We start from the raw sequence: 110,032 nt of genomic DNA on the forward strand, positions 1-110,032 counted from the left end.
AACCCTGTGGGAGCTGGCTTGCCAGCGATGACGTTGGTGAATTCACTACCGCTATCGCTGGCAAGCCAGCTCCCACAGGGTCCGCGTTGCCTTGTCGGCTCCGATATTCAGCTCGGGACGAGATATATCGATACCCATGCTCAACCCAGTCGCGCCAGCTCCTCCCGGCAGAAATCCACGAACAGCTGCGCCGGCCGGGTCAACTGCACCCGCTTGAGCCGCGCCGCCACCAGCCCCGAGGTTTCCACCGGCTCGGTGATGTCTACCGCCACCACCTTCTGCCCGTCATAGGTGCATTCGGAACTGGGCCGCGTCACCAGCAGGGAAAAGCCGAAGCCCTGCCCCACCATGCCGCGCACCATCTCGATCGACGGAGAGCTGAAGACGATGTTCGGCGTCAGCCCAAGCTCGTTGAACAGGCTGACGAAATAGGTGCGGCTCGGCGCCACGTCCAGCAGGATCATCGGCTCCGGGCACAGGTCGCGCAGCGACACCTGGCTCTGGCTGGCGAAGCGGTGCTTGTGCGGCAGCAGCACATAGGGCTTCTGCGGCGGCATCAGCGGCTCGGTCTCGATGGTGTTGTCCAGGTAGTGGTCGTAGAGGAAGGCCAGGTCGAAGGCCCCGGACGTCAGGCCCTGGATCAGTTCCTGCTGCTCGCCGTCGCGCAGGCGGATGTCGACGCCGGGATAGCGCTGGCGGAATCCGGCGATCAGCCGTGGCAGGTACAGCGGCGCGACCGTCTCGAACACACCGATATCGATCTGCCCGGCCACGGTGTCGTTGTCGGCCAGGGCGTTCTGCTCGAACTCCCGGGCCATCTGCAGCAGGGCCTTGGTCTTGTTGTAGAAGCGCTTGCCACTGGGGGTCAGGGACACGCCCTGGGCGTGATGGCGGATGAACAGCTGCACGCCGAAGCTTTCTTCCAGCCCCTTGATGGCCGTGGAAATCGACGGCTGGGCGATGTACAGCTGGCGCGAAGCCTCGGCAACGCTGCCGGCCTCCACGGTGGTGACGAAGTACTTGAGTTGTCGCAAGGTGTAGGAAGCCACGTGTACCTCTCCTGGCTGGCTGCCGACTCCGTCCCGCAGCGTGGTAAGACATCTGGCCCATCACCTTACCCTAGCCGCCGAACGTGCCAACCGATGATTTTCCTGCAGGCGAACGATATTTTTCCTTCCCTACTGCCAGGCTTCCAGGCCTTGTGCATTGCGCTGAAAGAAGTCGCGCAGGTGCTCGATGAAGAACGACACCTTGGCCGACAGATTGAGCCGCTCCAGATAGACCGCGTAGATATCCGCCGGCGGCGTTTCATGGTCGCCCAGCACTTCCACCAGCTCGCCGGATCGCAGGTAGCGGGCCAGGTTCCACTCAGCGCGCATGAGGATGCCATGCCCTTCCAGCGCCCAGTTGAGTGCCACCTCGCCGTCGTTGGTACTGAGGCTTCCATGCACTTTCACCGATTGCACCTGCTTGCCGCGGCTCAGACGCCAACTGCCGAAGGCCGCGTCGTTCTGGCGCAGGACGATGCAGGCATGATCCGCCAGGTCCCGGGGCGTCAGGGGGACGCCGTGGCGTTCCAGATAGGCCGGCGATGCACACAAGCGTCGCCGGTTGCTGGCGATCTTGCGTGCGATGAGCCGCGAGTCCGGCAGATCGCCGAAGCGGATGGCAACGTCGGTGGCATCGTCCGGCAGATTGATCGGCCGATCAGTGAGCTGCAGTTGCACCTCCACTTCCGGATGCCGTTGCACGAAGGTGGAAATCGCCGGACCGACATGTGAGCGTCCGAAGCCCAGCGGTGCATTGACCCGCAACAGGCCCTTGGGCTCGGACCGGCTGCTCGAGACCTGACGCTCCATTTCTTCGATCTCGCCCAGGATGCGCTGGGCATTGACCAGGTACAGCTCGCCCTCGGCGGTGAGGCTGATACTGCGCGTGGTGCGATTGAGCAAACGCACCCCGAGCCGCTGCTCCAGTTGCGCGAGACGCTTGGAAACCGCAGGCGGCGTCAGGTTCATCTCCCGCGCCGTGGCCGCGAGGCTGCCCACCCGCACCAGGTGGACAAAAAAGGCCAATTCCGAGACCGGACCCATTAGTAACCTCAGGTAAACAATGAAGTGAATTTCATTGTATTACCACATTCCTGAAAAAACCTTACCTTTCCTCCCGTGATTAACCCCACGAAACCTGGGCTATCCCGCAGCCGCGATTTGCCTGATCGCAGCCGCGGGATACGTCCGGCCGACAAGAAAAAATCCGACTCACAACAATAAAGCGGAGAAATACGGCCATGAGAGTTCTAGGCAAGTTGTATGTACAGGTTTTGATCGGCGTCAGCCTCGGTATTGCCCTCGGGGTGTTCTGGCCCGAAGTCGGCGTCGACCTCAAGCCCCTGGGCGATGCCTTCATCAAGCTGATCAAGATGGTCTTCGCGCCGATCATCTTCGCCACGGTGGTCCTCGGCATCGCCAGGATGGAAAACATGAAGGAACTGGGGCGGGTCGGCGCACGGGCACTGATCTACTTCGAGGTGCTCTCCACCTTTGCCCTGGTCCTGGGGCTGGTGGTGGTCAACCTGGTGCAGCCCGGCCAGGGCATGAACATCGATCCGGCGACCCTGGATACCAAGAGCATCGCCAGCTACACCTCGGCGGCAACGGCCGGCTCCGGCAGCTTCACCGACTTCCTCCTGCATGTCATCCCGGCCAGCGTCACCGATGCTTTCGCCAAGAACGAGATCCTGCCGATCCTGCTGTTCTCGACCCTGCTGGGCATCGCCCTGGCGCACCTGGGCGAGCGCGGCAAGCCAGTGGTGGACCTGCTGGAAAGCTTCTCCCATGGCATGTTCCACATCGTCGGGATGGTGATGCGTGTCGCCCCGCTGGCTGCCTGTGGCGCCATGGCCTTTACCGTAGGCAAGTACGGGCTGGGCTCGATCGCCTCACTCGGCAAGCTGGTGGCGACCATGTACATCACCTGCTTGCTGTTCGTGGTGATCGTGCTGGGCTTCGTTGCCCGCCTGTCCGGCTTCAGCCTGTGGAAATTCCTCAGGTACCTGAAGGAAGAGCTGTTCACCGTCCTCGGCACCAGTTCGTCCGAGTCGGTCGTGCCGCAGTTGATGGGCAAGCTGGAAAAGGCCGGGGTCTCCAAGCCGGTGGTGGGCCTGGTGATTCCTTCCGGGCTGACCTTCAACCCCGATGGCCAGTGCATCTACTACACCATGGCGGCGATCTTCATCGCCCAGGCGACCAACACGCCGCTGAGCCTGACCGACCAGTTGATCGTCCTCGGCGTACTGCTGCTGACCTCCAAGGGCTCGGCGGGAGTCACCGGCTCCGGCTTTATCACCCTGGCCGCGACCCTGGCCTCCCTGGGCAGCATCCCGGTGGCGGGCATGGTCCTGCTGCTCGGGGTCGATCGCTTCATGTCCGAGGCCCGCGCCATCACCAACACCATCGGCAATGCCGTCGGCACCCTGGCCATCGCCAGGTGGGTCGGTGCCCTGGATAGCGCCCGACTCAAGCGCGTGCTCGACGGCCAGCCCGAACCCGATGCGCAAGTCAGCGAACCCGCTTGCGTATTGCAAAACCCCCACACCGTGAAACCGGCGACCACCGCCAGCGGTGCCTGACCCGCACCCGAACCCGACAGCCTTGTGATGCCGTAAGGAGATAAACCGTGGAAAGAGAAGAAGCCGTTCAATCATTGACCGACACCCTGGCGAAATTCACCGCCTACATCGGCAAGCGCCTGCCCAAGGACGTGAAGGCCAAGACCGCAAAGCTGCGCGCAGCGGAAACCAACCCCCTGGCCATCGCCGTCTATGACTCCATGGCGGAGAACCAGGACTATGCCGACAAGCTGAACCGCCCAAGCTGCCAGGACACCGGAGTGATCCAGTATTTCATCTCGGCCGGTGCCCGCTTCCCGCTGCTGGGCGAGATGGAAAGCATCCTGGAAAACGCCACCAAGGAGGCGACCATCCAGGGCCCGCTGCGGCACAACGCCGTGGAGACCTTCGTCGAGAAGAACACCGGGACCAACACCGGCTCGAAGATCCCGTGGCTGGACTGGGAAATCATCCCCGACGCCGACTACGCGATCGTCGACGTGTACATGGCCGGTGGCGGCTGCACCCTGCCCGGCTCGGCCAAGGTGCTGATGCCAGGCCAAGGCTACGAGGGGGTGACCGAGTTCGTCTTCGACGTGATCACCTCCCGCGGCATCAACGCCTGCCCGCCCTTGCTGGTTGGCGTGGGCGTGTCCACTTCGGTCGAGACTGCGGCACGTCTGTCCAAGCGCGCCATCCTGCGTGAAGTCGACTCCAGCCACCCCAACGAAAGCGCCGCCTTGATGGAGAAGCTGCTGGAAGAAGGCCTGAACGAAATCGGCATCGGCCCGCAAGGCCTGACCGGCAACAGCAGCGTGATGGGGGTGAACATCGAGTCCTCGGCACGACACCCGTCGACCATCGGCGTAGCCGTGTCGACCGGTTGCTGGGCCCACCGCCGCGGCAAGATCCGCATCAATGCCGACCTGTCCTACGACATCCTTTCCCATGAAGGTGTAGTTCTGTGAAAAAGATCCTGACCACCCCGATCAAAGACGAAGACCTGGCCGGCCTCAACGTGGGCGACGTGGTCTACCTCACTGGCCAGCTGGTCACCTGTCGCGACGTCGCGCACCGCCGCCTGATCGAACTGGGCCGCGAGCTGCCGGTGGACCTGCGCGGCGGCGCGATCTTCCACGCCGGGCCAATCGTCAAGAAGAAGGACGATGGCAGTTTCGAGATGGTCTCCATCGGCCCGACCACCAGCATGCGCATGGAGAAATTCGAGAAGGCGTTCATCGAGCAGACCGGCGTCAAGCTGATCGTCGGCAAGGGTGGCATGGGCCCGGAAACCACTACCGGCTGCCTGGAGAACAAGGCCGTGCACGCGGTATTCCCCGGTGGCTGCGCGGTGCTGGCGGCGACCAAGGTGGAGGAAATCGAACGCGCGGAATGGCAGGACCTGGGCATGCCGGAGACCCTGTGGGTCAACCGCGTGCGTGAGTTCGGTCCGCTGATCATCTCCATCGACGCCAAGGGCAACAACCTGTTCGAACAGAACAAGCAGCGCTTCAACGAACGCAAGGGCTCGGTGATCGAGAAGATCAACGCCCAGGTGCGTTTCATCAAGTAGGTCGGAACCGGCCAGGGTCCACGTCGCCCTGGCCGGTACTCCTGTCTTTCACGAAACAACGAGAGATCAGCATGTATCCAGCCAGTCATCACGCACTGCGCGAGACCTTCCGTGGCCTGCTCGCCGGCCAGGTCTGCCATCGCAGCGCCTCGGTGTTCGACCCACTCTGCGCACGCATCGCTGCCGACCTGGGATTCGAGGTCGGCATCCTCGGTGGTTCGGTAGCCTCGCTACAGGTTCTCGGCGCGCCCGACATCGCCCTGCTGAGCCTCGGCGAATTTGTCGAGCAGGCCACCCGTATCGGCCGGGTCGCACGCCTGCCGGTGATCGCCGATGCCGACCACGGCTATGGCAATGCCCTCAATGTCATGCGCTGCGTCGTCGAACTGGAACGGGCTGGGGTCGCCGCAATGACGCTCGAAGACACCTTGCTTCCAGCACGTTTCGAGGAGCCTTTGTCGGAACTGATCAGTGTCGACGAAGCCGTCGGCAAGCTGCGCGCGGCACAGCGGGCCCGGCAGGATCAAAGCCTGGCGTTGATCGCCAGGACCCATGCCGGCGTGCAGTCACTGGCACAGGTGGTCCAGCGAACCCTGGCCTACCAGGCGGCCGGGGCGGACGGGATCTGCCTGGTGGGCGTGCGCGACTTCGAGCAGCTCGACGCCATTGCCGAAGGCATCCGGGTGCCCTTGATGCTGGTCACCTACGCGGGCCAGCAACACTGGGACGAACAGCGACTGGCGGGGCGTGGTGTACGGGTCGTGGTCGATGGGCACGCGGCCTGTCTTGCGGCGATCAAGGCCACCTACGATACCTTGCGGGCCCAGCGCGGACTCGCCACGGAGCGTGAAACCAAGCCTGCGGAACTGGTGGCCAAGTACAGCCGGGCCGAGGAATACCTGGGGCTGGCACGGGAATACATGGGGATCATTGCCTGACCTTGGCAGGCGCTCATACCTTCTTGATGCTCCCCGGCGACTCCGGCAGCCCCCTGGATCGCACCAGGCGCAGCGTTGGCGGCCCCGACGGGTGCTGGCGCCGCTGCGATTTCTCGGTCAGCTGGCGCAACTGTGCTTCCAGACGGTCGGCCTCCTCGGCCAGCTGACGCAGGGCCTCGACCAGCGCCTGCGCGGACTCGCGGTCAGCGGGCGCAGGTTCCCGGGCCAGGCATTTCATCAGGTCGTGGTAATGCCGAAGCAGATTCTTGAACAGCAGCATGTGTACCTCCGTCATCCTGTTGAAGGTCATGTATCCGTGCTTCCAGCCGCTGTGCCCCGTCCAGCAGGGCCTCGCTGGCAGCACGTGCCTGGCGCGAACGCCAGGCCGAGGCAAAGGCCAGTCGTTGCACATCCGACAGCGCCGCGTCGAGGGCCTCGACCCCGCGCGCCTGGGCCTCGCAGGCGACGCCGATGGACAGCGCACGCTCCTCGATGGTGCTTGCCGCCGCCGTGATCCCGGCCAGGGCCAGGTTGGCGTCGTAGGTCTGGTCGCGGCCCTGGCGGGTCAGCACCCGCAGCTCCTGGCTCGGCTCGGCCTGCGTCAGCGCGGCATCCTGTACCCGGCGCTCAACGCAGCGAAAAGCCATCAGGGTGGCGCTGATCCCGGCCTGCCCCTGGGTCGCCAGACGCATCGACTGGCGCGACTCGCTGCCGACCAGGCGAGCATCGTCTTCCAGTTGCCGGCTTTCCACCTTGATCTGCACCAGTGCCGCGCCGACCTGGTCCAGCTTGCGCTGTTGTTGTTGCAGTGCCGTGTCGCACTCGTTGCCCAGGGCACCGACCTGGTGTGCCAGTTCGGCCAGCTGCGCCAGTTCCTCGCGCAGTTCGCCCAGGCAGCGTTGGCTGTCCCGTTGCAGTTGTTCGCTGCGCTGGCGCAGGTGCCGGGCTTCGGCGCGCTGGCGGCGCAGCCGCACGCGCAGACGCCAGCCGACCACGAGCAGGACGGGCAGGAAGAACAACAGGCAGTAAGTCAGGGTGGGAGTGAAACCGGACATGCGGGCGGAAGGTCCTTCAACGGCTGCGCAAACGTGTGCGTGACAGTGTGGCCGGTTTTTCCCGAGCCGAAACCGGCAGCGCATCGAGGGATAAATGAATGCGCCCCGGGGATAAACGAAAACCGCTCAGGCCCGTCCCTGCTCGCGATAGCGCCCCGGCCCCATGCCGAACCAGCGCTCGCAGGCCTTGTTGAACGCGCTCTGGTGGCGAAAGCCGACCTGGTAGGCGATCTGCTTGAAGCTCAGCTCGCTGTTGCGCAGCAGATGGTGGCTGTCGCGCAATCGCACCTCGTCGAGCAGGCGCTGGAAGCTATGGCCCTCGCCTTCCAGGCCGCGGCTGAGGCGATGCGGGCTGAGGACAAGCGCCTCGGCCACCGCTGCCAGGGTCACCGCGCGGCCTTGGCCCAGTTGCTCGCTGATCACGCTGCGCACCTTGAGGCTGAGGCGATCGCCGCCGACCTGGCGTTGCCAGCGCGCCAGGTATTCGCTGTGCACGGCATGCAGCATGGGGTCGTGGCTGGCGACCGCCAGGGCGGCATCGGCATGGCTGAACAGCAAGGCGTTCTGCGCCGCGCCGTACCGGATGTCCGCGCCGTAGACCCGCTCGGCAACCCGCTCATCGGCAGGCTGCGCATAACTCAGTTCGGCACGCAGTGGCCGGATCGTGCGCCCCGGTACCAACCAGTTGAGCAAGCCCAGGGTGATCGCCGCCACCGCGTCGATGAATACCCGTGCCAGCGCGTGCTGTCCGGGGCTGGTCTGCACGCCGACCAGGCGCACGCCCTCGACCCGGTCCTCGACGAACAGGCAGAAGCCGGTGCCCACCAGTTGATGATGCTCGGCCAGGCTGACCAGCACGCTTTTCAGGGTCGGGCTGGACATGACCGCGTAGCCCAGCGGTCCGAGGTTGGCCGGATGGGCGTAGTCGAAGGCGCGCAGGCCGATGGCCGGGTCACCGCTGAGGAGGCAGGCCTGGGCGAACACGCCGTCGAGGGTCGCGAGGGGAATGAAGTCGGGACCGGACGCCGCCAGCAGCGGCTCGGCAAGGCGCTGGCAGAGGTCGCGGACGGCAGGCTGGGAGCCGCCCAGTCCAGTGATCAGGGCGCTGGCGAAGGCCCGGGAAACGGTAGGCATACAGGAATCCGGAGAGCGAGAGGATCAAGCGTATTCAACGCCAGTCATATGACCACCGCTGGCGCATTTGACTCAATTGATCGTCGCCGGATGGCCGATCTTTAGCGGAGTAAGGCTTTTCCTGAGCGGGCTGGAGGCGAGGTAGGGAAAACCATCAAACCTCGGCAAACCAATACAGTCATCACACGACTCCGCGTTTTTGCGCAGCAGGCCGACGTTGCAGCATCAGCACGAACCCGGTCAGCGAAGCGGCGTTCCTCATGACCACGGTCTGGCGGATCTGGGGATGAGTGACGAAGTACTGCCTGCGCTCCTCCGCGTCACCCGGTGGCTTCAGGCCCAGCCGCTCGGACTCGCGTTCGATCAGTTGAACGTAGCGCTGCTGGTCCGCCCCGGACATCGCCGCTTCGTCAGGCCCGCTGCTGATGATTCTGCGCGAGAGATGATGGGTCGCATCCATCATCGCGGGAATGCTGCCGGTCCGGGTCAGCGGTGGCGTGCTGTAGAAAAAGTCCGAAACGATATCCATGGGGCTGGTGGACAACAACCCAAGCGACACCGCATGGAAACTCTCGTGGGTGAAGGTCATCGCCCGGTCGATGACGTTGCCGCGCAACAATCCCTCATCGAATCCTATTCGCACACCACGGTTTCGCGACAGCCCTGTCACCCCGGCCCCTCCAACATGTGCCGAGTGAATCAACGACAGGCGCCAGCTTTCGTCCTGCTCCAGCTTCGACTGGTAGTCACGCGACTCACCGAGTACGCCACGCAGCTCGGCCAACAACGATTGTCTCGCCGCATCTGATTGAAAATCGGTAATTCCAAACGTGGACTGCAGTGCCTGGCTCACTGACTCGCCAGAACCTCCATCCAGGGCCGCTATGGCATTGTTCAGAAATACCTTGCCGGTCAGCAAACCTTGCCTGACGGCGCCCTGAAGATCCGCCGGGAAGTCCGCCAGTGCCGAAGCCCGGACGTCCGCGCCCTGGGCAAGCCACTGATGTTGCGCATCGTCGAGCACGTCGAATCCACGAGTCCCCTGCACATCCCGCCGGTTCACCGGCGAATTCCCCACCATCGCATACAGGTTCAGGCCATCCACCGCCCCCGCCGGGTCCGGGTTCAGCCAGCGCTGCCAGTCCGCCCGGTAATAGCGTGCGCCGTAGTAATACAGCCCGCTGGCATCGCGCTCCTTGCCGGAGTAGCGCAGCGTGCGGTAACCCGCTTCCACTTCGTTGCGCGCCGCGTGCCAGGCTGTTTCGCCAAAGGGGTAATAGCCCTCCCGGCTGATCAGCCCGGCCTCGCCGTCCAGCTCCACGCTGGTAGAGCCAAGGTGATCGCCCAGCGCATAGCGGTATTGGTTCTGCGGCACGTCCGACGGCCGCCCGGCCTGCCAGTGCAGCACCCGGATCCCGACACCATCGGTGTCCACCACCAGCACGTCGAAGCACTCGCCGCTGGCGCCGCGCCGATGCCGTTCGACACCGGGCAGGTAGCGGACCTCGTCCACCACGCTGCGCCCGGCCACCACCTGCGACCGCCACTTGCGCAGGCGTTGCCCCACACCATCGTAGTGGTAACGCTCCTGATCGGTGCCGGCCAACCGGTTGCGGCGGTCCCAGTGCAGCACCTGGCCGGGCTGCAACTGCCGAGGATTGCCATTGGCGTCGAAGGCGGCGGCAAAGTCCTCCTCCGTCGGCGGCCGGCCCTCGACCAGCGCCAGGCAGCGATTGCTCCCCGCCGCCGCCATCAGTTCACGGCCATGGGCCTGGGCGCCGACATGGATCAGTTGCAGCAGGTTGCCACCGGCATCGTAGCGATAGGTCTGGCGGTAGTTGGCCATCGCCGCGGGATCCAGCGCCCCGTCCGGCCCCTGGCCGCGCGCGCCGGCTTCACGGCCCGTCGCTTCGAGCAACTGGCCAAGGCTGTCGTAACGGTACTCGCTGCGCGCCTCGATGCGCTGGTTGGCGAAGTGGCGCAGCGGTATCGCCTGGTCGGTGATCGACAGCACCAGGCCCGCGGGGTCGAAGTCGTAATGCAGGTCCTGCAGCCAGTCGCCATTGCCGCGACGGCTGCCCAGGCGCATCAGGCGCCCGTCCTGTGCCCGGTGCTGGCGGCTGAGGGTCACGCCATTGCCGAGCACTCGCTCGACGACATGACCGAAGGCGTCATGCCGGGTTTTCGTCACCAGCATCCTGGGGGTTGGCTCGCCGGCCTGGGATAGCTGTATGTCGCGCACCTGGCCGGCCAGGGTGAAGCCGACCCGTTGCCGATTTCCGGCAGCGTCCGTCTGCTCGAAGACATCGCCGAGCGGGCCGTGGCGCCATCGGCTCAGCGCCGCTTGCGGTTCCAGCAGGGCATCGCGCTCGTCCAGCGGCAGCGGCCAGTCCGGCCAGGCGTCGTCGACGAGGAATCGCCTCGACTCGCCCGCGACCTGGCCGCCCAAGGCGTAGTCATTCAGCTGACGGGAGCCTGCCGTATCGTCATGCCGCACCAGCCGCCCGCAGAGATTGCCGGGCGCCAACGCCGGATCGGCCGGGGCATAGGTCTGACGCTCGCTGCACTGGCGCGTCTGGCCCGGTTCCTGTTCGAACAGCGCCAGCGGACGCAGCAGCAGGTCGTGCTCCAGCTCGCGTCGGTTGCCCTTTCCGTCCTGTGCCCAGACCACCTGCCCGGCCTCGCCGAAGAGAGTGCAGTAGAAGCCGGCATCGACGCTGTCACGGCTCACCTCGCGGCCGCTCAAAGCATGCAGGCTGACCAGGTTGGCCGGGCCGCCGGTGGCGTGCAGGCGTGCATCGCGACTGCTGCAAAGGTGCCCCGCGGCGTTGAACTGCCAGCGCTGGATACGCGCCTCGGCGACCTCCTGCGCAACACCACGGCAATAGTCCACCCGGCGCACCGCCAGGCCACGCGAGTCGCGAACCTGGAGTATCGGCGTGCGGGCATGGACGCTTGCGCTCATGACGGGCCTCATTGACGGCGAGCCCTGACTCTAGCCCGATCGCCCGGGACGCACAGCTGACAAAAATGCCAGGTCGGCCCTGGCAGCCACGAACAAGCACCCTGCCATCCTGCATCTGTAGGATAGTGATCGACCGGCATTGCGCCGACACTCTCCACAGGCCCTGCCAACGTCCTCCGGGACGCTCCGGTCCTTTTCGAACCCCTGACGAAACCAATAAGAACAGTCGCACAGAGGTACCCGCCAATGACCCGGCACGCATCCGCTCCCGCCCGCCTGTTGCAGACCTTCAGCGCCATGACCCTGGAACTCCAGCGCCTGGCGCAGCACCACGACATCGAGGGTTTCCACCGGCCCGCCCTCGACTGCATCGCTCAGGTGCTGCCCTTCACCAGCGCCTGGTGGGGCCGCGCGGCGCTGATCGACGGCCTGCCGGAAGAGCACAGCTCGTACCTGTACAACCTGCCGCCCAGCTACCTGCCGGACTGGCAGTCGATCCGCCATGTCGACGTCACCGTCAGCCGCGTCCATGCCAGGCCCGGCCATTCGGTGATCATCGACATGGCCGATCCGGCCAACGGGGCCGGCCTCAACTGGCTCGGCAAGACCCACGGCATCGGCGAGCTGCTGTGCGTGGTGACCATCGACCCGCAGACCCACCTCAGCGACCACCTGGCCCTGTACCGCGCCCCTGGCGCACCGCGTTTCAACGAGCAGGACCAGCTGATCCTCGACAACGCCATGCTGCACCTGGTGGCCGCCGTGTCGGCCAACCATATCCGCACCCTGGTGGCCAAGCGCGAAGCCCTGACCCCGTCGCGCAACCTGGCCCTGGCCGTGTGCGACCAGCGCGGCACCCTGCACTGCGCGGAAACCGGTTTCGTCGACCTGCTGCTGGGGGAATGGCCGGACTGGAGCGGCCCGCGGCTGCCGGTGCCGCTGGATGCCTGCGGGCATGACGGCAAGCACCTGCATATCGAAGCCTCGGCGGTGGGCGACCTGTATCTGCTCGCCGCCCGCGCCCGCACGCCGCTGGCGCAATTGAGCCCACGGGAAAACGATGTCGCCCAGGGCTTCGGCGAAGGCAAGACCTACAAGGAAATCGCCCGCGACCTGGGCATGTCGCCGAACACCGTGCGCCATCACATCCGCGCCATCTACCACAAGCTCGGGGTCAACGATAAGACCCGCATCGCCCACCTGCTGCACGCCCCGCCCGACTGACCTGCAGCGCTGATCCAGACCTTTCGCCTAGCCGGCCCTGCGCCGGTGACGGCCTCGCCTTGCCTGCCATTCGCCCACAACAACACCAAGAAGAGACGCAATGCCCATGACCCACACCGCCCTCCGCGCCCTGGCGCTTGCCTGCGGCCTGTCGAGCCTGCACGCCACCGCCGCCGACCTCAACGCCCGCGACTTCTTCGGCGCGCCCTCCGGCACCAGCCTCGGCGTGCTGTACCTGCCGGCCACCCGTGCCGGCGACTTCCACGGCCCGGCCGACAGCACCGGCAAGGCCGAACTGAAGGTCAATGCCGTGGCCTACCGCCAGGTGTTCTTCACCGATATCTGCGGCACCCTGTGCACCCCGCAGTTCATCGTGCCCTTCGCCGATATCGACGCGCGCCTGCCGGGAGCCACGCGGCACACCGGGGAAAGCGGCTTCGGCGATCCGCAGGTGGGCGGCACACTGTTCTTCATCAACGACGCGGCCTCGCGCACCTACAGCGGCCTGCTGACCCTGGTCACCCTGCCCGTTGGCGAGTACCACGGGCAGAACCCCGACGTCTCGCCGGGCGCCAACCGCTGGGGCGCAACCTTCGTCTACAACTACACCCAGGGCGTCGGCGAGAACTGGGTGCTGGAAGCCAACCTCGAAGCCCAGCTCTACGGCAAGAACGACGACTACTTCGGTGCCGACCTCAAGCAGGACCCGCTCTACCGCCTGCAAGCCTTCGCGTCCTACGACTTCACTCCCGCCACCTACGGCGCCCTGCGCCTGATCCACGCCGACGGCGGCGAGCTGCGCATCAACGACCAGCGCATCGACGACACCCACAAGCGCTACACCCAGGTGGGCTTCGAGCTGGGTCACTGGCTGGACAAGCAGAACCAGGTGATGTTCAGCCTCTCGCAGAACGTGGCTACCGATAACGGCTACCACGGTACCGACGCGCTCTTGCGTCTGGTCCATGTGTTCTGAACGCAACGCTCTCATAGAACAACCCGTAACCTGTTGATTTAAGTGATCCCCGTGGGAGCGAGCTTGCTCGCGAACGGCGGCGAAGCCGTCGCAAAACTTAAGTCCGCGACTTGCCTGACACACTGAAAGTGGATGGTTTTGGGGCCGCTTTGCGGCCCTTCGCGAGCAAGCTCGCTCCCACGATCAGTGGTGTTCTTTGCGCGACAGCGCAGCCTGGAAGTGGGGCGGACTCCCACACCGATCTGCGCCAAATCCGAGCGTTATGTCTTTTCAAGGGAGACGTACATGAATACCCAATCCGGACCGCTGTCCAGCGTCCAACCCCAAGCCGCGTCCCGCCTGGCCCTGCTCGCGGCCATCGTGCTGTTCGCCGCGATTACCCCGACCATCCTCATGACCGCCCCGGCGGTGGCCGCGCAACTGGCCACGCAATGGCAACTGACGCCATCGCAGATCGGCGACCTGTTCTCCACCGAGCTCGGCGCCATGAGCCTGGCCACCCTGCCCGCCTTCTGGTGGCTCAAGCGCGTCGACTGGCGCCGCGCGGCGCTGGTCGCCGGGATCGCCTTCATCGCCGCCAACCTGCTGTCGATCTGGGCCGCCAGCTACCCCATGCTGCTCGCCCTGCGGTTTTGCAGCGCCCTGGCCGGCGGTTCGCTGATGATCGTGTGCCTGTCCAGCGCCGCGTCCACGGCCAACCCGAGCCGGGTCTACGGCCTGTGGGTGATGGGCCAGCTGGTGGTCGGCGCGATCGGCCTGAGCGTGCTGCCTCGGCTGTTCGAGCACTACGGGCTGGCGGCCTGCTACCTGCTGCTGGCGCTGCTGATGGCCGCCTTCCTGCCGCTGGCCCGCTGTTTCCCCCAGGGCGCGCCCGTGGTGGAGCAGGCCGCCGGGGACGCGGTGCAACTGGCCAAGGGCAAGGTCGCCCTCGGCATTCTCGGCATCCTCGCCTTCTACATCAGTCTCAGCGCGGTATGGACCTTCATCGGCGCGATCAGCGCCGCTGCGGGGATTTCCGCCGAAGCCAGCGGCGAGGTGCTGGCCATCGCCACGGTGATGGGCATCGTCGGCGCGGGCTGCGCCTCGCTGATCGGCGATCGCCTGCCGCGGGGCCTGCTGTTGTTGCTGGGCTACGGCCTGATGGTCGGCGCGGTCCTGCTCCTGCTCGGCCAACCGCCGCTGGCGCGCCTGGCCCTGGCGGCACTGGCCTTCAAGTTCACCTGGACCTTCATCCTGCCGCTGATCCTCGCCTGCCTGGCCGACCTCGACCGCTCCGGCAAGCTGATGAACGCCTCCAACCTGGTGATCGGCGGCGGCCTGGCCATAGGTCCGGCCATCGCTGGGCGCCTGATCGAGAGCAGCGGCGGCTTCCAGTCGCTGCTGATCGGCGCCGCCATCACCACCTTCGCTTCCCTGCTGCTGATCCTCGGTTGCCGCCGCAGCGCCTGAGCAGCCACCTTTTTACCCTGGAAAAACGGAACCACCATGAGCCGAACCACTGCCTTCTTCTTCGACGAACTGAGCCTCTGGCACAGCGCCGGCCTGCATGCCCTGACCCTGCCGGTAGGCGGCTGGGTGCAACCGCCGGCCGCCGCCGGCCACGCCGAATCGCCGGAAACCAAGCGACGCCTGAAAAGCCTGCTGGACGTGTCCGGTCTGACCCGCCAGTTGCAGGTGCGCAGCGCCGCGCCTGCCGGCGAGGACGACCTGCTGCGGGTGCACACCTCCGGCTACCTGCAACGCTTCAAGGCCCTCAGCGATGCCGGCGGCGGCGAACTCGGCCACCACGCGCCGATCGGCCCTGGCAGCTACGAGATCGCCAAGCTCTCCGCCGGGCTGGCCATGGCGGCGGTGGACGCCGTGCTGGCTGGCGAGGTGGACAACGCTTACTCGCTGTCCCGTCCACCGGGACACCACTGCCTGGCGGACGGCGCCATGGGCTTCTGCTTCCTCGCCAATATCGCCATCGCCATCGAAGCGGCCAAGGCCCGACGCGGCCTGGGCAAGGTGGCGGTGATCGACTGGGACGTACACCACGGCAACGGCACCCAGTCGATCTTCGAGGAGCGTGCCGACGTGCTGACCATTTCCCTGCACCAGGACGGCTGCTTCCCGGCCGGCTACAGCGGTGAGGACGATCGCGGACGTGGTGCCGGGCTGGGGGCCAACCTCAATATCCCGCTGCCGCCGGGCAGCGGGCACGACGCCTATCTGCACGCGATGGAGCGCATCGTGGTGCCGGCGCTGGAGCGTTTCGAGCCGGAGCTGATCATCGTCGCCTGCGGCTACGACGCCAACGCGGTGGACCCGCTGGCGCGCATGCTGCTGCACAGCGACTCGTTCCGCGCCATGACCCGCCTGGTGCGCGAGGCCGCCGAGCGCCTGTGCCAGGGGCGCCTGGTGCTGGTGCACGAAGGGGGGTATTCGGAGGCCTACGTGCCGTTCTGCGGCCTGGCGACCATCGAGGAACTGGCGGGAGTCAGGACCGAAGTGAACGATCCGATGCTGGAGTTCGTGCAGTTGCAGCAGCCAAGCGAGGCGGTGACGGCGTTCCAGCGGGAGATGGTGGAGCGGTTGGCCGAGGGTTGGACCAAGGCTTGAGCCTTGCCCTTGGGATCGAGTGCTCGATCCCAAGGGCGCTGGAGAGCTACGCCCCGCGCGCCAGCATCTCCAGCAAGCCCTCCGGATAGACCGTCTGCGTCGTCCCTTGCAACTCCTCCACCGACCACCAGTGATGTGCTGCCATCACCTGCGTCTCGTGTTCGCTCCAGCCATCGCGGTCGAGCTGCTGCGAAGTGACCCGGACCATGTAGTAGCGCTCCATGGAGATGACGTCCTCGCCGCTGGGCAGGCGCATCACGAAGCGCCTCTCGCCCACCACCTCGCCGACGTCGTCGACCTCGATCCCCGTTTCCTCGCGCAGCTCGCGAATCGCCGCGTCGCGAAAATCCTCTCCCGCTTCCAGGCCCCCACCGGGCGTGGCCCAGTGCGAGTGCCCGGCCAGGGCATCGTCGGTGTGCACGAAGTGGAACAGCAGCACCCGCTGCAAGGGGTCGAGCACCAGCAGACGAGCCGATTTCCGTTCACGCATGACACACATCCTTATTGGAAAAACCGATTTCTGATCCGCACCACGCCGAAGCCCGGCTCAAGCGCTTTTTTGCGCGACGGGAGGCTACCGGCAGTCGATCCGGTTGTCGATCTGCACAACGTCTGATGCCATGGGCGCGAAATACCTCGGGCCCGGCCTTTGCAACCCTTGGTCAGCCGGTCGTGAAAAACTCTGAGCAGTGGTGCCCGGGCCCTCGTCGAAACTGAACACAGACCAAGCTGTGTCAACCGAAACGAGGGCAAGATCATGGCTGGCAATCACGACAACCAGGGTGGCAAGCAAGGCGGAATGGGTACCAACACCGGTACCGACAAGGACAGGATGTCCGATAAAGGCCGCCAGGGCGGCCAGACCTCCGGCGGCGAACAGCGCCAAGGCACCGACCGCACCGCCGAGGGCGGCCAGCGTGGCAAGGACATGTCGGGGGACAACAAGCCCGAGCGCTCCACCGACATGAACCAGCAAGGCCGCCAGGGCGGTGGCAAGGCTGATCAGGAACGCTGATCGCTGCTGCACCATGGCATCGCAAAAGGCCGCACGGACCCAGGGTTCGTGCGGCCTTTCCGTATGCGTCGGGCGTCGGGTTCAGCCCTCGAACACCGGCCGCGATGCCGTCTCGATGGCCGCCATGGCCTCCGCTTCGCTCATCACCCCGGACTCGGCCATGATCGCCAGCAGCGAACGGCCTTCGTTCACCGACTGGCGCGCCAGCTTGCTCACCTGCGCATAGCCCAGGCGCGGCACCAGGGCGGTGGCGACGGCCATGGAGTCGGTGAGGTGCGCGAGGTTACGTGCTGGATCGGCCTGGATGCCGGCGACGCATTTGTCGCGGAAACGCTGGATGCCCTGGGTCAGCAAAGTGATGCTGTCGAACACCCGCGAGGCGACCACCGGCTCGAAATGGTTGATCTCCAGCTCGCCGGCCTGCACTGCCTGGGCCACCGCGACGTCGTTGCCGATCACCGCGAAACTCAGCTGGATCATGGCCATCGGCAGCACCGGGTTGACCTTGCCCGGCATGATCGACGACCCGGCCTGTGCCTCCGGCAGGCGCAGCTCGCCGATGCCCGCCACCGGGCCGGAGGACAGCTTGGTCAGGTCGGTGGCGATCTTCGCCAGTGCTGCGGAACAGGTGCGCAGCTCCGCCGAGACCCGGGAAAACACGTCCATGTTCTGCATGGCGTCGAAGGCGTTGTCCGGAGCCTGGTACTCCACGCCGGTAACCGCCACCAGATGCCGGTACACCGCACCACGATAAGCCGCCGGCGCACCGAAGCCGGTGCCGATGGCCGTACCGCCCAACGGCAGGGTACGCAGCTTGTCGCGCACCGCCAGCAGTTCCTCGCCCAGGCGCCGGGTCAGCGCGGCATAGCCGGAGAACAGCTGGCCCAGGCGCATGGGCTGGGCATCCTGCAGGCAGGTGCGACCCAGGTGGAGGATATCGGCGAACTGCAGCGCCTTGGCCTCGAATACCTCGGCCAGCTTGCCGACCTCGTCGATCAGCCCGGCCAGCATGGCATGGGTGGCGATCTTCAGCGCCGCGGGATACACGTCGTTGGTCGACTGCGAGGCGTTGACATGATCGTTGGGATGGACGCTGGCGTAGCTGCCTGCGGCATGGCCCATGAAAAGCTGGGCGCGGTTGGCGACCACCTCGTTGAAGTTCATGTTGGTGGAGGTGCCGCCGGAGCCCTCCAGCAGGTCGACGATCAGCGAGTCGTCGCAGTTGCCGGCGATGATGTCCTGGCAGGCCAGCACTATGGCTTCGGCCTGCGCGCCGTCGAGCACGGCGCAGTCCAGGTTGGCCAGGGCAGCGGCCCACTTGCACTGGGCAAAGGCGTCGCGGAACGCCGGGTAGTGGGCGATGCTCAGCGGCGACACGCTGAGGTTGTCGAAGCCGCGCACGGTGTTGACGCCGTACAGCTTGCCGGCGGGAATGTGCACCTCGCCGACATAGTCCTGCTCGACCCGGGTGTCGGCGCGATCAAAAGTACTCACGGGAATCTTCCTCATCGATGGTGACCAGTGTTTCGACACCCTTGCCCAAGGCAGCAAGCCGCGGCAGGAAGGTGTCGAGGATGACGGAGCGCGCGGTTTCGCAGGCATCGGCGAAAAAGGCGCTGTATTCGTTGCGGCGCGCCACCAGGTACAGCGAGCGCTCCAGGCTCAGTTGCGGTACCAGGTGCGCGGTGACGTTTTCCACCCAGGTACAGGCCTGGAGGAAGCACATCGGGCTGGTGACAGCCCAGCCGATACCCTCGGCGACCATCGCGGTCAGGGCGTCGGCGTTGTCCAGTTCCAGGCGGTTAGGCACGCGGACATTGAGCCCGCGCATATGCCGCTCGATCTGCAGCCCGACCTGGGACAGGCGGTTGAAGCGCACCACCGGCAGGACGTTGGCCATGGCGCGGATATCGTCGATGCTGTGCAGTGGCTGGTTCAGCGACCTGGGCGTGATGACGAAGTAACGCTCGGTGAACAGGCGGTAGCGCACCACGTCGTTGGCGTCCATCAGCGGGTCGCTGGTGATGATCAGGTCAAGGTCGCGGCGCAACAGGGACTCGCCCTGCTGCGGGCTGAGGCCGGTGCGCACCGACAACTGCGAAACCCGCCCGAGCATCTGCCGGGTGAAGGCCGAACCGCAGGTGGCGGCGAAGGAGTCCACCAGGCCGATGCGCAGGTCCGGCTTGACCCCGCGCCCGGCGTCCAGCACCTGGGCCTTGAGGTTGCACAACTCCTCGCTGAGGATCGCACCGCGGTTGCGCAAGGCCAGGCCGAAGGGCGTCAGGGTCAGGGGACGGGTGGTGCGATCGACCAGGATCACGCCCAGCTCGTCCTCCAGTTGACGGACCATCTGCGACACGCCCGACTGGGAGATGCCCATGCGGCCGGCAGCGCCCGACATGCTGCCTTCCTCGGCAACCGCGACGAACACCTGTACCGCGTACATATCGATAAGCCTGTTGCCTGACATGGGGTCTCTCCTCAAGGTCGGATCACTTGCCGTCCCGCGCACCGGCCGGGACCGCGAGCGGCAGGTGCGCCTCGCCTTCCGGGCTCACGGCGCCCAGGGCCTCCGTGCTGGTTTCCGGGGCGAACACATGGCAGAACACCCCGCCGAACAGCAGCACCGCGACACACACGCCCAGCGCCGCATGAACGCCCAGGTGCTGTACCGCGATCGGCAGCAGGAAGGTGGCGAAAGCCGAACCGAAGCGGCTGGCAGCCACTGCCAGGCCGATGCCGGAGGCGCGCAGGTGGGTCGGGAACAGCTCGGGCGGGTAGACGAATTCCAGGTTCACCGCAGCCGCCAGCACGCAGGCGAAGAAGCCGAAGGCGAGGATGGTGCCCAGCGGCCCGAACCCGGCGTAGGCCAGCACGGCGAGGCCGATGGCGCTGAGGTAGAAGGTGCCGACCAGGAAGGCCCGGCGCGAGATGCGGTCGATGATCAGCAAGCCGAGCAAGGCACCGCACATCAACAGCACGTTGTAGACCAGGCCACCGACGAACTTGTCCTGCACGTTCAGGGCTTCCAGCACCCGCGGCGAGAAGGTGCCGAGGGCGAAGAACGGAATCACCTGGCAGGTGTAGAACACGCAACCGACCAGGGTGTTCTTGCGCCAGCGCGGGCTGAGCAGTTCGGCCAGGCTGCCGCGTTTCTTCGAGGACGCCGGCGCAGCCACAGGCAAGGTGACATGCGTGCCGAACCTGGCATGGACGATCGCCAGCGCTTCGGCGCTGCGTCCCTTGGCCATCAGCCAGATCGGCGATTCCGGTACGCCCAGGCGCAACGGCAGGATCAGCAAGGCCGGCACGCCGCTCAGGGCAAGCATCAGGCGCCAGGCGTCGGGGCCGGTATCGCGAAGGGCGAAGCCTGCCAGGTAGGCGGCCACGTACCCGGCTGCCCAGGCCGCCGCCAGGACGCTGAGCAGACGTCCGCGATAGCGCCGCGGCGCGAACTCGGTGACCAGCGACTTGCTCACCACGTAGTCGAAGCCCAGCACCAGGCCAAGCAACAGGCGCAAGCCCAGCAGTTGCTCCGGCGAGGTGACAAAGAATTGCGAAGCGGAAATCACCGCGAACAACAGCATGTCCCAGGCGAAGATCCGGCGCCGGCCGAACTTGTCGGCCAAGGGACCGGCGAACAGGCTGCCGAGGAACAGGCCAGCCAGCGACGCCGCTCCCAGCAGGCCCATCCACAGGGCCGTGAGTTGCAGGGGGCCCGCCGCCATGCTGACGGCGATGCCGATGATGCCCAACACGAATCCGTCGCTGAACTGTCCGCCTGTGCCGCTGAAGACCGTCCGGATATGGAAACGGCTCAGCGGAAGATCTTCGAACGCTACCTGACTCATTCGTCTCTCCACTTGTTTTTTTAGTTGTGGGGACCGGTGATTCAACCGGGGTTGCAATCGAGTGTACGGACGCTTGTTCAGGAAAACAGCGGGTGCGATCGGAGTATCAGGATTGTTGATACTAGCTGCCAGAAACCTTGATAGCCGGGGGTTTCAGGGCCGTTGATCGGTTATTTCAAGCAGCTGGAAAGTTGTGTGCGCGAAGCGCGGTGATAGTTATCGAGTACAAGTTTCATGAGCCAATAACCGAATGAATAGCAACTTTCGCGACGGTTATATCAACCTGCCCCAATGGCATTTCCCTCGATGTCCGGAGTCGATCCATACTTGCCCCCAAACTTTCGGATTATCAAGACCATACAAGGAGCGTAGGGTGGATTCGATCTATCTGGTGGTGGCACTGGGGGCGGTGGTTGCAGGATTCGTCCAGGGGCTGTCGGGGTTCGCCTTCGGCCTGGTGGCCATGTCGTTCTGGGCCTGGGTGCTGGACCCGAAGGTCGCGGCGACGCTGGCCGTGTTCGGTGCCCTGCTCGGCCAGCTGGTGGCAGCGATCTCGGTACGGCGCGGCTTCGATATCCGCCAGTTGGCCCCCTTCGTCATCGGCGGCCTGCTCGGCATTCCCCTCGGCGTGGCCCTGCTGCCACGGCTGGACATGGACTGGTTCAAGACCATCCTCGGTACCCTGCTGGTGCTGTGGTGCCCGCTGATGCTGATGGCCAGGCGCTTGCCGGTGATCACCTCCGGCGGTCGCTGGGCCAATGGTGGCGTCGGTCTCGCCGGCGGCATCATGGGCGGCCTCGGCGGCTTCACCGGCACCCTGCCGACCCTGTGGTGCACCCTGCGCGGCTATGACCGTGATCGCCAGCGCTCGATCATCCAGAACTTCAACCTGTCGATGCTGCTGGTCACCATGGCCACCTACCTCGGCTCCGGCCTCGTCACCCGTGACATGTGGCCGATGTTCGCCATCGTCGCACCGGCCATGCTGATCCCGACGTTCCTCGGTACGCGGTTGTACCTCGGCATCAGCGATCTGCGTTTTCGCCAGGTGGTGCTCGGCCTGTTGACCGCCTCCGGGATCGCCCTGCTTTGTTCATCGCTGCCGAACCTGTTGCGCTGACGCCTCAGTCGCTCCGCTCCGGCGCGAAGTGCTCCATGAAGGTCAGGTGTTCGATGGCTGCGGCGTACGGACCGAAACGCGGGTCGCCCTCGCTGAAAGCCCTGGCCACGGCGGCAGCGGATTCGAGGTTTTCCCACAGGGCGAGGTCGACGAAGGTGCGCTGGTCGTTCAGCGGCGAGTAGCCGCGGTATTCGATCAGCCCGGGGAACGCTTTCAGCGCCTCGCGCAGGCCGTCACGCAATTGCGGCATCTGCGCCACGTATTCCGGCTTGACGGTGAACAGGGCGAGTTCGAGGACAGGGTTGTGCATGGTCTGGGTCTTCCGTGGTTGAGAGAGACCCAGTATCGGCAGGTCATCCTGACAGCGTGCTGTCAGTACGCCAGTTGCTCGATTGATGACGCATGTAGGTACGCAGGGCGATCTGCGGGCTTTCCTGCCAGGGCTCTTCGCTGGTGAGGATCGAGGCGATGCGGTCGACGCGAAAATCGCGGTAGGCCGCGCGGCTGTTGCACCAGCTGCCCACCGTCCATTTGCCGCCCCAGTAGAACAGGCCGATGGGCTGGATCAGGCGCCGCGAAACCGCACCGTCGAGGCTGGTGTAGGTGATCTGCAGCACGCGCTTGTGCTCGATGGCCTGGCGCAGGGCGCTGAGGTGGCCGCGGGTACTGGCGTTGATGCTGCCCAGGGCGCGGACCGGGCTCTGCTGCGGGTCCACCGCCTGCTCCGGCGAACTGGCCGAGACCTTGCTCAGCAAGGTCCGCGCGGCGCCGGCCAACTGGTTGTCGGCACTTCCGGCGAGCATTTCCATGCCCAGCATCAGCGCATCCACCTCGATGCGGCTCAGGCGCAGCGGCGGCATCTCGAAGCCGGCGTCGAGGGCATAGCCGACGCCAGTGGTGCCATAGACCGGGACACCGCTGAGGGACAGGTCGTCGATGTAGCGGTAGATCGAGCGCACCGAAACGCCGATGCGCTCGGCCAGGCGCTCGGCGGTGATCGGCTGGTGCACGCGGATCAGGTTGACCAGCTGGAACAGACGGTCGGCTTTGTGCATGGCTAACTCCTGGAAACCGGGCCGCTTCGCGGTCCGTCACTGTTGAAACTGCTTCTGATCCGCTTGCCGCCCTGCCCCGCCACCTCCTGCGCCTGCCCGTCGCGCTGCTTGCCCTGCCTGGCCAGCCCCACCAGCCGGGGAATCAGCGGCCCTTCCGGCAGGTGCCGCCAGAAGCGTCCGGGCATGTGCAGGCGCAAGGCATCGGGATTGACCCGGGCCGGGTTGAAGGTGTGCCGGTAATAGGTCAGCCACAGGTCGGCATCGGGGTCGTCGGCCTGCTCCGCCCATTGCCGCCACTCCCCGGGGCAGCGGCGGCGGTAGTCGAACCCTTCGCCGTCGTAGCGGATGCCATCCCGCGGGGTCGCGATCAGCCAGCGTTGCCGCCCCAGGCGCTCGGCAAAATGGCCGCTGGCGCTTTCGAGGATGTCATGGGCCGGCTCGTGAAAAGCCACCAGGTCCAGCTGCAGGCGCCCGGCCAGCGCCGGCGGCAAGGGTACGAAGCGCACGAAAGCGTGCAGGTGGTGGGCCTCGCGGGTGACCTGCTTGATCCGCCGTTGCAGCTCGCTGCCCAGGCGATCGCCGGCGAGCATCGCGGTACGGTCGCCATGGGCCACGCGCCAGAGCACCTCGTAGAGCAGGTTCCAGCGCTGCTCGCCGCGATAGCGAGCCGCCAGTTGCAATTGCGCGAGCAGTTCGGCCGGCACCCGCGCCCTGAACGGCCCCGGCCCCGCCGGCAAGGCGTCGGGAACGGCCAGCAGGTCCTGGATCGGGCCCTGCCCCCAGTTCACCTCGGCAGGATCGATGCCATGGCCAAGCAGCGTCCGCGCCTGGTCGCGCCAGGTGGTGAAGTCGTCGTCGCAGTCGAGGGCTATCATCCCCACAACCCCATCTGCACCGGCGCCTGCGGCTCACGCAGGCGCGCGCGCAGCAGGCCGCTGCGCATCTCTGCCAAGGGCGGGCGATAGTCGCTGGTGACGATGAACGGCCGCGCCTTGTCCAGTACGCAGCGCAACTGAATCAGGTCGTCATAGCGCACCCGCCGCTCGCGGCGCAGCGCCACCAGGCGTTGCACGCTGCGCAGGCCGATACCGGGGATGCGTGCCAGCAACGCCGGTTCGGCGCGATTGACATCCACCGGGAACACCTCGCGGTTGGACAGGGCCCAGGCCAGCTTGGGGTCGATGTCCAGGGCCAGGTTGCTCGCCTCGCCGAGCAGCTCGCCGGCCTTGTAGCCATAGCCGCGCATGAGGAAATCGGCCTGGTACAGGCGGTGCTCGCGCAGCAGCGGTGGAGCGGCCAGGGGCACGCTGTCCGGGCTGTCGGGAATCGGGCTGAAGGCCGAGTAGTACACGCGCTTGAGGCCATAGCCCTGGTACAGCGATTCGGCATTGCCGAGGATGATGCGGTCGTCGGAGGTGTCGGCACCGACGATCATCTGCGTGCTCTGCCCGGCCGGGGTGAAGCGCGGCGCCCGCACCTCGCCGGCCACCGCCTGCTGGCCGCGCTGGATGGTGCCCATGGCCTGGCGGATGGTGCCCGCCTGTTTTTCCGGGGCCAGGCGCTTGAGGCTGGCGTCGCTGGGCAGCTCGACATTGACGCTGAGACGATCGGCCAGGCGCCCGGCTTCCTCGATCAGCAGCGGGTCGGCGTCGGGGATGGTCTTGAGGTGGATGTAGCCGCGGAAATCGTGTTCCTCGCGCAGCAGCCGCGCCACCCGCACCAGTTGCTCCATGGTGTAGTCCGCCGAACGGATGATCCCGGAACTGAGGAACAGCCCGCTGATGCAGTTGCGCCGGTAGAAGTCCAGGGTCAGGCGCACCACTTCCTCGGGGCTGAAGCGCGCCCGCGGCACGTTGCTGGAGCGGCGGTTGACGCAGTACTGGCAGTCGTACAGGCAGAAGTTGGTGAGCAGTACCTTGAGCAGCGAGACGCAGCGGCCGTCCGGGGTGTAGCTGTGGCAGATGCCCATGCCGTTGGTCGCGCCAAGCCCGTCGCGCCCCTTCGAGCTGCGCTTGGGGGCGCCACTGCTGGCGCACGAGGCGTCGTACTTGGCGGCATCGGCAAGGATGCCGAGCTTGGCGATGAGTTGCATGGGGAGGCTTTCCCGAATACTGGATTTCCATACAGTATTTCGAGATTGGTCGGGATGCAAGGTCCTTCACCGGCGACAGATGACGAACGGCAACCAGGCCATGGCTCCTCGTCGCCAGATCGACAGCCATCGCTTTACCGCCAGGCAATTAGTTAACATCGACACAATTAATCGCGCGCGTCTCGATCGACCGACCCGCGCTCTTCACTCGCCTCGGAATGGAAAAAGCAGTGTCGCTGAAATTGACCGTGATCGACCAAACCCCTATCCATGCACACCGCACCGCTGCTACCGCAGTCGGCGCCTCGGTGGAGCTGGCCATTGAGTGTGACCGTTGGGGCTATCACCGCTACTGGGTCGCGGAGCATCACGACAGCATCCAGTTCGCGGGGGCTGCACCGGAGATCCTGCTCACCCGCATCGCCAGCGCGACCACGCGGATGAGAGTCGGCAGCGGCGGCGTGATGCTGACCCACTACAGTCCCTACAAGGTGGCCGAGACCTTTGCGCTGATCGGCGGGCTATTCCCTGGCCGCATCGACCTGGGGATCGGGCGAGCCCCCGGCGGCGGCCACTTGAGTTCGGTTGCGCTTGCCGCCCCCGGGCGTGTCCTGGAGCACGATCATTTCCCTCGACAGGCGGCGGACCTGTGCGCCTTTCTGCGCGGTGATTTTCCAGCAGGCCACGCCTACGCGGCACTCGCCTGCGCCGTCGAGCCTGCCACCCTGCCGTCGCTGTGGATGCTCGGTTCCGGCGGAGGCAGCTCGACCCTGGCCGGGCAGCTCGGCATGGGGCTGGCATTGGCCAGGTTCATCGCGCCGAAGGCCTGTTCCCCGGCGATCTTCCAGCACCACGCCGACACGTACCGACGGTCCGGCATCACGACTGCGCCACCTCGCCTGGTGGCGCTGGCCGTGATCTGTGCCGCCTCGGATGAAGAAGCGCGATTCATCGCCGGCACGGCGGTCTACAGAAAGTTGATGGCAGGCGTCACGCCCAGGGAGCCCTTGCTCGATCCTGAGGAGGTGCAACGTCGCTACGCGCTCATGTCCCCGCAGCAACGGCTGGCGTTCGACGACACCCTCAGCGACATGGTGGTGGGCGCGCCCGAAACCTGCCGCCGGCAGATCCAGCGGATCGCCAGCGAGTTCGGCTGCGAAGAAGTCGGCATCGTGACGGTCACCTACCGATTGGAGGACAGGCTGCGCAGCTACGAATTGCTCGGCAACGCGTGCTGACTCCGCACTGCCGAAGTACCGATGCCCTAGCCGGGATGCCCATCGAGCCGCGCCCGCACCAGCATCGGCCCGTAGCCGCGCACGAACAGGCCGAAGGCCAGGGCCCAGCACAGCGCCGCCATGCCCAGGCCGGCATGGGTGTGCGTCGGCACCAGCAACACCCGGCTGAGCCCGGCGAGGTTGAGCAGGACAAAGGCCAGGGTCATGCCCTTGGGCGGCTGCAGCGGCCGCCCGGTATGCCCGAGGCTGACCCGGGCGATCATGGCCAGGATCAGTCCGGCCATGGCCCCCACCGTCAGGCAGTGCAGCGCCAGGCTCGGGTTGAGCGCCATGCCGAAATGCCACAGCGCCATGCCTGCGCAGGCCAGCACCAGCCAGGCATAGGCCAGGTGCAGCGACCACAGCAGTGGGACCTGCCACTGCCCGCGGTCATGCCAACGCGCCAGGCGGATGCCATGACCGATCGCCAGCAGCGCGAACAGCGTGCCGATGAACAGGTTGGCCAGCAGTCCCGGGCCCGTCGCGTACAACAGCGCCACCAACGCCGAACCGCCCAGCAGCAGCCAGTCCAGCCACGCCCACGGTTGCACCGCCGTCGCCCGCCCGAGCCCGCGCTGGGTGAAGAACGGAATCACCCGTCCGCCGATCAGTCCCATCATCGCCGCCACCAGCCACAGGCCGCCGAGCACGCCCTGGCGCTGCCAGCCGTCGTTGCCTGCCACCAGGCCGGCCATGGCGATGCCATCCACCAGGGTGAGCAGCAGCAACAGCGCCACCAGCGGGTAGTTGCGCTGCTGGCGGACCTTCCACAAGGCGCGCCCCATGAGGCCCGCCAGCAGCAATGGGAAACCCAGTTCCAGCGGCACCAGCAGCGGCCAGGGCGCCGCCGCGAGCCAGGCCAGGCGCCCGGCCAGCCAGAGCAGGGCCAGGGCCGCCAGGGGCCTGCCGCTCAGGCCGGGCTGGCCGGTCCAGGTCTGCACTGCTGTCAGCAGGAAGCCGGCGACGATCGCCAGACCGAAGCCGAACAGCAGTTCATGCCGGTGCCAGGCCAGCCAGCCGCCGGCGGGGCTCCAGTCCAGCTTGCCGCCAAGGGCCACCAGCCACAGTGGCACCGCCAGCAGCGCCAGCAGGCTGCCACCGAGGAAGAACGGACGAAACGCCAGGCGCCACAGAGGGGCGATAGCCAAGGCGGACTTGCGGTCGATCACTTGCATGGCGGGCTCTCCTGCACCGTCACCAGCTGAGATAGAACATGCCCTTGGCCAGCAGCACGATCAGCACCAGATGAGTAAAGACACTGGCGTGGATGAAGCGCACCGCCCGCGCGGTCATTCGGCCGCTGCGGAACAAGCGCAGCGCGGTGGCGAAATGCCCGAGCACGCTGCACGCGACGAGGATCTTCAGGCCCAGCAGCAGGCCGAACGGCGAATCGAGCGGCGTCGACAACTGCGGCACATAACGCTCGCGCACCATGCCCACGCCCGCCCCGAACAGCACCAGCAGCACCCACGGCATCAGCCGTCGGGCACGCTGGCCGATGGCGTGCTCCAGCATCATCATCAGGCGGTCTGGCAGTTGCTGGCGGATGCCGCCGATGAACAGGACTTCGAAGAACACCGTGCCGATGAAGACGATGGCGGCGAACAGGTGCAGGGTCAGCAGGACAGGATAGATCATGGCGGGGCCTCATTGTGCGCGGCAGACTAGCGCGTCCGCGCACGGCCGGGCTTGACGCTCGTCAAGCCGGTGGAACTCCGCGGGACAGGCCGGCTTCGAAATCCATATCGGCCCGCTCTCGCCAGGAGGCTCCATGCACAATCTTGAAACGCCGCGCCTGAAGCTGGGCGTGTTCAACCCCCGGGACAGCTTCGGCCAGGCCCTGATCGCCGCCGCGCTGCACCGCCAGCATGAGGTCAGCGCCCTGCTCGACGACCTCAACGGCATCACCGCCCGCCCCGGCCTGCGCTGCAAGCTGGGCAGCCTGGACTCGGTGGAAACCGTGAAGCGCGCCATCGCCGGCCTCGACGTGGTCTTCGCCTGCCTGGGCGAAGAGCTGGAGGAAGACCTGCCGCCGCAATGCGGCAACCTGCTCGACGGCGCCCTGGGCCTGGGCAGCGCCGGCGTGCCGCGGCTGTTCCTGATCGGGCATTGGCAGTGGCTGCTGGATTCCGACGACAGCGATGATGAGGCCCTGGGTGCCGGACTGCGTCGCAGCCTGGATGTCAGCGGCCTGGACTGGACCCTGGTGGAGATGCCGGCGCTGACCCCGGGATTGCGCATCGATGATTTCAGCGGCGCGGCCACGGCCATTGCTGCCGACGCGCGCCACGCCCTGGACTGCGCCGAAGCCCTGCTCGACGAAGTGCGCCTGGGCCTGCACCGTCGGCAATGCCTGCGCTTGCGCGGCAGCGACGGGAGGTAAGCGCCATGTCCGGACCCGACGCCCTCGGGCAGACCTTCGGCACGCTGTTGCTGGCCATGGCTTTCAGCGCGTTCATCCTCTTCGTGCGCGGCTATCGGCCCGCCGGCGTCAGCGGCCGCTGGTACGACCTGGTGCTGGGCTTCATCGCCGTGTGGCTGGCGCTGTGGCCGGAAGTCGCGCACTTCTTCGAGGAGCAGTCGCTGGTCAGCGGACTCGGCCTGTTGCTGCAGATGATCGCCACGGCGGCAGGCTGCATCCTCGGGGCGCTGGTAGCCAAGACCTTGCGCCTGTTGCTGCTGGAACGCCGGCGTCCGCGCCCCCTGGGAGGCAAGGCTTCCCCTCGCCAGGACGGGCCGCGACGCTTCTGATAGTGATTCCCATTTGCGCAAAACAACCGGGATCATTATCCTCCCGACACCCGCCAGAGCCCTGGCGGGCTGCAAGGACTGTCGGGCGGCATGAACTGGAATCGAATCGACCTGCGCTGGGCCTATACCGACCTGCTGCTGAGCCTCGGGCGTCGCACGGGGTGCATGCACCTGGCCTATGACGTGCTGCACGACGCGTTCATCCGTTATCTGGTGGCCGACCGCCAGACCCGCATCGAACAACCCAACGCCTACCTGCGCCGCGTGGCGCAGACCGTGCTGATCGACCATTTCCGCCAGAGCGGGCGCTTCTGCTCCCTGGAAAGCAGCGAGGGCCTGGCGGCCGTCAATGAAGCGCAGCAGGAGCACTTCGCCCCCTCTGCCGAACACCTGGCCGACATGCAGCAGCGCCTGGACGCCTTGCAGCGGGTGATCAACTGCTTGCCGCCGCGCTGTCGCGAGGTGTTCTGGCTGGCCCGCATCGAAGGCCACCGCCAGCCGGAGATCGCCCGCCTGCTGGGAATCAGCCTGAGCGCGGTGGAGCGCCACCTGATCCGCGCCCTCCTCGACCTGCGTGCCGCGCGGGAGCAACTGGTGCCATGAGTTCGATACGCGAACAGGCCGCCGCCTGGTTCACCCGCACACTGCACCAGCCTGCCGATCACCCGGACCAGCAAAAGCTGCGCGAGTGGCTCGCGGCCGATCCGCGTCATGCTGCGGAGTACCAGGCGTTCCGCGAGCTGTGGGGCGACTTCTCGTCCACCGCCAGCACCCGCGCCCTGGCCGGCGCAATGGAGCAACGCCAGGGCCGCCGGGCCTTCATGCGCCGTGGCGCGCTAGGCCTGTTCGGCCTGCTCGCCATCGGCCTGGGCTGGCGTCTGTTCGGCTCGGCGCGCTTCGAGCAGGACTATGTCACCGCCATCGGCGAGCGCCGCCGCGAGCGCCTGCCCGATGGCAGCGAACTGTACCTGGGCGCCGATACCCGCCTGCGCGTGCTGTTCGACAAGGGTCGGCGCCAGGTCTGGCTGCTGCAGGGCGAGGCGATCTTCGATGTCGCCCATAACACCGCGCGAGTGTTCGCGGTGGACGCCGGGCTGGCCCGGGTGACCGTGCTCGGCACCCGTTTCGTCGTGGCCCGGGATGCGCGGGAACTGCGGGTCAGCGTCGAGCGCGGCCGCGTGCGCATGGACAACAAACGCGGGGCACTGCTGCTCGGCGCCGGCCAGGTCGCCAGCAACGACGCCGACAGCGCCCCGCACCTGCTGCCGATCGACGCCGGCAATGCGTTCGCCTTCGAGCGCGGTCGCCTGGTCCTGCAACAGGCCGGCCTCGACGAGATCGCCAGCAGCCTCTCGCGCTACCGGCGCCAGGCGGTGCGGGTCGAAGCCGGCAAGGGCCAGCCACGAATCGACGCCGTGGTGCAGCTGGACGCTATCGAGGGCTTCCTCCAGGCCCTGCCGAGCATTGCACCGATCGCCGTCAGCGAGCGTGACGGCGTCACCTGGCTGCGCGCCCGCTGAAAAAAACTTCATTCGCGGCATCAGGGATTGTCCCCGGCGCCCCGTCAGGGGGTATCGACACCTGAAACGAGACCTCCCATGCAGCACCCTTCCCTGAAACACCTGGCCCTGGCCATCGCCTTGGGCATCAGCAGCCAGGCCTGGGCTTCCCCCATGGATATCGACCTGCCACGCCAGCCGCTGGCGACGTCCCTGCGCCAGCTGGCGGAGTCGGCCCAGCTGACCCTGGCGGTGGACAACAGCATCGTGCCCGACCGCCTGGCACCGGCGGTGCATGGCCAGATGGAGCCGCTCAGCGCCCTGTCGCAACTGTTGCAGGGCAGCGGGCTGACCTTCCGCCAGCAAGGCGCCACCCTGGTGATCCTGCGCCTCGACGACAGCGCGCTGGAACTGGGGGCAACCTCGGTGAACGGCACGGCGCTGGGCGAGACCAGCGAGGGCACCGGGGCCTGGACCACCGGGGCGATGCGCACCGCCACCAAGCTGCGCATGTCGATGCGCGAGACGCCGCAGTCGGTCTCGGTGATCACCCGCCAGCGCATGGACGACCAGAACCTGCAGAACCTCGACGATGTGGCGCGTACCACCACCGGCATCAGCTACACCAAGATCGGCACCGATCGCTCGACCTATTACGCCCGTGGTTTCGAGATCAACGACCTGCAGTTCGACGGGATTCCCAGCAACATCTCCGAAAGCTATTCGATGGACGTCATGTCCACCGCCAACATGGCCCTGTACGACCGGGTCGAAGTGGTCCGGGGTGCCAACGGCCTGATGCAGGGCACCGGCAACCCGTCGGCGGCGATCAACCTGGTGCGCAAGCGCCCCACCGCCGACTTCCGCCTGGGGGCCGAGCTAGGCGCCGGTTCCTGGGACAACTACCGCGGCCAGGTGGACATTTCCGGGCCGCTGGATGACCAGGGCCGCGTCCGCGGTCGCGCCGTGGCCTACTACAACAGTGCCGACAGCTACCGCGACGGCGCCGGCAAGGACAACCAGTTGCTGTACCTGATCGGCGAAATGGACCTTACCGAGCGCACCACCTGGAGCCTCGGCCTGACCCTGCAGCAGGACAACAACGACGGCTACGACTGGGGCGGCCTCAACACCCGTGCCGATGGCTCGTTCTATCCGCTGTCGCGCTCGACCTCGCTGGCGGGCGACTGGGCTTACCTGGACCGCACCAACCAGGTGCTGTTCAGCGACCTGAAACACCATTTCGACAACGGCTGGGACCTGACCCTGGCGCTGAACAGCGTGTGGTCGAGCGCGGAATTCCTCTCGTCCTACCCGTCCCGCACCACCGGCGACAACTATCGGCTGGTGGTCTCCCACGCCGACTACAAGGACCGCCAACTGGGCCTCGACCTGTACGCCAGCGGCCCGTTCAAGCTGTTCGGACGCGAGCACCAGCTGATGCTCGGGGCCAACGCGCGCAAGGACGACTTCGATGTCGGCACGCGCACCGCCAGCAATACCCCGACCATCGACATCAACGACTTCGACTACAGCGCCATCCCGGCCCCGCTGCTGAACGCCACGCGCACCGACTACAACTATGTGCGCCGCGAGCGGGGCCTGTACGGGGCAACGCGGTTGAGCCTGAGCGACGACCTGAGCCTGATCCTCGGCACGCGCCTGAGCTGGTCCGACTACCAGGTGCCCACCGACCGCTACCGCGAGAACGGCCGCGTGGTGCCCTACGCCGGCCTGGTCTACGACCTCGACAGCCATCACAGCCTCTATGCCAGCTACACCGAGATCTACAAGACCCAGAGCAGCTACGCCCCGGGCAACAGCCTGCTGGAGCCGGTGGACGGGGAAAACTACGAGACCGGCATCAAGGGCGAGTACTTCGACGGCGCCCTGAACGCCTCCCTGGCGCTGTTCCAGACCGACCTGCGGCATATGCCCGAGGCGATCGCCGGGGTACGCAACTGCGGAGTGACGGCCAGCAGCACCTGCTACCAGGAGGGTGGCAAGGTGCGCAACCGCGGTTTCGAAGTGGAGGTGTCCGGCGAGCCGCTGGACGGCTGGAACCTCAGTGCCGGCTACACCTACAGCGACCCCGAGTATGTAGCGGGCAACAACAAGGGCAACGACTACTACACGCGCATCCCGCGGCGCCTGCTGAAAGTCTCCAGCGACTACCGCCTGCCTGGGGTACTCGACCGCTGGCGGGTCGGTGGCGATGTCTTCGCCCAGAGCCGCACGTCCACCAGCGCCAGCACCTACGACATCCGCCAGAGCGGCTACGCCCTGCTCAACCTGCATGCCAACGTGCAGCTCAACCGCCAGCTGAGCCTGCAGTACAACCTCAACAACGCGCTGGACAAGAAGTACTACCAGTCGCTGCCGACCTCGAACAACTGGGGCGGCCTCTACTATGGCGACCCGCGTAACCTTGCCGTCACCTTGCGCTATCAGTATTGAGCCTCGCCATCCCGGGGCCTGCCGATCAGCCTGACGGTCGGCTCCGGCCCTCGCACTTCGCGTAACATCTTGCAACCCGTTGCCGGCCAGTCACATGCATTGCAGCTGGCTGGCCCATTGACATTGCAAAATCCGCATCCCGGACTTTCGATATGTATCGAGTACGGGCACAATGCGCCTCTTTTTTTGGCTGGCCTACCCGGAGCCTCGAAGTGATCAAGACCCCGTACTACCTCATCGACAAGCAAAAGCTGCTGGGCAACATGGAAAAGATCGCCTACGTGCGTGAAAAGTCCGGTGCCAAGGCCCTGCTGGCACTCAAGTGCTTCGCCACCTGGTCGGTGTTCGACCTGATGCAGCAGTACATGGACGGCACCACCTCGTCGTCGCTCTACGAGCTCAAGCTCGGTCGCCAGAAATTCGAAGGCGAAACCCACGCCTACAGCGTGGCCTGGGCCGACGACGAGATCGAGGAGATGCTCGACAACTGCGACAAGATCATCTTCAACTCCATCGGCCAGCTGCAGCGCTTCGCCGAAGCGTCCGAAGGCAAGGTCCGCGGCCTGCGCGTCAACCCGCAGGTGAGCAGCTCCGACTACCTGCTGGCCGACCCGGCGCGTCCGTTCAGCCGTCTCGGCGAGTGGGACCCGGTCAAGGTCGAAGGCGTGATCGAGCAGATCTCCGGCTTCATGTTCCACAACAACTGCGAGAACGGCGACTTCGGCCTGTTCGACAAGATGCTCGGCACCATCGAGGAACGCTTCGGCCACCTGCTGCACAAGGTCGAATGGGTCAGCCTCGGCGGCGGCATCCACTTCACCGGCGAAGGCTATGCCCTGGATGCCTTCTGCGCGCGCCTGAAGGCGTTCTCCGAGAAATACGGCGTGCAGGTCTACCTGGAGCCGGGCGAAGCGGCGATCACCAACAGCGCCTCGCTGGAAGTCACCGTCCTCGACACCCTGTTCAACGGCAAGCACCTTGCCGTGGTCGACAGCTCGATCGAAGCGCACATGCTCGACCTGCTGATCTACCGCCTCAATGCCAAGATGGCCCCCAACGACGGCGAGCACACCTACATGGTCTGCGGCAAGTCGTGCCTGGCCGGCGACATCTTCGGCGAGTACCAATTCGATCGTCCGCTGGCCATCGGCGATCGGCTGTCGTTCGTTGACGCGGCTGGCTACACCATGGTCAAGAAAAACTGGTTCAACGGCCTGAAAATGCCGTCCATCGTAGTGAAACAACTCGACGGTAGCGTCGAGCTGGTTCGTGAGTTCGGTTTCGAAGATTACCTGTCCAGCCTGTCCTGAGCTGGCAGATAAGGGAGAGAGAGATAAATTGAAGAAGAACGTTCTTATCATTGGTGCAGGAGGTGTCGCCAAGGTGGTGGCCCACAAGTGCGCGCAGCACAACGACGAGCTTGGTCGTATTGCTATTGCGTCACGGAACATCTCCAAATGCCAGGCCATCATCGACAGCGTCAAGGCCAAGGGTAGCCTCAAGGTACCCGCCGACATCCAGGCCTTCTCGCTCAATGCCCTCGATGTCGAGGCGACCAAGGCGCTGATCCGCGAGACCGAATCGCAGATCGTGATCAACGTCGGTTCCGCCTTCCTCAACATGTCGGTGCTGCGTGCCTGCATCGATACCGGTGTCGCCTACCTGGACACCGCGATCCACGAAGAACCGGGCAAGATCTGCGAAACCCCGCCCTGGTATGGCAACTACGAGTGGAAACACCTCGAAGAGTGCCAGCAGAAGAACATCACGGCCATTCTCGGTGTCGGTTTCGACCCGGGTGTGGTCAACGCCTACGCGGCGTTGGCGAAACAGCAGTACTTCGACCGCATCGACTCGATCGACATTCTCGACGTCAATGCCGGCTCCCACGGCAAGTACTTCGCCACCAACTTCGATCCGGAAATCAACTTCCGTGAATTCACCGGACAGGTGTGGAGCTGGCAGGACAGCCAGTGGACCAGCAACACCATGTTCGAAGTGAAGCGTACCGACGACCTGCCGGTGGTCGGCTCGCAGAACCTCTACCTCACCGGCCACGATGAAGTGCACTCGCTGTCGAAGAACCTCGACGTGCCCAACGTGCGCTTCTGGATGAGCTTCGGCGAGCACTACATCAACGTGTTCACCGTGCTGAAGAACCTTGGCCTGCTCTCCGAGCAACCGGTGAAGACTGCCGAAGGCCTGGAAGTGGTGCCGCTCAAAGTGGTCAAGGCCGTGCTGCCGGATCCAGCCTCGCTGGCCCCGGGCTACACCGGCAAGACCTGCATCGGCGACCTGGTCAAGGGCACCAAGGACGGCCAGCCGCGCGAAGTCTTCATCTACAACGTGGCCGACCACGAGGAAGCCTACGCCGAGACCGACAGCCAGGGCATCTCCTACACCGCTGGCGTGCCGCCGGTGGCCGCGGCCCTGCTGGTGGCCCGTGGCCAGTGGGATGTGCAGCGCATGGTCAACGTCGAGGAACTGCCGGCCGAGCCGTTCCTGCACGCCCTGGACGTTATGGGCCTGCCGACCCGGGTCAAGGACGAGAATGGCGATCGCCCCTGGGCTTGATCGACAGCCTGTCGCTTGAACGAACGAGGGGTGCCGCATGGCACCCCTCGTTCGTTTCAGGCCCTGCGACATCAGGGATGGGTGACAAGCGCCAGGGGAGGCTCCGAAAAAACGTTTCAACAGCTTACAATCCCGCCCACCTCGTCGTTAACAAGAAAGGCTCGTCAGTACATGACGCTCGATCCACCTACCATGCTGATGCTCACCTGCGTCCTCGCCGCCGCCGCCGCGCTGTACCTGGCGATCGAGTGGGGCAGCGTGCGCGAGTCCTCCCTGCTCTACTGGAGCGCCGGTTTCGCCACCATCACCGTGGGCTGCATCCTCTCGCTGATGCGCAGCAACGGCTACCTGCTGGTGGGCATCTGGTTCGCCAACGGCCTGCTGATCTTCGCCCACTGGTTATTCCTGCGCGGCGTGGCGCACTTCACCGAAGTCCGGCTGTCACGCTTGTGGTACCTGGTCCCGGCCATCTGGCTGGGCATGCTGGCCTTGCCGGAAAACCCGGCCTGGTCGAAACAGATGATGTCCATCCAGTCGGCCCTGGTCGGCCTGCTGGCCCTGCGCGCCAGCCTGCTGCTGCGGCCCCATGGCAAATCGCTGAGCGTCGGTGCGGTGCAGTTGCGCTACGTGCTGCTGCTGCACGGCGCGTTCTACTGCGTGAAGGCCAGCCTGGCGCTGGTGCCGGGCACCCTGCTCGACCTCGCCTCGTTCCGTGGCGAGATCATCCAGATTTCCCTGGTTGAAGGCGCCATGGCGATCATGCTGATCGCCCTTTCGATGACCGGCAGCGAGCGCTACCGCCGTGAAAAGCGCATCGCCCGCCTTGCCGCCCGCGACCCGCTGACCGCCCTGTACAACCGCCGCGCCCTGGAAGTCCGCGCGCCGCGCCTGCTGGAGAGCGTCTCGGTGCAACAGCCGGGTGCCCTGCTGCTGATCGACATCGACAACTTCAAGCTGGTCAACGACCTCTACGGGCACCCGGCCGGGGACCGTCTGCTGGTCAACCTCAGCGACATGATCCTCGCGCAGATCCCCGCAGACGCGCTCGCCGCACGCCTGGGCGGCGACGAGTTCGTGATCCTGCTGGGCAATGCCTCCAGCGAACAGATCGTCGCCCTCGGCAGCGCCCTGCGCGAACAGTTCCAGCACGAAGCCACGGCGGCCTTCGACACTCCGGAGCTGGTGACCCTGAGTATCGGCGCCAACCTCTTCGAATACCCGCCGGCGAGTCTGGCGGCGCTGATCGAACAGAGCGATGCCGCATTGTACGAGTCCAAGCGCGGCGGGCGGGACAGCATCAGGCTGGTGGACCGGACGCTGAGCCGGACTTGAGTCGATGAGGCTTACCAGCCTCATCATCTCGAAGGATGGTCGACGCGTGCAGGAGCTGCGTCAGCTGCGAAGGACCGCGCAGCGGTCCCGGATCCTGCCTATCCAATGAGCCTGGAGAACGCGGCAGACTGGGCACCGTGAATCCAGGATGCGGCTTGGCCAGAGGCTCGTGCGGGATGGTTCCGGGACCGCTGCGCGCACCTTCGCAGCTAACGCAGCTCCTACCTGGACTGCGCCGCATGGGTGGTTTGGGTAAACCGGACGATGTGTAGATACCCTTGCTCATCGCGGAGCGATTGTCTCGTCTCCGCTCCGCTTGGCTTTGGCTTTGGCTTTGGCTTTGGCTTTGGCTTTGGCTTTGGCTGTTGATCTTGCTTTTGATCTTGATCTGCCCGGCCTTCAGGAGGCTGAGTGGAGCATGCGCGGAGTGGGGGTAAGGGCCATGGATGGCCCGCAAGCGCCGTAGGGCCAAGGAGGGCCCGTCGGCGCGGCCCCCACGGAGCGTATGCGGAAGGAAGGAACCCGGAGCGAAGCGCAGGGCCGTATGTAGGTCGGGAGGCCCTTTGCTTACTTTGGGGCCTTTCCAAAGTAAGCCGCCGTGAGGGCGGAAAGGTGACTGCAAGTCGATAAATCGAATGGATATGTCCCCGATGCAAGGACCGAAAACCCAAAGAATCGGTACAAAACCGGAGGGCATACCCAAACAGATAGCGACTAACGGATCAGAACCGATACTTCGCCGTCACGTTGTAATTCCGCGGATCACCGACGAAGTTGCCGCCCACCGTGGTCATGATGCTGGAGTAGTAATCCCGGTCGAACACGTTGTTGGCATTCAGGCTGACGGTCAGGTGCTGGTCGACGTCATAGCTGGCGAACAGGTCGGTCACAGCATAGCCCCCCTGCTCGATCCCGGCGCTGGTGTAGATATCGCTCTGCACATGCAGCCCGCCGCCGACGCGCCAGCGGTTGAGGTCGCCCGGCAGGCGGTAGCTGGTGGCCAGCTTGAACAGGTTCAGCGGCAGGTTGGTGGCGTAGCGCTCGCCACTGGACAAGGTGCCGATCGGCGCATACTCCGACGGCTTGCGGTGCTTGGCGTAGTTGTAGGTGTACCCCGCCGACACCTGCCAGTCCGGCAATACCTCGCCGCTGACTTCCAGCTCGATCCCGCGGCTGCGCACCTCCCCGGCCGGGGTGTAGCACTCGCGACCGCCGCAGCCGCCGGCGAGCTGTTCCGGCAGGTTCTCCAGGTCGATCTGGAACAGCGCCACGCTGGCATTCAGGCGCCCGTCGAAATACTCGCCCTTGAGACCGATCTCGTAGTTGCTGCCCTCTTGCGGATCGAGCAGGCCACCCGTCGGGGTTTGGTAGTTCTGCGGATTGAAGATCCGCGTCCAGCTGGCATAGGCGGTGTAGGTGTCGTTCAGGTCGTAGGTGAAGCCCAGGTAGGGCGTGAATTCGCGGGTGGTCTTGTAGGCGTCATCCCCCGTCCAGGTGCCCGAATGGGTGGTCAAGGCGTACTCGTACCAGTCCAGGCGTCCGCCGGTGGCCAGCTTGAACCGGTCGGTGAGGCTGAAGCGAGCGGTGAGGTAGACGCTGGACTGCTTGATCTCGCCGTCCCGTGACCAGGCATCGGTGATCGCCGGCTTGGGCACCGACTTGCCGTCGAAGCTCAGCGGGTCGAACTCGTAGACCGCGCCCAGCGGCCAGCCGCCAGGGCCGTCGTCGATGTCCTGGTTGCGATAGCTGCCACCCACCACCAGCTCATGGGTCCGGCCGAACAGGCTGAACGGCCCGCTGGCGTAGCCGTCGAGGCTGGCCTGGGTGTTTTCGTAGTGGTACTTGCCGTAGCCGAAGCCGAGTCCGCGGGCGTTTTCGTCCGGGCGATAGAGGTAGGAACCGAACATGTTCATCTCGCTCTTCAGCGCGGTGGCGGCCAGCTTGCCGGTCCAGCCGTTGGCGAAGCGCCGGGTGATGTCGGCGAAGACCGTGCTGGTTTCCTTGTCCCAGTACGACCAGCTGGGGCTCTGGCGCCGCGAGCGGGGAATGTCGAAGAAACTGCCGTCGGGGTTGGTGCCGCGGCCGTTCCAGTCGGCGCCGGGGTTGTTGTCCTGGCTCCAGCTGGCCCCCAGGCTGACGGTGGTGTCTTCGTCGAGGTCGCCTTCAAGCACGCCATACACCAGGCTGCGGCGGTTCTGGTAGTCGTCGATGTAGGAGTTCTTGTCCTGCAGCGACAGCACCGTGCGCCCGCGCAGGCTGGCGTCGGCATTCAGCGGGCCGCTCAGGTCCAGCTCGGTGCGGTAGTTGTCCCAGCTGCCGGCACCGGCGCTGATGCTGCCCTGGAAGGTATCGGTCGGGCGCTTGCGCACCAGGTTGATCGAGCCGCCCGGGGAACCTGCGCCCTCCATCAGGCCAGCGGCGCCACGCACCACCTCGACGCGGTCATACATCGACAGCAGGCCGGTGGACAGGCTGGCTTCGTCGTACTGCACAGGGATGCCGTCGACCATCAGGTTGCTCAGCTGGAAGCCCCGGGAGTTGTAGCGCTCGCGTTCGCCGCCCCACTTGGTCACGGTCAGGCCGGTGGTGTACTTCACCGCATCGCCGAGGGTGGTCATGGCCTGGTCCTCGATGCGCTGGCGGCTGACCACGCTGACCGACTGCGGTGTCTCCCGCGGGGTCAAGGCCAGCTTGGTGCCGCTGCTCATGGTGCCGGTGGTGTAGGAGCCGGTGTGCTCGCTGGTGGCGCCGAGGTTGCTGGCGTTGACGCTGGTGGCGCCCAGTTCCACCGCGGCGCTGTCGGCCGCTTCCGGCAGGGACACCAGGTAGCTGCCATCGGCGGTCTTCTGCATCTTCAGCCGCGTCCCCCGCAACAGTCGCTGCAGGGCCTGCTCGACGCTGAGGTCGCCGCTCACGCCGGGCGCTTGCAGGCCTTGCGCGCTGTCGGTGGCGAACAGGATGCGCGCGCCGGTCTGCCCGGCCAGGGCGTTCAGGGCCTGGTCCAGCGGCTGCGCCGGCAAGTTGACGGCGTGGTTCGCCTCCTGGGCATGCAGGGTCGAAGCCAGGGTGATGCCGGCGGCCAGCAGCGACAGGCGGCGCGAGAATGCAATGGTGCTCATTTGACTCCCCAAGTGCAGGTTCGAAAGTGACCTTCACTGGGAGTGGCGTATGGCAGCGGGAGAATGTTGAGGTGTGAAATGAAAAATATTCTCTTTTCCGCTACCGCGCCCTGATTGTCACGCTGCCGTCGCTGTCCCGCACCAGGTTCAGCGGCAGGATCGTCGGCAGGCCATCGAGCAGCGCTTCCACGGCATCGCTGTCGAATTCGCCGGACAGCCGCATCTGCCCGACCCGGGCATCGGCCAGGCGGATCGGCGCCTGGCGGTAGCGTTGCAGATCGATGACCGCCTCCCGCAGTGGCGTGCCGTCGAAACGCAGCTTGCCCTGCTGCCAGGCGATGATCCGCGCCGGGTCCACGCGGCCGGTCGCGGTGAACTGCTGCGCGTTGGCCAACACCAGTTGCCCGGCCTGCATGCGACGGGCGCGAGCCGCCTGGTTGGACACTTCAACCTCGCCCTCGACCACCGTCACGGCCACCCCGCGGCTGTCGCTGCGCACGTTGAACACGGTGCCGATATCGCGCACCGAAACGCCCTGGCTGCGCACGATGAACGGCTGCGGCCCGTGGGCCACGGTGAAGGTCGCCTCGCCTTCGAGCAACTCGAACTGGCGGCTGCGCAGGCGATGTTCGATACGCAGGTGACTGGCGCTGTCGAGGATCAGCGAACTGCCATCGGCCAGCTGCCGGCTGTCGCGGCTGCCCACCGGGACGCGGATGTCCTCGCTGTACCAGGACGGGTCGAGGAACCACAGCCCCGTCGCCAGCACCAGCAGCGACAGGCCGCCGCCCAGCGCCTGCTTGCGCCGGCGCTGGCGCGCGGTCTGCGCCTTGGCCTCGGCCAGCAGCGCCTCGCGGGATGGCACGCGGTCGCGCAACGCTTGCTCGAAGGGGGTCAGGGCATCGCCGGCCGGTTTGTCCTGCCGGGTCATTTCGCCAGGGCCCGACGTGCCGGTTCCCAGTCGCGGACGATGGCGTGCATCGCCCGGGAAAAATGCTGGGTGACCATGTTCAGCGAGATGCCCAGTTCGGCGGCGATGTCCTTTTGCGGCATGCCATGGATGCGGTGCAGCAGGAACACCTGGCGCGCCCGTGCCGGCAGCGCCTCGACGATCGCCAGCAAGGCGTGCAGTTGCTGCTCGAAGTCGAGGCTGGCGGCGCCGTCCAGGTCGTGGACATGCCAGTCCGGCACCTCGGCGGTGAATTCGATATGAGCGGCCTGGGTGCGGTCGGCGCGGCGGCGGTCGATGGCCTTGTTGAAAGACACCTTGCGCAGGAAGGCGAACGGCAGCTTCACCGGCTGCTGGGGCGGTTTCTCCAGCAATTGCAGGCACACGTCATGGACCACCTCGCGGGCGAAGTGGCTGCCCTGGAACCGTCGGCGGATGTAGGCCACCAGGTCATCGTAGTGCAAGGCCAGGGCCCCGATCAGTTCGGGATTGGAGGAGGATTCGGACATGACGGGAACAAGTGTGCGAATGAAATTGGTTCGCATTATAGACATGGCGATTTGCTTGCCAAGCCATCAGGGTTGAATATCGGGATCCGCAATCATCACTGGAGAAGGCCATGACCGCAGTGCCGTTGTACCTGGATGACCTGAAGGTGGGCGATGTCTTCGTCAGCGCCGACCACCTGCTGGATGCCGACCAGATCGTCGCATTTGCCCGGCAATTCGATCCGCAACCCTTCCATGTCGACGCCGAGGCGGCCAAGGACAGTTTCTTCCAGGGCTTGGCCGCCAGCGGCTGGCACACCGCGGCGATCACCATGAAGCTGCTGGTGCAGAGCCTGCCCCTGGCCCGCGGGGTGATCGGCGCCGGCGGGGAGATCAGTTGGCCCCAGGCGACCCGGCCGGGGGATGTGCTCAAGGTCACCAGCACGGTGCTGGATATCCGGCCGTCGCGGTCGAAGCCGGATCGGGGGATGGTGGTGGTGCAGTCGCTGACCAGCAACCAGCGGGACGAGGTGTGCCAGAAGCTGACCTCGAAAGTGCTGTGCTTCCGGCGATGATCGTCCTGAGCCCGCTGCGGGCTGAACAATGGCCGTTGTATCGCGACCTGCGCCTGCGCGCGTTGCAGGATTCGCCGGAGGCATTCGGCAGTACCTTCGAGGCGGAAGCGCTGAGGACGGATGAGGAATGGACACAGCGGGCGATCGGGCGGCGGCTGGCGACGCCGACCAGGCCTGGCTCGCCCTCCATGGCGAGGAGCCCTGCGGCCTGGTCTGGGGCAAGCGGGTTGCCGAGGATACGGTGGAGGTGTTCCAGATGTGGGTCGATCCGCGAGCCCGGGGGTTGGGTGCCGGAGGACGCTTGCTCGGAGCGGTCGTTGCCTGGGCGCGGGGGCTTGGCGTCACCAGGGTATGCCTGGGTGTGACGGTGGGCGAGTCGGCGGCCGCCCGGCTTTATCGGGCCCATGGATTCCGGCCGGTCGGGGCATTGGAGCCTTTGCGCGAAGGGTCACCGCTGATGTGCCAGGCCATGGAATCGAGGCTGGACTGACCGGAGTCGACAAGACAACACAGGCCTTGTGGGAGCGGATTCATCCGCGATCGGCGGCGAAGCCGTCGTAGAAACTAAGTCCCCTATCTGCCTGAAACACCGAGGACACCGAGTTTACGACGGCTTCGCCGCCGATCGCGGCGGTCCGGCGCCCCGGTAAATCCGCTCCTACACCGACTGCGTTGCACCACACCAACGACGTTAGATACCTCCCCCGGGTGCAACATCTTGTTATCTCCTCCCACTTGAGCCAACAATATAGAGAATAATTCTCAATACCTTGTCCCGGCCCATGTCCACATCCGACCCCACCGCCCTGCACCACCTCTACCAGCAACACAACGGCTGGCTGAACCATTGGCTGCGCACGCGCCTGGGCAACTCCAGCGATGCCGCCGACCTGGCCCAGGACACCTTCGTCCGCGTCCTCGCCGCGCGCAATATCGAGGCGATCCGCGAGCCGCGCACCTACCTCAGCGCCATCGCCCGCGCGCTGATGATCGACCGCTTCCGCCGCAACGCGGTGGAACAGGCCTACCTCGACGCCCTGGCCCTGCGTCCGGAAGCCGTGGACATCTCCCCGGAAACCCGCCTGCTGATCATCGAGACACTGACCGCCATCGACAGCATGCTCGACGAGCTCGGCGAGCGCACCCGCGAGATCTTCCTCGCCGTGCAACTGGAGGGCCACAGCTATGTGGCCGTGGGCGAGCGCCTCGGGGTCTCGGTGACCACGGTGAAGAAGCACATGGTCCGCGCCATCACCCAGTGCCTGCTGCTGGCCCAGGGCTGAGCCATGCTCGATCGCGAAGTGCTGGAAGCCGCCGCCACCTGGTACGTCAACCTCAGCGCCGCCCCCGCCGACGAGGGCGAGCGCAAGGCCTGGCGCCTGTGGCTGGCGCAGGACGTGCGCCACGCCGAGGCCTGGACCCAGGTCGAGCAACTGCAACAGCGCATGGCCCTGCTCTCCCCGGAAACCGCCCTGCCCGCCCTGGCCGATGTGCGCGCCCGCCGCCGTGCGGTGCACAAGGTCCTCGGCCTGCTGCTGATGGCCGGGGCCGGCGGTGCCAGCCTGCTGGCGGTGGAGCCGCTGTCCTCGCGCATGGCCCAGTACCGCACGGCCAAGGGCGAGCGGCGCCAGTTGCAGTTGGTCGACGGCAGCCAGCTGACCCTCAACACCGACAGCGCCGTGGACGTGCACTACGGCAGCGAGCTGCGGGAAATCCGCCTGCATCGCGGCGAACTGCTGCTGCAGACCGCCAGCGACCCGGCGTGCAGGCCGTTGCTGGTGCATACCGGGCAAGGCAGCGTACGCGCCCTCGGTACCCGTTTCAGCGTGTACAGCCATGATGATCGCAGCGACGTGCAGGTGTTCGAGCACGCCGTTGAACTGCGCGCCGCCGCCAGGCCCGACGCCGTGGTGCGCCTGGAAGCCGGGCAACAGGCCAGCTTCGACGCACTCGGCATCGCCCCGCCCCGCCCCCTGGACGACAGCAGCGACGCCTGGACCCGCGGCATGCTCATGGCCTTCGACTGGCCGCTGCGCCGCGTGGTGGCCGAACTGGCTCGCTACCGGCCGGGCTACCTGGCTTGCAGCGACGCGGTGGCCCACCTGCGGGTGACCGGCGCCTTGCGTGTCGACGACACCGACACCGTCCTGGAAAACCTCGCCACCGCCCTGCCCATCCGCGTGCATTCGCTGACCCGCTACTGGGTGCGCATCGATGCCGCGTGAAAAAACTTCGCCTCCGGGGGTTGCCGATTTTCATTCTCATCCGGCCAAGCACTGAAGCGGCGATCACTGCCGTCTGTCTGCCACGCCAACCGAAGGAAATCCGCATGTCCCGTTCTGTCATCCAAGCGGCGAGCCCCCTGGCCCGTGCCGTCCACCTGGCCCTGCTGGGGCTGCTCGCCAGCCCCGTGGTGGCGCTGCCGAGCCTGGCCGTCGCGCAGACGCAGACGGCCCGCTTCGATATCGCCCCTGGCCCGCTGGGCGTCGCCCTCAGCCAGTTCGCCGCCCGCGCCGGGGTAACCTTCTCCTTCCCCAGCGAGCAGACCCAGGGCCTGACCTCGCCTGGCCTGCAAGGCGAGTACTCGGTGGACGATGGCCTCGCCCGCCTGCTCGAAGGCAGCGGCCTGCAAGCCCGTCGCGAGACCAACGGCAGCTACGTGCTGATGCCCCGCGCCGCAGCCGGCGACGGCGCCCTGGAACTCACCGCCCTGAGCATTTCCGGCAAGGCGCCGGGTTCCACCACCGAAGGTTCCGGCTCCTACACCACCGAATCGTCGAGCAGTTCGACCCGGCTCAACCTGTCGCTCAAGGAAACCCCGCAGTCGATCACCGTGCTGACCCGCCAGCGCCTGGAAGACCAGAAGCTCGATAGCCTGACCGACGCCCTCGACGCCACCACCGGCATCACCGTGGTCCGCGAAAGCCTCGGTGCCGACAGCACCACCTACCTGTCCCGTGGCTTCGCCATCCGCAACTTCGAGATCGACGGCGTACCGACCTCGGCGAACATGGACAACTACACGCAGAACACCGCGATGTACGACCGGGTCGAGGTGGTACGCGGCGCCACCGGCCTGATCAGTGGCCTGGGCAATCCGTCGGCGACCATCAACCTGATCCGCAAGCGCCCCACCGTCGAGCCGCAGGTGCTGATCAGCGCCGAAGCCGGCAGTTGGGACCGCTATGGCCTGAGCCTGGATGTCGGCGGCGCGCTGAACGATGCCGGCAACGTCCGTGGCCGCTTTGTCGCCGAGCAGAAGGACCAGCACGCCTGGATCGACCGCTTCAACCAGCAACTGACCACGCTGTACGGCATCAGCGAGTTCGACCTGGACGAGGACACCCTGCTCACGGCCGGCTTCAGCCACCAGATCACCAACAGCAACGCGCCGATGCGTACCGGCTTCCCGCTGTTCACCACTAACGGCGACCGCACCGACTTCAAGCGCTCGTTCAACACCTCGCCGGACTGGTCCTACTACGATCGCCAGCAGAGCACCCTGTTCACCTCGCTGGAACACCACTTCGCCAACGGCTGGAGCGGCAAGCTGGAATACAGCCACGCGCGCAACGACTACGACACGGTGGTCGCCTACATGACCGGCAAGATCAATCCGACCACCGGCGCCGGGGCCTTCATCATGCCGACCCGCTGGGAGGCCGCTCCGACCCAGGACAACCTCGACGCCTACCTCACCGGTGGCTTCGACCTGTTCGGTCGCGAACATGAGCTGATCGGCGGCGTGACCCTGTCTCGGCTCGAAGAACGCGACACGGCCAACTACGGCGGCTGGCAGCGGGCGACTTCGGGCTATGCCGGGACCATCAGCAACATCTTCACCTGGGACGGGCACACGCCGAAGCCAGTATTCAACAAGCTCGGTGACAGCGACCTGACCGAAACCCAGTACGCCGCCTACCTGACCTCGCGCTGGCACCTGAGCGACGCCGCCAGCCTGATCCTCGGCGCACGGGTGGTGGACTGGAATCGCGACAGCAAGAGCCGGCTGTATAGCACTGGCGCCGTGACCAAGGCCGAACGCACCGAGACCGGCATCGTCATCCCCTACGCCGGCCTGGTCTACGACCTCGACGACACCTGGACCGCCTACGCCAGCTACACGCAGATCTTCAACCCGCAGGGCAACAATATCCGCGACGTCAACGGCACCCCGCTGGACCCGCAGGAAGGCACCGGCTACGAGGTCGGGATCAAGGCGGACTTTCTCGATGAGCGCCTGAACACCAGCCTGGCGGTGTTCCGCGTCGAACAGGACAACCTCGCCGTCGCCGACGGCGGCAACCTGCAGCCCAGCGGCTTCCAGGCCTACAAGGCGGAAAGCGGGACCACCAGCGAAGGCGTGGAGCTGGAGGTCAATGGCGAGCTCGCCGAGGGCTGGCAGCTCAGCGGCGGCTACTCCTACAGCGTCAGTTTCGACTCCGACGACAAGCGCATCGTCACCGAGATTCCGCGCAACAGCGCCAAGGTCTTCACCACCTACCGCCTGCCCGGCGAATGGGACAAGCTGACCGTCGGCGGCGGGGTCAACTGGCAGAGCGAAGCCGGTTACGCCCTGAGCTACGCCACCACCCAGAGCAGCTATGCGATCACCAACCTGATGGCGCGCTACCAGATCACCCCGGCGCTGTCGGCCTCGGTCAACGTCAACAACCTGTTCGACAAGGAGTACCTGACCACCACCGCCGCCGGCCTGTACGGCGCGCCGCGCAACGTCATGACGACGCTGCGCTACGCCTACTGAAGCAGGCTGCCCACCGCGTCGAGGGAGCCTTCGACGCCGCCCGGCAGCAGTTTCAGGTCGGTGACCTTGCCCCGCGCCTCGACCTGCATCTTCAGCGGCTTGCCCTGGGCATCGCCGAGGATGCGGTAGGTGGTGTCGCCACGCACGAAGCGCAACTGACGAGCGGCAGCGTCGTAGTCGATGCGCTCGCCGTCGTTTTCCGGGTACAGCAGGACCGCCTCGTCGCTCTTGTCCAGGGCGACATAGGCCGGCTTGTCATCGTTCGGGCTCTTGAACAGGACGATGCGCTTGCCCGCCGGGGCCAGGCGGAACGACAGCAGGACCTCGGGCGGATGCTCGACATTCCAGTAGCGCCGGGTGCTGCTGACCAGCTTGCCGGCGCGGTTTTCCGCGAGGGTCTCGACGATCAGCCCGGACGGGTCGTTGTGGCCGACGGTGGTGCGGGTCTTGAGCAGCGGCTCGCCGTTTTCCAGGGTGTAGCTGCTGAACTCGTGCCAGCAGCAGCCATCCTTGGTGAACGCGCTGATCTCCCGGGTCTTTTCGTCCACCGCGAACAGCCCGCAGTAGTCCTGGGCCAGTTCGGTGAACGTGGCGCTGTGCCGGAAGCCGTCGGCGGTGCCGAGGAAGACCTGGTACGAGGGGCCGTGGTAGCAGCTGAACTGGCCGTCCATCAGGGCCAGGTCCTTGATTCCGTCGAGGTTGAAGTCCTGGTAGACCAGCACGCTCTGCTCGCCGTAGGGCAGTTCGTGGATATTGGCACGGACTTCCTCGGAGCCGGTCTGCTGGTCCAGCACCAGTTCCTCGGAGCTCACCTCGATCAGCGGCACGTCCGCCTGCTTGTCGTAGACGCGGATGATCCCGGGGCGGAACACCTCGTCTTGGTCGCTGATCTCCAGGGTGGCGCGGTAGCGCTCGGAGAAGTTCTCCAGCGGATAGGTGGACCGCGGCAAGCTCTGGAAATGCGCGCTGTCCAGCTCGCCACGGCTGTCGGTGGCGCTGGCGGACAGCGGCAGGAACGCGGCGAACGCGCAGGCAAGCAAGCGGAAGGTGGGGACCCGCACGGGGAGACTCCTGTCGGTGAGGCACAAAGCGGGGATTCTAGCGGCAAATCTGGCAAAATCCCCGTCCTACAGTGAAAGGAATTACACCGATGTCGCCCAACAAAGCCTGTGCCGTCCTCCTCGACCCAGAGGGCCGCCTGCTGTTGTTCCGTCACCCAAGGGGCGACGTGCAACTGGTCAAGGGCACCATCGAGGTCGACGAGCCGGCGCCCGACGCCGCCCTGCGTGAGCTGCGCGAGGAATCCGGCATCGCGCCAGCCCAAGTGATCCGCGACCTCGGCTGCTGGGATGCCAGGCATCATGGCCAGGTGTGGTCGTTCCAGCTCTGCGCGACGGACCTGGCCCTGCCGGAGCGCTGGTCGCACCAGACCGAGGACGACCATGGGCATGTATTCGATTTCTTCTGGGCGTCGCAGGATCGACTGCCCTTCGCCGACTGCCACCCACTGTTTCGCCGGGCACTGCGCCAGGTACTGGACAGGCTGGAGGAAGCATGAAAGGCCCGCCCCTCAACCGACCGCCTCTCGGCCCCCTGCTCAAGCGCTGGCGTCTGTTGCATCGGGTCAAGCAGAGCCATGCCGCCGAGCTGTTCAGGGTCTCCCAGCCGACCATCTCGCGCTGGGAGTCGGGACTGCAGGAGCCTGAGCCCGAGCAGCGCGCGCACATCGAGGCCCTGCTCCGCGCCCGTCTCGACAGCGCGGCGGACCAGGCCCTGGCGCGGCTGGTCAACGCCAGCGCGCAGCCGGTGCACCTGGTCTGCGACCTCAGCCACCGCCTGCTGGCCTGCTCCGCGTCGCGGGCGGCGGAGTTCAGCCTGCCGCTGGGCGAGTTGCTGGGGCGCTCGCTGTGGCCCTTCGTCACCGAGGCGATCGCCACCCAGGAAGCGCGCCTGGACAGCCTCGGCTGGCGCGACGGCCTGGCGCCGCCGGCGCTGGAGTTCGCCAGCGGGGCGAATGGTTCGCTGCTGGTGCCGATCCGGCACAGCCAGTGCCGCTGGACACGCATCATCCTGTCGGATGGCTCGGCGGCACGGATGGTCGAGACCCTCTGAGCGCCCACGCATATTTCATACGTGGACGCCCGCTCCGCGCCTGCGCAAGATGCCCGGTGAAACGAACAGCACAGGCCATCGCCGATGAACCTCCAGCACCTCCAGGGCAAACTCGCCTTTCTGCGCGAAGCCGAACGCCTGAAAAGCGTCCTGCGCAGCGCCCACACCTCCACCGGCCGGCAGGAAAGCACCGCCGAGCACAGCTGGCGCCTGGCCCTGCTGGCCCTGGTGTTCGAGGAAGACCTCGGCCCCCTCGACATCGCCAAGGTGCTCAAGCTGTGCCTGGTGCATGACCTGGGCGAGGCCCTGGCCGGCGACATCCCGGCCGTGCAGGCCCAGGCCCACGGCAACAAGGACGACACCGAACGCCAGGACCTGCTGACCATCAGCGCCAGCCTGGAACCGGCAATGCAAGCCAGCCTGCTCGCCCTGTTCGACGAATACCAGGCCGCCATCACCCCGGAAGCCCGGGCGGTGAAAGCCCTGGACAAGCTGGAGACCATCCTCCAGCACACCCAGGGCGACAACCCGGCGGACTTCGACTACCACTTCAACCTCGACTACGGCCGGCGCTACACCGACGCGACGCCATTTCTCGCCACCTTGCGCGGCCTGCTCGACGAGGAAACGCGAAAACTGGCTGAGAAGCAGAAGCGTTTTACCTTATAGTCGACGCCTTCGTTCGCATGGATGCCCGACATGAAGTACCTCGCCCTGCCCCTTGCCGCCGCCCTGCTGGCGTTTTCCCAGGCCAGTAGTGCCGACCCCGTGGACGAACAGTGGCGCACCTTGATCAGCAAGGACTTCAAGGAAGGTTGCATCATCCGGCTGAAATCCTATCTGGAAAGCAACGGCCTGAATGGCCGCCGCGGCGCGACCTGGTTCGTCGAGTCCTGTGACGGTCGCTTCGAGTATTCGACCTCCTACCTGCCAGCACCGCGCGCCAGCGAAGACTCGCCGTTGCTGGTCGCCAAGCGCGTGCGCCAGCTGCCGCCCGTCACCCCGTAGCCCGTTGCCGGCCCTGCTCCAGCGCCCCGCCACCGTCGGGCGAAAGGACAAGACTTCCCGGTGAAAAACCGGATAATGGCCGCCAATTTCGTTTCGCCCGCTACGGTACCCCCATGGAAATCAAGGTCAACTTTCTCGACAACCTTCGCCTCGAAGCCAAATTCGACGACTTCACGGTGATTGCCGACCAGCCCATCCGCTACAAGGGCGATGGTTCGGCACCGGGACCGTTCGACTACTTCCTGGCCTCCTCGGCGCTGTGCGCGGCGTATTTCGTCAAGCTGTACTGCCAGACCCGCGATATCCCCACCGACAATATCCGCCTGTCGCAGAACAACATCGTCGACCCGGAGAACCGCTACAACCAGATCTTCAAGATCCAGGTCGAGCTGCCGGCGGACATCTCCGAGAAGGACCGCCTGGGCATCCTGCGCTCCATCGACCGCTGCACGGTGAAGAAAGTCGTGCAGACCGGCCCCGAGTTCATCATCGAGGAAGTCGAGAACCTCGATGCCGACGCCCAGGCCCTGCTGATGCCGGCCGCGGCCGCAGGCGCACGCACCGTGATCCCGGGCAAGGACCTGCCGCTGGAAGAGACCATCGCCAACATGTCGCGGATCCTCGCTGACCTTGGGATGAAGATCGAGATCGCCTCCTGGCGCAACATCGTGCCCAACGTCTGGTCCCTGCATATCCGCGACGCGCAGTCGCCGCTGTGCTTCACCAACGGCAAGGGTGCGAGCAAGGAAAGCGCGCTGGCCTCGGCGCTGGGCGAGTTCATCGAGCGGCTGAACTGCAACTTCTTCTACAACGACCAGTTCTGGGGCGAAGACATCGCCAATGCCGAGTTCGTCCACTACCCGAACGAGCGCTGGTTCAAGCCGGGGCGCAAGGATGCCCTGCCCAAGGAAATCCTCGACGAGCATTGCCTGGCCATCTACAACCCGGACGGCGAGCTGCTCGGCTCGCACCTGTACGACACCAACTCGGGCAACATCGAACGGGGCATCTGCTGCCTGCCCTATGTGCGCCAGTCCGACGGCGAGACGGTGTACTTCCCGTCCAACCTGATCGAGAACCTGTACCTGAGCAACGGCATGAGCGCCGGCAACACCCTGGTGGAAGCCCAGGTGCAGTGCCTGTCGGAGATCTTCGAGCGCGCGGTCAAGCGCGAGATCCTCGAAGGCGAGCTGGCCCTGCCGGACGTGCCGCAGGACGTCCTGGCCAAGTACCCGGGCATCGTCGCCGGCATCCAGGGCCTGGAAGAGCAAGGCTTCCCGGTGCTGGTCAAGGACGCCTCGCTGGGCGGTGAATTCCCGGTGATGTGCGTGACCCTGATGAACCCGCGCACCGGTGGCGTGTTCGCCTCCTTCGGCGCCCACCCGAGCTTCGAGGTGGCGCTGGAGCGCAGCCTCACCGAACTGCTCCAGGGCCGCAGCTTCGAAGGCCTCAACGACCTGCCGCAGCCGACCTTCGAAAGCCATGCGCTGATGGAGCCGAACAACTTCGTCGAGCACTTCATCGATTCCAGCGGCGTGGTGTCGTGGCGCTTCTTCAGTGCCAGGTCCGACTTCGAGTTCGTCGAGTGGGACTTCTCCGGCCAGGGCGAGGATTCCAACGCCGACGAAGCCGCGACCCTGTTCGGCATCCTCGAAGGCATGGGCAAGGAGGTCTACATGGCCACCTACGACCACCTCGGCGCCGCGGCCTGCCGCATCCTGGTGCCGGGCTACTCGGAAATCTACCCGGTGGACGACCTGATCTGGGACAACACCAACAAGGCCCTGTTCTTCCGCGAAGACATCCTCAACCTGCACCGCCTCGACGAGGACGAGCTGGAAAGCCTGCTGGAGCGCCTGCTGGAGTCCGAGCTGGACGAGTACACCGAGATCAAGACCCTGATCGGCATCGAGTTCGACGACAACACCGCGTGGGGCCAGTTGACCGTGCTGGAGCTGAAGATCCTGATCCAGGTGGCGCTGAAGAAATTCGACGATGCCAAGGAACTGGTGGAGATGTTCCTGCAGTACAACGACAACACCGTTGATCGCGGGCTGTTCTACCAGGCGCTGAACGTGGTGCTGGAAGTGGAACTGGACAGCGACCTGGAGCTGGCCGACTACGAGGTCAATTTCCGCCGCATGTTCGGCGATGTGCGGATGGACGCGGTGCTGGGCTCGGTGGACGGCAGCGTGCGCTTCCATGGCCTGACCCCGACCAGCATGAAGCTGGAAGGCCTGGACCGACACCTGCGCCTGGTGGAGAGCTACAAGAAGCTGCATGCGGCGCGGGCAGCCTACAAGGGTTGACGCCGCTTTTCTGAACCAACCCCCATGATTGCGAATCTCTCCGAATGACACCCTGTCATTCGGAGGCCTCCCCGTGGACGACAACGTGATGAACGGCAGCCAGCACGGCGAACCGCAACGGGACGCCGATGGCTGGCTGCCCCTGGAAGGCTACGCCGCCCTCGGCGACGGCCGCTCGGTGGCGCTGCTGGGCTGGGATGGTTCGATCGACTGGTGGTGCGTCCCGCACATGGACTCGCCCCCGCTGTTCGACCGGCTGCTCTCGCCCCGCGAGGGCGGTCGCTTCGCCATCACCCCCGACTGCCACTACCATGTAGAACGCCACTACCTGCCCGGCAGCAACGTCCTGGAAACCCTGTTCATCAGCGACACCGGCCGCGCCCGCCTCACCGAGTCCCTCAACAGCGGCCCCGCCGGGCGCCTGCCCTGGGGTGAACTGGCACGCCGCGTCGAAGTGCTGGAAGGCCACATGGACTTCGCCATCCGCATCGACTTCGGTACCCAGGCCGATACCGTCAGCCCCTTCCTCGCAGCCAACCACAACGGCTGCGTGTTCCACGCCGGGCATATCCTCGGCCTGGTGCGCTACGACGAGAAACGCCTGGACGTACAGCGCATGGACGACCTCGGTGTGCGCGCCCGCCTGTCCCTCAACGCCGGGGACAAGACCGTGCTGGCGATCATCTGCGGCCGTGACGAGCCGCTGGTGGTGCCGCCACTCGACCTGATCGATGCCCGCATCGACGGCTCCCACCGCGAATGGCGGCAATGGAGCGACGGCCTGTGCTACGAAGGCGCCTACAAGCCCCTGGTGATACGCAGCGCCCTGGCCCTGAAACTGCTGCTGTCCTCGTCCACCGGATCGATCATGGCGGCGGCGACCACCTCGTTGCCGGAGCGCATCGGCGGCCCGAAGAACTGGGACTACCGCTTCGCCTGGGTGCGCGATGCCGGCTACACCATCGAGGCATTCCTGGGCATCGGCGCGGAACTGGAGGCCAAGGCCGCCTTCACCTGGCTGTTGCACCGGCTGGGCGAGCATGGACCGCAGGTACTGTTCACCCTCGAAGGCGCCATCGCCACAGGCACCCGCCCGGTGCACCTGCCCGGCTACAAGTATTCGCCGCCGCAGATCGGCAACGATGCGGTACACCAGGTCCAGCACGGCATCTTCGGCGATATCTTCCAGACCGCGCGCTGCTTTATCGACTGCGGCAACATCATCGACTCGACCAGCGCGCGGATCCTCTCCGGCATCGCCGACCAGTGCGCCGATCGCTGGCGCAAGCCGGACTCGGGCATCTGGGAGCTGCCTGAAGAACAGCACTACACCCTGTCCAAGATCGCCTGCTGGCAGGCCCTGAGCCGGGCGGTGGAACTGGCCGACGACGGGCACCTGCCGACCACCTGCCGCGAACGCTGGGACCGCGAACGGCAGCGCATCCACGACTGGATCGAGAAGCACTGCTGGAGCGAAACCCTGCAGGCCTATCAGTTCTATCCCGGCAGCGAGCAACTGGATGCCTCGGTGGCCCTGGCCGTGCATTTCGGCTATCCGGCCAGGGAGCGCCTGAGCCGCACCCTCGATGCCATCCAGCGCGAACTGGGCAGCGGCGCGTTCCACTACCGCTACAGCCAGGCCGATCGCGAGGAAGGCTGTTTCCTCGCGTGCACCTTCTGGCTGATCGAGGCCCGCGCCCTGCTGGGCCAGCGCGAACAGGCGACGCGCGCTTTCGAGGCAGCGGTCGCGGGACTGGCCCATGGGGTCGGGATCTATGCGGAGATGATCGACCCTCAGAATGGCAACTACCTGGGCAACCTGCCCCAGGGCCTGACCCACCTGGCGCTGATCCGTGCCGCACTGGCGATTGGCGGGCAGGAGCAGCCAGGACGGGTCACCCCAGCACGGGACGCAGGAACGAGCGCTCGTAGCTGAGGATGAACTTCAACTGCATGGCCTTGGCCACGGCCGCGATGCACTCGGGATCGGTCTCGGCCTGCCGGCGGTAGTGCTCGTACTCGGCCAGGCTCGGGAAGCTGAACAGGCAATAAGCGACGTTGTTGGCCCCCTCGGCCGGGAGGAAATAGCCGTGGTGCTGGCCGCCCAGGCGCTGGACCAGGGGGATCCACAGGCGGGCGTATTCCTCGAAGGCCGGGACCTGGTAGGGATCGATGAGGTAGCGGACGTGGCAGGTGATCATGGGATGGTCCTCGGCGATTAAGGCCCGCCACTGTATTCCAGCGAAGCCGGTATGGCCTTGAACGAAGTTGCTTTCTTGAAGGTGTGTTGCTGTAGGGGCCTCTTCGCTGAATGGGTATCTACACATCTTTTGGAGGAGCGCTGGACGAGTGGTCACTGCCTGACCGTGTGGGAGCGGATTCATCCGCGAAGGGCTGCGCAGCAGCCCTAAATCCATCCAGCACCGTACATCTGGAAGAACAGGTTCTCTCATTCAACCTTCCCAAGACCAGAATGAATTATCGGATGCAAGCAGGTAACTCGTGCTGGATGGTTCTGGGGCTGCTGTGCAGCCCTTCGCGGATGAATCCGCTCCCACCTTGGCCGTGTTCAGCCCTGAAGGATGTGTAGATACCCATGCCCATCACTGGCAAGCACCAGCCATCCATTCCTGCGGAAAACGGATAGAACCCTCCCCCGCCTCTGGCCAAGACTAGGTCCGTCGCCCACCGGCCCGTGCCGGTTGCGTGCCTTCCAACCAACCCGCTAGAGGTTTGCATGAACACCCCCGCGCATCAGCTGGCCACCTGGCTGAAGCAACACCAGATCACCGAAGTCGAATGCATTGTCAGTGACCTCACCGGCATCGCCCGCGGCAAGATTTCCCCCACCAACAAGTTTCTCGGCGAAGGCGGCATGCGCCTGCCGGAAAGCGTGCTGCTGCAGACCGTCACCGGCGACTTCGTCGAGGACGACATCTACTACGACCTGCTGGACGAGGCGGACATCGACATGTTCTGCCGCCCCGACCCGGAGGCGATCTTCCTGGTGCCCTGGGCCATCGAGCCCACCGCGATGGTGATTCATGACACGTACGACAAGCGCGGCAACCCCGTCGAGCTGTCGCCACGCAACGTGCTCAAGCGTGTCCTGCGCCTCTACGCGCAGAAAGGCTGGACGCCGATCGTCGCGCCGGAAATGGAGTTCTACCTGACCAAGCGCAGCAGCGACCCGGACTTCCCCCTGGAAGCGCCGATCGGCCGCTCGGGCCGCCCGGAAAGCGGCCGGCAGAGCTTCTCCATCGACGCCGCCAACGAATTCGACCCGCTGTTCGAAGACGTCTACGACTGGTGCGAAGCCCAGGGCCTGGACCTCGACACGCTGATCCACGAAGACGGCCCGGCGCAGATGGAGATCAACTTCCGCCATGGCGACGCCCTGAGCCTGGCCGACCAGATCACCGTGTTCAAGCGCACCATGCGCGAGGCCGCGCTGAAGCACAACGTGGCGGCGACCTTCATGGCCAAGCCGATCACCGACGAGCCGGGCAGCGCCATGCACATCCACCAGAGCGTGGTGGACGCCGAGGGACGCAATGTCTTCGTCAACGAAGACGGCACCATGAGCGAGCTGTTCCTCAACTACATCGGCGGCCTGCAGAAATACATCCCCAAGGTGCTGCCGATGTTCGCGCCGAACGTCAACTCGTTCCGCCGCTTCCTGCCGGACACCTCGGCACCGGTCAACGTCGAGTGGGGCGAAGAGAACCGCACCGCCGGCCTGCGCGTCCCGCCCTCCGAGCCGCAAGCCATGCGCGTGGAAAACCGCCTGCCCGGCGCCGACGCCAACCCTTACCTGGCCATCGCCGCCAGCCTGCTCTGCGGCTACCTGGGCATGATCGAGAAGATCGAGCCGAGCGCCCCGGTCCAGGGCCGCGCCTACGAGCGGCGCAACCTGCGCCTGCCGATCACCATCGAGGACGCACTCGCCGCCATGGAGAACTGCGAGGTGCTGGAACAGTACCTGGGTGCCAAGTTCGTCAAGGGCTACGTCGCGGTGAAACGCACCGAGCACGAGAACTTCAAGCGCGTGATCAGTTCCTGGGAACGGGAATTCCTGCTGCTCAGCGTCTGAGCCGCCCCGCACGCCGCACACAATAAAAATGAATGGACAGGAGCCGACATGAAACTGTTGAAACGTCTTGCACCCTTCGCCTTGCTGGCGCTGCCCCTGGCAGCCGTCGCGCAACCCAGCGTGAGCATCTACAACTGGACCGACTACATCGCCCCGGACACCCTCACCGGGTTCCAGGCCGCCACCGGGATCAAGCCGGTGTATGACGTCTTCGACTCCAACGAGACCCTTGAAGGCAAGCTGCTGGCGGGCAAGACCGGCTACGACATCGTCGTGCCGTCCAACCACTTCCTGACCCGCCAGGTGGACGCCGGGGTGTTCCTCGAACTGGACCGCAGCAAGCTGCCGAACTGGAAGCACATGGACCCGGCGCTGCTCAAGCTGCTGGAGCAGAACGACCCCGGCAACCGCCATTCGGTGCCCTACCTGTGGGGCACCAACGGCATCGGCTACAACGTCGACAAGGTCAAGGAAGTGCTGGGCATCGACCACATCGACTCCTGGGCCACCCTCTACGAGCCGGAGAACCTGAAGAAGCTGCAAGCCTGCGGCGTGGCCTTCATGGACTCCGCCGACGAACTGATCCCGTCCATCCTCAACTACCTGGGCCTGGACCCCAACAGCACCAATGCCGCCGACTACGCCAAGGCCGAAAAGCGCCTGCTGGAACTGCGCCCCTACGTGACCTATTTCCACTCCTCGAAGTACATCTCGGACCTGGCCAACGGCAATATCTGCGTGGCCTTCGGTTTCTCCGGCGACGTGCTGCAGGCGGCCAACCGGGCGCACGAGGCCGGCAACGGGGTGAAGATCGCCTACAGCATTCCCAAGGAAGGCAGCAACCTGTGGTTCGACCTGATCGCGATTCCCGCCGACGCGAAGAATCCCGACCAGGCCCTGGCCTTCATCAACTACGTGCTGGAACCGAAGGTGATCGCCGGGATCAGCGACTACGTCGGCTACCCGAATGCCAACGCCGACTCCAAGCCCTTCATCGATCCTGAAACCCTGAACAACCCCGAGGTCTACGCGCCCCAGGCAGTGCTGGACAAGCTGTATATCTCCAAGGCGCCTTCGCCGAAGATCATGCGCTTGATGACCCGCAGCTGGAGCAAGGTCAAGTTCAACCAATGAGCCGGAAACCGTCCATGAACCCACATGCCGAGCATGCCGCGTCGTACTACGCCGCCACCGCCCGCGACAGCCAGCCCTACCCCGCGCTCGACGGCGAGATCCGCGCCGACGTGTGCGTGGTCGGCGGCGGCCTGACCGGGGTCAACACCGCCCTGGAACTGGCCCTGCGTGGCCACTCCGTGGTCCTGCTGGAAGGCCGGCGCATCGGCTGGGGCGCCAGCGGGCGCAACGGCGGGCAACTGATCCGTGGCATCGGCCACGATGTCAGCGGCTTCGGCAAATATGTCGGCGAAGACGGCGTGCGTTACCTGCAACGGGCCGGCGAGGACTCGGTGACCCTGGTGGCCGAGCGCATCGCCAGGTTCGGCATCGACTGCGACCTGCGCTGGGGCTTCTGCGAACTGGCCAACACCCCGGCACAGTTCGCCGGACTGCGCGAAGAGCGGGACGCGCTGGCGGCGGCCGGCTACGCCCACCCCATCGAACTGGTGGAACCGCAGCGCATGGGCCAGGTGGTGGCCAGCGATTGCTATGCCGGCGGCCTGATCGACATGGGCTCGGGGCACCTGCACCCGCTCGACCTGGTCACCGGCGAAGCCCGTGCGGCGAGCGGGCTGGGCGTGGGGATCTTCGAGCAGAGCCCGGTGCTGCGCATCGAACATGGCAAGGAGGTGGTCCTGCACTGCGCCCGCGGCCGGGTCCGCGCCGATGCCCTGGTGCTGGGCTGCAACGCCCACCTCGACGAACTGGAGCCACGCCTGACCGGCAAGGTGCTGCCGGCGGGCAGCTACGTGATCGTCACCGAGCCGTTGCCCGAGGAACTGGCGTCCCGGCTGATCCCGCAGAACCTGGCGCTGTGCGACCAGAAGGTCGGGCTCGACTACTACCGCCTGACGGCGGACCGGCGCCTGCTGTTCGGGGGTGCCTGCCACTACTCCGGGACCGATCCTAAGGATATCGGTGCCTACATGCGGCCGAAGATGCTCAAGGTATTCCCGCAATTGGCCAATGTACGCATCGACTACCAGTGGGGCGGGATGATCGGCATCACCGCCAACCGTTTCCCGCAAGTGGGGCGGCTGGCGCAGCATCCGAACGTGTATTTCGCCCAGGGCTATTCCGGGCATGGGCTGAATGTCACGCACTGGACGGCGAAGCTGCTGGCGGAAGCGATTTCCGTGGGGCAGAGCCGGGGTTTCGATGTGTTCAGTGCGGTGCCGCACCTGACCTTCCCGGGCGGCAAGCTGCTGCGCTCGCCGTTGCTGGCGCTGGGGATGTTCTGGTATCGGGTGCGGGAGGCGCTGGGTTGATGTCCGGGTGATGTAGTGCTGCTGATGGCCTCATCGCTGCATGGGTATCTACACATCTCGGTCAAGTTAGGCGCGTACCTTGTGGGAGCGGGTTTACCCGCGATTGCTATGTTGAATTCACTGCCGTAATCGCGGGTAAACCCGCTCCCACAAGGTGCGCGCCGCTTTCTCAACCTCTGTTTCTCAACTTCGCTGAGATGTGTAGATACCCATGCAGCGATGAGGCCATCAGGATCAGCAGAAAAACCGGATCCTTACCCCCGCTTCAGCGTCGCCTTCGGATACTCCCCGAACAACCCATGGTACGACTGGGAGAACCGCCCCAGGTGCCAGAACGACCAGCGCATCGCCACCTCGGCCACGGTCACCTGCGCCGGGTCTGCCGCCAGCAGGTCGCGTCGCGCCGCATTCAGCCGGCGATTGCGCAGCCACACCGTCGGCGGCATGTCGGCATAACGCATGAACGACTGCTGCAGATGACGCACCGACACCCCCGCCGCTTCCGCCAGGTCGAGCACACCGAAGCTGTCCTGCGGGCAATCGTTGACCACTTCCTTGACCCGCTCCACCACCCGCCGCGCATGGCACTCGGCGCGCCCGCGGCCGCCCACCTGCAGGGCTTCGTCGAGCACCTGGAAGCAGCCATCGGCAATCTGCCGGGCGAACCCGGGCGCGTCCACGTCGACCTGGCCCTGCACCGCCTCCGCCAGCACCCCGCACAGCGAACTGGCAAAGCTGCTGCAGCCGGACGAGCGCAAGGGTTGCAGGATCAACTGGCGGAATTCGCTGGCGGAACGGTTCCAGGCCGCAGGCTGTTTCAGCACCACGGCGACTTCCCGGTAGTTTTCCGGAGTTACCCAGGCATTGCGGGTCTGGCCATCGAGCAGGTAGAGGGCGTTGTCGCTCATGTCGAAACTGAACACCAGGGCATCCGCCGGGGCATGGAATTCCTGCTCGACCCGCAGGTTCATGCGTTCCTCGTAGAGCTCGACGGCGGCACTCTCGGCATGCACCAGGCGCCCGTGGAAGCGTCCGGCGGACATCTGCGTGTACTGTTCCTGCCAGCCCGGCAGGGCCACGCGGTGTTCGTTCACCTCGTGGGCTTCCAGTACCTTGATCGTCATGCACGCACCCCGGATATTTATTCGAATTCTGGTCCGTTGCCCGGCCCCGGGAGTCCGGGGCCAAACGCCGTCAAGAATAATAAACAGGGATGAGCCGAGTCAAAGCGCCGATGATGATCGGCGCAGTTATTTCTGGCTCAGCGCGACAACGGAAACCCCGGAGGCGACGAAGGTCACGCCGGCGCCGATATTGAGACCATTGACCACCCGCGGACGGTTGCGGATGGCGTTGGTCAGGCTGGTGGCAAATACCCCCATCAGGGCAAAGCCCACCACGGTCAGCACGGCGAACCACAGCCCATAGACGAACATCTGCGTGGTCACCGAGCCCAGTTGCGGATTGACGAACTGCGGGATGAAGGCCAGCACGAACAGCCCCGGCTTGGGATTCAACGCTGCGGAGAGGAAGCCGGTGAGGAAAATGCTGCGCAGCGGTTGCCGGGCCGCCGGGGCGAAGTTGATCAAGTTGCGCGAGCGCAGCACCTTGATCCCCAGCCACAGCAGGTAGCCGGCACCGATCAGCTTGACCACCCAGAACGCCACTGCCGAGGTCTGCATCAGCAGGGTCAGGCCCAGGGCCGCAGTGGTGGTGTGGAACAGGATGCCCACGCCGGACGCCGCGCCGGAGACAATCGCCGCCAGACGCCCCTGGCTCAGGCCGCGGCCGATGGCCAGGAGGTTGTCGGGGCCGGGGGAGATCACCAGCAGCAGGCAGGCGGCGGTGTAGGCCAACCAGGTATCGAGCGGGAACATGGGCGGAACTCCTTTTCGTTTGATGGCAATTACCAGCCGGTTTCCTGGGTTGGCCGGGTCAGCGCCAGGTAGACCCTGCTCCAGGGCCGCGGAACGCGGTCACGCAGGGTCGCATCGGTGAGGTACAGCGAGAACGCCAGCAGCACGAACGGCACGGCGCGCTCCCACCACGGCTGGGTCGCCAGCATCGACGCGGCACCCACCGCCAGCACCACGACGGGCAGCACATGGCGCAGTACCAGCAGGCCAGCGCCGCGCCGGTACAGGCCAGCGGGCAACAGCGCACGGCTCAGCGGAATATCCACGGACACCAGCCATGTCGCGAAGCGAAAAATGACCGAGTACACCCCGATGCAGACAGCACCGCCGAAAAGGGAAAAGAACAGCCGCAGAACCACGTCGATAGTCGTCCAGCGCCACTTGGCAGGATCGTCCTGCAGCAGCATGACGGTGCCGTACATCAGCCAGATGTACACGAACAACGGCCCGAGACTGCGCGGCAACCAACGGCGCCAGCCCTCCTGGACGTCCAGCCCCAGCCTTGCGCACAGCGTCTGGCTCTGGCTCTCCACCTGATCGGAAACCCGCAGGCAGTGCTGCCATTCGCTCTCCGTGAAACGGTCCGCCAGGCGTCGCCGACGCAGGTCGTCCAGATCGTTGAAAACGAACGACAGCGCACGCTCCGGCCGCGGTCCGTCCAGGTCGCGGCGCAAGCCTTCGAGCTCCGCCACGGCCTTGCAACGGTCGAGCAAGCGGTGCCAGCGCCAGGGTTCGCAGGGCAGGTGACCGCGGGCATCGTCCCAGCCCAGCAGCTGGGAAATCCGCTCGAACAGCGCGGGCGACCAGTGCTCGCCGTGCTCCAGCAGTTCCAGCAAGCGCTCCTCGAACTGCTGGCGCCGGTCAAAGGACAGCAGCGCCTCGCTGTTCAACAGGCCAGGCAACACCTCCATCAACTGCCGCTCACGCCCTTCTTCCAGCCATTGGCGGATCAGGGTCATGGAGATTTCCGGCTCAGGCACAGCGGAGAGAAGGTAGTCGGCCTGCACCTCTGTTGCCGCTGTTGCCGCCAGCGACGCGGAGGGCGGTGCTTCCTCTTGCACAACGGCGGCCTCGGCCAGCAGCGGCTGCGCGGTGTCGCCCTCATCCTCGTTTTCGTATTCCGCCCGCCAGCGCGCCTCGCCCAGCGCCGACTCGTAGGCCTCGCGCAGACGCTGGAACGCCTCGGCGTCCTCATCGGGGCGGTGGACCTTCAACAGCCGGGCATAGGCGCGCTTGATCGCCCGCTCGTCGGCGTCGGCCTCCAGGCCCAATACTTCCCAGGCGTCCACGTCTCAGCCCTCCCGCTCGAACTGGGCCAGGTGTTCGAGAACACTGCTGTAGGCCTTGCGCACCTCGCGCTCGTCCTGGCTTTCCAGCGCCTGCTGGAAGTAGTTCGCCAGTTGCGCGATATAGGCGCGGCGCTCGCCAAGGTGCTCCTGGTACAGACGCTCCAGCCGCGCCAGCAACAGGGTGTTGGCTTGCTGGTCGCGCGGGTGCACCTTGAGTTCCTGCAGCGCGGCCAGGCGTTCGGCGATCTGCGTCTTGTCCAGCACGCCGGGGTTGTTCTCGATCACCAGGGAGCGGGTTTCACCGTTGATCGGCAAGTACACCTGGGCTTCCAGCAGGCCGTTGTTGTCGTAGGTGAAGCGCACGTCGAGATCGACCTCGCCGGCACGGCGCTTGGGCACCGGGATATCCAGCTCGCCGAGGAAGATGTTGTGCTGCACCAGGCGGCCTTCGCCCTGGAAGATACGCACGATCACGTGCTCCTGGCCGTCGGACAGGGTCGAGACCATTCGCGAACGGCTCACCGGCACCACGCTGTTGCGCTCGATGATCGGCAGGTAATGCCCACTTTGGTAACCCTGCCCTATCTGCACCGAGGTCTCGATGCCCAGGGTGTAGGGACATACATCGGTCAGCACCACCTCTTCCAGCGAGGCGTCGCGGGCCTTGAGCGCCGCCTGGATCGCCGCGCCCTGGGCCACCACTTCGTCCGGGTTCAACTGCATCGCCGGGATGCGCCCGAACAGCGAGGCGACCAGCTTGCGGATCAGCGGCATGCGCGTGGTCCCGCCTACCAGCAGCACCTCGCTGAGCTCCGCCGCCTTGATCCGGGCATCCCGCAGCGCCCGCTCGATCGGCGCGCGCAGGCGGTCGAGCAACGGCTTGACCACCGTGGCCAGGTCGTCCTGGGTCAGCTCCAGGAACCATTCGCGACCGTCGTCGGCCAGGGTGAAGCGAGCGCTGGCGGCTTGCCCCAGGGCGTGGCGCACCCGCTGCGCCTCGCGACGCAGACGTTGGGCCAGTTCCGGCCGGGTGACATCGGGCAGGTCGCGGTTGCCGATGCGCTCGACGAAATGCGCTACCAGCGCATCGTCGAAATCCTCGCCGCCGAGGAAATTGTCACCGGCGCTGGCACGCACCTCCATCACCCCTTCGAACAGTTCCAGCACCGACACGTCGAAGGTGCCGCCGCCCAGGTCGAAGACCAGGAAGGTGCTTTCCTCGCGCTGATGCAGGCCGTAGGCCAGGGCGGCGGCGGTGGGTTCGTTGATGAGTTTGTCGACCTTCAGCCCGGCCAGCTCACCGGCAATCCGCGTGGCCTTGCGCTGGGCATCGCTGAAATAGGCGGGGACGCTGATGACGGCTTCCGTGACCGGCTGGCCCAGGGCCCGTTCGGCATCGGCCTTGAGGCTGCGCAGCAGCATCGCCGACAGTTCCTCGGCGCGATAGGCGCGCGCACCCAGGCGCGTCTCGCGGGCGCTGCCCATGTCACGCTTGAACAGCGCGGTAGTGAGTTGCGGGTGGGTCTGCAGGCGTTCCCGGGCGATATCGCCGACCACCAACTGGCCCTGGTCATCCAGGCCGACCACGCTGGGGGTCAGCAGATTGCCGAGGGCATTGGGCAGCAGGCGGGCGGATTCGCCATCCCAGGCGGCGACCAGGCTGTTGGTCGTACCCAGATCGATACCGATGATCATGGTCACTTTTCCTTGCGGTGAAGCAGCGGCGGTCCATGCCAGGCCCGCGCCGCGGGGGGGGTTCATTAGAGCGGCAGCGATCAGGCGAGTAAAGAGAGTACGTCGGAAAACGCCTATTACCTTGTACGAAATAGCCCAGTCAGACTTCTGCCGCCCGGGTCCCGGAGTAAGTCGCTGTTTTAAAACCTGTTTTTTTGCAAAAAAGGCTTCACAGACGTAACAAATGTTGTTAAATTGCCGCCCATCCTGCAACGGGCCACAGCGTCCGTAGCTTCAGCAGCAGGATTCTGCATCAGGATGATCCTTCATCCGTCGCAACAGGGGCGTCGCCAAGCGGTAAGGCAGCAGGTTTTGATCCTGCCATGCGTTGGTTCGAATCCAGCCGCCCCTGCCATTCTTCTCTTCTATATTTCCCTCCTTGTCTGGTTCCGGTGCATTGGCACAGGGCGATCGGTTGTTCATATTTTTCTACACAGTGACCGGCTAGAGTGCGGGTCATCGGCTATTTCATTGGGTTTGCATCGCGCCCCATTCCCTTGTTGAGCGCCAAGTGTTAAAAATATCACCCGCTTTAGGCCAAGCCGTTGTGTAAAACCACACAACGGGGTATCCAACGAGAAAACAATTTGAAAAGCGTGATGTCCCTGCGTGAGGGAATCCCCTTCCCTGTCAACTGTCAGCCACCGGAGCAAGCTGCATGATCGAGGTCACCGAAGTTTCCATTGCCCAACTGCGTGCCGCGCTTGAGTCCGGCCAGACCACGGCGGTCGAACTGGTCACGGCGTACCTGGCCCGGATCGATGCCTACGATGGTGCCGACACCCCTACCGCCCTGAATGCCGTGGTGGTGCGCAACCCCGAGGCGCTCAAGGAAGCCGAAGCCGCCGATGCCCGCCGTGCCCGTGGCGAAACCCTCGGCCCGCTGGATGGCATTCCCTACACCGCCAAGGACAGCTACCTGGTCAAGGGCCTCACCGCCGCCTCCGGCAGCCCGGCCTTCGCCGAGCTGGTGGCCCATCGCGACGCCTTCACCATCGAGCGCCTGCGCGCTGCCGGGGCGATCTGCCTGGGCAAGACCAACATGCCACCCATGGCCAACGGCGGCATGCAGCGCGGCGTCTATGGTCGTGCGGAAAGCCCGTATAACGCCGGCTACCTCACCGCGCCGTTCGCTTCCGGCTCGTCCAACGGTGCCGGTACCGCCACCGCCGCCAGCTTCTCCGCCTTCGGCCTGGCCGAGGAAACCTGGTCCAGCGGCCGCGGCCCGGCTTCGAACAATGGCCTGTGCGCCTACACCCCGTCGCGCGGGGTGATCTCGGTACGTGGCAACTGGCCGCTGACCCCGACCATGGACGTGGTGGTGCCGTACGCGCGGACCATGGCCGACCTGCTGGAAGTCCTCGACGTGGTGGTCGCCGAAGACACCGACACCCGCGGCGACCTGTGGCGCCTGCAGCCCTGGGTGCCGATCCCGAGCGTGGCGTCGGTGCGTCCGGCCTCCTATGCCGAACTGGCGGTGGGCAGCAGCGCCCTGGCCGGCAAGCGCCTGGGCGTGCCGAAGATGTACATCAATGCCGACGAAGCCGCCGGCACCTCCGCCGAGCCAGGTATCGGCGGCCCGACCGGCCAGCGCATCAACACCCGCGCCTCGGTGATCGACCTGTGGAAACAGGCGCGCCAGGCCCTGGAAGCGGCCGGTGCGCAAGTCATCGAGGTGGACTTCCCGCTGGTGTCCAACTGCGAGGGCGACCGCCCGGGCGCACCGACGGTGTTCAACCGCGGCATCGTCTCCAAGGAATTCCTCCACCACGAACTGTGGGACCTGACCGCCTGGGCCTTCGACGACTTCCTGCGGGCCAACGGCGATCCGAAGCTGAACCGCCTGGTGGATGTCGACGGACCGAAGATCTTCCCCCACGACCCGGGCACCCTGCCCAACCGCGAAGGCGACCTGGCGGCCGGCATGGACGAATACGTGAAGATGGCCGAGCGCGGCATCACCCCGTGGAACGAGATTCCCACCGTGCCGGATGGCCTGCGTGGCCTGGAGCAGACCCGCAAGCAGGACCTGGAAGACTGGATGGACGCCATGGGCCTGGACGCCGTGCTGTTCCCCACCGTGGCCGACGTGGGCCCGGCGGATGCGGACGTCAATCCGCAATCGGCGGACATCGCCTGGAGCAACGGTATCTGGGTGGCCAACGGCAACCTGGCGATCCGTCACCTCGGCGTACCCACCGTCACCGTGCCGATGGGCGTGATGGCCGATATCGGCATGCCGGTGGGCCTGACCTTCGCCGGCAAGGCCTATGACGACTCCAACCTGCTGAAGCTCGGAGCGGCCTTCGAAGCCACCGGCAACCGGCGGATGATTCCCCCGCGTACGCCGGTGCTGGGCGGGTAAACATCCCGGGTAGGAGCTGCGTCAGCTGCGAAGGACCGCGTAGCGGTCCCGGTTCCGGGTCTACAGCCAGGCCAATGGTCTTCTTCCGGCTGCAGATCGGGAACCGGGACCGCTGCGCGGTCCTTCGCAGCTAACGCAGCTCCTACGCCCCCTCCTCCAACCGCTTCGCCGCCTCCACTCCCGCACTGCTCAACTTGATCGGAAACACCACGCTCGGTTCATGCCCCTCCACGGTCACCGGCTGGCCCTGGATCAGATGGCGTTCCTGCAAGGTCTTGAGCATCCCCGCCACCGCCTTCTCGCCGCGATAGTTGTCGAGGATCTCCTTGCCCAGTCCCTCCGGATGCGCGTGCAGCAGACGGGTCAGGACTTCACGTTCCAGTTCATCGTTACTCATGCTTGCCTCTCTCGACAGGGTGGTCTTCGTGGCTGTGACCATCACCCGTCGACGGAGATTCAACCGGATCGACGCCCTGCCAGCTCATCCAGCAGCACCCTGCCCCGCGGCCAGTCGCCCAGTCCGCTGCCGACATTGATATGGCCCAGCATGCCGACCTCGATGAAACGGCTACCCCAGGCCTCGGCACAATGACGGCTGTAGTCGAGGCTGGCATAAGGATCGTTGCCGCTGGCCACCAGGGTGCTCGGGAAACGCAGCGGTGCCAGCCCAGCCCCGTCGAAACCCCGCGCCTGGGCGGGAAACGCCGGGCCGCCGGGATCGGGGACAGCGACCAGCAAGGCAGCGCGGATCGGAGTATCGCTGAGCTGCGCCCAATGCACCAGCTGCAGGCAGCCCAGGCTGTGGGCCACCAGCAGGGTGTCCGGGCCGCTTCGCCGCACCGCCGCCTCCAGGTTCTCGACCCACTGCTCGCGCACCGGGTTGTCCCAGTCCTGGCCGTCGATCAGGTGCATGTCGGGCAGCGTTTCGGCCCACAGGCGCTGCCAGTGACCGGGACCGGAGTTGCCGATACCGGGGAGCAGCAGGATGGACGTACTCATTTGGTTCTCCATGAACAGGTGGAAGCAGCTTTATAGGAGCCTGGTCGTCGCCAAGATCAATAAGCTAAGTCATTTCCCCCTAATTGTTCGGACTTTTCCTACTTAATTCTCTAACCGTTACGCGCACTCTCTGGCCGGTTGGCCTGCATACCGCTCAACACGAAAGGCGTGCAGACCGTCTCACGAATTCAAGCCAGGAGGAAAGCCTGTAAATGGACGGATATTTCATTCGCCGCGGCGACAAGACCAGTTGCGGTGGCGAGGTCACCGGCGCAGACGATCTCATTACCTGGGGAGGCATCCAGCATGCCCGGGAGGGTGACAGCGTCACCTGCGGGGTAACCGGGAAGACGTACCAGATCCTGGGCGGCGTCAGCTATATCAAAAGTTCCGACCGACCTGTCGCCGGGACCCTGAACAGTGTCAGTGGTTGCCCCTGTCGAGCCACGCTCTATCACAGCTACACCCATGCCACTTATGAACCAGAGCACAGGCCCCTGACCTCTTCGCCCGCCCGGTCGGGATTCGCCCCCACGCGCCGGCCAGCGGGAAGCCCACCCCGCAGCACCGAACCAATGCGTGCGAATCTCACTCCGGCTCCACCGCAAGAGGAGTGCAGCGGGGCCTTCAGACTTCTCGATCAGCAGCGCAGGCCCTGTGGATTCCACACTTATACGTTGTTCCAGAACGGTGAACAGATCGGTCAGCACCAGTTGAACGATGAAGGCTTCAGCCATATCGGCACCAGCAGCAAACCCGCCATCGTGTTCATCGCCACCAACGCCCCCTCCCCCGTTCTGGAGTAATCGCCATGTCCCTTAAGGATTTCCAACAAACCACCGCATTGGGGCCCGATACCCAGTTCCTGCTGGAGAACGCTACGCTGGATACCTGGCCGGGAGGCCGACATCAGCCCAAGGAAATCGTGATCAATGCATTGCCGCTGACGAAAGTGCCGGTGGCGATGCGCAAAATGGGCTGGCATACCTCGGCTGCATTGATGCAGCGATGGTTCGACAGTCCGGGGTGGCAGATGCCCGAAAGATGGAAAGAGGAAGATGGTCAGCCCAAACCAATGGAACTGTCAGCAGCGCAATGTGACGAGAACCTCGTAACCATGAGTTGGGCGATGCGCTTTGATCGCTGCCGAGCAGCTGTTAGGCAAGCTGAATCCATTTTAACGACGCCAAACGCCATCAGTCGGCTCAAGGCCTTGCTGAAAATTGGCGGCTGGCAGGGGCAAGGAGTGTTCAAATTCGGCTCATCAACGCTTTCTGCTCGAGAAATGGACGCCTCGGCGCAGGTCAACTTTGTCCAGCTTGGTCGACCCGATGACCCGCTGGACGATATGTACGGTGCGCTGGGTGTAGCCACATTGAAGATTGGAGTTATTGGCGAAACGTTCAGCAGAGAGGATCCGACAACACGCCAAATGCGAAATTACCTCAAGGTCGAACGGATCGGTTTCTACATCCGCGATCACTATGACTTCAACGGCCTACAGTTCCTGGGTGTCTGGACTGAAGACCGGGTATTGACCAAGTCCGAGATGGCCCGGGCTGCGCTGCCCAGTGGTCAATCCATTTACAAGTGGTCAAGCGATCAGTTTGCGCTGATTCGAAATAATGACTTCAGGAAATACAGAGAGAAAACGGAAATGGGAGGGGACTATGTTCTCTACTCCGATATTCTCTGGCGGGATATCGACAAAGTAATCGACTTGGGAAATGTATCTTGATCAGGCGTTTCTGGAGAAGAGCAGCTATCGCCAGTCTTATCGCCTTCAGCTTGTGGTTCGCCTCGGAATGGTGGGAAAAGGGTCTGGCGTCTCCGTGGGGAGAAGCTAAACAAAGCCCGAACGGTTGCTCCAGCATCCAGGCATTCGAACCTTTTTGGTTGCTACCGAACATACTGCATGGTCAAGCCATTCCTAACGAGGGCGGCAAGATAAACTGGCCTCATACGTGGGAACTACCAGGTTTCTATCGCCTTTACGACAACTACAACGGTCAAGTCATCGGCGAAACTGTCATTTACGACCTGGCATTTTCCGGTGGACGTTTGAATTGGGACCAGGATGGCGGCGTGTGGGCCGGCATGACCTACGTCGGCCCCACCATTCGTGACTGCATAGGTGCCATACCTGAAAGCCAGCGAAGCCAGTAATCTGCGACCCATCAGTTGTAGCCGGCCGCGCTAGCGCAGCCGGCTTCGAACTCACCACCGGTACGTCAGATCCGCCGTCACCGTCCGCTCCGCCCCCAACAGGCATCCCACCGTGGCAAAGCACCCCGCCACATAGTACTTGTCCGTCAGGTTCTTCACGTTCACCTGTGCCTTCAGCCCTTCCAGTTGCGGATCGGCCTTGCCGAAGTCGTAGCTGACCATCGCGTCCACCACGGTGTAGTCCGGCACCTTGAAGGTGTTCTGTGCATCACCATAGGTGGAGCCGGTGTAGCGCACGCCAGCGCCGAAGCCGAGCCCGGCGAGCAGGCCGCCCCGCACGGTGTAGTCGGACCACACCGACGCCAGGTGCTCGGGGGTGCGTACCGGGGTCTTGCCCTTGTTGCTGATGCCTGCGGTGTTGGGGTTGTCCTTGCTTACCTCGACCTTGTTCAGGGTCCAGGAGGCAATCACGTTGAGTCCGGTCACCGGCTTGAGCACGCCTTCCAGCTCCAGCCCGCGGGAGCTGACCTCGCCTTCCTGCACGCTGTAGCTCGGGGCCGATACGTCAGTGGTCAGCACATTCTGCCGACGCAGGTCGAAGGCAGAGACCGTCACGTAGTTGTCCGAGCCGGTCGGCTGGTACTTCACGCCCACTTCATACTGCTTGGCGGTCTCCGGCTCGAATGCCGAACCGCTGCGGTCGGTGCCGGCGGTGGGGACGAAGGATTCGGTGTAGCTGACATAGGGGAACAGGCCACTGTCGAACAGGTAGCCGAGGCCGACCCGGCCGGTGAAGTCCTCCGCGTCGACCCGTTGCGGGGTGACCGTGGTCAGGCCGCTGGCGGCGACGAAGTTGCGCGTGTCGGTGTCCTGGCTGGCCCAGTCGTAGCGTCCACCGAAGGAGGCGACCCAGTGGTCCACCTTGATCTGGTCCTGCAGGTACACGCCCAGTTGCCGGGACTTTTCCGCGACGTCCATCAGGCTGGTGTAGCGCGAGGTGTCGATGGTCACGCTGCGGTCCGGTGCGTAGAGGTTGATCGCCGGGGCATTGCCGGTCTGTACCGCGTTGCTGCGCCGGCTGTGCTGGTAGTCGACGCCGGCCAGCAAGGTGTGGCTGAGCGGTCCGGTATCGAAATTACCCAGCAACTGGTTGTCGAGGGCGAAGTTGTCGTTGCCGTAGTCGCGCAGTTGGTAGTAGCGGTTGATGGTGGTGCTGGCGATCACCCCGCTGTTGCGGAACAGCTGGTCCTCGTAACCGGTGAAGTGGGTGTAGCGCGCGTTCTGGCGCAGGGTCCAGTGGTCGTCGAGGCGGTGGCTGAACTCGTAGCCGAGACTGGTCTGCTCGGACTTCTCCGAGTCGAAGCCAGGCTCGTTCAGCGAGCGGTGGCGCGATACCCGGCCGTTGGGATTGGAGCCGTCGAACAGCGAGTACGGCAGGTTGCTGGTGAACAGGTTCTTGTTGCGCTGGTACGACGCAAGCAGGGTCAGCGAGGTGTCCTCGTCCGGTGCCCAGGTCAGGCTCGGGGCGATGTAGACACGGTCGTCCTTGATCCCGTCGATGCTGTTGTCGGCGTCGCGGCCCAGGCCGACGAAGCGCCAGGCCAGGGTCTTCTGCTCGTCCAGCACATCGCCGACATCGGTGTAGGCCTGCAGGCGATCGTTGCTGCCCGTGGAAAAACCGACCTCGCGGTGACTGGCGAAGGTCGGGCGCTTGGACACGAAGTTCACCGTGCCACCGGGCGAACCCTGGCCGTAGAGCACCGAGGCCGGTCCCTTGAGCACTTCGATGCGCTCCATGCCGTAGGGCTCGGGCGCGTAGTAGCCGATCTGGTTGTTGCGCAGGCCGTCGGTGTAGGCATTGGTGTTCAACTGCTGGAAGCCGCGGACCATGATGGTGTTGTCGGTGGGGTTGTTGCCGGCGACGTTGGCGTGCACCCCGGCGGTGTAGCCAAGGCTTTCGCTGACCGTCTGCGCGCCTTGCACGGCCATGCGGTCGCGGGTGATCACCGAGATGCTCTGGGTGGTCTCCAGCAAGGGGGTGTCGGTCTTGGTGGCGCTGCTGGCGCGGGTCGCCAGGTAGCCGTCGACCGCCCCCTTGGGGTTCTGCGAGGCGCGCAGGCCGGTGATGCTGGTGGCTTCCAGTTGCAACGCGCCCTGCTCCGGTTGCGGCACCAGCACGTAGCCGGCAGCGGTGCGGGCAAAGGTGTAGCCGCTACCGGCGAGCAGATGCTGCAAGCCCTGCTCCGCCGCGAAGCTGCCGTGCAGCCCACCGCTGCGCAGGCCAGCGACCAGACGGCCGTCCACGGCCAGGTCGATGCCGGCCTGGGCAGCGAACCGGCTGAGCACATCGCCCAGCGCACCTGCGGCGATGTCGTACTGCGCCGTCGCGGTGTCGGCATGGGCCTGGCCGCTGATGCCCAGGGGCAGCGCGCAGGCCAGCTGGACAGCCAGAAGCAGCGGTTTGATCCGGAGGCGGATGCGTGGTTGCGGCATGGTGAAGCGTCTCCCAGTGTTGAAATTCATTCTCATGAACTTCAACGGACCATCGGGAAAAAGGCGAACCGCGGGGCGGTGTTTTTTTGAAAGGCACATTTCGTCCCGAGCTGAATTCCGAAGCAGGCAAGGCAACGCGGACTCTGTGGGAGCGGGTTTACCGGAACGCCGGACCGCCGCGATTGCGTCGGTGAATTCACTATCGCAATCGCGGGTAAACCCGCTCCCACAAGGTCTGCGCTTCACTTGACCGAGATGTATGGCAATGCCCGCGACCCCTGCTGTCAATGCGCGCGGATCGTGACCCGGGTCAGCCATGGCGTCAGCCGGGTGACTTCGATCGGCAGGCTGGCCTCCAGCAACTGCAAGGCGCGTTGCGGATCGTCCAGCGGCAGCGAGGCGAAGACCTGGATGGACGCCAGCGACTCGCAGTCGTAGCTGAGCACGCCGGCGTATTGCCGCTCCAACTGCTCCAGCACCTGCGCCAGCGGCAGCCCACGGGCCAGCAGGCGGTGCTGTTGCCAGGCCTGGTCGGTGGAGCCCGGGTCGATGCCCTGCGGGCCGTCGATGCCGTCGCGGCGAATGCGCACCTGCTGTCCCGCCGCGACCAGCGCTTGTGCCGGGCCCTCGCTGGCGCGGGCGAGCACCTTGGATTCGAGCATGCTCAGATCGGTGGCGGCGGCCTGCTTGCTGACCAGGAAACGGGTGCCCAGGGCGCGGATGCGGCCATCCTCGGTGATCACCTCGAATGGCCGCTGTGCATCGGCGGCGACCTCCACGCGAATCTCGCCACGCAACAGACGCACCTCGCGCCCGGTCGCGGTGAAGTGGAGGTCCACCGCGCTGCCACCCGCCAGGGTCAGCTGGCTGCCATCTTCCAGGCGGGTTTCGCGCCACTGCCCGGCGGCCGTGTCCAGATCGGCGAACAGCAACACGCTCGGGTAGTGCTGCCACCCCAGCCAGCCCGGAACCAGCACTGCCAGGGCAATGCCCAGGGCGGCGCCAAGGCGCTTGTTGCGCCGGTGGCGCTGGCTGAAGCGCACCTCGCCCTCGATCAACCGGTGCAGACGGCGTTCGCTGGCCGGTTGCTGGCGAATGCCGCGCAGGCTTTCCAACATGTGCTCCATGCCCCGGGCCGCCTCGGCATGGGCCGGGCTGAGCGCCTTCCACGCCTGGTACTCGTGCTCGGCCCGCTCGCGCTCGGCAGGCTCGTCGGCGCTGAGCTGCACCAGCCATTCGGCGGCCTCGACGGCCAGGTCGTCAGCCGCGCTCATGACGGATCGCGCAGCTGCTGGCAGTGCAGCAACACCTGGACCAGGTAATTCTGCACCATGCGCACGCTGATGCCCAGTTGCTCGGCAACCACGGCCTGCGGCTGGCCTTCGAGGTAATGCAGGAGAAACGCCTGGCGCGGCTTGGCCGCGAGGCCGTCGAGCAAGCGGCAGATCTGCTCCAGCGCCTCCAGGGTTTCCCAGATGCGCTCGGCACCGGGCGCGCCGGGATGCTCCAGGGCGAGCAGGCCGAGCTCTTCCAGGTAGGCCTTTTCCAGACGCTGGCGGCGAGCCCGGTCGATCAGCAGGTTGCGCGCGGTGGTGGCGATGTAGCCGCGGGACTGGCTCGCCTGGAGCAAGGCGTCACGGGACGAGAGGATCCGCAGAAAAGTGTCCTGGGCCAGGTCCGCCGCGTTGTGCGCACAGCCGAGCTTCCTGCGCAGCCAGCTGTACACCCAGGCATGGTGTTCGCTGTAGATGTCGTGCATCAGCTTGTTGGAATCGGCCACGGTGGCAGGGCTCTGGAACGGATGGGATTGAGAAGTTATCTCATTCGCAAGCGAAGGGCCATGGCAAAATTTCCAGCCCGATGACGGATGTGCGTACTGGCTCACCCTCGCCTGCTTGCGCAAGCCCGCCCCGGCGTCTTGACTCATCGACTCTCCCCCTCGCCAAGGACGGTCGCCGTGAGCACGCCAACGGATGCAAAACTCAGTGTCGGCGCCCTGACCGCGCTGGTGGTCGGCTCGATGATCGGCGCCGGAATCTTCTCCCTGCCGGCCACCTTCGGCCGCGCCAGCGGCGGCTTCGGCGCAATCATCGCCTGGCTGATCGCGGGCTCCGGGATGCTCATGCTGGCCTTCGTCTTCCAGACCCTGGCGCGACGCAAGCCGGACCTCGACTCTGGGATCTACGCCTACACCAGCGCCGGCTTCGGCAACTACCTGGGCTTCGCCTCGGCCTTCGGCTTCTGGGCCGGGACCTGCATCGGCAACGTCTCCTACTTCATCCTGATCAAATCGACCCTGGGAGCGTTCTTCCCGGTGTTCGGCGACGGCAACACGGTGGTCGCCATCGTCGTGTCCTCCTTGCTGCTCTGGGGCTTCCACTTCCTGGTCCTGCGCGGGGTGCAGGAGGCAGCGGTGATCAACAGCATCGCCACGGTGGCGAAGATGATCCCGATCCTGGCGTTCATCATCGTGGTGGCGGCGGCCTTCGACCGCGAGCTGTTCGCCGTGAATTTCTGGGGCAACCTCACGGCGCTCGCGCCGGAGCCAGACCTGGCCCATCTGGATGACTATGGCCGCATCGGCCATGCCGCGGCGGAGCTTGCCGTGGTGCCCGGGGAGTCGCTGTTCGAGCAGGTGCGCAGCACCATGCTGGTGACGGTGTTCGTGTTCCTCGGCATCGAGGGGGCCAGCGTCTATTCGCGCTATGCGCGTAATCCACGGGATGTCGGCATCGCCACGGTGCTGGGCTTCGTCGGCGTGCTGTGCCTGCTGATCCTGATCACCCTGCTCAGCTACGGCGTGCTGCTGCGCCCGGAACTGGCGGCGCTGCGCCAGCCCTCCATGGCCGGGGTGCTGGAGATGATCGTCGGGCGCTGGGGGGCGATCTTCATCAGCATCGGGTTGATCGTCTCGGTGCTGGGCGCCTTCCTGTCCTGGACCCTGCTGGCCTGCGAGGTGCTGTATGCGGCGGCACACGACAAGGCGATGCCGGCGCTGCTGACCCGGCAGAACGGCCATGGCGTACCCAGTGCGGCGCTGTGGCTGACCACGCTGTTCGTGCAGCTGTTCCTGATCCTGACGTTCTTTACCGAGGCCGCCTTCACCCTGGCGCTGGAACTGACCAGCTCGCTGACGCTGGTGCCCTATCTGCTGGTGGCGGCCTACGCGGTCAAGCTGGCACGCAGCGGCGAGACCTACGAGAACGGTGTCGGGCGCAACAAGGACCTGCTGGTTGCGCTGCTGGCGACGGCCTACGCGCTGCTGATGGTGTTCGCCGGCGGCTTGAAGTACCTGCTGCTGTCAGCGGTGATCTATGCGCCGGGGACGCTGCTGTATCTCAAGGCACGGCACGAACAGGGCGTGGCGGCGTTCAACGGGCGGGAGCGAGTGGTGTTCGCAGTGGTGCTGCTGGGGGCGATCGTGGCGCTGGTGGGGTTGGTCGGTGGCTGGATCGTGCTTTGATCGTGGACTCGCCGGCTCCCGGGATGCCCGTGCTCCGAAGCCTCGACCTAGCATTTTTGCCAGCTGCCGAATCACAGGCCCCTTGCTAGCATGCAACGAGCCTTTCCGATGAAGGATGGCCTCCTCCGGTACGCCGCAGAACAGGAGTGATTCCGCCCATGCACACTGCATATCGCCGCCGGTCTCCGGCGGGACCGGGCTTCAACGGCGAATACGTGGAACCTCAAGGCGTCCAGCTTCTCGGTAGTTATCGCGCCTACAATCCAGCCTTGATGCGCTTCCACAATCCAGACAGCCTGAGCCCGTTCGGCAAGGGCGGCTTGAATGCCTATGCGTATTGCCTGGGTGATCCGGTGAATCATGGAGACCCTACCGGGCACCTGGCCCTTTGGGCCTGGGTAAAATCGCATCCGTTTCGTATGGCCGCTGCCAGTTTCGCGACCGGCTTGGTCACTGTCACGGTCTCGGAGATGGTGCCGAACGAAGGTGCCAAGGAAGGACTTCGCTGGACATCGGCAGTACTGCTCGCTACAGCCCTCGCGTTCGTAGTGACCCCGCTGGTGAAAGACATGCATCGCATCATCGGTCATCGAAGGAGCGAAAGAAGAAGCTCCATGGCGCTCCGGGATGAAGCCATGCGTCTTTCCGTCAGACTCCCGGAGCGGCCTGCACCAGTGGTCGAACACCCTCTCCCCACCTACGACGACATTGCCACACAGCATCAGCTCAACTACGTAACACCGCCAATGAGCGAGCTGCCTAGCTATAACAGCCTGCATATTGAGCGCCGTAGATCCTACGATCTCGCCATGGCAAACAATCAATCAAGAGCCTGGGCCGATTCGATAAGGGACACCAGTGTTTGAAGGCTGAGCAGGCCTGATCGCTGGCAAACCAGCGACCAGGCCCTGCCCCCAGCAAACTACCTGGCCGGCCGCAGAATCAGCACCCCCAGTGGCGGCAGGTTCAAAGCCAGCGACAACGGTTGCCCATGGCTCGGTACTGCACTGCCCTCCACCACCCCTTCATTGCCGAAGTTCGACCCGGCATAGCGCTGCGAATCACTGTTGAACACCTCGTCCCAGCGTTCGCCGAACGGCACGCCGATGCGATAGCCCTCCCGCGGCACCGGGGTGAAGTTGGCCACCACCAGCAACGGCTCGCCACTGGCGCTCCAGCGCAGCCAGGCATACACGCTGTTGTGCGCGTCATCGCCGATCAGCCACTGGAAGCCCTGGGGCTGGCAGTCCTGTTCATGCAGGGCGCGCTCTTCCCGATACAGGCGGTTGAGGTCGCCGACCAGCCGCTGTACCCCAAGGTGCTCGCCGTACTGCAGCAGGTACCAGTCCAGTTCGCTGTCGTGGTTCCACTCGCGCCACTGGCCGAACTCGCAGCCCATGAACAGCAGCTTCTTGCCCGGATGGCACCACATGAACGCCAGGTAGGCGCGCAGGTTGGCGAACTTCTGCCAGCGGTCGCCAGGCATCTTGTCGATCAGCGAGCGCTTGCCGTGCACCACTTCGTCGTGGGAGATGGGCAGGATGAAATGCTCGGAATAGGCGTAGATCAGGCCGAAGCTCATCTCGTTGTGATGGTGCTGGCGGTGGATCGGGTCGTTCTGGATGTAGTGCAGGGTGTCGTGCATCCAGCCCATGTTCCACTTGTACGCAAAGCCCAGCCCGCCCTGCTGCACCGGCTGGCTGACCCCCGGCCAGGCGGTGGACTCCTCGGCGATCACCAGCGCCCCCGGCACCTCCAGGGCGACCACCTCGTTGAGGTGGCGCAGGAAGTCGATGGCTTCCAGGTTCTCGCGCCCGCCGTGGCGGTTGGGCACCCATTCGCCGGCCTTGCGCGAGTAGTCGCGATAGAGCATCGAGGCCACCGCGTCGACCCGCAGCCCGTCGACATGGAACTCGCGCAGCCAGTGCAGCGCCGAGGCGAGCATGAAGCCGTGCACCTCGGTGCGACCGAGGTTGTAGATCAGCGTGTCCCAGTCCTGGTGGAAGCCTTCCAGGGGGTTGTCGTACTCGTACAGCGCGGTGCCGTCGAAGCGGCTGAGGCCGTGGCTGTCGGTGGGGAAATGCGCCGGTACCCAGTCGAGGATCACGCCGATGCGCGCCTGGTGGCAGGCATCGATGAAAGCGGCGAAGTCTTCCGCCGTGCCATAGCGCGAGGTCGGTGCGAACAACGACAGCGGCTGGTAGCCCCAAGAGCCGCCGAACGGGTGCTCCATGATCGGCATCAGCTCGATATGGGTGAAACCCAGCTCCTGCACGTAGGGAATCAGGCGCCCGGCCAGTTCACGCCAGTTGTAGAAGCGACTGACCTCCCCCGCCTCGTCCAGCTCGCATTGCCAGGAGCCGGCATGCAGCTCGTAGATCGACAACGGCGCCGCCAGGCCCTGGCGCTCGCCACGCTCGCGCAGCCAGTCCTGGTCGTTCCATTCATGGGCCAGGGGCCCGGCGACCTTCGACGCGGTACTCGGCGGCAACTCGGTGGCGCGGGCCAGCGGGTCGGCCTTGAGCGGCAGCACGCCGTCCTGCCCGAGCACCTCGTACTTGTAGGTCTCGCCAGCGCCCAGGCGCGGGATGAACAGCTCCCAGACGCCGCTGGCATGACGCAGGCGCATCGGGTGGCGACGGCCATCCCAGTTGTTGAAATCGCCCACCACCGAGACCCGCCGTGCATTCGGTGCCCACACCGAGAAGCGCACGCCAGCGACGCCGTCCACTGTCACCGGTTGTGCGCCGAAGCGGTTGGCCAGGTCGCGGTGGTTGCCTTCGCTGAACAGATAGAGGTCCATGTCGCCCAGTTGCGGACCGTAACTGTAGGGGTCTTCGGTGACCTGCTCGCCGCCGGCCCAGTTGATCCGCCAGCGATAGGCGCCCACGGGACCTGTCACCTGCGCGGTGAACACCCCCGGCACGCTGCCCTGCTGCAGCTCGGCGAGCACTTCGTCATTGTCCCGACCCAGCGCTTGCACGCTCAGGGCCTCCGGCAGATAGGCGCGCAACCAGGTGCCTCCTGCACCATCACCGTGCGCACCGAGCACTGCGAACGGATCGGCATGCCTGGCATTGACCAGGTCATCGATTTCGCCGCGGGCCAGTCCGCCTTGTTCCTTCTTGTGCACGCTCATCTACTGCTCTCCCCAGGTACTGACAAGCCCGTGCAGGCCATGCAAGGGCACGGCCAACCAGCTCGGGCGGTTTTCCGCTTCATAGGCGATTTCATAGGCAGCCTTTTCCAGGCTGAACAATTCCAGTGCGGCCTGCTCGCCGCCTTCCTTGAGCCAGGCATGCGGCAGGCTGGCGGTGGCCAGGCCATAGGCCTGGACGAAGGCGTGCCGCGAAGCATGCAGGTAGCGCTTGGCAACCCGCTGGCGGGCCTGCTGGTTGTCCGGCAGCGCGCCGGCGCCGGCAGCGCCGCGCAAGGCCATCGCAGCAGCGTAGTCGAAGGAACGCAGCACGCCGCTGACATCCTTGTACGGGCTGTGCCGGGCGCGGCGTTCTTCCAGCGGTCGCGCGGGCTCGCCCTCGAAGTCGATCAGGTAGGCGTCGCCTTGCACCACCAGTACCTGGCCCAGGTGCAGGTCGCCATGCACGCGCATCACCAGGCCGCCCTCGGCCTGCTGCGCCAGCTGGCCGACCTCGCGCAGCAGGCCGTCGCGCTGCTGCTCCAGGTCGTCGACCAGTGCCTTGCTTTCGTCGTCCAGTTCGTCCCGGTGTTGCACCAGCAGGTCCAGTGCGGTGCGCAGCTGCGCGGCGATCTGCTCGCCCCAGCGCTGGCTGTCGCTGCTGTCGCTGATGCGGGTCTTGAACGCCTCGTCATCGGTGGGCAGGGCCAGGGCCTGGTGCATTTCGCCGAGGCGCTGGCCGAGCAAGGCGGCGAAAGCAGTGAGGTCGTCGAGGGCATCGGCGGCGTGCGCTTCACCGCGTTGCGGCGCTTCCAGTTCGTCGCGGATGGCCCGTTCGAGGTTGTTCTGCGTCCAGTCCCAGGCATCACCCTGGTTGTTCAGGTAGCCCTGGGCAATGGCCAGCAGGTGCGGCTCGCCACCGCCGTCGACGCGGCTCAGCCAGCCCAGCAGCGGCGAGATATTGGCGAAGCCGGCGGCGGTCAGGTAGGCGCCCATTTCCAGTTCCGGGTGGATACCGCCATTGACCCGGCGGATCAGCTTGAGTACCAGGCTGCCACCGACCACCACCGAACTGTTGGATTGCTCGGCGGAGAGGTAGCGCACCTCGGAGTGTTCGTTCAGTTGCAGCGCGGCCAGTTGCGGCGTCGACTCGAACTGCAGTTCGCCATCGCTGCCTGGCAGGCGCACATGCTGCTGGAACGCCTGCAGCAGTTCACGGATGAAGGTGTCGAGGCTGAAGCCGTCGGTGATAAAGCCGACCTGACGCCCGCGCCGCACCCGCGCCAGCGCCAGTTGCTGGGGCAAGGCGCTGTGGATCTGCTCTTCGCCCACCAGGCCGAACGGCAGGAAGTAGCGGCGGCGCTGGCCGCCGCTGTCCACCTCGATCTCGCCGAGCAGTACCGGGCTGGTGGGGGTGCCGAAGCGCACGCCGTAGGCCAGGTGCACCTGCTCGATGGCCGCGTCCTTGCCGGCGAACCAGCGCCGGTTCGGCAGGTACTGCGGCAGGATGTCTTGTTCCAGGGTCTGCCGGGCCGGGGCCTCCAGCAGCTCTTCCATGCGTTTCTTGACGACCAAGGTAGTGAACTCCGGCAGGGTCTGCGAAGCCTCGACGTGCCAGCTCGGCATCTGGTCCTTCGGCGCGAGGAGGAACCAGTAGAAGCCGTAGGGCGCCAGGGTCAGCAGGAAAGGAAGATGGCCGATGGGCGGAAAGGCGCAGCCGCCGAGCATTTCCACCGGCACGCGGTCGATGAAGGGCGCCAGGTCCAGCTCCACGGCCTGGGCCGCGCGGGAGACGTTGGCTACGCACAGTACGGTTTCGCTGACGCCATCGGCTCCGGTGTATTCGCGCAGGTAGGCGAGGATGCGCCGGTTGTTCGGCGCGAGCATCTTCAGGGTGCCGCGGCCGAAGCACTTCTGCTGCTTGCGCACCGCCAGCAGGCGGCGGTTCCAGTTGAGCAGGGAGTGCGGGTCTTCGGCCTGGGCCTCGACATTGACCGTCTGGTAGCCGTACTGCGCATCCATGATCGGCGGCAGCACCAGGCGCGCCGGGTCGGCGCGGGAGAAGCCGCCGTTGCGGTCGATCGACCATTGCATCGGCGTGCGCACGCCGTCGCGGTCGCCGAGGTAGATGTTGTCGCCCATGCCGATCTCGTCGCCGTAGTACAGGGTCGGCGTGCCGGGCATGGACAGCAGCAGGCTGGTGAGCAGTTCGACGCGCCGGCGGTCACGCTGCAGCAGCGGCGCCAGGCGCCGGCGGATGCCGAGGTTGATCCGCGCGCGACGGTCGGCGGCATAGTAGTTCCACAGGTAGTCGCGCTCGCGGTCAGTGACCATCTCCAGGGTCAGCTCGTCGTGGTTACGCAGGAAGATCGCCCATTGGCAGTTGGCCGGGATCTCCGGGGTCTGGCGCAGGATGTCGGTGATCGGGAAGCGGTCTTCCTGGGCCAGGGCCATGTACATCCGCGGCATCAGCGGAAAGTGGAAGGCCATGTGGCATTCGTCGCCATCGCCCTCACCGAAGTACAGCTGGGTGTCCTCCGGCCATTGGTTGGCCTCGGCCAGGAGCATGCGGTCGGGGTAGTTGGCGTCGATCTCGGCGCGGATCTGCTTGAGGACGGCGTGGGTTTCCGGAAGGTTCTCGTTGTTGGTGCCATCGCGCTCGATCAGGTACGGGATGGCGTCCAGGCGCAGGCCGTCGACGCCCATGTCGAGCCAGAAGCGCATGACCCCGATCACCGCCTTCATCACCCGTGGGTTGTCGAAGTTGAGGTCCGGCTGGTGCGAGTAGAAACGGTGCCAGAAGTACTGCCCGGCCACCGGGTCCCAGGTCCAGTTGGACTTCTCGGTATCGAGGAAGATGATCCGCGTGCCGTCGTACTTGTCATCGCTGTCGGACCACACGTAGAAGTCCCGCGCCGCCGAGCCGCGCTTGGCGCGCCGGGCCTTCTGGAACCAGGGGTGCTGGTCGGAGGTGTGGTTGATGACCAGCTCGGTGATCACCCGCAGGTTGCGCTTGTGCGCCTCGGCGATGAAGCGGCGCACGTCGGCCATGCTTCCGTAGTCGCTGTGGACCGCCTTGTAGGCGGCGATGTCGTAGCCGTCGTCGCGCCGTGGCGAGGGGTAGAACGGCAGCAGCCACAGGGTGTTGACCCCGAGGTCGGCGATGTAGTCGAGCTTGGCCAGCAGGCCCGGGAAGTCGCCGATGCCATCGTTGTTCGAATCGAAGAAGGACTTCACGTGGATCTGGTAGATGATCGCGTCCTTGTACCAGAGCGGATCATCGATGAACGCTGCGGGACGGGGTTTCTTCGCCATGCTCGATGTCCTTATTCCGCCTTGTCCAGGCGCCAGATACCGAACGGCAGGTGCCAGGGTTCGATGCGCATCCACTGGGTCTTGCCATGCCACTCCCAGCGGTGGCCGTTCATCAGGTCCTGGCCACGGGTGACGGCGTTGTCGTCCAGGCCCAGTTCCCACAGCGGCAGTTCGAAATGCGCCTCCTGGGCGTTGTGCGGGTCGAGGCTGACCGCCACCAGCACATAGCTTGCGCCGTCCGGGTTGCGCTTGCCGAAGTAGACGATGCTGTCGTTCCAGGCGTTGAAGAACTGCACGCCCAGGTGGCTCTGCAACGCCGGCTGCTGGCGGCGGATGCGGTTGAGCTGGGCGATCTCGGCGATGATGTTGCCGGGCTGGTTGAAGTCCCGCGGGCGGATCTCGTACTTCTCCGAATCCAGGTATTCCTCCTTGCCCGGGATCGGCGCCGACTCGCACAGTTCGAAGCCCGAGTACATGCCCCACAGGCCCGAGCCCATGGTGGCCAGCGCGGCACGGATGAGAAAACCGGCGCGGCCGGAGTGGTGCAGGAAGTACGGATTGATGTCCGGCGTGTTGACGAAGAAGTTGGGCCGGTAGCACAGCGACCAGGGCGGCTGGTTGAGGGTCTCGAAGTATTCCTGGATTTCCGCCTTGGTGTTGCGCCAGGTGAAGTAGGTATAGCTCTGGCTGTAGCCGACCTTGCCCAGCCGGGCCATCATCGCCGGCTTGGTGAAGGCCTCGGCGAGGAACACCACCTGCGGATGGCGGCTGCGGATATCGGCGATCAGCCATTGCCAGAACGGCAGTGGCTTGGTGTGCGGGTTGTCGACGCGAAACTGGGTGACGCCCTCGTCGACCCAGCCCTGCACCACGTCGCGCAGGGTCAGCCACAATGCCGGTACCGCATCGGCAGCATAGAAGTCGACGTTGACGATGTCCTGGTACTTCTTCGGCGGGTTTTCCGCGTAGCGGATGCTGCCGTCCGGACGCCAGGAGAACCAGCCTGGATGCTCCTGCAGCCAGGGGTGGTCCTGGGAGCACTGGATGGCGAAGTCGAGGGCGATTTCCAGGCCATGCTCGGCGGCGGCGGCCACCAGGCGGCGGAAGTCCTCGCGACTGCCCAGTTGCGGATGGATGGCGTCGTGGCCGCCGTCCGGGCTGCCGATGGCGTACGGGCTGCCCGGATCGTCCGGCCCGGCCTGGAGCGCATTGTTGCGGCCCTTGCGGAACTTGTTGCCGATGGGATGGATCGGCGGGAAATAGAGGACGTCGAAGCCCATGTCGCGGATCATCGGCAACCGGGCATGGACATCGTTGAAGGTGCCGTGGCGGCGGGGATCATCGGTGATCGAGCGGGGAAACAGCTCGTACCAGCTGGCGAAGGCGGCGCGCTCGCGCTCCACGTCCAGGGGAAATTCCGGGCTGCGGCTGAGGTAGCCGCGGGGGTCGGCCTGGGCCATCAGCGCGCGGGTGTCCTGGGCCAGCAGCAACTCGACCTGCGCCGCCGCCGGCAGGCCCTTGCGCAGGCGCTTGACCAGCGTCGCCAGATGATCGCGCAGGGAATTGCCGCTGCGCTCGGCGCCGTGCTCCAGGTGCAGGCGCCCTTCTTCCAGTTCGAGGGCGATGTCCACCCCGGCGGTGAATTTCTTTTCCAGGTCGTGGCAATAGGTGGCGTAGGCGTCGATCCAGGCTTCGATCAGGAACAGGTGACGGCCCATTTCGCCGACGGTGAAAGCGGCCTCCCAGCGATCGTTGCCGAGCAGGCGCATCGGCTGGCTGTGCCATAGCCGGCTGCCGGCCTTGCGCCAGCTGAGGGTGACGGCCAGTACATCATGGCCATCGGCGTATACCTTGCTGCCGACAGTGACGGTCTTGCCCACTTCGGTCTTCACCGCATACAGCCCGGCGTCGATCACCGGTGTGGTGTCCTCGATCACCACCCGCGGCAGCAACAACGCCCGGGACAGGCTCAGGGGCTCGTCGGCGGGATTGTCGCCAGCGGCCATGCGCTCGGTTTCGAAAGGCTCGTTGCGGGTCATCGATCATCGCTCCGTTACGACGTGGCGGTAAGGATTGAGAGCAATGGCCGGCGCGGGGGTTCAATAAAAAATGAGCGATCTCGGGGTGCGGGTGGTCCAACCCAGGTGTGTCTTGTTGAACGCGAGGAAACGCCCGATGAGCATCCCTATCCCGGCGGAAACGCCCGATCCGAATATCGACGACCCGAACCTGCCACCACCGGTGCCCCAGGACGAACCCGAAGGCGTGCCGGTCAAGCCGACGGTGCCGCCCACGGTGGGGGACCCGCCGAGCGAGGAACCGCCGGTGAAAGGTAGAGAGTAGACGGGTTGGCAGAGTTTGCGGTGATCGGTGGGGATCTACACATCTCATCGCAATGCGGACAATGTGGGAGCGGGTTCACCCGCGATTGCCATGGTGAATTCACTATAGCAATCGCGGCGGTCCGGCGTTCCGGTCAACCCGCTCCCACAGAGTCCGCGCTTCATTGCAGTGATCAGCCGCGTTTCAGTTCCTCGATACTGATCTCGCGCATCCTGAACTTCTGGATCTTCCCGGTCACCGTCATCGGGAACTCCTCGACGAATCGGAAATGACGCGGCGTCTTGAAGTGGGCGATGCGGTTCTTGCACCAGGCCTGCAATTCCTCCGCCGTGGCGCTGTGTCCCGGGTGGAACTTGACCCAGGCCACGATCTCTTCGCCATAGCGATCGCAGGGAATGCCGATCACCTGGACGTCGGCCACCGCCGGGTGGGTGAAGAAGAACTCTTCCAGCTCGCGCGGATAGATGTTCTCGCCACCGCGAATGATCATGTCCTTGTTGCGCCCGGCAATGCACACGTAGCCGTGCTCGTCCATGCTCGCCAGGTCGCCGGTGTGCATCCAGCCCGCCGGGTCGATGGCCTCGGCAGTGGCGGTCGGGTTGCCCCAGTAGCCGAGCATCACGCTGTAGCCACGGGTGCACAGCTCGCCGATCTGCCCGCGCGCGACCACGTTGCCCTGTTCGTCGATGATCTTGCTTTCCAGCTGCGGCTGGGTGCGGCCGACGCTGGTCACGCGCAGTTCCAGCTCGTCGTCGGCACTGGTCTGCATCGATACCGGGCTGGTCTCGGTCATGCCGTAGGCGATCTGCACCTCGCTCATGTGCAGTTCGCTGATGACCCGGCGCATCACCTCGATCGGGCAGGTGGCACCGGCCATGATCCCGGTGCGCAGGCTGGACAGGTCGTAATCGGCACGCTGGGGCTGGTCGAGCACGGCGATGAACATGGTCGGCACGCCATACAGCGCGGTGGCGCGCTCGTCGGCCACGGCCTGCAGGGTCAGCGCCGGGTCGAAGGCGTCGTTGGGGTAGATCATGGTGCTGCCGTGGGTCATGCAGCCCAGGTTGCCCATGACCATGCCGAAGCAGTGGTACAGCGGCACCGGGATCACCAGGCGGTCGTGCTCGGTCAGGCCGAGGCTTTCGCCGACCATGTAGCCGTTGTTGAGGATGTTGTAGTGACTGAGGGTCGCACCCTTGGGGAAGCCGGTGGTGCCGGAGGTGTACTGGATGTTCACCGCCTGGTCGAACTGCAGGCTCTGCTGGCGGGCGTCGAGGTCCGCCACGCTGACCCGCTGCGCCTGCTCCGCCAGGCTGTTCCAGGCGAGGAACCCGCTGGGCGGCTCGGCAGCCAGGCTGATGACCCCGCGCAGGTCCGGCAGGCGCTCGCAGTTGAACTGCCCCGGCGCATGATGGGCGATCTCCGGCAGCAGCTCGGCGAGCATGCCGTGGTAGTCCGAACTCTTGAACGCCCCGGCGCAGACCAGCCACTGGCAGCCGGACTGCTTCAGGGCATATTCCAGCTCGCTGGTGCGATAGGCCGGATTGATGTTGACCAGGATGATCCCCGCCTTGGCGCTGGCGAACTGGGCGATGCACCACTGCGCGCAGTTGGGCGCCCAGATGCCGAGGCGGTCGCCGGTCTTCAGGCCGAGGGCCATGAAGGCGCGGGCATGCAGGTCGACGGCGGCGGCCAGTTCGGCCCAGGTGTAGCGCAGCTGCTGATGGCGGACCACCAGCGCTTCGCGCTCGGCGAAGCGCGCTACCGTCCGGTCGAATGCCTGGCCGATGGTCATGGCCAGCAAGGGCTTGTCCTGGCGGCCCTGGGTGTAGCTCGGTTGATTCATGGCGATCCCTAAATTGTGATTGTTCTGGGAGCTGATCGGGGCGCGAACTACTCTGGCCTAAATTAACGTTAACGTAAAGGTCATGCGGATCATTGACAGTACAAGGACTCAGGTTTACGTTAACGTAAAGGTGATATCCAAGACCCCACCCCTCCAAGAACTGACAATAGAAGGTGCCCGCATGCTGTATCCCTCCCTGAACTTCGCCCTGGGCGAAACCATCGACATGCTCCGCGACCAGGTACAGACCTTCGTCGCCGCCGAGCTGGCACCCCGCGCTGCACAGATCGACCACGACAACCTGTTCCCCGCCGACATGTGGCGCAAGTTCGGCGACATGGGCCTGCTCGGCGTGACCGTCAGCGAGGAATACGGCGGTGCCGGCCTGGGCTACCTGGCGCATGTCGTGGCCATGGAGGAAATCAGCCGCGGTTCGGCATCGGTGGCCCTCTCCTACGGCGCCCACTCCAACCTCTGCGTCAACCAGATCAACCGCAACGGCAGCCACGAGCAGAAACTCAAGTACCTGCCCAAGCTGATCAGCGGCGAGCATATCGGCGCCCTGGCGATGAGCGAGCCGAATGCCGGTTCCGACGTGGTCTCGATGAAGCTGCGCGCCGAACAGCGCGGCGACCATTTCGTCCTCAACGGCAGCAAGACCTGGATCACCAACGGCCCCGACGCCAACACCTACGTGATCTACGCCAAGACCGACCTGGAAAAGGGCCCCCACGGCATCACCGCGTTCATCGTCGAGCGTGACTGGAAAGGCTTCAGCCGCAGCAACAAGTTCGACAAGCTAGGCATGCGCGGCTCCAACACCTGCGAGCTGTTCTTCGACAATGTCGAGGTGCCGCAGGAGAACATCCTCGGCAAGCTCAATGGCGGCGTGAAGGTACTGATGAGCGGCCTCGACTACGAGCGCGTGGTCCTCGCCGGCGGCCCGACCGGCATCATGCAGTCGTGCATGGACCTGGTGGTGCCGTATATCCACGATCGCAAGCAGTTCGGCCAGAGCATCGGCGAGTTCCAGCTGATCCAGGGCAAGATCGCCGACATGTACACCCAGCTCAACGCCAGCCGCGCCTACCTGTATGCCGTGGCCCAGGCCTGCGACCGCGCCGAGACCACGCGCAAGGACGCCGCCGGGGTGATCCTCTACACCGCCGAACGCGCCACCCAGATGGCCCTGGAAGCGATCCAGATCCTCGGTGGCAACGGCTACATCAACGAATTCCCGGCCGGCCGCCTGCTGCGCGATGCCAAGCTCTACGAGATCGGCGCCGGCACCAGCGAGATCCGCCGCATGCTGATCGGTCGCGAGCTGTTCAACGAAACGCGCTAAGGGGCCCGAGATGATCCTGAAATCCCAGTTGAACACCCGCGCCCCGGACTTCGCGCAGAACAGCGCGGCCATGCTGGAGCAGGTCAACGCCCTGCGCAGCCTGCTCGCCCAGGTGCACCAGGGTGGCGGGCCGAAGGCCCAGGAACGCCACACTTCGCGAGGCAAGCTGTTGCCGCGCGAGCGCATCGACCGCCTGCTCGACCCGGGCTCGCCCTTCCTGGAAATCGGCCAGCTGGCCGCCCATGAGGTGTACGGCGAAGACGTACCTGCCGCTGGCGTGATCGCCGGCATCGGCCGGGTGGAAGGCGTCGAGTGCATGATCGTGGCCAACGACGCCACGGTCAAAGGCGGCTCCTACTACCCGCTGACGGTCAAGAAGCACCTGCGCGCCCAGGCCATCGCCCAGCAGAACCGCCTGCCCTGCCTGTACCTGGTGGACTCCGGCGGCGCCAACCTGCCACGCCAGGACGAAGTGTTCCCGGACCGCGAGCATTTCGGACGGATCTTCTTCAACCAGGCCAACATGAGCGCCCAGGGCATTCCGCAGATCGCCGTGGTGATGGGCTCGTGCACCGCCGGCGGTGCCTATGTGCCGGCGATGTCCGACGAAACCATTATGGTCCGCCAGCAGGCCACCATCTTCCTTGCCGGCCCGCCGCTGGTGAAGGCGGCCACCGGCGAGGTGGTCAGTGCCGAGGACCTCGGTGGCGCCGACGTGCACTGCAAGACCAGCGGTGTCGCCGACCATTACGCTGACAATGACGAACACGCCCTGGCCATCGCCCGCCGCTGCGTGGCCAACCTCAACTGGCACAAGCAGGGCGAGTTGCAGGTGCGCACGCCGATCGCCCCGCTGTACGGCGCCGACGAGCTGTACGGCGTGGTTCCGGCCGATGCCAAGCAGCCCTTCGACGTGCGCGAGATCATCGCCCGCCTGGTGGACGGCTCGGTGTTCGACGAGTTCAAGGCGCTGTTCGGCACCACCCTGGTGTGCGGTTTCGCCCACCTGCACGGCTACCCGATCGCGATCCTGGCCAACAACGGCATCCTCTTCGCCGAGGCGGCGCAGAAAGGCGCGCACTTCATCGAACTGGCCTGCCAGCGCGGCATCCCGCTGCTGTTCCTGCAGAACATCACCGGTTTCATGGTCGGCCAGAAATACGAGGCCGGCGGCATCGCCAAGCACGGCGCCAAGCTGGTCACCGCCGTGGCCTGCGCCAAGGTGCCGAAGTTCACCGTGATCATCGGCGGCAGCTTCGGCGCCGGCAACTACGGCATGTGCGGCCGCGCCTACGATCCGCGCTTCCTGTGGATGTGGCCGAACGCGCGGATCGGCGTGATGGGCGCCGAACAGGCCGCCGGCGTACTGGCCCAGGTCAAGCGCGAACAGAGCGAGCGCAGCGGCCAGGTGTTCAGCGCCGAGGACGAGGCAAAACTGAAACAGCCGATCCTCGACCAGTACGAACATCAGGGCCACCCCTACTATTCCAGCGCCCGCCTGTGGGACGACGGCGTCATCGACCCGGCGCAGACCCGCGACATCCTCGGCCTGGCCCTGTCCGCCGCCCTCAACGCGCCGATCGAAGCGACCCGCTTCGGCATTTTCCGGATGTGAGCGAATGACCGACTTCAGCACCCTCGAACTGATCAAGGATCCCCGCGGTTTCGCCACCCTCTGGCTGAGCCGCGCGGACAAGAACAACGCCTTCAACGCCCTGATGATCCGCGAGCTGGTCGTCGCCATCGACCGCCTGGCCAACGATCCGGGCCTGCGCTTCGTCATCCTGCGCGGTCGTGGCCGGCACTTCAGCGCCGGCGCCGACCTGGCCTGGATGCAGCAGAGCGCGGCCCTGGACTTCCAGAGCAACCTCGACGACGCCCGTGAACTGGCGGAACTGATGTACAACCTGGCGCGCCTGAAAGTGCCGACCCTGGCCGTGGTCCAGGGCGCGGCCTTCGGTGGCGCCCTCGGCCTGATCGCCTGCTGCGACATGGCCATCGGTGCCGACGATGCCCAGCTGTGCCTGTCGGAAGTGCGCATCGGCCTGGCCCCCGCGGTGATCAGCCCGTTCGTAGTCCAGGCCATGGGCGAGCGTGCCGCTCGGCGCTATGCCCTGACCGCCGAGCGCTTCAGCGGCAGCCGCGCCCGTGAACTGGGGCTGCTCGCCGAGAGCTACCCGGCGGCGGAACTGGAAGAGCGTCTCGAAGACTGGATCGCCAACCTGCTGCAGAACAGCCCACAGGCCATGCGTGCCAGCAAGGAACTGCTGCGCGAGGTCGGCCCCGGCGAGCTGACCCCGGCCCTGCGCCGCTACTGCGAGAACGCCATCGCCCGCATCCGCGTCAGCCCGGAAGGCCAGGAGGGCCTGCGCGCTTTCCTGGAAAAACGCCAACCGGCCTGGCAGGCCGAACCATCCGCCAAGGAGCCCCGCCCATGAGCCGTCCCGAGCTGACCACCCTGCTGGTCGCCAACCGTGGCGAGATCGCCTGCCGGGTGATGCGCACCGCCAAGTCCCTCGGACTGACCACCGTCGCCGTGCACAGCGCGGTGGACCGTGAAGCGCGGCACAGCCGCGAAGCCGATATCCGCGTCGACCTCGGCGGCGCCAAGCCGGCGGAGAGCTACCTGGTCATCGACAAGCTGATCGCCGCGGCCAAGGCCAGCGGCGCCCAGGCCATCCACCCGGGCTACGGCTTCCTGTCCGAGAACGCCGGCTTCGCCCGTGCCATCGAACAGGCCGGGCTGATCTTCCTCGGCCCGCCGGCCAGCGCCATCGAGGCCATGGGCAGCAAGTCGGCGGCCAAGGCGCTGATGGAAACCGCCGGGGTACCGCTGGTGCCCGGCTATCACGGCGAGGCCCAGGACCTGGAAACCTTCCGCGCCGCCGCCGAGAAGATCGGTTACCCGGTGCTGCTCAAGGCCACCGCAGGTGGCGGCGGCAAGGGCATGAAGGTGGTCGAGCAGGAAAGCCAGCTGGCCGAAGCCCTGGCCTCGGCCCAGCGTGAAGCGCAATCGTCGTTCGGCGATGCGCGCATGCTGGTGGAAAAATACGTGCTCAAGCCGCGCCACGTGGAGATCCAGGTGTTCGCCGACCAGCACGGCAACTGCCTGTATCTCAACGAGCGCGACTGTTCGATCCAGCGTCGCCACCAGAAGGTGGTGGAAGAGGCTCCGGCACCGGGGCTCGGTGTCGAGCTGCGCACCGCCATGGGCGAGGCGGCGGTGCGCGCGGCGCAGGCCATCGGCTATGTCGGCGCCGGTACAGTGGAATTCCTCCTCGATGCCCGTGGCGAATTCTTCTTCATGGAGATGAACACCCGCCTGCAGGTGGAGCATCCGGTCACCGAAGCCATCACCGGCCTCGACCTGGTGGCCTGGCAGATCCGCGTCGCCCGTGGCGAGGCGCTGCCCATCACCCAGGAGCAGGTGCCGCTGAACGGCCACGCCATCGAAGTGCGCCTGTACGCGGAAGATCCGGCCAACGACTTCCTGCCGGCCACCGGCAACCTGGCGCTGTACCGCGAAAGCGCGCCGGGTGCGGGACGGCGGGTGGACAGCGGGGTCGCCGAGGGGGACCAGGTGTCGCCGTTCTACGACCCGATGCTGGGCAAGCTGATCGCCTGGGGCGAGGACCGCGAACAGGCGCGTCTGCGCCTGCTGGCGATGCTCGACGAGTTCGCCATCGGCGGGGTGAAGACCAACATCAGCTTCCTGCGGCGCATCCTCGCTCACCCGGCCTTCGCCGCCGCGGAGCTGGATACCGGCTTCATCCCGCGCTACCACGACGACCTGCTGCCCGCCCCTGCCGCCCTGCCCGCCGGCTTCTGGCAGGCGGCGGCGCAAGCCTGGGTGCAGGGCCTGCCGGCCACGGTGCGCCAGGATGACGTGCATTCGCCATGGTCGTCGCGCCTGGGCTTGCGTGCCGGGGTACCGGCGCATGTCAGCCTGCACCTGAGCTGCAATGGCGAGCAGCAGGCCTTGAGCCTGGAGCACACCGCGCCCTCGATGTTCATCCTCGACGGCGAGCAACTGCAGGTAGATGACAGCGGCCTGCGCCGCCAGCACCTGGCGATCCGTCGCGGCGACACCCTGTACCTGCGCTGGGATGGCGAGCTGCAGGCCGTTACCGCCTACGACCCGATCGCCGAAGCGGAGGCTGGGCATGGCCATCAGGGCGGACTGACCGCGCCCATGAACGGCAGCATCGTGCGGGTGCTGGTGGAGCCCGGCCAAGTGGTGGAGGCCGGTACCCAACTGGTGGTGCTGGAGGCGATGAAGATGGAGCACAGCATCCGCGCGCCCCATGCCGGGACCGTGGCGGCGCTGTATTGCCAGGAAGGCGAGATGGTCAGCGAGGGCAGCGTGCTGGTGGCGCTGGAGGAAGTTGCTGGCTGAAGGTACGGCATGCACCGCCCCGTTTGGCAGCTGGCTTGCCAGCAATGAGAAACGGCGCCCTCGGGCGCCGTTTCTCATTGCGTAAGCTTCAGAACCGAATCCCAGCTTGAATGGCCACACCCAGCAATTCGCAGTCATCACCGCACAGGGTGATCGGGTAAGTCGGATTGAGCGGCTTGAGGAAGCGCTGGCCGCCCTCCACCACCAGCTGACGCAACAGGCCCTGGCCATTGCCCGGCACCCGGGCTACCACCAGCCGCCCTACCTGCGCCTCGACCCCGGTATCCACCAGCACCAGCATCCCCGCGGAAATGCTCAGGCCGGTCGGAGCGGTCATAGCATCCCCCTCGACCCGCAGCCAGAACGCCGTGCCGACGGCCTTGTAGTCGGTGATCTCTTCGGCACCCGGGGTATCTTCGTCAACCTCGGCCAGCCGCTCCCAATCCGACAGCGGGTAACGGAAGGTGGTCGGCAGGCCATAGTTGGCCGGCTCTTCCGCGGTGTTCAGCGTGGGGCGCATTTCCATCGGCAGCTCCAGGGCCACCAGCACCTCGTTCATGCGCTTCAGCGACAGCTCACGCTCGCCACGCAGCCACAGGCCGACACACCCCTGGGTAACGCCCACGCGCTCGGCCAGCTTTTCCTGGGTGAGCTTGAGCTCACTCATCCGTTTCTTGGTTAGTGCGATCCAGTTTTCCATCGCAGGCACGATACGGACTACCCGATGACGCTCAATACATAAATTGTAGTATTTAAAACCCTGAAAGAAATACGACGGGTATTATATTTCCCTGGCACTTTTCCACGACCTTCAAGGAAGACCGATTCATGAGCAATTCTTCGTTTAGCCAGCTGGACAGCGACGCTGCCCGTCGTGCCATGGACTACTACTTCAACCCTGCCCCGGAGCACTCGCCGGCGGGGGAAGACATGCAACTGGTGGTGGCGCGCCACGACCTCACTGCGGAAACCGCCGCGGCCCAGGCCGAGTGGTTGCTGCGCTGCGCGTCATCCAGCGCCTGGGAAGCAGCCCAGCGCATGCGCGACAAGGGGCAGGACCAGATGCTGATGGTCATGCACCTGCTCAACCTGGGCCGGGCGATGCTCGACCACAGCCAGCGGCTTGCGGCCAAACGCGAAGGGGAATCGGGTCAGGAATAGTGTCGAGGAAGGAATAAAACAGTCGGAGAAGCCCGAAACAGCTGGGCTGCGGGCAGGAGATGAAAAAATTTTCGTGAAATTGCCGAAAATTCATTTGACTTGAAAATGAGAACGATTATTATTGCAAGCAACTGGTCGCGAGACTGGTTGGATAACCTGGAGCCCTTAGGTCGGACTCTCAGATTATCTCCTCATCAGGCTAATCACGGTTTTTGACCCGGCTTTTTGCCGGGTCTTTTTTTTGGGCTCTTCAGGCTAATGAAGGCGGTGTGTTACTTAATGTGGCGATGATATCAAAGGACTATCGCCGCTGTAACCCACGTAACAAAGCTTTGCTGAAATTTGCTGAAATCAGCACTTGAGAATCAATCTCGTTACGATTAAGCTCTCAACCGCATCAAGGAAGATGCCCCCTATCCCGCCTCCTCCGTTCCCCTCAGCAAGGAGCTTGAAACATGACCCGCCTGCTGCTGCCTCTGGATCACCACGCCGATTGCACCGACGCCGCCGAGGCCGACCTGCTGCAACGCTTGAAAAAGCTGCCACGCCGGGTCCAGCAGGTGTTCTTGCTGAACCGCCTCGACCAACTGTCCTATGAAGTCATCGCCAAGCGCCTCGACCTGCGCGACAGCAATGTCGAGCATCACATGAACCAGGTCCTGCAGTGCAGCCTGTCCGCACCTGATGCGATCGCCCGCGTCGCCGGCCAATGGTACGTGCGCCTGCAGAGCCCGCAGATCACCGCCAGCGAACGCATCGACTTCCGCCGCTGGCTCGATGCCGCGCCAGAACACCTGGCCGCTTTCCATGCCACCGAGCTGCGCTGGCGCAGCCTGCTCGCCCCGGCCCGCCTGCTGGGTGAAAACCACTGGTACCGGCAAGGTCGCGCCGCCTTCTCCCTGGGTGGCTGCACCGTGGCCATGGGCCTGGGCCTGGCCGCCTTGCTGGCATTGGGTTTCTGGTAAGCCGCCAGGTTGTGTAGAGTGGCCGGTTACAACAACTCTACACAGGAACCTGGCAATGACCGCACTGAGCATCGACTGCGATTTCGACTCCGGCAATATCCTGGTCCGGGATGCCAGCAATCCCGCACAGGTCCGCCTGGCGATCCGTAACGACACCTGCAGCGCGCATTTCCAGTGGTTCCATTTCAAGGCCAGCGGCCTGGCCCCGGGACAGACCCACGGCTTCATCCTCGAAAACGCCGGCGAGTCTTCCTATAACAAGGCCTGGGATGGCTATCACGCCGTCGCTTCGTACGACCAGCAGAACTGGTTCCGCGTCCCTTCCCGCTTCGACGGCAAAGCCCTGCACTTCAGCCTCGACGCCCGCGAGCCGCACGCCTGGTTCGCCTATTTCGAGCCCTACTCCCGGGCCCGCCACAACCAGTTGATCGAGCGCGCCCGCCAGTTGCCAGGCGTCAGCCTGCTAGCCACGGGGCGCAGCGTCGAGGGTCGCGACATTCCGCTGCTGCGGGTGGGTGACGGCGCGGCTGGCAAACGCAAGGTCTGGATCATCGCCCAGCAGCACCCGGGCGAGCATATGGCCGAATGGTTCATGGAAGGCGTGATCGATCGCGTCGAGCAGAACGACGCCACCCTCCAGCGCCTGCTGGCCGCCGCCGACCTCTACCTGATCCCCAACATGAACCCCGACGGCGCCTTCCGCGGCCATCTGCGCACCAATGCCCGCGGCCACGACCTCAATCGTGCCTGGCAGAGCGCCAGTGCCGACCAGACCCCGGAAGTGCTGTTCGCCCAGCAGCAGATGAAGCTGCACGGCGTCGACCTGTTCCTCGATGCCCACGGCGACGAGGAAATCCCCCATGTGTTCACGGCGGCCTGCGAGGGCAACCCCGGCTATACGCCGCGCATCGCCAACCTGGAAGAACGTTTCCGCAAGATCCTGTGCAGCCTGACCCGCGACTTCCAGGACGTGCATGGCTACCCGCGCAGTGCCCCGGGAGAAGCCAACCTGACCCTGGCCTGCAATGCGGTGGGCAAGGCCCATGATTGCCTGTCGCTGACCCTGGAGATGCCGTTCAAGGACCACGACGACGCCCCGGACCCGATCACCGGCTGGTCCGGCAAGCGCTCGAAGGCACTGGCTTCGTCGGTGCTGGATGCGATCGGGCAGATGGTCGGCGAATTGCGCTGAGCCTCAGAACGCCACGTCGAGGATCACGCTGTCCTGATAGGCACCGGCCGGTGGCGTGGCCTGGTCGGTGTAGACCTTGGCGTTGTAGTTGAACACCTGGCTTCCGGTCCCGGTGCCATTGCCCGGATTGATGTCGGCATCGCTGCTGGCGCGCCGGGCGGTGGTCAGGGAGCCCCAGCGCGTGGTGCCAGCACTCTTGAAGATGTCGTAGGCCAGGTAACTGGTGCCCGTCGTCAACTTCATCCGCCGCCGCCCCGCCGAAACGTACAGCCCGTCATTGAGCCCTACCGTATAAGCACTCCCCTTGGTACACGACAGGCTGATGCTCTGGTTCACCGTGGAGAAACCACTGACCACCGGCGCCGTGCCGAAGTTGATGGTCGGCGTGGTGATCTGGCAATCGGCGGTGACCGTCAGGGTCACGGTCATGCTGGTGGTACCACTGGTGGTCTGGCGCCCGAGGCACAGCCCGCCGATGCCGATGCCGTAGCAATAGTCCCAGTCCCAGAACGCGGTGAAGGTTTCCGTGTAGGTGCCGGCGGCCACGTTGCTGCCGGTGAGGGTCTTGAAATACAGCGGCACGGTGCTCGGCACGATGCTGCCGAGCAGGCCCAGGGCTTCGAGGATGCCATGGCGGGCGAAGTCGAACGGCTGGCCGCGGGTGATCGGGAAGGACGTGGTGTTGTCGGCATAGATCGTGTACTTGATCACGTCGCCGGTAGGGCCGACCAGGCCGGTGGTTCCCCCCACCGGTGTCAGGGTCAGCTTGAAGAAGTCGTCGGTACGCAACAGGCTGAGCAACGAGCCACTGCAGCGCAATCCGGCGTTGGTGGTGGAGGTGGATTGCACGGTGGTATTGACCAGGGTCGATGCCACGCTGCCGAAGGCCGCGTTGGTCGCCTGCACCACCGTACACTGCGCCCGCGCCTGCGCCGCCGCCAGGCACAGGAGCAAGACCGCCAGCCAGCGCTTCATTTGCACACCAGCGGGCCGATCAGCGGCACATCGTCCTGCGCGCCATCGAGGCTGAACTGCGCCTGGCAACTACCGCCGCCCGCCAGTTGCACGAGCAGGGTGTTCTGTTCCGCCAGGTTCTCCAGGTAGACCAGCCCGTCCCAACCCACCACCGCCAGCGAACCGCTCTGCTGGTGGGTGACCTGGCTGCCCAGCGGCAGGTCCTGGTGATTGGCATCTACCAGCTCGACGCTCGCCGCCAGCACCCGGTCCAGCGGGAAATTCAGCAGGTAGCCGGCCCCACGGCGCACCGCCACGCGCTGCTCGACGCTGCCGGCGCGGATGTTGGCCGGCAACTCCAGGGGATCGATCTCGTACTTGCCGCGGTAATAGGCGCTGCTCCACGGCACCAGCAACTGGCCCTTGCCGTTGGTGCGGCCCACGGGCTGGTTCTCGTAGCGTACCGGCACGTCGGCAAAGCCATTGGTGCTGACCACGACGAAGGCATCGTCGATGCGGTTGGCGGCGAACAGGCCGTTGTCCATCCACACCACCGAACCACTGGCGTCGGCCCAGCGGGTCATGGCGTCGCTGGTGCCATAGGTGCCGGCCTGCAGCTGCACCGATTGCAGGCGCCAGGTCAGGTCGGCCTGACGGTAGGCCTGCTGGTCGCCACCGGCATAGCCAAGGTTGAAGCCGACCCCGCCCTGGCTGGGCACGGCGCGGCTGTAGTTGACCCGTTGCAGGCTCTCGCCATTCTGGTTGCGTTCGGCGCTGAGGCTGATGGTGCCGCGCAGGTCGAAGGGAATCACCAGTTGCGCCTGGGTCGCCCATTGCCCGTTGCCGCCGACTTCGCGGTTGGCCGAAAGGTACAGGCTGGTATTGCCCCACAACGAGCGGCTCCAGCTCAGGTTGACCAGCCGCGTGCGCGAGTTGTCGGCCGCGCGCACGTCGAAGTAGCCGGCACCGAGGCTGCCGTAGCGCTCCATGTTAAGGCTGACGGTAACCTGCTCGCTGCGCTGGCTGAGGCGGGCGTAGGGGCTGTCCAGCAAGGTCGCGTCGGCATAGTCGCCGCGGCGTTCCAGGCGCTGGTAGCTGAAACCGATGCGCTGGCTGTTGTACTGGTAGCCGAGGCTCAACTGCTGGCCGCCACGGCTTTCGAAGGTGCTGTGGCTCAGCGCGGCGTTGATCACGCCGAGGTTGCCCACCAGCAGGTTGCCGCCGATGCCGCCGAGGGCCAGGGACTCGCCGGCCTCGGCGTGGCTTTCCAGGGTGAAGTTGTCGCTGACGCCGTAGCGCAGGCTGCCCGTGGCCAGGGTCGAGCCATAGGAAAAATCACTGATGCCGTAGTTGCGTCGCAGCTTGCCGGCCGCCACCGAGAAGTCCATCAAGCCCTTCTGCAGCAAGGTGCTGGTGACATAGAACGGCAAGGTGGTGGAGACCTGGCGCCCCAGGGCATCGGTGGTCACCACCACCGCCTCGCCGGCACCGTTGATGTACGGCACGTTGGTCAGGGTGTAGGGACCGGGCTGCAGGTCGGCGCTGGTGCTCTTGTAGCCATTGATGAACAGGTCCAGGGAGGACGGCACCGCGGCCTCGCCGGCGAAGGCCGGCAACGGATAGGTGATCAGGTCCGGTCGTACCGCGAAGTCCCGCGACAGTTGCACACCACCCAGGCGCACCGAACTGCTCCAGGGCAGCGAGCCACTGACCACGTCGCCGCCTTCGAAGGTCAGCAGCCGTTCCTCATCCGTGTAGCGGAAAGTGGTGTCGTAGCGCAGGAAGCCGCGCTGGCTGGAATCGAAGCTGTCGCCGCTGATCTGCTGGCGCCACTGCCCGGTGGTGGAAAAGGTGCCCCAGCTGTCGAACACGCGAAACTCGTTCCAGGCCGACAGGCTGGTGCCGGCGTCATCGGTGTCGTTGAGGTACAGGTCGTAGTTGAACAGCGCGCCGAAGCTGCTGCGGGCCTCGCTCGGCGGGTACAGCGAGCGGCCGCCGATACGCTGGTTCGGCAGCCAGTTCAGCGGCACCTGCAGCAGCAGGCGCTGGGCCTGGCTGTCATAGTCGCTGTGCAGGCCGTCGATGCTGTCCAGTGCCACCTGCTCCGGCACCGGCACGGGGAATTCGATACCCGCGGCACGCAGGTCGCTGACGGCCACGTACAGGTGACCGGAACGCTGTTGCACGGGCACCACGCTACCGCTGTTCATCTGGTTGACTACCAGTTCCAGATACAACTGCGCATCGCTGACTGCCTCCTGGCCGCTGGGTGGCGGCGGCAGTTCGCCTGCCAGCAACGGCGTCACCGCGAATACCGTCATGCCACTCGCCAGCGCCAGACGACGGGTACTGGCCAGAAATCCCTTCACGCACTGTTCCCACCCTTGACGGGGCTGCTCCAGCCCCTGGTCCCTGGATCTATCCGCTCACTTCACTGCCCCTGGCCGATGGTCTGGGCGGCCTCGCCGCCATTCACCCGGCCCTGCAACACGGTCGCTGCCGAAGCCTGCAGCGGCGCCGGCCAGCGCATGCTGGCTCCGGGCAACACGTAGCCGAGCAAGCCTTCCACCACCGGGCGGCGCTGCCCGCCCTGCTGCATGACCACATCGGTCAGCCGCGCATGTACCGGGCCAGTGTTGCGAATCTCGACGAAGGGCTTGCCCTGCACCGAGACCTGGCGCCAGCTCAGTTGCGGCTTGCCGACGCCCTTGCTGTCGCGCTGCCCCTCGGGGTCCGGCTTGCCCCACAGGCCGTCGCCGTAGACGAACAACGGCACCGAGTAGCGCATCTGGAAGCGGATCGCTGCCTGCGGTTTCTCGGCACCGGTGTTTGCCGGCAAGGGCGGCGGGATCTCGTCGATGATGATGCGGTAGGCCTGCTCCTGGCCCACCGGCGACTTGCCGGTGCGGGTCAGGCGCACCAGTTGCTTCTGCCCGGGCTCGATCTTGGCCAGCGGCGGGCTGCCGATGATCTCGCGCTGGTTCTGGTACTGGTCGTCGAATTCGCCCTGGCGCCAGGCGAAGATGCGGATCTGCAGGTTGGCCACTTCGCTGCCACGGTTCTCCAGCCACAGCGCGCCGGCCTTCTGCTCGGCCTCGATCACCGGATCGATCGGCCAGATCAATACCGAGGTCGCTGCCTGCGTCATTCCTCCCCACAGCACCAGGAGCAGCGCCGACAGCACCCTCCCCGCGCCAAGACGCCGAGCGTCCGTTCCCATGCCAGCCTCCTTCGTGTTCTTGTCAGCCCGGTGCTTTTTCGCTTACCAGGTCAGTGTCACTTGCAGCACATCGGTATAGGTTCCCGCCGGCAGCGTTCCGCTCAGTTGGGCACGGGCGTAGATCGGCAACTTGATGGCAGTCGGGTCGCTGTAGCTCACCGCCACCGTCTGGTTGATGCCCAGCGCCTGGCTGAACGCGGCATCGCGGAACAGCTGGTAGACCTGCAGGTTGCTGGCGCTGCTGCGCTTGAGGTTGCGACTGCCGTTGTTGTTCTGCCCGCCATCCACGGCCATGCTCAGGGTCACCCCCGGCGTGCATTGCAAGGTCACGGTGGTGCCGTTGAGCGGGGTGGTGGCGACGGCCGTGGACAGCGCCGAATAGCTGCCGAAATCCAGGTTGCCGTAATTGGTCACCCCGCCCACCACCAGGCAACCAGCCTGGATCGTCGCATTGACCAGGAAGGTGCTGGTGAGGGCGGCATCCAGCGGCACCGGGGCCACCGCCGCGACCAGCGCCAGGCCCAGCGCCAGACGCCCGTGCATGGCTCAGAAACTCAGCTCGACCGCCACGGTGTCGGTGTAGGTACCCGGCGGCAGCCCGGACTTGCCCACCGCCTTGCCGTACAGATTCACCGTCTGCGCCGCGCCGGTGCTGGTGGGCAGGGTGATGGTGCCGTTGATCGGCAACAGCGTGCCGAAGCCGGAGTCGGTGTAGAAATCGTAGGGCACATAGCTCCCGGAGCCGTTGGCGAGGGCCCGGGTCCCGCCGGTGGACTGACCGTCGTTGGCGCCCACGCCGACCTTGATCACCGGGATCGCACCGTTCGAGCAGAGGATGCTCATGGCACCGCCACCGCCGGCCAGCACCTGGGCCCCGGCCTGGGTGAACAGGGCGGTCTGGGTACCGAAGTTGAGGGCACCGAAGTTGACCCCGGTGGTGGCCGTGGAACCGTTCACCTGGCAACTGGAGATCAGCACCAGCGAGGCGTTGATATTCCCGGTGACGGTGGCGGCCTGGGCCTGGGCAGCCAGCAACAGTCCGGCGCCGACGAAGAGGAAACGGGAAAGGCTAGGTTTCATGATTCACTCCTTTGACTGTTACCAGTCCAGCGTCACCGTCAGGGTGTCGCGATAAACGCCTGCGGGCAGGGCTTTGGGGTTGGCTACGACAACGCCGTAGATGGGGATGGGGATCTGTGCCGCGCTGCTCACCGAAAAGCTGAGTTGCTGGCCGATGCCGTAGTTCGAGCGGCCGGCCGGGTCGGTCGACAACTGGTAGGGAATGAGCACGCCGCCGTTGCTCAGCCGGCGCGTGGTACCGGTGGGATTGCTGCCGCCATTGATGGTCACGGTGAAGGCGCGCACCTGCGGGTTGCAGCTGACTTGCAGGTTGCCGTTGCCGGCGGTGTCGTCGAGGGCCGCGCGCAGCGGGTTGTCCCACATCGGCCCCTGGGCGCCGAAGTCCAGCACGCCACCGGCGGGTGCCGGCGCCTGCGGGGTCGGGTCGTTGCTGATCTGGCACGCCGAGGTCAGCACCAGGCGGGCCTGGACATGCCCGCTCATGGCGCCATGAACGCTGGTGCTGAGCAGCAGCGGTCCGAGGCTCAGCAGGAGAATGCGTGATGTCTGCATGCTGCTCGCTCCCTAAGCAGTGACATAGCGACCGTCACCAGGTCACGGTTACCTTCAACAGGTCCGAATAACGTCCCGTCCGTGGGAGCTCGGTTTGAGTGTCGATACGCGCGTACAAGGGAAGTTCCACCGATCCGCTGTCCGGCACCCGGCCGTGCTGGGCGATGTCCACCGACAACGGCACGCGCCAGGCAGGGTCTTGGAACAGGCGGTAAGGAATGGGTTTGGCGCGGGGATCGGCCGAGACCAGGTAGCGCACGTCGCCGGTGCCGCCATGCTGGCCGCCGTCGACCCTGACCTGGTAGGCGGTATCCGGATTGCATTCCAGGCGCGGCGGCCGTTGCACCAGCAACTGGCTGCCCAGCGGCCCGGCGGGGTCGTCCAGCCGCGGACTGCGGCCGAAATCCAATACGCCCAGCGCCTCGGCGCCGGCATCACGGGTCTCGTGGATCAGCAGGCAGCCGCGCTGCACGTCGATACGCACTTCGACAAGAAAATCCGTGGCCGCAGCGCCCTGGGCGGTACACAGCCCGAGTAGCGCCAGCAGTGATCGTCCCTTCACCTTCCCTCCCTGCCCTTGCAGGAGTGATCTGAGATTGAGGGTAGCAGCCGAGGAAAATGCTGCCAGCCGGTTAAGAAATGTACAGGCCTTGTACAGGAAATATCCGACGAACCAGGCTGACCTGGCTGGTAGCGTTATTCACTATCTGGTTAATATTGCCGGCCGCACGCCGCCCCGCCTTCGAGGAAACCGATTTGCCCGCCTGGATCCGTTCGCCCCTGCGTGCCCTGCGTCAACGCCTGAGTCCCCGTGCCCCGGCGGACGCGGCCGTCGACGCCGACATCCAGCGTTTCTTCGCAGACAAGGCCCGACAACAGGGCTACACCCTGAGCGACGGCCAGCAGCGGGTCATCGCGGCCATGGCGCAACAGGCGGCGCGCCTGCCTGCGGGCCGGCCCTGCAGCCTGTACCTGCATGGCCAGGTCGGACGGGGCAAGAGCTGGCTGCTGGACGGTTTCTACAACGCCCTCGGCGACCTGCCCAAGCGCCGCCTGCATTTCCATGATTTCTTCGCCCGCCTGCACCAGGGCATGTTCGAGCACCGCCGCGAAGCCGATGCCCTGGACGTGACCCTCGACCACCTGCTCGGCGACTGCCGGGTGCTGTGCTTCGACGAGTTCCATGTCCACGACATCGGCGACGCCATGCTGCTCACCCGGCTGTACAAGGCGCTGTTCGCCCGCGACATCTTCCTGCTGGTGACCTCCAACTACCCGCCCCGGGGCCTGCTGCCGAACCCGCTCTATCACCAGCGCTTCGAGCCGGTGATCCGCCTGATCGAGGAACGCATGCAGGTGCTGGAAGTCGGTGGCGAGCAGGATTATCGCGCCCTCCCCGACGCCGGCCGGCAGCAGCGCTTCACCCAGGGCCACTATCTCTGGCCCGGCACCGCCGAACAGTTGCAGCACCTGGGCTTCGCCACGCCTGCGGCCGACGTGGTGCTTGAGGTGAACCAGCGCCAGTTGCGCGCGCGGGTGCGTGACGAGCGCAGCGTGGTCTTCGATTTCGCCAGCATCTGCGAGCAGGCCACGGCGGTCATCGATTACCTGGAGCTGATCCAGCGTTTCGAACACTGGACCATCGAAGGGCTGCCGGACCTGGAAGACTGCACCATCGCCGCGCAGCAGCGCTTCATCAACCTGGTGGACGTGCTGTACGACCGTGACAAGCCCTTGCTGTTGATCGGCGAGCGCCCCCTGGCGCAAAGCCTGGGCGGCAGCGTGGCGGACCTGGCGCGAACCCGTAGCCGCCTCGGCCAGCTGCAGCAGATCGGCCCGCACACATGACGGGCGCAGGATTAAATTCAATTTACTGATATTAGAAATAATATTTGATGCTCGTTTTACATAATTAGCATAGAAGAAAAAGGTCCTTCACAGACACCTCACACCCGCATAAGGTCTACCCAAGACCGACCCCTTTCCCGGCGGAGGCCCGTTATCGAGCGATGCAGCCGGGCCTCTCCGTGCTTCGTCGCCTTCCCTCGCGCAGGAGCGAAGCATGAGCAAGCGACAGATCAAACTGGGTGCAATGATCCACGGTGTCGGCCACGGCTGGGGCGAGTGGCGCCATCCGCAGGCCCTGGCCGATGCCAGCGTCAACTTCGGCTACTACAAGCAGCAGGCGCAGTTGGCAGAGGGCGGCAAGTTCGACTTCGCCTTCATCGCCGACAGCCTGCATATCCACGCCAGGTCCAGCCCCCACTACCTCAACCGTTTCGAACCGCTGACCATCCTTTCCGCCCTGGCCGCGGTCACCGAGCATATCGGCCTGGTGGCGACCATCACCGTGAGCTACACCGAGCCCTTCCAGGTCGCCCGCCAGCTGGCCTCGCTGGACCATATCAGCGGCGGTCGCGCCGGCTGGAACGTGGTCACCTCGTGGCTGTCTGGCACCGCCGACAACTTCGGCAAGGCCGAGCACCCGCCCCATGCCGAGCGCTACCGCATCGCCAGGGAACACGTGCAGGTGGTGCAGGGCCTGTGGGACTCCTGGGAGGATGACGCCTTCACCCGCGACAAGCAGAGCGGCGAATTCTTCGACCCGGACAAGCTGCATGCGCTGAATCACCAGGGCGAGTTCTTCAAGGTCAAGGGCCCGCTGAACATCGCCCGCTCGCGCCAGGGCCAGCCGCTGATCTTCCAGGCCGGCACCTCCGAGGACGGGCGCAACTTCGCCGCGCGCCAGGCCGATGCGATCTTCGTCAGCCCCGAAGGCTTCAGCGATGCCCGCGCCTATTACCTGGACCTCAAGCAGCGGGCCAAAGGCTTCGGGCGCAATCCGGACCAACTGTTCATCCTCCCGGGCATTCGCCCCATCGTCGGCGTCGATGCCGAGGACGCCGAGCGCCGCTACCAGCAGGCAGTGGAGCTGGTGAGCATCGAGGACGCCCTGGTCGCCCTCGGCCGCCCGTTCAACGACTACGACTTCAGCGGCCATGACCTCGACGCGCCCTTCCCCGACCTCGGCGACCTCGGCAGCCAGAGCCACAAGGGCTCGTCCGACCAGCTCAAGCGCATCGCCCGCGAGGAAGGCCTGACCCTGCGCCAGGTGGCGCTGCGCTTCTCCGCGCCGAAGCGCGATTTCGTCGGCACCGCCGAGGAAGTGGCCAACGCCGTCCAGGACTGGTTCGAACACGAGGCGGCGGATGGTTTCATCATCAATTCGCTGCTGCCGGACGGCCTGCAGCGCTTCACCGAGCTGGTGGTGCCCGTGCTACAGCAGCGCGGCCTGCTGCGCCGTGAATACGAAGGCCAGACCCTGCGCGACAACTTCGGCCTGGCCGTGCCGGACAACCGCTACACCTTGCGTCGCAGCCAGGAAGCGGTCGCCTGAACCGCACTCAACCCACCTATCGACGGACAAGGAATCTACCCCTATGAGTCTTGAGTTCATCGGCCTGATCGGCCCCCAGGAAGCTAGCGAATCCCAGGCCCCCCGCGGCCCGGCGGTCGACCTGGAATTCATCCGTGCCTTTGCCCAGGCCCAGGAATACGGCGGTTTCGACAAGGCCCTGCTGGCGGTCAATACCAGCGCTGCCGACTCGCTGATCATCGCCAGCCATGTCGCCGCCTACACCGAGAAACTCGGCCTGCTGGTGGCCCACCGCCCGGGCTTCCAGGCGCCGACCTTCGCCGCCCGCCAGTTCGCCACCCTCGATCACCTGAGCCGTGGCCGCGCCTCGATCAACGTGATCACCGGCGGCGACAGCGGCGACCTGCAGCGCGACGGCGACTTCCTCGACAAGGACGCCCGCTATGCCCGCACCAGCGAGTACCTCGACGTGGTCAAGCAGACCTGGACCGCGACCACGCCGTTCAACCATGAAGGCCCGCACTACCGCGTCGAAGACAACCTGACCCTGATCAAGCCGCTGCAAAAGCCCCATGTGCCGATCTACTTCTCCGGGGCATCCGACGCGGCGGTGGAAGTCGCCGCCAGGCATGCCGACGTCTACATGATGTGGGGCGAACCGCTGGAGCAGGTGCGCGAGCGTATCGCCAAGGTACGCCGGGCGGCGGCCAAGTATGGGCGGGAGAAGCACATCCGCTTCAGCCTGTCGCTGCGGCCGATCCTTGGTGCTACCGAGGACGAAGCCTGGGCCCGCGCCGAGCGCATCCTGGCGGACGCCAAGGTGCTGCATGAACAGCGCGCGGGCAAGCGTCGCGAGTTGAACGTGGGCAAGAACAACATCGGTTCCTCGCGCCTGGTGGAGCTGGCGAGCCAGAAGGTGGTGCATGACAAGCGCCTGTGGACCGCGATTGCCGCGCTGACCGGGGCAGCGGGCAACTCGACCTCGCTGGTGGGCACGCCGGACCAGGTGGCGGAGGCGGCGCTGGAGTACTACAACCTCGGCGTAACGACCTTCCTGTTCCGTGGCTTCGACCAGTTGCGCGATGCGGTGGAGTACGGGCAGGAACTGCTGCCGCGGATCCGCAACCTGGTGGCGCAGCAGGCGCAGGGGAAACGGGCCAACGGTTGAGGTGTGCGCCGTGATGGATGGTCGGTGGGAGCGAGCTTGCTCGCGAACGGCGGCGAAGCCGTCGTAAAACCTGTTTCCAGAGTGTGTCTGATTCACCCTCGACAAGAAGCTTGCGGCCGCTTCGCGCCCGTTCGCGAGCAAGCTCGCTCCCACGAACATCCGGCGCCAGAACAGCAATGAAAAAAAACCGCCAGTAACCCTACTGGCGGTTCAAACGTAGCGCAGATATGAAGATATTGCCGTCGCACCCTGAGTGACCTACCAAAGGGGCAGCATCAGTATCCCCTTCCCGCCCGCACACCGCTTGCTCCTCCCTGCCAGTCGCTTGCACCTCGTTGCCAGGCGCGATTGTGCGGCGCAGTGATATCAACGTACTATCGAGAACAATTCACATTTGATATCACAGTGCATTGTCCTCCATGCCCCGATCCCCCTCGCCTTCCGATGTCGGCTGGCTCTACCAGGAGCACCACGGCTGGGTTCGCGCCCTGCTCAAGCGCAAGCTGGGCAATGCCAGCGACGCCGCGGAACTGGCCCATGACGTGTTCGTACGCCTGCTCGCCCAGCCCCGTGAATTCCCCGACGACGCCCATGCCCGCGCCTGGCTCGGCTCGGTGTCGCGCAATGTCTGCGTGGATTTCTGGCGCCGCCGGCGGGTCGAGCAGGCCTGGCTGGAGACCCTGGCCAACCGCCCGGACGCCTGCATGCCCAGCGAGGAACACCAGGCCATGGTCCTGGAGGCGCTGGAGCAGGTGCAGGCCATGCTGGAGAAACTGCCCAAGGCCGTCGCCGAAGCCTTTCTCCTGGCCCAGCTGCACGGTCTCGGCTACCGCGCCATCGCCGAGCGCCTGGGGGTCAGCGAACGCACGGTGACCAGCTACATGGCCAAGGCGATGTTCCAGTGCATGCTGCTGGAAGCCGAGCTGGACGCAGCCCTGTCATGACCCCCGGCCCGCCCGATCACGCCACCCTGCAGCAAGCGGCCGACTGGTACGCACGTCTTTCCGGCAAGCCCCACGACCACGCCCTGCAACAGGCCTGGCAGCACTGGCTTGACGAGGACGAGCGCCATCGCCAGGCCTGGGGTTTCGTCGAGCGGGTCAGCCAGCGCTTCGCCCCGTTGCACGACGATGTCGAGGACGCCGCGCAAACCCTGGAGCAACTGCGCCGCCAGGGCGTGAACCGTCGTCGGCTACTGCGCGGGGTGGCCGGCGTCGCCGGGCTGGGCTTGCTCGGCCTGTTCGCCTGGCGGCCATTGCTGCGCGAGCCGTTGCTGGCCTGGCGGGCCGACCTGCGCAGCGCCACCGGCGAGATCGTCGAGCAGCGCCTGGCCGACGGCACGCGCCTGTGGCTGGCCAGCGACAGCGCCGTGGATGTGCACTTCGATGCACATCAACGCAGCCTGCACCTGTATCGCGGCGAGGTGCTGATCAGCACCGCCAGCGATCCGCGACCGCTGCTGGTACACACCGCGCAAGGCAGCCTGCAACCGCTGGGCACCCGCTTCAGCGTCGCGCTGAACGCCAGCAGCACGCGCCTGGAGGTGTTCGAAGGCCGGGTCCTGGCGCGCTGCGCCGGCTCCAACGCGCAACAGGAAGTGGCCGCCGGCCACGGCCTGGGCTTCGACGACCAGGGTTTCACCGCGCTGCAACCCGCCTCCCCCACCCGCGAAGCCTGGAGCCGCGGCGTGCTGCTGGCCGAGGACCTGCCGCTGGAGCGCTTCGTCGCCGAGCTGGCGCGTTACCGCCATGGCTACCTCGGCGTCGACCCGGCGCTGCGCGGGCTGAAGATCATGGGCACCTTCCCGCTGCACGACACCGACCTGGCCCTGGCCATGCTGGAGCGCACCCTGCCGGTGAAAGCCCGCCGGCGCCTGCCCTGGTGGATCAGCATCGAGCCGCTGGACGCCCCCCAGGGATGACGCGCTGAAAAAAGTTCGCCGGTCGCTTTCCGGTTTTTTCGACTCGTTCGATTCAAGCCCATAGAAACCGCACAGCGACTTTTGCAAGGAACCCTTCATGTCGTCATTTCCCCGCGTCCACCTGAACCCGCTGGCCCTGGCGCTGGCCCTGTCGATCCCGGCGACGGCCCTGCCCGGGCTGGCACCGCTGGCCGCCGAACAGGCCCGCGTGCAAGCCTTCGATATTCCCGCCGGCAAGCTCAGTGCCCGCCTCAACCAGTTCGCCGAACAGGCCGGGATCTACCTCAGCGGCGATACCCGCCTGACCGAAGGCAAGCAGAGCAACGCCCTGCGCGGCAGCTACCCGGTGCAACAGGCACTGGATATCCTGCTCGGCGGCAGCGGCCTGAGCGCCCAGCCCATCGGCGACAACCGCTACCTGCTGCAACCGGCCCCCAGGGCAGGGGCACTGGAACTGGGCGCCACCAGCGTCGATGCCCGCCGCGATGGCGCCACCACCGAAGGCACCGGCTCCTTCACCTCGCCGATGACCTCGATCGGCAAGGGCACCCAGCGGGTCAAGGACATCCCGCAGTCGGTCAGCGTGGTCACCCGCGAGCGCATGGACCAGCAGAACCTGCGCACGGTCACCGATGCCCTGGCGCAGACACCGGGGATCACCGTGGTGCCGTCGTTCACCGGCAGCCAGTTCTATTCCCGCGGCTTCTTCCTCAACAGCTTCCAGTACGACGGTGTGCCGCTGGAGCGCCAGTTGTACGCCCGCGGCTCCAGCTTCAGCGGGCAGAGCGCGATCTTCGACCGGGTCGAGGTGCTGCGCGGTCCGCAGGGCCTGCTGGAAGGCGGCGGCGACCCGTCCGGTGCGGTCAACCTGGTGCGCAAGCGCCCCACCGCCGAAGCACAGACCCACCTGAGCGCCAAGGCCGGCTCCTGGGACCACTACGGCGCGCAACTGGATACCAGCGGCCCGCTGGACAGCGAAGGCCGCCTGCGCGGGCGGCTGGTGGCGGACTACGACACCAGCAATTCCTTCGTCGATGAAGTGGGCGCCGACAACCAGACCTACTACGCCGCCCTCGACTTCGACCTCAGCGAGCGCACCACCCTCGGCCTGGGCTACAGCCACGAACGCACCGACGCCACGCCCAACACCATGGGCCTGCCCAACTACAGCGACGGCAGCATGCCGCGCTTCGGCCGCTCGACCTACCTGGGCACCACGTGGGATAGCTGGGACAAACGCCAGGACACCTACTACCTGGACCTCACCCAGCAGCTCGACGACACCTGGAAGCTCAAGGGCAGCCTGGTCAATATCCGCGAGTTCAACGACTTCAAGTACCTGCAGCGGCGTGGCCGCATCGACTCCGCCGCCGGCTTCTCCGGCGATGCCTATGCCTTCGACTACTTCTCCGAGCACTGGGGCGGCGACCTCAATGTCACCGGCGACCTGCAGGTGTTCGAGCGGCGCCTGGGCCTGACCGTCGGCGGCAACTATTCGCGCCTGAAGAGCCACGACGTGTGGGGCGCACGCTACAACGTGGTGCGACCGCTGAACGTGTTCAACCCCAACCTGGACGTGGCCGAGCCCAGCGATGCGTCGATCTATGCCGCGAACCAATGGGATGACGGCTACACCTCGACGCAGAAAGGCATCTACGCCGTGGGCGACTACCAGCTCGGCGAGCGCCTGTCGCTGATCGTCGGCGGCCGCCTGTCCAGCTTCCGCACGCTGTTCGACGATGTCGGCCCCTGGGGCGCGAGCCGCAGCGAGGCGCGCAAGACCGACAAGCTGACCCCCTACGCCGGCCTGGTCTATGCCCTCGACGACGACTGGAATGCCTATGCCAGCTACACCGAGATCTTCAAGCCGCAGACCCAGCGCACCGCCGCCGGGACGATCCTGGAGCCGCGGACCGGCACCAGCTACGAGATCGGCCTCAAGGGCGAGCACTTCGGCGGCCGCCTGAACAGCAGCCTGGCCCTGTACCAGATGGAGCAGGACAACATCGGCCTGGTGGATTCCTCGGTGGACTCGGCCACGGCCACGGCGCGCTGCGGGGGCACCTGCTACGTGCCGTCCGGCACCATCCGCAGCCGCGGTTTCGAGGCGGAGCTGAGTGGCGAGGTGGCCACGGGGCTGGAGCTGTACGCGGCCTACACCCTGAACCTGATCAAGTATCTGGACGAAGAACCGGCAACCACTGCAGCGAACATCACCGGGACCACGGATACGCCGAAGCACATCCTGCGCACCTGGGCCAACTATCGCTTGCCGGGCGAGTGGAAGGCGCTGGCGGTGGGTGGTGGGGTCAATGCCCAGAGCCGCGCGGCGGGGTATGGCTACTACGGCCGCGAGCAAGGCGGCTACGCGGTGTGGAACGCGCGGGTGGCCTATGACTTCGACGAACACCTGACGGCGGCGCTGAACCTCAACAACGTGTTCGACCGGCGGTACTACAAGGCCGTGGACTATGACCACAACTTCTATGGCGATCCGCGCAGTGTACTGATGAGCCTGGATTATCGGTTCTGAGGCATGGGTTGACTGGTCGGGCCCTGTCCCTGTGGGAGCGGGGTGAACCCCCCATTGCGCCCGGAAAAAAAAAACCCCATAAAAGCGGACCACCCAACAACAGGGCGCCGCGCACAACGACACACAGACCAACAAAAAACACC

Annotated in this window: 95 protein-coding genes and 1 tRNA gene; 54 read left to right on the forward strand and 42 right to left on the reverse strand. The window is 65.6% G+C overall.

All coding sequences use genetic code 11. The annotated features are described in order from the left end of the window. Positions 1 to 140 precede the first annotated feature (140 nt). Positions 141 to 1,049 (reverse strand): LysR family transcriptional regulator, encoded by a 909-nt coding sequence (locus tag V0R59_RS18055; protein WP_330075825.1) that lies wholly within the window; start codon positions 1,047 to 1,049, stop codon positions 141 to 143. A 129-nt stretch (positions 1,050 to 1,178) separates the two neighbouring features. Then, entirely contained in the window at positions 1,179 to 2,093 is a 915-nt protein-coding gene (locus V0R59_RS18060) for a LysR family transcriptional regulator (RefSeq protein ID WP_330075826.1), read from the reverse strand. Positions 2,094 to 2,290: 197 nt separating this feature from the next. Between V0R59_RS18060 and V0R59_RS18065 the strand changes: the two genes are divergently transcribed. The 4 genes from V0R59_RS18065 (at position 2,291) to V0R59_RS18080 (ending at position 6,121) form a co-directional block, all read left to right on the forward strand. Further along, positions 2,291 to 3,631, forward strand: a complete 1,341-nt coding sequence (locus tag V0R59_RS18065) for a dicarboxylate/amino acid:cation symporter (protein ID WP_330075827.1) — start codon at positions 2,291 to 2,293, stop codon at positions 3,629 to 3,631. A 47-nt stretch (positions 3,632 to 3,678) separates the two neighbouring features. Continuing rightward, complete coding sequence (gene ttdA, locus V0R59_RS18070) at positions 3,679 to 4,578, forward strand: L(+)-tartrate dehydratase subunit alpha (RefSeq protein WP_330075828.1); 900 nt, start codon at positions 3,679 to 3,681, stop codon at positions 4,576 to 4,578. Continuing rightward, the gene (ttdB, locus tag V0R59_RS18075) at positions 4,575 to 5,183 is read left to right on the forward strand and encodes a L(+)-tartrate dehydratase subunit beta (RefSeq protein WP_330075829.1); all 609 of its coding nucleotides are present in this window, start codon (positions 4,575 to 4,577) and stop codon (positions 5,181 to 5,183) included. Before ttdA ends, ttdB begins: the two co-directional genes overlap by 4 nt. A 71-nt stretch (positions 5,184 to 5,254) precedes the next feature. Further along, positions 5,255 to 6,121, forward strand: a complete 867-nt coding sequence (locus tag V0R59_RS18080; protein WP_330075830.1) for an isocitrate lyase/PEP mutase family protein — start codon at positions 5,255 to 5,257, stop codon at positions 6,119 to 6,121. 13 nt (positions 6,122 to 6,134) lie between these two features. On the opposite strand, the gene V0R59_RS18085 is transcribed toward V0R59_RS18080, so the two are convergent. The 4 genes from V0R59_RS18085 to V0R59_RS18100 all read right to left on the reverse strand — a co-directional run bounded on the left by V0R59_RS18085 (position 6,135) and on the right by V0R59_RS18100 (position 11,275). Continuing rightward, the gene (locus V0R59_RS18085; protein WP_330075831.1) at positions 6,135 to 6,401 is read right to left on the reverse strand and encodes a hypothetical protein; all 267 of its coding nucleotides are present in this window, start codon (positions 6,399 to 6,401) and stop codon (positions 6,135 to 6,137) included. Continuing rightward, complete coding sequence (locus V0R59_RS18090; RefSeq protein ID WP_330075832.1) at positions 6,325 to 7,176, reverse strand: coiled-coil domain-containing protein; 852 nt, start codon at positions 7,174 to 7,176, stop codon at positions 6,325 to 6,327. The genes V0R59_RS18085 and V0R59_RS18090 overlap by 77 nt, the downstream gene beginning before the upstream one ends. A 126-nt stretch (positions 7,177 to 7,302) precedes the next feature. Beyond that, positions 7,303 to 8,310: an AraC family transcriptional regulator gene (locus V0R59_RS18095; RefSeq protein ID WP_330075833.1), complete on the reverse strand. Its 1,008-nt coding sequence runs from the start codon at positions 8,308 to 8,310 to the stop codon at positions 7,303 to 7,305. 181 nt (positions 8,311 to 8,491) lie between these two features. Continuing rightward, positions 8,492 to 11,275: an RHS repeat domain-containing protein gene (locus V0R59_RS18100; protein WP_330075834.1), complete on the reverse strand. Its 2,784-nt coding sequence runs from the start codon at positions 11,273 to 11,275 to the stop codon at positions 8,492 to 8,494. 246 nt (positions 11,276 to 11,521) lie between these two features. Between V0R59_RS18100 and V0R59_RS18105 the strand changes: the two genes are divergently transcribed. From V0R59_RS18105 to V0R59_RS18120, 4 genes are all read left to right on the forward strand, one after another. Then, positions 11,522 to 12,499 carry a helix-turn-helix transcriptional regulator gene (locus tag V0R59_RS18105; RefSeq protein WP_330075835.1) on the forward strand — a complete coding sequence of 326 codons (978 nt, stop codon included), beginning with the start codon at positions 11,522 to 11,524 and terminating at the stop codon, positions 12,497 to 12,499. A 106-nt stretch (positions 12,500 to 12,605) separates the two neighbouring features. After that, the gene (locus V0R59_RS18110; RefSeq protein ID WP_375547388.1) at positions 12,606 to 13,475 is read left to right on the forward strand and encodes a transporter; all 870 of its coding nucleotides are present in this window, start codon (positions 12,606 to 12,608) and stop codon (positions 13,473 to 13,475) included. Between the two features lie 285 nt (positions 13,476 to 13,760). Then, complete coding sequence (locus V0R59_RS18115) at positions 13,761 to 14,924, forward strand: MFS transporter (protein ID WP_330075837.1); 1,164 nt, start codon at positions 13,761 to 13,763, stop codon at positions 14,922 to 14,924. A 36-nt stretch (positions 14,925 to 14,960) separates the two neighbouring features. Next, positions 14,961 to 16,076, forward strand: a complete 1,116-nt coding sequence (locus V0R59_RS18120) for a class II histone deacetylase (protein WP_330075838.1) — start codon at positions 14,961 to 14,963, stop codon at positions 16,074 to 16,076. Between the two features lie 46 nt (positions 16,077 to 16,122). On the opposite strand, the gene V0R59_RS18125 is transcribed toward V0R59_RS18120, so the two are convergent. Further along, positions 16,123 to 16,566, reverse strand: a complete 444-nt coding sequence (locus V0R59_RS18125) for an NUDIX hydrolase (RefSeq protein WP_330075839.1) — start codon at positions 16,564 to 16,566, stop codon at positions 16,123 to 16,125. A gap of 267 nt (positions 16,567 to 16,833) precedes the next feature. On the opposite strand from V0R59_RS18125, the gene V0R59_RS18130 reads away from it, so the two are divergent. Continuing rightward, positions 16,834 to 17,091, forward strand: a complete 258-nt coding sequence (locus V0R59_RS18130) for a hypothetical protein (protein ID WP_330075840.1) — start codon at positions 16,834 to 16,836, stop codon at positions 17,089 to 17,091. A gap of 81 nt (positions 17,092 to 17,172) precedes the next feature. On the opposite strand, the gene V0R59_RS18135 is transcribed toward V0R59_RS18130, so the two are convergent. The 3 genes from V0R59_RS18135 to V0R59_RS18145 are packed head-to-tail and all read right to left on the reverse strand — an operon-like array spanning position 17,173 to position 20,942. Further along, positions 17,173 to 18,585: an aspartate ammonia-lyase gene (locus V0R59_RS18135; RefSeq protein ID WP_330075841.1), complete on the reverse strand. Its 1,413-nt coding sequence runs from the start codon at positions 18,583 to 18,585 to the stop codon at positions 17,173 to 17,175. Next, entirely contained in the window at positions 18,572 to 19,561 is a 990-nt protein-coding gene (locus V0R59_RS18140; protein ID WP_330075842.1) for a LysR family transcriptional regulator, read from the reverse strand. Before V0R59_RS18140 ends, V0R59_RS18135 begins: the two co-directional genes overlap by 14 nt. Before the next feature lie 22 nt (positions 19,562 to 19,583). Then, positions 19,584 to 20,942 (reverse strand): MFS transporter, encoded by a 1,359-nt coding sequence (locus tag V0R59_RS18145; protein WP_330075843.1) that lies wholly within the window; start codon positions 20,940 to 20,942, stop codon positions 19,584 to 19,586. Positions 20,943 to 21,315: 373 nt separating this feature from the next. Here V0R59_RS18145 and V0R59_RS18150 point away from each other — a divergent pair, with 373 nt between their 5' ends. Further along, positions 21,316 to 22,062, forward strand: coding sequence for a sulfite exporter TauE/SafE family protein (locus tag V0R59_RS18150; protein ID WP_330075844.1), 747 nt, complete (start codon positions 21,316 to 21,318; stop codon positions 22,060 to 22,062). A 4-nt stretch (positions 22,063 to 22,066) separates the two neighbouring features. On the opposite strand, the gene V0R59_RS18155 is transcribed toward V0R59_RS18150, so the two are convergent. From V0R59_RS18155 to V0R59_RS18170, 4 genes are read right to left on the reverse strand one after another with little or no spacing between them, the layout of a single operon-like run. After that, entirely contained in the window at positions 22,067 to 22,372 is a 306-nt protein-coding gene (locus V0R59_RS18155) for an antibiotic biosynthesis monooxygenase family protein (protein ID WP_330075845.1), read from the reverse strand. A 43-nt stretch (positions 22,373 to 22,415) separates the two neighbouring features. Next, complete coding sequence (locus tag V0R59_RS18160) at positions 22,416 to 23,117, reverse strand: helix-turn-helix transcriptional regulator (protein WP_330075846.1); 702 nt, start codon at positions 23,115 to 23,117, stop codon at positions 22,416 to 22,418. A 2-nt stretch (positions 23,118 to 23,119) separates the two neighbouring features. Next, positions 23,120 to 23,992 (reverse strand): TIGR03915 family putative DNA repair protein, encoded by an 873-nt coding sequence (locus tag V0R59_RS18165; protein ID WP_330075847.1) that lies wholly within the window; start codon positions 23,990 to 23,992, stop codon positions 23,120 to 23,122. Further along, positions 23,989 to 25,209: a putative DNA modification/repair radical SAM protein gene (locus V0R59_RS18170; RefSeq protein ID WP_330075848.1), complete on the reverse strand. Its 1,221-nt coding sequence runs from the start codon at positions 25,207 to 25,209 to the stop codon at positions 23,989 to 23,991. Before V0R59_RS18170 ends, V0R59_RS18165 begins: the two co-directional genes overlap by 4 nt. Positions 25,210 to 25,439: 230 nt before the next feature. Here V0R59_RS18170 and V0R59_RS18175 point away from each other — a divergent pair, with 230 nt between their 5' ends. Beyond that, entirely contained in the window at positions 25,440 to 26,447 is a 1,008-nt protein-coding gene (locus V0R59_RS18175; RefSeq protein ID WP_330075849.1) for an MsnO8 family LLM class oxidoreductase, read from the forward strand. Positions 26,448 to 26,473: 26 nt separating this feature from the next. On the opposite strand, the gene V0R59_RS18180 is transcribed toward V0R59_RS18175, so the two are convergent. Then, the gene (locus tag V0R59_RS18180; protein WP_330075850.1) at positions 26,474 to 27,661 is read right to left on the reverse strand and encodes an NnrS family protein; all 1,188 of its coding nucleotides are present in this window, start codon (positions 27,659 to 27,661) and stop codon (positions 26,474 to 26,476) included. A gap of 19 nt (positions 27,662 to 27,680) precedes the next feature. Beyond that, a complete protein-coding gene (locus tag V0R59_RS18185) occupies positions 27,681 to 28,124 on the reverse strand; it encodes a CopD family copper resistance protein (protein ID WP_330075851.1) in 444 nt (147 codons plus the stop codon). 133 nt (positions 28,125 to 28,257) lie between these two features. Between V0R59_RS18185 and V0R59_RS18190 the strand changes: the two genes are divergently transcribed. The 8 genes from V0R59_RS18190 to V0R59_RS18225 all read left to right on the forward strand — a co-directional run bounded on the left by V0R59_RS18190 (position 28,258) and on the right by V0R59_RS18225 (position 37,099). Continuing rightward, positions 28,258 to 28,869 (forward strand): NAD(P)H-binding protein, encoded by a 612-nt coding sequence (locus V0R59_RS18190; RefSeq protein WP_330075852.1) that lies wholly within the window; start codon positions 28,258 to 28,260, stop codon positions 28,867 to 28,869. A gap of 5 nt (positions 28,870 to 28,874) precedes the next feature. Beyond that, positions 28,875 to 29,237 (forward strand): hypothetical protein, encoded by a 363-nt coding sequence (locus tag V0R59_RS18195; RefSeq protein ID WP_330075853.1) that lies wholly within the window; start codon positions 28,875 to 28,877, stop codon positions 29,235 to 29,237. 90 nt (positions 29,238 to 29,327) lie between these two features. Further along, entirely contained in the window at positions 29,328 to 29,840 is a 513-nt protein-coding gene (locus tag V0R59_RS18200) for a sigma-70 family RNA polymerase sigma factor (protein WP_330075854.1), read from the forward strand. After that, entirely contained in the window at positions 29,837 to 30,757 is a 921-nt protein-coding gene (locus tag V0R59_RS18205) for a FecR family protein (protein WP_330075855.1), read from the forward strand. The genes V0R59_RS18200 and V0R59_RS18205 overlap by 4 nt, the downstream gene beginning before the upstream one ends. 78 nt (positions 30,758 to 30,835) lie before the next feature. Further along, the gene (locus V0R59_RS18210; protein ID WP_330075856.1) at positions 30,836 to 33,193 is read left to right on the forward strand and encodes a TonB-dependent siderophore receptor; all 2,358 of its coding nucleotides are present in this window, start codon (positions 30,836 to 30,838) and stop codon (positions 33,191 to 33,193) included. A gap of 212 nt (positions 33,194 to 33,405) precedes the next feature. Next, positions 33,406 to 34,503: a carboxynorspermidine decarboxylase gene (locus tag V0R59_RS18215; protein ID WP_330075857.1), complete on the forward strand. Its 1,098-nt coding sequence runs from the start codon at positions 33,406 to 33,408 to the stop codon at positions 34,501 to 34,503. Between the two features lie 28 nt (positions 34,504 to 34,531). Then, entirely contained in the window at positions 34,532 to 35,767 is a 1,236-nt protein-coding gene (locus V0R59_RS18220; RefSeq protein ID WP_330075858.1) for a saccharopine dehydrogenase family protein, read from the forward strand. A 171-nt stretch (positions 35,768 to 35,938) separates the two neighbouring features. Then, complete coding sequence (locus V0R59_RS18225; RefSeq protein WP_330075859.1) at positions 35,939 to 37,099, forward strand: GGDEF domain-containing protein; 1,161 nt, start codon at positions 35,939 to 35,941, stop codon at positions 37,097 to 37,099. A 722-nt stretch (positions 37,100 to 37,821) separates the two neighbouring features. Here the strand turns inward: V0R59_RS18225 and V0R59_RS18230 are convergent. From V0R59_RS18230 to V0R59_RS18240, 3 genes are all read right to left on the reverse strand, one after another. Then, the gene (locus V0R59_RS18230) at positions 37,822 to 40,218 is read right to left on the reverse strand and encodes a TonB-dependent siderophore receptor (RefSeq protein WP_330075860.1); all 2,397 of its coding nucleotides are present in this window, start codon (positions 40,216 to 40,218) and stop codon (positions 37,822 to 37,824) included. Between the two features lie 100 nt (positions 40,219 to 40,318). Beyond that, positions 40,319 to 41,149 (reverse strand): FecR family protein, encoded by an 831-nt coding sequence (locus tag V0R59_RS18235; RefSeq protein WP_330075861.1) that lies wholly within the window; start codon positions 41,147 to 41,149, stop codon positions 40,319 to 40,321. After that, complete coding sequence (locus tag V0R59_RS18240) at positions 41,146 to 41,676, reverse strand: RNA polymerase sigma factor (protein ID WP_330075862.1); 531 nt, start codon at positions 41,674 to 41,676, stop codon at positions 41,146 to 41,148. The genes V0R59_RS18235 and V0R59_RS18240 overlap by 4 nt, the downstream gene beginning before the upstream one ends. A 110-nt stretch (positions 41,677 to 41,786) precedes the next feature. Between V0R59_RS18240 and V0R59_RS18245 the strand changes: the two genes are divergently transcribed. From V0R59_RS18245 to V0R59_RS18265, 5 genes are all read left to right on the forward strand, one after another. Further along, entirely contained in the window at positions 41,787 to 42,230 is a 444-nt protein-coding gene (locus V0R59_RS18245; protein ID WP_330075863.1) for a MaoC family dehydratase, read from the forward strand. Between the two features lie 127 nt (positions 42,231 to 42,357). Continuing rightward, positions 42,358 to 42,720 carry a GNAT family N-acetyltransferase gene (locus V0R59_RS18250; protein WP_330075864.1) on the forward strand — a complete coding sequence of 121 codons (363 nt, stop codon included), beginning with the start codon at positions 42,358 to 42,360 and terminating at the stop codon, positions 42,718 to 42,720. Positions 42,721 to 43,012: 292 nt separating this feature from the next. Next, entirely contained in the window at positions 43,013 to 43,513 is a 501-nt protein-coding gene (locus tag V0R59_RS18255; RefSeq protein WP_330075865.1) for a sigma-70 family RNA polymerase sigma factor, read from the forward strand. Between the two features lie 3 nt (positions 43,514 to 43,516). Then, positions 43,517 to 44,455, forward strand: a complete 939-nt coding sequence (locus tag V0R59_RS18260) for a FecR domain-containing protein (protein WP_330075866.1) — start codon at positions 43,517 to 43,519, stop codon at positions 44,453 to 44,455. A gap of 104 nt (positions 44,456 to 44,559) precedes the next feature. Next, on the forward strand, positions 44,560 to 46,995 hold the full coding sequence (locus tag V0R59_RS18265) for a TonB-dependent siderophore receptor (RefSeq protein ID WP_330075867.1): 2,436 nt from the start codon (positions 44,560 to 44,562) through the stop codon (positions 46,993 to 46,995). On the opposite strand, the gene V0R59_RS18270 is transcribed toward V0R59_RS18265, so the two are convergent. Next, entirely contained in the window at positions 46,989 to 48,056 is a 1,068-nt protein-coding gene (locus tag V0R59_RS18270; RefSeq protein ID WP_330075868.1) for an XAC2610-related protein, read from the reverse strand. The two genes, V0R59_RS18265 and V0R59_RS18270, sit on opposite strands and share 7 nt — an antisense overlap. A gap of 89 nt (positions 48,057 to 48,145) precedes the next feature. Here V0R59_RS18270 and V0R59_RS18275 point away from each other — a divergent pair, with 89 nt between their 5' ends. The 6 genes from V0R59_RS18275 (at position 48,146) to V0R59_RS18300 (ending at position 54,360) form a co-directional block, all read left to right on the forward strand. Beyond that, positions 48,146 to 48,553 carry an NUDIX hydrolase gene (locus V0R59_RS18275; RefSeq protein WP_330075869.1) on the forward strand — a complete coding sequence of 136 codons (408 nt, stop codon included), beginning with the start codon at positions 48,146 to 48,148 and terminating at the stop codon, positions 48,551 to 48,553. Continuing rightward, on the forward strand, positions 48,550 to 49,107 hold the full coding sequence (locus V0R59_RS18280) for a helix-turn-helix domain-containing protein (protein ID WP_330075870.1): 558 nt from the start codon (positions 48,550 to 48,552) through the stop codon (positions 49,105 to 49,107). Before V0R59_RS18275 ends, V0R59_RS18280 begins: the two co-directional genes overlap by 4 nt. Positions 49,108 to 49,191: 84 nt before the next feature. Next, a complete protein-coding gene (locus tag V0R59_RS18285; protein WP_330075871.1) occupies positions 49,192 to 49,776 on the forward strand; it encodes an HD domain-containing protein in 585 nt (194 codons plus the stop codon). 30 nt (positions 49,777 to 49,806) lie between these two features. Then, positions 49,807 to 50,115 carry a hypothetical protein gene (locus tag V0R59_RS18290; RefSeq protein WP_330075872.1) on the forward strand — a complete coding sequence of 103 codons (309 nt, stop codon included), beginning with the start codon at positions 49,807 to 49,809 and terminating at the stop codon, positions 50,113 to 50,115. Positions 50,116 to 50,228: 113 nt separating this feature from the next. Further along, positions 50,229 to 52,424 (forward strand): OsmC domain/YcaO domain-containing protein, encoded by a 2,196-nt coding sequence (locus V0R59_RS18295; RefSeq protein WP_330075873.1) that lies wholly within the window; start codon positions 50,229 to 50,231, stop codon positions 52,422 to 52,424. Between the two features lie 136 nt (positions 52,425 to 52,560). Then, the gene (locus tag V0R59_RS18300) at positions 52,561 to 54,360 is read left to right on the forward strand and encodes a glycoside hydrolase family 15 protein (protein WP_330075915.1); all 1,800 of its coding nucleotides are present in this window, start codon (positions 52,561 to 52,563) and stop codon (positions 54,358 to 54,360) included. Here V0R59_RS18300 and V0R59_RS18305 read toward each other — a convergent pair. After that, positions 54,320 to 54,625, reverse strand: a complete 306-nt coding sequence (locus V0R59_RS18305) for an NIPSNAP family protein (protein WP_330075874.1) — start codon at positions 54,623 to 54,625, stop codon at positions 54,320 to 54,322. The genes V0R59_RS18300 and V0R59_RS18305 overlap by 41 nt on opposite strands. A gap of 536 nt (positions 54,626 to 55,161) precedes the next feature. Here V0R59_RS18305 and V0R59_RS18310 point away from each other — a divergent pair. From V0R59_RS18310 to V0R59_RS18320, 3 genes are read left to right on the forward strand one after another with little or no spacing between them, the layout of a single operon-like run. Then, positions 55,162 to 56,517, forward strand: coding sequence for a glutamine synthetase family protein (locus tag V0R59_RS18310; protein WP_330075875.1), 1,356 nt, complete (start codon positions 55,162 to 55,164; stop codon positions 56,515 to 56,517). A 48-nt stretch (positions 56,518 to 56,565) separates the two neighbouring features. Beyond that, entirely contained in the window at positions 56,566 to 57,651 is a 1,086-nt protein-coding gene (locus tag V0R59_RS18315) for a polyamine ABC transporter substrate-binding protein (RefSeq protein WP_330075876.1), read from the forward strand. Between the two features lie 14 nt (positions 57,652 to 57,665). Next, a complete protein-coding gene (locus tag V0R59_RS18320) occupies positions 57,666 to 58,961 on the forward strand; it encodes an NAD(P)/FAD-dependent oxidoreductase (RefSeq protein WP_330075877.1) in 1,296 nt (431 codons plus the stop codon). Positions 58,962 to 59,215: 254 nt separating this feature from the next. Here V0R59_RS18320 and V0R59_RS18325 read toward each other — a convergent pair whose 3' ends face one another. The 4 genes from V0R59_RS18325 to V0R59_RS18340 all read right to left on the reverse strand — a co-directional run bounded on the left by V0R59_RS18325 (position 59,216) and on the right by V0R59_RS18340 (position 63,861). Continuing rightward, on the reverse strand, positions 59,216 to 60,085 hold the full coding sequence (locus tag V0R59_RS18325) for a helix-turn-helix domain-containing protein (RefSeq protein WP_330075878.1): 870 nt from the start codon (positions 60,083 to 60,085) through the stop codon (positions 59,216 to 59,218). 126 nt (positions 60,086 to 60,211) lie between these two features. Further along, positions 60,212 to 60,838, reverse strand: coding sequence for a LysE family translocator (locus V0R59_RS18330; protein WP_330075879.1), 627 nt, complete (start codon positions 60,836 to 60,838; stop codon positions 60,212 to 60,214). 29 nt (positions 60,839 to 60,867) lie between these two features. Next, positions 60,868 to 62,166, reverse strand: coding sequence for a J domain-containing protein (locus V0R59_RS18335; protein WP_330075880.1), 1,299 nt, complete (start codon positions 62,164 to 62,166; stop codon positions 60,868 to 60,870). Between the two features lie 3 nt (positions 62,167 to 62,169). Next, on the reverse strand, positions 62,170 to 63,861 hold the full coding sequence (locus V0R59_RS18340) for a molecular chaperone HscC (RefSeq protein ID WP_330075881.1): 1,692 nt from the start codon (positions 63,859 to 63,861) through the stop codon (positions 62,170 to 62,172). A 319-nt stretch (positions 63,862 to 64,180) separates the two neighbouring features. On the opposite strand from V0R59_RS18340, the gene V0R59_RS18345 reads away from it, so the two are divergent. Then, positions 64,181 to 64,255, forward strand: a tRNA-Gln gene (locus tag V0R59_RS18345). A gap of 303 nt (positions 64,256 to 64,558) precedes the next feature. After that, on the forward strand, positions 64,559 to 66,265 hold the full coding sequence (locus V0R59_RS18350; RefSeq protein WP_330075882.1) for an amidase: 1,707 nt from the start codon (positions 64,559 to 64,561) through the stop codon (positions 66,263 to 66,265). A 142-nt stretch (positions 66,266 to 66,407) separates the two neighbouring features. Here V0R59_RS18350 and V0R59_RS18355 read toward each other — a convergent pair whose 3' ends face one another. Then, positions 66,408 to 66,662: a hypothetical protein gene (locus tag V0R59_RS18355; protein WP_330075883.1), complete on the reverse strand. Its 255-nt coding sequence runs from the start codon at positions 66,660 to 66,662 to the stop codon at positions 66,408 to 66,410. 59 nt (positions 66,663 to 66,721) lie between these two features. After that, on the reverse strand, positions 66,722 to 67,264 hold the full coding sequence (locus tag V0R59_RS18360; RefSeq protein ID WP_330075884.1) for an RBBP9/YdeN family alpha/beta hydrolase: 543 nt from the start codon (positions 67,262 to 67,264) through the stop codon (positions 66,722 to 66,724). Positions 67,265 to 67,476: 212 nt separating this feature from the next. Between V0R59_RS18360 and V0R59_RS18365 the strand changes: the two genes are divergently transcribed. From V0R59_RS18365 to V0R59_RS18375, 3 genes are read left to right on the forward strand one after another with little or no spacing between them, the layout of a single operon-like run. Further along, on the forward strand, positions 67,477 to 68,070 hold the full coding sequence (locus tag V0R59_RS18365) for a PAAR domain-containing protein (RefSeq protein ID WP_330075885.1): 594 nt from the start codon (positions 67,477 to 67,479) through the stop codon (positions 68,068 to 68,070). A 5-nt stretch (positions 68,071 to 68,075) separates the two neighbouring features. Next, complete coding sequence (locus tag V0R59_RS18370; protein ID WP_330075886.1) at positions 68,076 to 69,002, forward strand: DUF6402 family protein; 927 nt, start codon at positions 68,076 to 68,078, stop codon at positions 69,000 to 69,002. Then, positions 68,999 to 69,430, forward strand: a complete 432-nt coding sequence (locus V0R59_RS18375) for a hypothetical protein (RefSeq protein ID WP_330075887.1) — start codon at positions 68,999 to 69,001, stop codon at positions 69,428 to 69,430. Before V0R59_RS18370 ends, V0R59_RS18375 begins: the two co-directional genes overlap by 4 nt. Before the next feature lie 51 nt (positions 69,431 to 69,481). Here V0R59_RS18375 and V0R59_RS18380 read toward each other — a convergent pair whose 3' ends face one another. The 3 genes from V0R59_RS18380 to V0R59_RS18390 all read right to left on the reverse strand — a co-directional run bounded on the left by V0R59_RS18380 (position 69,482) and on the right by V0R59_RS18390 (position 73,682). Continuing rightward, positions 69,482 to 71,923 (reverse strand): TonB-dependent siderophore receptor, encoded by a 2,442-nt coding sequence (locus V0R59_RS18380; protein ID WP_330075888.1) that lies wholly within the window; start codon positions 71,921 to 71,923, stop codon positions 69,482 to 69,484. A 284-nt stretch (positions 71,924 to 72,207) separates the two neighbouring features. Next, a complete protein-coding gene (locus V0R59_RS18385; RefSeq protein ID WP_330075889.1) occupies positions 72,208 to 73,197 on the reverse strand; it encodes a FecR family protein in 990 nt (329 codons plus the stop codon). Continuing rightward, positions 73,194 to 73,682, reverse strand: coding sequence for a sigma-70 family RNA polymerase sigma factor (locus V0R59_RS18390; protein ID WP_330075916.1), 489 nt, complete (start codon positions 73,680 to 73,682; stop codon positions 73,194 to 73,196). Before V0R59_RS18390 ends, V0R59_RS18385 begins: the two co-directional genes overlap by 4 nt. Positions 73,683 to 73,880: 198 nt before the next feature. Here V0R59_RS18390 and V0R59_RS18395 point away from each other — a divergent pair, with 198 nt between their 5' ends. Continuing rightward, the gene (locus V0R59_RS18395; RefSeq protein ID WP_330075890.1) at positions 73,881 to 75,386 is read left to right on the forward strand and encodes an amino acid permease; all 1,506 of its coding nucleotides are present in this window, start codon (positions 73,881 to 73,883) and stop codon (positions 75,384 to 75,386) included. 158 nt (positions 75,387 to 75,544) lie between these two features. Then, a complete protein-coding gene (locus V0R59_RS31990; RefSeq protein WP_375547389.1) occupies positions 75,545 to 76,252 on the forward strand; it encodes an RHS repeat-associated core domain-containing protein in 708 nt (235 codons plus the stop codon). A 56-nt stretch (positions 76,253 to 76,308) separates the two neighbouring features. Here V0R59_RS31990 and glgB read toward each other — a convergent pair whose 3' ends face one another. Genes glgB through V0R59_RS18415 form a run of 3 tightly spaced genes read right to left on the reverse strand, consistent with a single transcriptional unit; the run spans position 76,309 to position 83,876 of the window. Next, positions 76,309 to 78,525, reverse strand: coding sequence for a 1,4-alpha-glucan branching protein GlgB (gene glgB, locus V0R59_RS18405; RefSeq protein WP_330075891.1), 2,217 nt, complete (start codon positions 78,523 to 78,525; stop codon positions 76,309 to 76,311). After that, positions 78,526 to 81,837: a maltose alpha-D-glucosyltransferase gene (gene treS, locus V0R59_RS18410; RefSeq protein ID WP_330075892.1), complete on the reverse strand. Its 3,312-nt coding sequence runs from the start codon at positions 81,835 to 81,837 to the stop codon at positions 78,526 to 78,528. Between the two features lie 11 nt (positions 81,838 to 81,848). Beyond that, on the reverse strand, positions 81,849 to 83,876 hold the full coding sequence (locus tag V0R59_RS18415; protein ID WP_330075893.1) for an alpha-1,4-glucan--maltose-1-phosphate maltosyltransferase: 2,028 nt from the start codon (positions 83,874 to 83,876) through the stop codon (positions 81,849 to 81,851). A gap of 136 nt (positions 83,877 to 84,012) precedes the next feature. Here V0R59_RS18415 and V0R59_RS18420 point away from each other — a divergent pair, with 136 nt between their 5' ends. Then, positions 84,013 to 84,180 (forward strand): hypothetical protein, encoded by a 168-nt coding sequence (locus tag V0R59_RS18420; protein ID WP_330075894.1) that lies wholly within the window; start codon positions 84,013 to 84,015, stop codon positions 84,178 to 84,180. A 172-nt stretch (positions 84,181 to 84,352) separates the two neighbouring features. Here V0R59_RS18420 and V0R59_RS18425 read toward each other — a convergent pair whose 3' ends face one another. Further along, the gene (locus V0R59_RS18425; protein ID WP_330075895.1) at positions 84,353 to 86,026 is read right to left on the reverse strand and encodes an AMP-binding protein; all 1,674 of its coding nucleotides are present in this window, start codon (positions 86,024 to 86,026) and stop codon (positions 84,353 to 84,355) included. Between the two features lie 181 nt (positions 86,027 to 86,207). On the opposite strand from V0R59_RS18425, the gene V0R59_RS18430 reads away from it, so the two are divergent. From V0R59_RS18430 to V0R59_RS18445, 4 genes are read left to right on the forward strand one after another with little or no spacing between them, the layout of a single operon-like run. Then, the gene (locus V0R59_RS18430) at positions 86,208 to 87,371 is read left to right on the forward strand and encodes an isovaleryl-CoA dehydrogenase (RefSeq protein WP_330075896.1); all 1,164 of its coding nucleotides are present in this window, start codon (positions 86,208 to 86,210) and stop codon (positions 87,369 to 87,371) included. Positions 87,372 to 87,381: 10 nt separating this feature from the next. After that, complete coding sequence (locus V0R59_RS18435; protein ID WP_330075897.1) at positions 87,382 to 88,986, forward strand: carboxyl transferase domain-containing protein; 1,605 nt, start codon at positions 87,382 to 87,384, stop codon at positions 88,984 to 88,986. A 4-nt stretch (positions 88,987 to 88,990) separates the two neighbouring features. Next, positions 88,991 to 89,809, forward strand: a complete 819-nt coding sequence (locus tag V0R59_RS18440; RefSeq protein WP_330075898.1) for a gamma-carboxygeranoyl-CoA hydratase — start codon at positions 88,991 to 88,993, stop codon at positions 89,807 to 89,809. Beyond that, positions 89,806 to 91,767, forward strand: a complete 1,962-nt coding sequence (locus V0R59_RS18445; RefSeq protein ID WP_330075899.1) for an acetyl/propionyl/methylcrotonyl-CoA carboxylase subunit alpha — start codon at positions 89,806 to 89,808, stop codon at positions 91,765 to 91,767. The genes V0R59_RS18440 and V0R59_RS18445 overlap by 4 nt, the downstream gene beginning before the upstream one ends. Positions 91,768 to 91,855: 88 nt before the next feature. Here the strand turns inward: V0R59_RS18445 and V0R59_RS18450 are convergent, their stop codons facing one another. Continuing rightward, complete coding sequence (locus tag V0R59_RS18450; RefSeq protein WP_330075900.1) at positions 91,856 to 92,434, reverse strand: LexA family protein; 579 nt, start codon at positions 92,432 to 92,434, stop codon at positions 91,856 to 91,858. Positions 92,435 to 92,595: 161 nt separating this feature from the next. On the opposite strand from V0R59_RS18450, the gene V0R59_RS18455 reads away from it, so the two are divergent. From V0R59_RS18455 to V0R59_RS18465, 3 genes are all read left to right on the forward strand, one after another. Continuing rightward, the gene (locus tag V0R59_RS18455; protein ID WP_330075901.1) at positions 92,596 to 92,928 is read left to right on the forward strand and encodes a DUF3077 domain-containing protein; all 333 of its coding nucleotides are present in this window, start codon (positions 92,596 to 92,598) and stop codon (positions 92,926 to 92,928) included. Between the two features lie 455 nt (positions 92,929 to 93,383). Continuing rightward, complete coding sequence (locus V0R59_RS18460) at positions 93,384 to 93,893, forward strand: DUF4880 domain-containing protein (protein WP_330075902.1); 510 nt, start codon at positions 93,384 to 93,386, stop codon at positions 93,891 to 93,893. A 55-nt stretch (positions 93,894 to 93,948) separates the two neighbouring features. After that, positions 93,949 to 95,085 (forward strand): M14 family metallopeptidase, encoded by a 1,137-nt coding sequence (locus V0R59_RS18465; protein WP_330075903.1) that lies wholly within the window; start codon positions 93,949 to 93,951, stop codon positions 95,083 to 95,085. 3 nt (positions 95,086 to 95,088) lie between these two features. Here V0R59_RS18465 and V0R59_RS18470 read toward each other — a convergent pair whose 3' ends face one another. From V0R59_RS18470 to V0R59_RS18500, 7 genes are all read right to left on the reverse strand, one after another. Next, positions 95,089 to 96,060: a Csu type fimbrial protein gene (locus tag V0R59_RS18470; protein ID WP_330075904.1), complete on the reverse strand. Its 972-nt coding sequence runs from the start codon at positions 96,058 to 96,060 to the stop codon at positions 95,089 to 95,091. Beyond that, the gene (locus V0R59_RS18475; protein ID WP_330075917.1) at positions 96,057 to 98,360 is read right to left on the reverse strand and encodes a fimbria/pilus outer membrane usher protein; all 2,304 of its coding nucleotides are present in this window, start codon (positions 98,358 to 98,360) and stop codon (positions 96,057 to 96,059) included. The genes V0R59_RS18470 and V0R59_RS18475 overlap by 4 nt, the downstream gene beginning before the upstream one ends. 110 nt (positions 98,361 to 98,470) lie before the next feature. Next, complete coding sequence (locus V0R59_RS18480) at positions 98,471 to 99,259, reverse strand: fimbrial biogenesis chaperone (protein ID WP_375547390.1); 789 nt, start codon at positions 99,257 to 99,259, stop codon at positions 98,471 to 98,473. Between the two features lie 42 nt (positions 99,260 to 99,301). Beyond that, complete coding sequence (locus V0R59_RS18485) at positions 99,302 to 99,802, reverse strand: Csu type fimbrial protein (protein WP_330075905.1); 501 nt, start codon at positions 99,800 to 99,802, stop codon at positions 99,302 to 99,304. Between the two features lie 3 nt (positions 99,803 to 99,805). Then, the gene (locus V0R59_RS18490) at positions 99,806 to 100,339 is read right to left on the reverse strand and encodes a Csu type fimbrial protein (RefSeq protein ID WP_330075906.1); all 534 of its coding nucleotides are present in this window, start codon (positions 100,337 to 100,339) and stop codon (positions 99,806 to 99,808) included. Between the two features lie 18 nt (positions 100,340 to 100,357). Further along, positions 100,358 to 100,891: a Csu type fimbrial protein gene (locus V0R59_RS18495; RefSeq protein ID WP_330075907.1), complete on the reverse strand. Its 534-nt coding sequence runs from the start codon at positions 100,889 to 100,891 to the stop codon at positions 100,358 to 100,360. 34 nt (positions 100,892 to 100,925) lie between these two features. Beyond that, the gene (locus V0R59_RS18500; protein WP_330075908.1) at positions 100,926 to 101,453 is read right to left on the reverse strand and encodes a Csu type fimbrial protein; all 528 of its coding nucleotides are present in this window, start codon (positions 101,451 to 101,453) and stop codon (positions 100,926 to 100,928) included. Between the two features lie 194 nt (positions 101,454 to 101,647). Between V0R59_RS18500 and zapE the strand changes: the two genes are divergently transcribed. The 6 genes from zapE (at position 101,648) to V0R59_RS18530 (ending at position 109,889) form a co-directional block, all read left to right on the forward strand. After that, on the forward strand, positions 101,648 to 102,739 hold the full coding sequence (gene zapE, locus V0R59_RS18505; protein WP_330075909.1) for a cell division protein ZapE: 1,092 nt from the start codon (positions 101,648 to 101,650) through the stop codon (positions 102,737 to 102,739). Between the two features lie 214 nt (positions 102,740 to 102,953). After that, a complete protein-coding gene (locus V0R59_RS18510) occupies positions 102,954 to 104,288 on the forward strand; it encodes an LLM class flavin-dependent oxidoreductase (RefSeq protein ID WP_330075910.1) in 1,335 nt (444 codons plus the stop codon). Positions 104,289 to 104,331: 43 nt separating this feature from the next. Then, positions 104,332 to 105,435 carry an LLM class flavin-dependent oxidoreductase gene (locus V0R59_RS18515; RefSeq protein WP_330075911.1) on the forward strand — a complete coding sequence of 368 codons (1,104 nt, stop codon included), beginning with the start codon at positions 104,332 to 104,334 and terminating at the stop codon, positions 105,433 to 105,435. Between the two features lie 419 nt (positions 105,436 to 105,854). After that, the gene (locus tag V0R59_RS18520; RefSeq protein WP_330075912.1) at positions 105,855 to 106,379 is read left to right on the forward strand and encodes a sigma-70 family RNA polymerase sigma factor; all 525 of its coding nucleotides are present in this window, start codon (positions 105,855 to 105,857) and stop codon (positions 106,377 to 106,379) included. Next, positions 106,376 to 107,356 carry a FecR domain-containing protein gene (locus V0R59_RS18525; RefSeq protein ID WP_330075913.1) on the forward strand — a complete coding sequence of 327 codons (981 nt, stop codon included), beginning with the start codon at positions 106,376 to 106,378 and terminating at the stop codon, positions 107,354 to 107,356. The genes V0R59_RS18520 and V0R59_RS18525 overlap by 4 nt, the downstream gene beginning before the upstream one ends. 97 nt (positions 107,357 to 107,453) lie before the next feature. Continuing rightward, positions 107,454 to 109,889 carry a TonB-dependent siderophore receptor gene (locus V0R59_RS18530; protein WP_330075914.1) on the forward strand — a complete coding sequence of 812 codons (2,436 nt, stop codon included), beginning with the start codon at positions 107,454 to 107,456 and terminating at the stop codon, positions 109,887 to 109,889. Positions 109,890 to 110,032 lie beyond the last annotated feature (143 nt).

It is taken from the genome of Pseudomonas ulcerans (assembly GCF_036324125.1).
Taxonomy (GTDB): domain Bacteria; phylum Pseudomonadota; class Gammaproteobacteria; order Pseudomonadales; family Pseudomonadaceae; genus Aquipseudomonas; species Aquipseudomonas ulcerans.

Excerpts from the sequence above, each read along its gene's own strand:
- V0R59_RS18060 (WP_330075826.1), bottom strand. The coding sequence starts at position 2,093 with ATGGGTCCGGTCTCGGAATTGGCCTTTTTTGTCCACCTGGTGCGGGTG.
- V0R59_RS18065 (WP_330075827.1), top strand. The coding sequence starts at position 2,291 with ATGAGAGTTCTAGGCAAGTTGTATGTACAGGTTTTGATCGGCGTCAGC.
- V0R59_RS18080 (WP_330075830.1), top strand. The coding sequence starts at position 5,255 with ATGTATCCAGCCAGTCATCACGCACTGCGCGAGACCTTCCGTGGCCTG.
- V0R59_RS18085 (WP_330075831.1), bottom strand. The coding sequence starts at position 6,401 with ATGCTGCTGTTCAAGAATCTGCTTCGGCATTACCACGACCTGATGAAA.
- V0R59_RS18090 (WP_330075832.1), bottom strand. The coding sequence starts at position 7,176 with ATGTCCGGTTTCACTCCCACCCTGACTTACTGCCTGTTGTTCTTCCTG.
- V0R59_RS18095 (WP_330075833.1), bottom strand. The coding sequence starts at position 8,310 with ATGCCTACCGTTTCCCGGGCCTTCGCCAGCGCCCTGATCACTGGACTG.
- V0R59_RS18100 (WP_330075834.1), bottom strand. The coding sequence starts at position 11,275 with ATGAGCGCAAGCGTCCATGCCCGCACGCCGATACTCCAGGTTCGCGAC.
- V0R59_RS18105 (WP_330075835.1), top strand. The coding sequence starts at position 11,522 with ATGACCCGGCACGCATCCGCTCCCGCCCGCCTGTTGCAGACCTTCAGC.
- V0R59_RS18110 (WP_375547388.1), top strand. The coding sequence starts at position 12,606 with ATGACCCACACCGCCCTCCGCGCCCTGGCGCTTGCCTGCGGCCTGTCG.
- V0R59_RS18115 (WP_330075837.1), top strand. The coding sequence starts at position 13,761 with ATGAATACCCAATCCGGACCGCTGTCCAGCGTCCAACCCCAAGCCGCG.
- V0R59_RS18120 (WP_330075838.1), top strand. The coding sequence starts at position 14,961 with ATGAGCCGAACCACTGCCTTCTTCTTCGACGAACTGAGCCTCTGGCAC.
- V0R59_RS18125 (WP_330075839.1), bottom strand. The coding sequence starts at position 16,566 with ATGCGTGAACGGAAATCGGCTCGTCTGCTGGTGCTCGACCCCTTGCAG.
- V0R59_RS18130 (WP_330075840.1), top strand. The coding sequence starts at position 16,834 with ATGGCTGGCAATCACGACAACCAGGGTGGCAAGCAAGGCGGAATGGGT.
- V0R59_RS18140 (WP_330075842.1), bottom strand. The coding sequence starts at position 19,561 with ATGTCAGGCAACAGGCTTATCGATATGTACGCGGTACAGGTGTTCGTC.
- V0R59_RS18145 (WP_330075843.1), bottom strand. The coding sequence starts at position 20,942 with ATGAGTCAGGTAGCGTTCGAAGATCTTCCGCTGAGCCGTTTCCATATC.
- V0R59_RS18155 (WP_330075845.1), bottom strand. The coding sequence starts at position 22,372 with ATGCACAACCCTGTCCTCGAACTCGCCCTGTTCACCGTCAAGCCGGAA.
- V0R59_RS18160 (WP_330075846.1), bottom strand. The coding sequence starts at position 23,117 with ATGCACAAAGCCGACCGTCTGTTCCAGCTGGTCAACCTGATCCGCGTG.
- V0R59_RS18165 (WP_330075847.1), bottom strand. The coding sequence starts at position 23,992 with ATGATAGCCCTCGACTGCGACGACGACTTCACCACCTGGCGCGACCAG.
- V0R59_RS18170 (WP_330075848.1), bottom strand. The coding sequence starts at position 25,209 with ATGCAACTCATCGCCAAGCTCGGCATCCTTGCCGATGCCGCCAAGTAC.
- V0R59_RS18180 (WP_330075850.1), bottom strand. The coding sequence starts at position 27,661 with ATGCAAGTGATCGACCGCAAGTCCGCCTTGGCTATCGCCCCTCTGTGG.
- V0R59_RS18185 (WP_330075851.1), bottom strand. The coding sequence starts at position 28,124 with ATGATCTATCCTGTCCTGCTGACCCTGCACCTGTTCGCCGCCATCGTC.
- V0R59_RS18190 (WP_330075852.1), top strand. The coding sequence starts at position 28,258 with ATGCACAATCTTGAAACGCCGCGCCTGAAGCTGGGCGTGTTCAACCCC.
- V0R59_RS18195 (WP_330075853.1), top strand. The coding sequence starts at position 28,875 with ATGTCCGGACCCGACGCCCTCGGGCAGACCTTCGGCACGCTGTTGCTG.
- V0R59_RS18200 (WP_330075854.1), top strand. The coding sequence starts at position 29,328 with ATGAACTGGAATCGAATCGACCTGCGCTGGGCCTATACCGACCTGCTG.
- V0R59_RS18205 (WP_330075855.1), top strand. The coding sequence starts at position 29,837 with ATGAGTTCGATACGCGAACAGGCCGCCGCCTGGTTCACCCGCACACTG.
- V0R59_RS18210 (WP_330075856.1), top strand. The coding sequence starts at position 30,836 with ATGCAGCACCCTTCCCTGAAACACCTGGCCCTGGCCATCGCCTTGGGC.
- V0R59_RS18225 (WP_330075859.1), top strand. The coding sequence starts at position 35,939 with ATGACGCTCGATCCACCTACCATGCTGATGCTCACCTGCGTCCTCGCC.
- V0R59_RS18230 (WP_330075860.1), bottom strand. The coding sequence starts at position 40,218 with ATGAGCACCATTGCATTCTCGCGCCGCCTGTCGCTGCTGGCCGCCGGC.
- V0R59_RS18235 (WP_330075861.1), bottom strand. The coding sequence starts at position 41,149 with ATGACCCGGCAGGACAAACCGGCCGGCGATGCCCTGACCCCCTTCGAG.
- V0R59_RS18240 (WP_330075862.1), bottom strand. The coding sequence starts at position 41,676 with ATGTCCGAATCCTCCTCCAATCCCGAACTGATCGGGGCCCTGGCCTTG.
- V0R59_RS18245 (WP_330075863.1), top strand. The coding sequence starts at position 41,787 with ATGACCGCAGTGCCGTTGTACCTGGATGACCTGAAGGTGGGCGATGTC.
- V0R59_RS18250 (WP_330075864.1), top strand. The coding sequence starts at position 42,358 with ATGGACACAGCGGGCGATCGGGCGGCGGCTGGCGACGCCGACCAGGCC.
- V0R59_RS18255 (WP_330075865.1), top strand. The coding sequence starts at position 43,013 with ATGTCCACATCCGACCCCACCGCCCTGCACCACCTCTACCAGCAACAC.
- V0R59_RS18260 (WP_330075866.1), top strand. The coding sequence starts at position 43,517 with ATGCTCGATCGCGAAGTGCTGGAAGCCGCCGCCACCTGGTACGTCAAC.
- V0R59_RS18265 (WP_330075867.1), top strand. The coding sequence starts at position 44,560 with ATGTCCCGTTCTGTCATCCAAGCGGCGAGCCCCCTGGCCCGTGCCGTC.
- V0R59_RS18275 (WP_330075869.1), top strand. The coding sequence starts at position 48,146 with ATGTCGCCCAACAAAGCCTGTGCCGTCCTCCTCGACCCAGAGGGCCGC.
- V0R59_RS18280 (WP_330075870.1), top strand. The coding sequence starts at position 48,550 with ATGAAAGGCCCGCCCCTCAACCGACCGCCTCTCGGCCCCCTGCTCAAG.
- V0R59_RS18285 (WP_330075871.1), top strand. The coding sequence starts at position 49,192 with ATGAACCTCCAGCACCTCCAGGGCAAACTCGCCTTTCTGCGCGAAGCC.
- V0R59_RS18290 (WP_330075872.1), top strand. The coding sequence starts at position 49,807 with ATGAAGTACCTCGCCCTGCCCCTTGCCGCCGCCCTGCTGGCGTTTTCC.
- V0R59_RS18295 (WP_330075873.1), top strand. The coding sequence starts at position 50,229 with ATGGAAATCAAGGTCAACTTTCTCGACAACCTTCGCCTCGAAGCCAAA.
- V0R59_RS18305 (WP_330075874.1), bottom strand. The coding sequence starts at position 54,625 with ATGATCACCTGCCACGTCCGCTACCTCATCGATCCCTACCAGGTCCCG.
- V0R59_RS18310 (WP_330075875.1), top strand. The coding sequence starts at position 55,162 with ATGAACACCCCCGCGCATCAGCTGGCCACCTGGCTGAAGCAACACCAG.
- V0R59_RS18315 (WP_330075876.1), top strand. The coding sequence starts at position 56,566 with ATGAAACTGTTGAAACGTCTTGCACCCTTCGCCTTGCTGGCGCTGCCC.
- V0R59_RS18320 (WP_330075877.1), top strand. The coding sequence starts at position 57,666 with ATGAACCCACATGCCGAGCATGCCGCGTCGTACTACGCCGCCACCGCC.
- V0R59_RS18325 (WP_330075878.1), bottom strand. The coding sequence starts at position 60,085 with ATGACGATCAAGGTACTGGAAGCCCACGAGGTGAACGAACACCGCGTG.
- V0R59_RS18330 (WP_330075879.1), bottom strand. The coding sequence starts at position 60,838 with ATGTTCCCGCTCGATACCTGGTTGGCCTACACCGCCGCCTGCCTGCTG.
- V0R59_RS18340 (WP_330075881.1), bottom strand. The coding sequence starts at position 63,861 with ATGATCATCGGTATCGATCTGGGTACGACCAACAGCCTGGTCGCCGCC.
- V0R59_RS18350 (WP_330075882.1), top strand. The coding sequence starts at position 64,559 with ATGATCGAGGTCACCGAAGTTTCCATTGCCCAACTGCGTGCCGCGCTT.
- V0R59_RS18355 (WP_330075883.1), bottom strand. The coding sequence starts at position 66,662 with ATGAGTAACGATGAACTGGAACGTGAAGTCCTGACCCGTCTGCTGCAC.
- V0R59_RS18360 (WP_330075884.1), bottom strand. The coding sequence starts at position 67,264 with ATGAGTACGTCCATCCTGCTGCTCCCCGGTATCGGCAACTCCGGTCCC.
- V0R59_RS18365 (WP_330075885.1), top strand. The coding sequence starts at position 67,477 with ATGGACGGATATTTCATTCGCCGCGGCGACAAGACCAGTTGCGGTGGC.
- V0R59_RS18370 (WP_330075886.1), top strand. The coding sequence starts at position 68,076 with ATGTCCCTTAAGGATTTCCAACAAACCACCGCATTGGGGCCCGATACC.
- V0R59_RS18380 (WP_330075888.1), bottom strand. The coding sequence starts at position 71,923 with ATGCCGCAACCACGCATCCGCCTCCGGATCAAACCGCTGCTTCTGGCT.
- V0R59_RS18385 (WP_330075889.1), bottom strand. The coding sequence starts at position 73,197 with ATGAGCGCGGCTGACGACCTGGCCGTCGAGGCCGCCGAATGGCTGGTG.
- V0R59_RS18390 (WP_330075916.1), bottom strand. The coding sequence starts at position 73,682 with ATGCACGACATCTACAGCGAACACCATGCCTGGGTGTACAGCTGGCTG.
- V0R59_RS31990 (WP_375547389.1), top strand. The coding sequence starts at position 75,545 with ATGCACACTGCATATCGCCGCCGGTCTCCGGCGGGACCGGGCTTCAAC.
- glgB (WP_330075891.1), bottom strand. The coding sequence starts at position 78,525 with ATGAGCGTGCACAAGAAGGAACAAGGCGGACTGGCCCGCGGCGAAATC.
- treS (WP_330075892.1), bottom strand. The coding sequence starts at position 81,837 with ATGGCGAAGAAACCCCGTCCCGCAGCGTTCATCGATGATCCGCTCTGG.
- V0R59_RS18415 (WP_330075893.1), bottom strand. The coding sequence starts at position 83,876 with ATGACCCGCAACGAGCCTTTCGAAACCGAGCGCATGGCCGCTGGCGAC.
- V0R59_RS18420 (WP_330075894.1), top strand. The coding sequence starts at position 84,013 with ATGAGCATCCCTATCCCGGCGGAAACGCCCGATCCGAATATCGACGAC.
- V0R59_RS18425 (WP_330075895.1), bottom strand. The coding sequence starts at position 86,026 with ATGAATCAACCGAGCTACACCCAGGGCCGCCAGGACAAGCCCTTGCTG.
- V0R59_RS18430 (WP_330075896.1), top strand. The coding sequence starts at position 86,208 with ATGCTGTATCCCTCCCTGAACTTCGCCCTGGGCGAAACCATCGACATG.
- V0R59_RS18435 (WP_330075897.1), top strand. The coding sequence starts at position 87,382 with ATGATCCTGAAATCCCAGTTGAACACCCGCGCCCCGGACTTCGCGCAG.
- V0R59_RS18440 (WP_330075898.1), top strand. The coding sequence starts at position 88,991 with ATGACCGACTTCAGCACCCTCGAACTGATCAAGGATCCCCGCGGTTTC.
- V0R59_RS18445 (WP_330075899.1), top strand. The coding sequence starts at position 89,806 with ATGAGCCGTCCCGAGCTGACCACCCTGCTGGTCGCCAACCGTGGCGAG.
- V0R59_RS18450 (WP_330075900.1), bottom strand. The coding sequence starts at position 92,434 with ATGAGTGAGCTCAAGCTCACCCAGGAAAAGCTGGCCGAGCGCGTGGGC.
- V0R59_RS18455 (WP_330075901.1), top strand. The coding sequence starts at position 92,596 with ATGAGCAATTCTTCGTTTAGCCAGCTGGACAGCGACGCTGCCCGTCGT.
- V0R59_RS18460 (WP_330075902.1), top strand. The coding sequence starts at position 93,384 with ATGACCCGCCTGCTGCTGCCTCTGGATCACCACGCCGATTGCACCGAC.
- V0R59_RS18465 (WP_330075903.1), top strand. The coding sequence starts at position 93,949 with ATGACCGCACTGAGCATCGACTGCGATTTCGACTCCGGCAATATCCTG.
- V0R59_RS18470 (WP_330075904.1), bottom strand. The coding sequence starts at position 96,060 with ATGAAGCGCTGGCTGGCGGTCTTGCTCCTGTGCCTGGCGGCGGCGCAG.
- V0R59_RS18475 (WP_330075917.1), bottom strand. The coding sequence starts at position 98,360 with ATGACGGTATTCGCGGTGACGCCGTTGCTGGCAGGCGAACTGCCGCCG.
- V0R59_RS18480 (WP_375547390.1), bottom strand. The coding sequence starts at position 99,259 with ATGGGAACGGACGCTCGGCGTCTTGGCGCGGGGAGGGTGCTGTCGGCG.
- V0R59_RS18485 (WP_330075905.1), bottom strand. The coding sequence starts at position 99,802 with ATGCACGGGCGTCTGGCGCTGGGCCTGGCGCTGGTCGCGGCGGTGGCC.
- V0R59_RS18490 (WP_330075906.1), bottom strand. The coding sequence starts at position 100,339 with ATGAAACCTAGCCTTTCCCGTTTCCTCTTCGTCGGCGCCGGACTGTTG.
- V0R59_RS18495 (WP_330075907.1), bottom strand. The coding sequence starts at position 100,891 with ATGCAGACATCACGCATTCTCCTGCTGAGCCTCGGACCGCTGCTGCTC.
- V0R59_RS18510 (WP_330075910.1), top strand. The coding sequence starts at position 102,954 with ATGAGCAAGCGACAGATCAAACTGGGTGCAATGATCCACGGTGTCGGC.
- V0R59_RS18515 (WP_330075911.1), top strand. The coding sequence starts at position 104,332 with ATGAGTCTTGAGTTCATCGGCCTGATCGGCCCCCAGGAAGCTAGCGAA.
- V0R59_RS18520 (WP_330075912.1), top strand. The coding sequence starts at position 105,855 with ATGCCCCGATCCCCCTCGCCTTCCGATGTCGGCTGGCTCTACCAGGAG.
- V0R59_RS18525 (WP_330075913.1), top strand. The coding sequence starts at position 106,376 with ATGACCCCCGGCCCGCCCGATCACGCCACCCTGCAGCAAGCGGCCGAC.
- V0R59_RS18530 (WP_330075914.1), top strand. The coding sequence starts at position 107,454 with ATGTCGTCATTTCCCCGCGTCCACCTGAACCCGCTGGCCCTGGCGCTG.